109 protein-coding genes, 1 tRNA gene and 1 pseudogene (2 of these 111 only partly in view) are annotated in these 113,697 nt (G+C 57.9%); 46 read left to right on the top strand and 65 right to left on the bottom strand.

What is annotated here, in order from left to right; translation table 11 throughout:
* The 19 genes from glmM to ruvC all read right to left on the bottom strand — a co-directional run.
* Positions 1-370, bottom strand: the 5' end (the start) of a protein-coding gene (glmM, locus tag ASB66_RS15855) for a phosphoglucosamine mutase (RefSeq protein WP_060718218.1). Its footprint begins 983 nt before the window's first position; the window shows 370 of its 1,353 coding nt (coding positions 1-370); the start codon lies at positions 368-370; its stop codon lies beyond the left edge, outside the window.
* 269 nt (positions 371-639) lie between these two features.
* Positions 640-2,580: an ATP-dependent zinc metalloprotease FtsH gene (ftsH, locus tag ASB66_RS15850; RefSeq protein ID WP_060718483.1), complete on the bottom strand. Its 1,941-nt coding sequence runs from the start codon at positions 2,578-2,580 to the stop codon at positions 640-642.
* Positions 2,581-2,703: 123 nt separating this feature from the next.
* On the bottom strand, positions 2,704-4,053 hold the full coding sequence (gene tilS, locus ASB66_RS15845; RefSeq protein ID WP_081089050.1) for a tRNA lysidine(34) synthetase TilS: 1,350 nt from the start codon (positions 4,051-4,053) through the stop codon (positions 2,704-2,706).
* Positions 4,053-5,060 (bottom strand): tol-pal system protein YbgF, encoded by a 1,008-nt coding sequence (gene ybgF, locus ASB66_RS15840; protein WP_060718217.1) that lies wholly within the window; start codon positions 5,058-5,060, stop codon positions 4,053-4,055. Before ybgF ends, tilS begins: the two co-directional genes overlap by 1 nt.
* A gap of 216 nt (positions 5,061-5,276) precedes the next feature.
* Positions 5,277-5,810 (bottom strand): peptidoglycan-associated lipoprotein Pal, encoded by a 534-nt coding sequence (gene pal, locus ASB66_RS15835; RefSeq protein WP_060718216.1) that lies wholly within the window; start codon positions 5,808-5,810, stop codon positions 5,277-5,279.
* 231 nt (positions 5,811-6,041) lie between these two features.
* Positions 6,042-7,349 carry a Tol-Pal system beta propeller repeat protein TolB gene (gene tolB, locus ASB66_RS15830; protein ID WP_015917021.1) on the bottom strand — a complete coding sequence of 436 codons (1,308 nt, stop codon included), beginning with the start codon at positions 7,347-7,349 and terminating at the stop codon, positions 6,042-6,044.
* Between the two features lie 52 nt (positions 7,350-7,401).
* Positions 7,402-8,571 (bottom strand): cell envelope integrity TolA family protein, encoded by a 1,170-nt coding sequence (locus ASB66_RS15825; RefSeq protein WP_015917020.1) that lies wholly within the window; start codon positions 8,569-8,571, stop codon positions 7,402-7,404.
* A 9-nt stretch (positions 8,572-8,580) separates the two neighbouring features.
* A complete protein-coding gene (tolR, locus tag ASB66_RS15820; RefSeq protein WP_015917019.1) occupies positions 8,581-9,039 on the bottom strand; it encodes a protein TolR in 459 nt (152 codons plus the stop codon).
* A gap of 49 nt (positions 9,040-9,088) precedes the next feature.
* Positions 9,089-9,808 (bottom strand): protein TolQ, encoded by a 720-nt coding sequence (gene tolQ, locus ASB66_RS15815; protein ID WP_015917018.1) that lies wholly within the window; start codon positions 9,806-9,808, stop codon positions 9,089-9,091.
* Positions 9,809-10,284: 476 nt separating this feature from the next.
* Complete coding sequence (gene ybgC, locus ASB66_RS15810) at positions 10,285-10,734, bottom strand: tol-pal system-associated acyl-CoA thioesterase (RefSeq protein WP_060718215.1); 450 nt, start codon at positions 10,732-10,734, stop codon at positions 10,285-10,287.
* An 11-nt stretch (positions 10,735-10,745) separates the two neighbouring features.
* On the bottom strand, positions 10,746-11,306 hold the full coding sequence (locus ASB66_RS15805) for a DinB family protein (RefSeq protein WP_060718214.1): 561 nt from the start codon (positions 11,304-11,306) through the stop codon (positions 10,746-10,748).
* Positions 11,296-11,805 carry an NUDIX hydrolase gene (locus tag ASB66_RS15800; protein WP_060718213.1) on the bottom strand — a complete coding sequence of 170 codons (510 nt, stop codon included), beginning with the start codon at positions 11,803-11,805 and terminating at the stop codon, positions 11,296-11,298. Before ASB66_RS15800 ends, ASB66_RS15805 begins: the two co-directional genes overlap by 11 nt.
* The gene (locus tag ASB66_RS15795) at positions 11,802-12,260 is read right to left on the bottom strand and encodes an NUDIX hydrolase (protein ID WP_234613072.1); all 459 of its coding nucleotides are present in this window, start codon (positions 12,258-12,260) and stop codon (positions 11,802-11,804) included. Before ASB66_RS15795 ends, ASB66_RS15800 begins: the two co-directional genes overlap by 4 nt.
* Positions 12,261-12,321: 61 nt before the next feature.
* Complete coding sequence (locus ASB66_RS15790) at positions 12,322-13,212, bottom strand: metallophosphoesterase (protein WP_060718211.1); 891 nt, start codon at positions 13,210-13,212, stop codon at positions 12,322-12,324.
* A complete protein-coding gene (gene ruvB / locus ASB66_RS15785) occupies positions 13,209-14,252 on the bottom strand; it encodes a Holliday junction branch migration DNA helicase RuvB (RefSeq protein WP_015917012.1) in 1,044 nt (347 codons plus the stop codon). Before ruvB ends, ASB66_RS15790 begins: the two co-directional genes overlap by 4 nt.
* Positions 14,249-14,647: a PIN domain-containing protein gene (locus tag ASB66_RS15780; RefSeq protein ID WP_060718210.1), complete on the bottom strand. Its 399-nt coding sequence runs from the start codon at positions 14,645-14,647 to the stop codon at positions 14,249-14,251. Before ASB66_RS15780 ends, ruvB begins: the two co-directional genes overlap by 4 nt.
* Entirely contained in the window at positions 14,644-14,904 is a 261-nt protein-coding gene (locus tag ASB66_RS15775; protein ID WP_060718209.1) for an AbrB/MazE/SpoVT family DNA-binding domain-containing protein, read from the bottom strand. The genes ASB66_RS15780 and ASB66_RS15775 overlap by 4 nt, the downstream gene beginning before the upstream one ends.
* An 80-nt stretch (positions 14,905-14,984) precedes the next feature.
* A complete protein-coding gene (gene ruvA, locus ASB66_RS15770) occupies positions 14,985-15,602 on the bottom strand; it encodes a Holliday junction branch migration protein RuvA (protein ID WP_060718208.1) in 618 nt (205 codons plus the stop codon).
* Positions 15,603-15,627: 25 nt separating this feature from the next.
* Positions 15,628-16,137, bottom strand: a complete 510-nt coding sequence (gene ruvC / locus ASB66_RS15765; protein ID WP_060718207.1) for a crossover junction endodeoxyribonuclease RuvC — start codon at positions 16,135-16,137, stop codon at positions 15,628-15,630.
* 205 nt (positions 16,138-16,342) lie between these two features.
* Between ruvC and ASB66_RS15760 the strand changes: the two genes are divergently transcribed.
* From ASB66_RS15760 to olsE, 3 genes are all read left to right on the top strand, one after another.
* Positions 16,343-17,359, top strand: coding sequence for an LLM class flavin-dependent oxidoreductase (locus ASB66_RS15760; protein WP_060718206.1), 1,017 nt, complete (start codon positions 16,343-16,345; stop codon positions 17,357-17,359).
* A 137-nt stretch (positions 17,360-17,496) separates the two neighbouring features.
* Positions 17,497-18,315 carry an outer membrane protein gene (locus ASB66_RS15755; RefSeq protein WP_060718482.1) on the top strand — a complete coding sequence of 273 codons (819 nt, stop codon included), beginning with the start codon at positions 17,497-17,499 and terminating at the stop codon, positions 18,313-18,315.
* 242 nt (positions 18,316-18,557) lie between these two features.
* Positions 18,558-19,544: an ornithine lipid hydroxylase OlsE gene (gene olsE, locus ASB66_RS15750; RefSeq protein ID WP_060718205.1), complete on the top strand. Its 987-nt coding sequence runs from the start codon at positions 18,558-18,560 to the stop codon at positions 19,542-19,544.
* Here olsE and ASB66_RS15745 read toward each other — a convergent pair.
* A complete protein-coding gene (locus ASB66_RS15745; RefSeq protein ID WP_060718204.1) occupies positions 19,481-20,071 on the bottom strand; it encodes a DoxX family protein in 591 nt (196 codons plus the stop codon). The two genes, olsE and ASB66_RS15745, sit on opposite strands and share 64 nt — an antisense overlap.
* A 299-nt stretch (positions 20,072-20,370) precedes the next feature.
* Between ASB66_RS15745 and ASB66_RS15740 the strand changes: the two genes are divergently transcribed.
* From ASB66_RS15740 to ASB66_RS15715, 6 genes are all read left to right on the top strand, one after another.
* Entirely contained in the window at positions 20,371-21,549 is a 1,179-nt protein-coding gene (locus ASB66_RS15740; RefSeq protein ID WP_060718203.1) for a phosphoserine transaminase, read from the top strand.
* A gap of 82 nt (positions 21,550-21,631) precedes the next feature.
* Positions 21,632-23,227, top strand: a complete 1,596-nt coding sequence (serA, locus tag ASB66_RS15735; protein ID WP_060718202.1) for a phosphoglycerate dehydrogenase — start codon at positions 21,632-21,634, stop codon at positions 23,225-23,227.
* Positions 23,228-23,436: 209 nt separating this feature from the next.
* A complete protein-coding gene (locus ASB66_RS15730) occupies positions 23,437-24,855 on the top strand; it encodes a cytochrome ubiquinol oxidase subunit I (protein WP_060718201.1) in 1,419 nt (472 codons plus the stop codon).
* Positions 24,845-25,849 carry a cytochrome d ubiquinol oxidase subunit II gene (gene cydB, locus ASB66_RS15725; RefSeq protein WP_060718200.1) on the top strand — a complete coding sequence of 335 codons (1,005 nt, stop codon included), beginning with the start codon at positions 24,845-24,847 and terminating at the stop codon, positions 25,847-25,849. Before ASB66_RS15730 ends, cydB begins: the two co-directional genes overlap by 11 nt.
* On the top strand, positions 25,849-25,983 hold the full coding sequence (locus ASB66_RS15720; RefSeq protein ID WP_197433240.1) for a DUF2474 domain-containing protein: 135 nt from the start codon (positions 25,849-25,851) through the stop codon (positions 25,981-25,983). The genes cydB and ASB66_RS15720 overlap by 1 nt, the downstream gene beginning before the upstream one ends.
* A 116-nt stretch (positions 25,984-26,099) precedes the next feature.
* Positions 26,100-27,101, top strand: coding sequence for a Tim44 domain-containing protein (locus tag ASB66_RS15715; RefSeq protein ID WP_060718199.1), 1,002 nt, complete (start codon positions 26,100-26,102; stop codon positions 27,099-27,101).
* A 452-nt stretch (positions 27,102-27,553) separates the two neighbouring features.
* Here the strand turns inward: ASB66_RS15715 and ASB66_RS15710 are convergent, their stop codons facing one another.
* Complete coding sequence (locus tag ASB66_RS15710) at positions 27,554-28,129, bottom strand: transglycosylase SLT domain-containing protein (RefSeq protein ID WP_041697036.1); 576 nt, start codon at positions 28,127-28,129, stop codon at positions 27,554-27,556.
* Positions 28,130-28,441: 312 nt separating this feature from the next.
* Here ASB66_RS15710 and bcsN point away from each other — a divergent pair, with 312 nt between their 5' ends.
* The gene (bcsN, locus tag ASB66_RS15705) at positions 28,442-29,167 is read left to right on the top strand and encodes a cellulose biosynthesis protein BcsN (RefSeq protein WP_114386721.1); all 726 of its coding nucleotides are present in this window, start codon (positions 28,442-28,444) and stop codon (positions 29,165-29,167) included.
* 107 nt (positions 29,168-29,274) lie between these two features.
* Here the strand turns inward: bcsN and ASB66_RS15700 are convergent, their stop codons facing one another.
* From ASB66_RS15700 to ASB66_RS15690, 3 genes are all read right to left on the bottom strand, one after another.
* Positions 29,275-29,595, bottom strand: a complete 321-nt coding sequence (locus tag ASB66_RS15700) for a hypothetical protein (RefSeq protein ID WP_060718197.1) — start codon at positions 29,593-29,595, stop codon at positions 29,275-29,277.
* Positions 29,596-29,811: 216 nt separating this feature from the next.
* A complete protein-coding gene (locus ASB66_RS15695) occupies positions 29,812-32,037 on the bottom strand; it encodes a TonB-dependent siderophore receptor (RefSeq protein WP_267970745.1) in 2,226 nt (741 codons plus the stop codon).
* Between the two features lie 195 nt (positions 32,038-32,232).
* On the bottom strand, positions 32,233-33,132 hold the full coding sequence (locus tag ASB66_RS15690; RefSeq protein WP_060718480.1) for a helix-turn-helix transcriptional regulator: 900 nt from the start codon (positions 33,130-33,132) through the stop codon (positions 32,233-32,235).
* 153 nt (positions 33,133-33,285) lie between these two features.
* On the opposite strand from ASB66_RS15690, the gene ASB66_RS15685 reads away from it, so the two are divergent.
* The 4 genes from ASB66_RS15685 (at position 33,286) to ASB66_RS15670 (ending at position 37,419) form a co-directional block, all read left to right on the top strand.
* On the top strand, positions 33,286-34,101 hold the full coding sequence (locus ASB66_RS15685) for an ATP-binding cassette domain-containing protein (protein WP_060718196.1): 816 nt from the start codon (positions 33,286-33,288) through the stop codon (positions 34,099-34,101).
* A 7-nt stretch (positions 34,102-34,108) separates the two neighbouring features.
* Positions 34,109-34,990, top strand: a complete 882-nt coding sequence (locus ASB66_RS15680; protein ID WP_060718479.1) for an ABC transporter substrate-binding protein — start codon at positions 34,109-34,111, stop codon at positions 34,988-34,990.
* Positions 34,987-36,966 carry a Fe(3+)-hydroxamate ABC transporter permease FhuB gene (gene fhuB, locus ASB66_RS15675; protein WP_114386719.1) on the top strand — a complete coding sequence of 660 codons (1,980 nt, stop codon included), beginning with the start codon at positions 34,987-34,989 and terminating at the stop codon, positions 36,964-36,966. The genes ASB66_RS15680 and fhuB overlap by 4 nt, the downstream gene beginning before the upstream one ends.
* Before the next feature lie 72 nt (positions 36,967-37,038).
* Positions 37,039-37,419, top strand: a complete 381-nt coding sequence (locus tag ASB66_RS15670) for a GFA family protein (protein ID WP_060718194.1) — start codon at positions 37,039-37,041, stop codon at positions 37,417-37,419.
* Positions 37,420-37,525: 106 nt separating this feature from the next.
* Here ASB66_RS15670 and ASB66_RS15665 read toward each other — a convergent pair whose 3' ends face one another.
* From ASB66_RS15665 to ASB66_RS15610, 11 genes are all read right to left on the bottom strand, one after another.
* Complete coding sequence (locus ASB66_RS15665; protein WP_411910079.1) at positions 37,526-39,673, bottom strand: TonB-dependent siderophore receptor; 2,148 nt, start codon at positions 39,671-39,673, stop codon at positions 37,526-37,528.
* A 300-nt stretch (positions 39,674-39,973) separates the two neighbouring features.
* Positions 39,974-40,050, bottom strand: a tRNA-Met gene (locus tag ASB66_RS15660).
* A gap of 158 nt (positions 40,051-40,208) precedes the next feature.
* Entirely contained in the window at positions 40,209-41,405 is a 1,197-nt protein-coding gene (mnmA, locus tag ASB66_RS15655; protein WP_114386779.1) for a tRNA 2-thiouridine(34) synthase MnmA, read from the bottom strand.
* Positions 41,406-41,629: 224 nt separating this feature from the next.
* Positions 41,630-43,201, bottom strand: a complete 1,572-nt coding sequence (locus tag ASB66_RS15650; protein ID WP_060718192.1) for an FGGY-family carbohydrate kinase — start codon at positions 43,199-43,201, stop codon at positions 41,630-41,632.
* Between the two features lie 25 nt (positions 43,202-43,226).
* Positions 43,227-43,901 (bottom strand): HAD family hydrolase, encoded by a 675-nt coding sequence (locus ASB66_RS15645; protein WP_060718477.1) that lies wholly within the window; start codon positions 43,899-43,901, stop codon positions 43,227-43,229.
* Positions 43,902-43,969: 68 nt separating this feature from the next.
* Positions 43,970-45,457 carry a mannitol dehydrogenase family protein gene (locus ASB66_RS15640; RefSeq protein WP_114386717.1) on the bottom strand — a complete coding sequence of 496 codons (1,488 nt, stop codon included), beginning with the start codon at positions 45,455-45,457 and terminating at the stop codon, positions 43,970-43,972.
* Positions 45,458-45,765: 308 nt separating this feature from the next.
* The gene (locus tag ASB66_RS15630) at positions 45,766-46,542 is read right to left on the bottom strand and encodes an L-iditol 2-dehydrogenase (RefSeq protein ID WP_060718189.1); all 777 of its coding nucleotides are present in this window, start codon (positions 46,540-46,542) and stop codon (positions 45,766-45,768) included.
* Positions 46,539-47,537: an ABC transporter ATP-binding protein gene (locus tag ASB66_RS15625; RefSeq protein ID WP_060718188.1), complete on the bottom strand. Its 999-nt coding sequence runs from the start codon at positions 47,535-47,537 to the stop codon at positions 46,539-46,541. Before ASB66_RS15625 ends, ASB66_RS15630 begins: the two co-directional genes overlap by 4 nt.
* Positions 47,538-47,549: 12 nt before the next feature.
* Positions 47,550-48,380: a carbohydrate ABC transporter permease gene (locus ASB66_RS15620; protein WP_060718187.1), complete on the bottom strand. Its 831-nt coding sequence runs from the start codon at positions 48,378-48,380 to the stop codon at positions 47,550-47,552.
* A 3-nt stretch (positions 48,381-48,383) separates the two neighbouring features.
* On the bottom strand, positions 48,384-49,256 hold the full coding sequence (locus tag ASB66_RS15615; protein WP_060718186.1) for a carbohydrate ABC transporter permease: 873 nt from the start codon (positions 49,254-49,256) through the stop codon (positions 48,384-48,386).
* 282 nt (positions 49,257-49,538) lie between these two features.
* On the bottom strand, positions 49,539-50,858 hold the full coding sequence (locus tag ASB66_RS15610; protein ID WP_060718185.1) for an ABC transporter substrate-binding protein: 1,320 nt from the start codon (positions 50,856-50,858) through the stop codon (positions 49,539-49,541).
* A 595-nt stretch (positions 50,859-51,453) separates the two neighbouring features.
* Between ASB66_RS15610 and ASB66_RS15605 the strand changes: the two genes are divergently transcribed.
* From ASB66_RS15605 to ASB66_RS15595, 3 genes are all read left to right on the top strand, one after another.
* Positions 51,454-53,448: a DUF1800 domain-containing protein gene (locus ASB66_RS15605; protein ID WP_060718184.1), complete on the top strand. Its 1,995-nt coding sequence runs from the start codon at positions 51,454-51,456 to the stop codon at positions 53,446-53,448.
* Positions 53,449-53,556: 108 nt separating this feature from the next.
* The gene (locus tag ASB66_RS15600; RefSeq protein ID WP_233741101.1) at positions 53,557-54,723 is read left to right on the top strand and encodes a DUF1501 domain-containing protein; all 1,167 of its coding nucleotides are present in this window, start codon (positions 53,557-53,559) and stop codon (positions 54,721-54,723) included.
* A 47-nt stretch (positions 54,724-54,770) separates the two neighbouring features.
* A complete protein-coding gene (locus ASB66_RS15595; RefSeq protein WP_060718182.1) occupies positions 54,771-56,696 on the top strand; it encodes a glycosyltransferase family 2 protein in 1,926 nt (641 codons plus the stop codon).
* On the opposite strand, the gene ASB66_RS15590 is transcribed toward ASB66_RS15595, so the two are convergent.
* Positions 56,656-57,609, bottom strand: a complete 954-nt coding sequence (locus tag ASB66_RS15590; RefSeq protein WP_060718181.1) for a sugar-binding transcriptional regulator — start codon at positions 57,607-57,609, stop codon at positions 56,656-56,658. The genes ASB66_RS15595 and ASB66_RS15590 overlap by 41 nt on opposite strands.
* A 146-nt stretch (positions 57,610-57,755) precedes the next feature.
* On the opposite strand from ASB66_RS15590, the gene ASB66_RS15585 reads away from it, so the two are divergent.
* The 6 genes from ASB66_RS15585 (at position 57,756) to ASB66_RS15560 (ending at position 62,724) form a co-directional block, all read left to right on the top strand.
* A complete protein-coding gene (locus ASB66_RS15585) occupies positions 57,756-58,553 on the top strand; it encodes an HpcH/HpaI aldolase family protein (RefSeq protein ID WP_060718476.1) in 798 nt (265 codons plus the stop codon).
* Positions 58,554-58,720: 167 nt separating this feature from the next.
* On the top strand, positions 58,721-59,422 hold the full coding sequence (ung, locus tag ASB66_RS15580) for a uracil-DNA glycosylase (protein ID WP_060718180.1): 702 nt from the start codon (positions 58,721-58,723) through the stop codon (positions 59,420-59,422).
* A 68-nt stretch (positions 59,423-59,490) separates the two neighbouring features.
* Entirely contained in the window at positions 59,491-60,918 is a 1,428-nt protein-coding gene (locus ASB66_RS15575; protein WP_060718179.1) for an aldehyde dehydrogenase family protein, read from the top strand.
* Complete coding sequence (locus tag ASB66_RS15570) at positions 60,915-61,304, top strand: RidA family protein (protein ID WP_060718178.1); 390 nt, start codon at positions 60,915-60,917, stop codon at positions 61,302-61,304. The genes ASB66_RS15575 and ASB66_RS15570 overlap by 4 nt, the downstream gene beginning before the upstream one ends.
* Positions 61,305-61,552: 248 nt before the next feature.
* Positions 61,553-61,954, top strand: coding sequence for a DUF1236 domain-containing protein (locus ASB66_RS15565; protein ID WP_060718177.1), 402 nt, complete (start codon positions 61,553-61,555; stop codon positions 61,952-61,954).
* Between the two features lie 278 nt (positions 61,955-62,232).
* Entirely contained in the window at positions 62,233-62,724 is a 492-nt protein-coding gene (locus tag ASB66_RS15560; RefSeq protein ID WP_060718176.1) for a hypothetical protein, read from the top strand.
* A 9-nt stretch (positions 62,725-62,733) separates the two neighbouring features.
* On the opposite strand, the gene ASB66_RS15555 is transcribed toward ASB66_RS15560, so the two are convergent.
* The 6 genes from ASB66_RS15555 to ASB66_RS15530 all read right to left on the bottom strand — a co-directional run bounded on the left by ASB66_RS15555 (position 62,734) and on the right by ASB66_RS15530 (position 69,145).
* A complete protein-coding gene (locus tag ASB66_RS15555; RefSeq protein WP_060718175.1) occupies positions 62,734-63,315 on the bottom strand; it encodes an NAD(P)H-dependent oxidoreductase in 582 nt (193 codons plus the stop codon).
* Positions 63,316-63,543: 228 nt separating this feature from the next.
* The gene (locus ASB66_RS15550) at positions 63,544-64,950 is read right to left on the bottom strand and encodes an FAD-binding oxidoreductase (RefSeq protein WP_060718174.1); all 1,407 of its coding nucleotides are present in this window, start codon (positions 64,948-64,950) and stop codon (positions 63,544-63,546) included.
* Positions 64,951-64,953: 3 nt separating this feature from the next.
* Entirely contained in the window at positions 64,954-66,285 is a 1,332-nt protein-coding gene (locus ASB66_RS15545) for a cytosine deaminase (RefSeq protein WP_114386715.1), read from the bottom strand.
* The gene (locus tag ASB66_RS15540) at positions 66,285-67,082 is read right to left on the bottom strand and encodes an ABC transporter permease (protein WP_060718475.1); all 798 of its coding nucleotides are present in this window, start codon (positions 67,080-67,082) and stop codon (positions 66,285-66,287) included. The genes ASB66_RS15545 and ASB66_RS15540 overlap by 1 nt, the downstream gene beginning before the upstream one ends.
* Positions 67,083-67,138: 56 nt before the next feature.
* Entirely contained in the window at positions 67,139-67,996 is an 858-nt protein-coding gene (locus ASB66_RS15535; protein ID WP_060718172.1) for an ABC transporter ATP-binding protein, read from the bottom strand.
* A gap of 210 nt (positions 67,997-68,206) precedes the next feature.
* Complete coding sequence (locus ASB66_RS15530; RefSeq protein ID WP_234613075.1) at positions 68,207-69,145, bottom strand: ABC transporter substrate-binding protein; 939 nt, start codon at positions 69,143-69,145, stop codon at positions 68,207-68,209.
* A gap of 321 nt (positions 69,146-69,466) precedes the next feature.
* Here ASB66_RS15530 and ASB66_RS15525 point away from each other — a divergent pair, with 321 nt between their 5' ends.
* The gene (locus ASB66_RS15525) at positions 69,467-70,423 is read left to right on the top strand and encodes a LysR family transcriptional regulator (protein ID WP_060718171.1); all 957 of its coding nucleotides are present in this window, start codon (positions 69,467-69,469) and stop codon (positions 70,421-70,423) included.
* Here the strand turns inward: ASB66_RS15525 and ASB66_RS15520 are convergent.
* Positions 70,408-71,208: a creatininase family protein gene (locus ASB66_RS15520; RefSeq protein WP_060718170.1), complete on the bottom strand. Its 801-nt coding sequence runs from the start codon at positions 71,206-71,208 to the stop codon at positions 70,408-70,410. The two genes, ASB66_RS15525 and ASB66_RS15520, sit on opposite strands and share 16 nt — an antisense overlap.
* A gap of 304 nt (positions 71,209-71,512) precedes the next feature.
* Here ASB66_RS15520 and ASB66_RS15515 point away from each other — a divergent pair, with 304 nt between their 5' ends.
* Positions 71,513-72,292, top strand: a complete 780-nt coding sequence (locus ASB66_RS15515) for a metallophosphoesterase family protein (RefSeq protein WP_060718169.1) — start codon at positions 71,513-71,515, stop codon at positions 72,290-72,292.
* Positions 72,293-72,301: 9 nt separating this feature from the next.
* Here the strand turns inward: ASB66_RS15515 and ASB66_RS15510 are convergent, their stop codons facing one another.
* Complete coding sequence (locus tag ASB66_RS15510) at positions 72,302-73,195, bottom strand: DMT family transporter (RefSeq protein WP_060718168.1); 894 nt, start codon at positions 73,193-73,195, stop codon at positions 72,302-72,304.
* A 377-nt stretch (positions 73,196-73,572) separates the two neighbouring features.
* Between ASB66_RS15510 and ASB66_RS15500 the strand changes: the two genes are divergently transcribed.
* Positions 73,573-74,871 (top strand): adenylosuccinate synthase, encoded by a 1,299-nt coding sequence (locus ASB66_RS15500; protein WP_060718166.1) that lies wholly within the window; start codon positions 73,573-73,575, stop codon positions 74,869-74,871.
* Positions 74,872-74,930: 59 nt separating this feature from the next.
* The gene (locus ASB66_RS15495) at positions 74,931-77,078 is read left to right on the top strand and encodes a hypothetical protein (protein WP_060718165.1); all 2,148 of its coding nucleotides are present in this window, start codon (positions 74,931-74,933) and stop codon (positions 77,076-77,078) included.
* Positions 77,079-77,199: 121 nt separating this feature from the next.
* Here the strand turns inward: ASB66_RS15495 and ASB66_RS15490 are convergent, their stop codons facing one another.
* Positions 77,200-78,471, bottom strand: coding sequence for an MFS transporter (locus tag ASB66_RS15490; RefSeq protein ID WP_234613054.1), 1,272 nt, complete (start codon positions 78,469-78,471; stop codon positions 77,200-77,202).
* Positions 78,472-78,687: 216 nt separating this feature from the next.
* On the opposite strand from ASB66_RS15490, the gene ASB66_RS15485 reads away from it, so the two are divergent.
* Complete coding sequence (locus ASB66_RS15485) at positions 78,688-79,965, top strand: arsenic transporter (RefSeq protein WP_060718164.1); 1,278 nt, start codon at positions 78,688-78,690, stop codon at positions 79,963-79,965.
* Between the two features lie 3 nt (positions 79,966-79,968).
* On the opposite strand, the gene ASB66_RS15480 is transcribed toward ASB66_RS15485, so the two are convergent.
* From ASB66_RS15480 to ASB66_RS15465, 4 genes are all read right to left on the bottom strand, one after another.
* A complete protein-coding gene (locus ASB66_RS15480; protein WP_060718163.1) occupies positions 79,969-80,337 on the bottom strand; it encodes a nuclear transport factor 2 family protein in 369 nt (122 codons plus the stop codon).
* A gap of 88 nt (positions 80,338-80,425) precedes the next feature.
* Positions 80,426-81,328, bottom strand: a complete 903-nt coding sequence (rpoH, locus tag ASB66_RS15475) for an RNA polymerase sigma factor RpoH (protein ID WP_015916956.1) — start codon at positions 81,326-81,328, stop codon at positions 80,426-80,428.
* Positions 81,329-81,470: 142 nt separating this feature from the next.
* Positions 81,471-82,703, bottom strand: coding sequence for an NAD(P)/FAD-dependent oxidoreductase (locus tag ASB66_RS15470; protein ID WP_060718162.1), 1,233 nt, complete (start codon positions 82,701-82,703; stop codon positions 81,471-81,473).
* Between the two features lie 88 nt (positions 82,704-82,791).
* On the bottom strand, positions 82,792-83,820 hold the full coding sequence (locus ASB66_RS15465) for an RluA family pseudouridine synthase (protein WP_060718472.1): 1,029 nt from the start codon (positions 83,818-83,820) through the stop codon (positions 82,792-82,794).
* Positions 83,821-83,900: 80 nt separating this feature from the next.
* On the opposite strand from ASB66_RS15465, the gene ASB66_RS15460 reads away from it, so the two are divergent.
* The gene (locus tag ASB66_RS15460; RefSeq protein ID WP_114386709.1) at positions 83,901-84,281 is read left to right on the top strand and encodes a hypothetical protein; all 381 of its coding nucleotides are present in this window, start codon (positions 83,901-83,903) and stop codon (positions 84,279-84,281) included.
* Positions 84,282-84,289: 8 nt separating this feature from the next.
* Positions 84,290-85,129: a TrmH family RNA methyltransferase gene (locus ASB66_RS15455; protein WP_060718160.1), complete on the top strand. Its 840-nt coding sequence runs from the start codon at positions 84,290-84,292 to the stop codon at positions 85,127-85,129.
* Positions 85,130-85,213: 84 nt separating this feature from the next.
* Here the strand turns inward: ASB66_RS15455 and ASB66_RS15450 are convergent, their stop codons facing one another.
* The 3 genes from ASB66_RS15450 to ASB66_RS15440 form a co-directional block, all read right to left on the bottom strand.
* A complete protein-coding gene (locus ASB66_RS15450; protein ID WP_060718159.1) occupies positions 85,214-85,519 on the bottom strand; it encodes a hypothetical protein in 306 nt (101 codons plus the stop codon).
* Complete coding sequence (locus ASB66_RS15445; protein ID WP_060718158.1) at positions 85,516-86,238, bottom strand: hypothetical protein; 723 nt, start codon at positions 86,236-86,238, stop codon at positions 85,516-85,518. Before ASB66_RS15445 ends, ASB66_RS15450 begins: the two co-directional genes overlap by 4 nt.
* Positions 86,239-86,414: 176 nt before the next feature.
* Complete coding sequence (locus ASB66_RS15440; protein ID WP_060718157.1) at positions 86,415-87,002, bottom strand: DUF1134 domain-containing protein; 588 nt, start codon at positions 87,000-87,002, stop codon at positions 86,415-86,417.
* A 179-nt stretch (positions 87,003-87,181) separates the two neighbouring features.
* Between ASB66_RS15440 and chpT the strand changes: the two genes are divergently transcribed.
* Both chpT and ASB66_RS15430 read left to right on the top strand, forming a co-directional pair.
* A complete protein-coding gene (gene chpT / locus ASB66_RS15435) occupies positions 87,182-87,832 on the top strand; it encodes a histidine phosphotransferase ChpT (protein ID WP_015916948.1) in 651 nt (216 codons plus the stop codon).
* 285 nt (positions 87,833-88,117) lie between these two features.
* Complete coding sequence (locus ASB66_RS15430; protein WP_015916947.1) at positions 88,118-88,477, top strand: response regulator; 360 nt, start codon at positions 88,118-88,120, stop codon at positions 88,475-88,477.
* 359 nt (positions 88,478-88,836) lie between these two features.
* On the opposite strand, the gene ctrA is transcribed toward ASB66_RS15430, so the two are convergent.
* Positions 88,837-89,538, bottom strand: coding sequence for a response regulator transcription factor CtrA (ctrA, locus tag ASB66_RS15425; protein ID WP_015916946.1), 702 nt, complete (start codon positions 89,536-89,538; stop codon positions 88,837-88,839).
* 445 nt (positions 89,539-89,983) lie between these two features.
* Between ctrA and ASB66_RS15420 the strand changes: the two genes are divergently transcribed.
* A complete protein-coding gene (locus ASB66_RS15420; protein ID WP_060718156.1) occupies positions 89,984-90,334 on the top strand; it encodes a hypothetical protein in 351 nt (116 codons plus the stop codon).
* A 734-nt stretch (positions 90,335-91,068) separates the two neighbouring features.
* Here ASB66_RS15420 and sciP read toward each other — a convergent pair.
* The 6 genes and pseudogenes from sciP to ASB66_RS15390 all read right to left on the bottom strand — a co-directional run bounded on the left by sciP (position 91,069) and on the right by ASB66_RS15390 (position 97,262).
* Positions 91,069-91,344 (bottom strand): CtrA inhibitor SciP, encoded by a 276-nt coding sequence (gene sciP, locus ASB66_RS15415; RefSeq protein WP_015916944.1) that lies wholly within the window; start codon positions 91,342-91,344, stop codon positions 91,069-91,071.
* Positions 91,345-91,896: 552 nt separating this feature from the next.
* Positions 91,897-92,577 carry a sugar transferase gene (locus ASB66_RS15410; protein WP_081089047.1) on the bottom strand — a complete coding sequence of 227 codons (681 nt, stop codon included), beginning with the start codon at positions 92,575-92,577 and terminating at the stop codon, positions 91,897-91,899.
* Between the two features lie 288 nt (positions 92,578-92,865).
* A complete protein-coding gene (locus tag ASB66_RS15405) occupies positions 92,866-93,903 on the bottom strand; it encodes a DUF2793 domain-containing protein (RefSeq protein ID WP_060718155.1) in 1,038 nt (345 codons plus the stop codon).
* Positions 93,904-94,130: 227 nt separating this feature from the next.
* A complete protein-coding gene (cysQ, locus tag ASB66_RS15400) occupies positions 94,131-94,913 on the bottom strand; it encodes a 3'(2'),5'-bisphosphate nucleotidase CysQ (protein ID WP_081089045.1) in 783 nt (260 codons plus the stop codon).
* Positions 94,914-94,987: 74 nt separating this feature from the next.
* Positions 94,988-95,575: pseudogene (gene cysC, locus ASB66_RS15395) on the bottom strand (adenylyl-sulfate kinase); the annotation flags it as partial.
* Between the two features lie 520 nt (positions 95,576-96,095).
* On the bottom strand, positions 96,096-97,262 hold the full coding sequence (locus tag ASB66_RS15390; protein WP_234613097.1) for a multidrug effflux MFS transporter: 1,167 nt from the start codon (positions 97,260-97,262) through the stop codon (positions 96,096-96,098).
* On the opposite strand from ASB66_RS15390, the gene ASB66_RS26745 reads away from it, so the two are divergent.
* Together ASB66_RS26745 and ASB66_RS15385 are read left to right on the top strand one after the other, a co-directional pair.
* Positions 97,156-97,611 (top strand): hypothetical protein, encoded by a 456-nt coding sequence (locus ASB66_RS26745; RefSeq protein WP_234613118.1) that lies wholly within the window; start codon positions 97,156-97,158, stop codon positions 97,609-97,611. The genes ASB66_RS15390 and ASB66_RS26745 overlap by 107 nt on opposite strands.
* Before the next feature lie 8 nt (positions 97,612-97,619).
* On the top strand, positions 97,620-98,246 hold the full coding sequence (locus tag ASB66_RS15385) for a TetR/AcrR family transcriptional regulator (RefSeq protein WP_060718152.1): 627 nt from the start codon (positions 97,620-97,622) through the stop codon (positions 98,244-98,246).
* A 27-nt stretch (positions 98,247-98,273) separates the two neighbouring features.
* Here ASB66_RS15385 and ASB66_RS26255 read toward each other — a convergent pair whose 3' ends face one another.
* Positions 98,274-98,444, bottom strand: a complete 171-nt coding sequence (locus tag ASB66_RS26255) for a hypothetical protein (protein WP_156586011.1) — start codon at positions 98,442-98,444, stop codon at positions 98,274-98,276.
* A gap of 64 nt (positions 98,445-98,508) precedes the next feature.
* Here ASB66_RS26255 and ASB66_RS15380 point away from each other — a divergent pair, with 64 nt between their 5' ends.
* From ASB66_RS15380 to minE, 9 genes are all read left to right on the top strand, one after another.
* Positions 98,509-99,411, top strand: a complete 903-nt coding sequence (locus ASB66_RS15380; protein WP_070149762.1) for a branched-chain amino acid ABC transporter permease — start codon at positions 98,509-98,511, stop codon at positions 99,409-99,411.
* Positions 99,412-99,415: 4 nt separating this feature from the next.
* Positions 99,416-100,807: a high-affinity branched-chain amino acid ABC transporter permease LivM gene (gene livM / locus ASB66_RS15375; protein WP_060718150.1), complete on the top strand. Its 1,392-nt coding sequence runs from the start codon at positions 99,416-99,418 to the stop codon at positions 100,805-100,807.
* A complete protein-coding gene (locus ASB66_RS15370) occupies positions 100,807-101,682 on the top strand; it encodes an ABC transporter ATP-binding protein (RefSeq protein WP_060718149.1) in 876 nt (291 codons plus the stop codon). Before livM ends, ASB66_RS15370 begins: the two co-directional genes overlap by 1 nt.
* A complete protein-coding gene (locus tag ASB66_RS15365) occupies positions 101,682-102,410 on the top strand; it encodes an ABC transporter ATP-binding protein (RefSeq protein WP_041697011.1) in 729 nt (242 codons plus the stop codon). Before ASB66_RS15370 ends, ASB66_RS15365 begins: the two co-directional genes overlap by 1 nt.
* A 54-nt stretch (positions 102,411-102,464) precedes the next feature.
* The gene (locus ASB66_RS15360) at positions 102,465-102,818 is read left to right on the top strand and encodes a DUF6867 family protein (protein ID WP_060718148.1); all 354 of its coding nucleotides are present in this window, start codon (positions 102,465-102,467) and stop codon (positions 102,816-102,818) included.
* Positions 102,819-102,952: 134 nt separating this feature from the next.
* Entirely contained in the window at positions 102,953-104,068 is a 1,116-nt protein-coding gene (locus ASB66_RS15355; RefSeq protein WP_060718147.1) for a branched-chain amino acid ABC transporter substrate-binding protein, read from the top strand.
* 228 nt (positions 104,069-104,296) lie between these two features.
* A complete protein-coding gene (gene minC / locus ASB66_RS15350; RefSeq protein ID WP_060718146.1) occupies positions 104,297-105,097 on the top strand; it encodes a septum site-determining protein MinC in 801 nt (266 codons plus the stop codon).
* Positions 105,098-105,229: 132 nt separating this feature from the next.
* Positions 105,230-106,045, top strand: coding sequence for a septum site-determining protein MinD (minD, locus tag ASB66_RS15345; protein ID WP_060718145.1), 816 nt, complete (start codon positions 105,230-105,232; stop codon positions 106,043-106,045).
* Complete coding sequence (gene minE, locus ASB66_RS15340; protein WP_060718144.1) at positions 106,042-106,302, top strand: cell division topological specificity factor MinE; 261 nt, start codon at positions 106,042-106,044, stop codon at positions 106,300-106,302. Before minD ends, minE begins: the two co-directional genes overlap by 4 nt.
* Before the next feature lie 377 nt (positions 106,303-106,679).
* Here the strand turns inward: minE and ASB66_RS15335 are convergent, their stop codons facing one another.
* Entirely contained in the window at positions 106,680-107,384 is a 705-nt protein-coding gene (locus ASB66_RS15335) for a hypothetical protein (RefSeq protein WP_147274049.1), read from the bottom strand.
* On the bottom strand, positions 107,369-108,031 hold the full coding sequence (locus ASB66_RS26485; protein WP_171430930.1) for a hypothetical protein: 663 nt from the start codon (positions 108,029-108,031) through the stop codon (positions 107,369-107,371). The genes ASB66_RS15335 and ASB66_RS26485 overlap by 16 nt, the downstream gene beginning before the upstream one ends.
* Before the next feature lie 1,170 nt (positions 108,032-109,201).
* Here ASB66_RS26485 and ASB66_RS26735 point away from each other — a divergent pair.
* Together ASB66_RS26735 and ASB66_RS26730 are read left to right on the top strand one after the other, a co-directional pair.
* Positions 109,202-109,414, top strand: a complete 213-nt coding sequence (locus tag ASB66_RS26735; protein ID WP_060718142.1) for a hypothetical protein — start codon at positions 109,202-109,204, stop codon at positions 109,412-109,414.
* A 21-nt stretch (positions 109,415-109,435) separates the two neighbouring features.
* Positions 109,436-109,687 carry a hypothetical protein gene (locus ASB66_RS26730; protein WP_234613062.1) on the top strand — a complete coding sequence of 84 codons (252 nt, stop codon included), beginning with the start codon at positions 109,436-109,438 and terminating at the stop codon, positions 109,685-109,687.
* Between the two features lie 43 nt (positions 109,688-109,730).
* Here ASB66_RS26730 and ASB66_RS15310 read toward each other — a convergent pair whose 3' ends face one another.
* The 3 genes from ASB66_RS15310 to ASB66_RS15295 form a co-directional block, all read right to left on the bottom strand.
* Positions 109,731-110,276, bottom strand: a complete 546-nt coding sequence (locus ASB66_RS15310; protein ID WP_060718140.1) for an AAA family ATPase — start codon at positions 110,274-110,276, stop codon at positions 109,731-109,733.
* A gap of 45 nt (positions 110,277-110,321) precedes the next feature.
* Positions 110,322-111,290, bottom strand: a complete 969-nt coding sequence (locus tag ASB66_RS15305; protein WP_060718139.1) for a response regulator transcription factor — start codon at positions 111,288-111,290, stop codon at positions 110,322-110,324.
* A gap of 270 nt (positions 111,291-111,560) precedes the next feature.
* A protein-coding gene (locus ASB66_RS15295) for a hybrid sensor histidine kinase/response regulator (RefSeq protein WP_114386704.1) crosses the window boundary here: on the bottom strand, positions 111,561-113,697 show its 3' portion. It continues 1,241 nt past the right edge of the window; only the last 2,137 of its 3,378 coding nucleotides appear in the window; its start codon lies beyond the right edge, outside the window; the stop codon is at positions 111,561-111,563.

Here is a 113,697-nt window from a genome sequence, read left to right as displayed (position 1 = left end):
CATCGGACAGCTTGTAACCATCGGGGCCGAACAGTTTGATGCCGTTATCGGCGAATGGATTATGCGAGGCCGAGACCATGACGCCAATATCGGCGCGCAGTGAGCGGGTCAGCATGGCCACAGCCGGCGTCGGGATCGGGCCGAGCAGAAAGACATCCAGGCCCGCGGCGGTAAAGCCGGCCACCAGCGCCGTTTCCAGCATATAACCGGAGAGGCGGGTATCCTTGCCAATCACCACCCGGTGACGATGCTGGCCGCGCCGGAGGATAGTACCGACGGCAATGCCGACCTTCATGGCGAGATCCGGCGTCATGGGAAAGACATTCGACTGTCCGCGAATACCATCGGTTCCGAAATAACGTCGTGTCATGATGTCTCCTGAGGTCCAAAGCTTTTTCGCCATCTTTAGCTCGCGAAATGCTCTTTTCTTTGTTTTTACGCATCGCATCTACCGGCAATGCCTATATGCGCAGGCCTTCCGCCGTTCTTTCATCGCTCATCGCATGTTTTAACGGCGCATTCACTTAAATTACCGTCAACATTGATTATAACCCGTTACCACATAAAAAAACCGCCCGTTCAAAGGGCGGCTTTTCGTTCTGCGACCAATATCAAGGTCTTTTTACGGGACTTGGCGGCTCAATGCGCCTGGGGTTCCAGCCCGGCTTCCGGTTCGCCACCCTTACCATCGGGCTTGGGCGCGTCCTTCTTACCGGTGGAGGGAACCGCAGAGCTGCGGGTTGGGCCATCTTCGCCACTGTCGCGGGTTGGCTTTTCGCCCCGGATCAGCGCCTTGATTTCCTCGCCCGACAGGGTTTCGTATTCCAGCAGACCTTCGGCCAGAATAACGAACGCATCATGCTTCTCGGTGATGATCCGGCGAGCCTCGGTATAGGCTTCGTCAATCAGGCGGCGCACTTCGGTGTCGATCTTCTGCGCGGTTGATTCCGAGACATTCTTGCTCTGCGAGACAGAATGGCCAAGGAACACTTCCTGCTGATTTTCACCATAAGCAACCTGACCGAGAATATCGGAAAAGCCCCATTGGGTCACCATGGCACGTGCAAGCTTGGTGGCCTGCTCGATGTCTGACGACGCGCCAGAGGTGATGTTTTCCTTACCGAAGGTGATTTCTTCGGCAACACGGCCACCCATCATGATCACCAGACGCGACACCATCCACTTGTAGCTCATGGAGTAGCGGTCGCCTTCCGGCAATTGCATGACCATGCCAAGGGCGCGACCACGCGGGATGATGGTTGCCTTATGCAGCGGGTCGGCGACCGGCACGTTCAGCGCTGTTATGGCATGGCCAGCCTCGTGATAGGCGGTCAGCTTCTTTTCGGCTTCGGTCATGGCGGAGGAACGGCGTTCCGCGCCCATCATGATCTTATCCTTGGCGTCTTCGAATTCTGCCATGGTGACGACGCGCTTGTTGCGACGGGCTGCCATCAGAGCGGCTTCGTTGACGAGGTTCATCAGGTCCGCACCGGAGAAGCCGGGTGTGCCACGGGCCAGAACCTTAAGATCGACATTGGGAGCCAGCGGCACGTTGCGGGCATGGACCTTGAGAATGCGCTCACGGCCAATGATATCGGGGTTTGGCACCACGACTTGGCGGTCAAAACGGCCTGGACGCAGCAGGGCTGGATCGAGAACGTCCGGACGGTTGGTGGCAGCAATCAGGATGATACCTTCATTGGCCTCGAAGCCGTCCATTTCGACCAGAAGCTGGTTCAGCGTCTGTTCGCGCTCGTCATTACCACCGCCGAGACCAGCACCACGATGGCGACCGACGGCGTCGATTTCGTCGATGAAGATGATGCAAGGTGCATTCTTCTTGGCCTGTTCAAACATATCACGCACGCGGCTTGCGCCAACGCCCACGAACATTTCCACAAAGTCGGAACCAGAGATGGTGAAGAACGGCACATTGGCCTCGCCTGCGACCGACCGGGCCAGCAGGGTTTTACCGGTGCCGGGAGGGCCGACCAGCAGCACGCCGCGTGGAATTTTGCCGCCCAGACGCTGGAATTTTTGCGGATCGCGCAGGAACTCTACGATTTCCTCGAGATCCTGCTTGGCCTCGTCCACGCCAGCCACGTCTTCAAAGGTGACGCGGCCATGCGCTTCGGTCAAAAGCTTGGCCTTGGACTTGCCAAAGCCCATCGCGCCGCGCGAACCGCCCTGCATCTGACGCATGAAAAACAGCCAGACGCCCAGAATGAGCAGCATGGGCAGCAGCGTGCCGAGATAGCTGAGGAAGCCGGAAGACCCGTCGGACTCGGGACGAGCAACGATCATCACATTCTTGGTTTGCAGTTTTTCAAGCAGATTGTCATCCACGACCGGGGCATAGGTCTGGAAGGCGGCACCATTTTCGCCATAGCTGCCGATGATGCGGTTGCCGGTGACGGTGACGTCGCGAACGCGGCCCGAATCAACTTCACGCAAGAATTGCGAATAGGGAATCTCGCGGGAACTTGTTTGCGACGGAGACGTCTGGAACATGCTGAACAGCGCGACCAATAGCAAAGCTATGATCGCCCACAGCGCGAGATTTCTAAAATTTGGGTTCATCGAACTCCCCAGAAAAAATGTTCGGCGCATGAAAACGCCGTATCGTCGGACAGTAACATAGGTTTCCTGAAGCGCCTTGCCAAGGCAAAGCGCGGCCCCGACTTCGTTTTCCGTCAATAAGATTTAAAAACAGGGTGATAAAAAGCCTGGTGCGTCGAAAAGACCCGCTAAAGCCACGGCGAGTGGCCAGTCGAACCCCGGGAGAAACCCCTGGTAGGGGGCAATCACAGGCACGGCTAGCAAGTTTGGACCGATCCCGGGGAGAGATTGGCGGGCCAGCGCCGCCAGTGGAACGGGCAGGGGCGAGGCGGGCAGGGTGGGGAACGTCTGATCTGTTTCGGTTCCGCCCGGCTGCACCGGGCTTTCCGCCCTGCCGATATTGCTGATGTGCCAGCGGCCGTCCCACAGCACGGTTTCGCCGGGTTTCACACGGTCATGCGGCAGATTGCGCCCCTCACGTACCAGATAGATGCCATTGCGATGACGATGTGCAAGGCAGCGGCCCAGTGTCAGTCTGGCGCCAGGCGGCTGTTCGCAAAGGGCGATAAGCCGCACAAGCGCGTCCTGCCCCGGTCCATGCGGTTGTCCTCCAACGGTTGCAATCAGTGCCTGCAAAGCATGGAAAAGGATTGCCCTGGGCGCCTCGAACAGGGCGTTATCGAGATTAACAAGCCCTGGCAGGACCATGGTGGCATGGGTGGAGAGCAGCGTGGCGGCCTGTTGCGATAGAAACAGACGCTGGTTTTGCGGAATTCCGATCTGCGGGCTTGCGGAGAGCCGCGCTCGAATACGGGCGCGCTCGTAAGCGGGGTTGTCATTGCTGGGATCATCGACCCAGCCAAGCCCTTTGGCCTGCAAGAATGCACGGATGGCCTGGCGCCGCGCGCGCAGGAGCGGCCGGGTGATCCAGATGGAATTTTCAAACAGGACGGAGCAGGCCATGCCCGCAAGGCCGGTCGCCGCAGGGTTTCGGCTGCGCTTCTCACGCATGGCGATGGTCTCGATCTGATCGTCGGCGGTGTGGCCGGTCAGAATGGCAGCAGCGCCGATCTCCTTGGCAATCCCGGCCAGCAGCTGGTAGCGGGCGGACCGGGCGGCGGCGGAAATCCCAGTTTTCGGTTTGTCGCCTGCCCAACGGCGGATCACATGGGGGATGCCGAGCCTTGCGCAAAGCGCTGCAACCGTTTCGGCTTCTGCGGCAGAGCCATCGCGAAGACCGTGATCGATGGTGGCGGCGTGAAGGGTGACGGGTTTTGCAGGCATGGCCTGCAGCTGTACATGCAGCGCAAGCAGCAGGCCGGTCGAATCGCTGCCGCCGGAAATCGCCACCAGAAGACGCAGCGGATGGTTTATTCTGTCGAGGAAAGCGGCAATGGCGGCTTCAGGAGAGAGAGCGGATACAGGGGCTGGCATGCTTTCGCCCGGAAGGTCGTCGCCCGGAAGCTGTGTTTCCGAAGCGCTAGCGGTCAGCATCAGCAGGCCAGGCGTTTCTGCTCGCTGGCGGCCTTGTTCTGGACGGCCTTGGAGGCGTCTGGATAGCGCTTGTTCACCTCGCGCAACGTAGCGCAGGCGGTGTCCTTGTTGTCGAGAGCAGCCAGTGACATGCCGAGTTTCAGCAGCATTTCCGGCGCCTTGGGCGATTTGCCATAGCCCTGATAGGCTTTGAGGAAGGTCTCAGCCGAGTCCTTGTAGCGGGCCTGCGAATATTGCGCTTCGCCCAGCCAGAAATTGGCGTCGGCGGCCTTGCCGCTTTTCGGATAGCGGCTGATAAAATCGCGGAATTCGCCTTCCGCCGCCTTATAGTCACCTGATAGCACATGGCTATAGGCAATCTGGTAGAGATCCTGCTCGCCGCCGAGCGATGCGGTTTTGGTGCCGCTCTGGCCAGCAGGTGCCGTACCCGGCAGGGTGCTGGCGTTGGAACCTGCCGAACCATTGACGCTGGCGCCGACCGGATTGCCGCTGTTGTCCATTTCGATTGAGCCCAGCGTCATTTCACCGGGTGCAGCGGAGCGACCGCCGCCAGCCGGGTTTGCTGCCTGGCTGCCAGCAGTTTCACCGATGATCTGGCCGACGCTGTCACCGCCACCGGAGCCGGGCGCTTGGCGTGCCGCTACCGACGGGTTGGCCTGGCCGGGGGAGCCTGCGTCACTTCTTTTTTTTTCTAGCTCCTGGAATCGGAATTCGTTGTCTTCCTGCGCCTTGCGGATGGTTTCCTGCATTTGAAGCAGCTGGTAGCTCATGTCCTCGATCCGGCCATTCAACTGGCGGATCTGATCCTGCAATTGCTGGACTTGAACGATGTCACTGCCCTGCTGCTGGACCTGCTGCACTGGCATGTCGCTGACTGGCGCTGGTGGCGTGTTCTGACGTTCGAACAGCGAAAAGGCCAAGGCACTGCTGCCCGCTTGGACTCCGAGGATTGGGGGGGCGAGAATTGCAGTCATTCCCACCATCCCGGCCACGACAAGTCTCTTCATCGATGTGGTTCCTGTTTTGTTTGTTATCGCCCGATTGATGTGCGCTCGTCAGGCTTTGCTGTCGAATATCGACCGTCAAGCCTGCGATGTCTGCCAATAAAGCTTTTCTCTGTTCTTTGCAAAAAGCAACCGAGTTCGGCCAAAGTGTGAAGAAAACAAAAGGGCGGCCCGAAGACCGCCCTGTTTCTGTCATGAATGCAGGCACGATTTCGTGAATTACATTCCTGCGCCACCGAGAACCGTCACAGCACGACGGTTCTGCGACCAGCAGGAAATATCGTCGCAAGTGGCGACCGGACGTTCCTTGCCGTAGGAAATCGTCTTGATGCGGTTTGCCGGAATGCCGCGAGACACGAGATAGGCCTTGGTGGAGGCGGCGCGACGGGCACCGAGAGCCAAGTTGTATTCGCGGGTGCCGCGCTCATCAGCATGGCCTTCGACGGTGATCGGATACTGCGAATAACGCTGCAACCACTGAGCCTGGCGGTCCAGCGTCTGCTGGGCGTCGGCGCGGATCGACGTTGAGTCGGTATCGAAGAAGATCCGGTCGCCGACATTGACGGTGAAGTCCTGGGTGGAGCCGGGTGTTGCAGCACCTGCGCCGCCAAGGCCAAGCTCGGACGCGCTATTGGGCATGTTCTTCTTGGAAGCGCAGCCAGCCAGCGCCAGCGTCATGGCGAGAGCGAGAATGGCGGGGTTGCTGGCAAGCTTTTGCATGCGGCTCATTACCGGGGTTACAGTGCGGCTCATGGCCGATCTCCTTGCAAGTAGTGTGGGGCAGTCATTGTGCAGTGATGGTGGGCAGCCGGTTGGGCGGTCCGTGTGAGCAGTGCCGATTGACACTGGTGTCAATCGTGGTTGCCGAACTCTAATCAATCCTGGTTAACCAGAAGCAAACGGTCATGGTTAATCTTTACTTAATTCACGACCGGTCATCAAATGCAATCGCCTTCCGGCGTGAGCCGGAAGGCGATGATCATGCTATTCGAGAAGCGGCGACCATGCCGGGTCGGACGCAAAGCTCGGTGTTTTGACCAATTGCTCGTTATAGCCTGTCAGATCGATCGAGTAGAGCTGCGGCCCGCCGGAGCCTGCTGCCTGGCGGAAGAACATCAGTACGCGACCATTCGGTGCCCAGGTCGGGCCTTCATTATGGAAGCCGGTGGTCAAAAGCCGCTCACCCGAACCGTCCGGCTTCATCACGCCGATCGAGAATTTTCCGCCCGATTGCTTGGTAAAGGCGATCAAGTCTCCGCGGGGCGACCAGACCGGGGTGGAATAGGAGCCTTCACCGAAGGAAATGCGGGTCTGGCCGGAGCCGTCGGAATTCATCACGTAAAGCTGCTGGCGTCCGCCACGGTCGCTCTCAAACACGATCCGGCGTCCATCCGGCGCATAGGACGGCGAGGTATCGATGGCCGCCGTGCTGGTCAGCCGGGTGGTGGTGCGCGAGCGCAGGTCCATCGTGTAGATGTTACTGTTGGCGTCCTGTTGCAGGCTCATGATCACCCGCTGACCGTCCGGCGAAAAGCGCGGCGAGAAGGTCATGCCGGGGAAATTACCAACCACTTCGCGCTGTCCGGTTTCCAGTTGCAGCAGGTAAACGCGCGGCTGGTTGCCCTCGAAGGACATATAGGTGACTTCCTGGCGGTTCGGCGAAAAGCGCGGCGTCAGCACTAGGTTGGCGGTGTTGGTCAGCATCCGGACATTTTCGCCGTCCTGGTCCATGATGGCGAGCTGGCGCTTGCGGTCGGTCTTGGTGCCGCTTTCGGCCACGAAGACGATGCGGGTATCGAAATAGCCCTTTTCGCCGGTGATCCGCTCATAGATCGCGTCGGCGATGATATGGGCGACGCGCCGCCAGTTTTCCGGCTGGGTGTAGAATTGCTGGCCGCTCATCTGCTGGCCAGCATAGGTATCCCACAGGCGGAATTCGGCGCGCAACCGGCCGTCCCCTTCCTGGGTGATGCGACCGACTACCAACGCCTGGGCGTTCAGCACCGTCCAGTTCTGCATGTTGGGGGCCTGATCGGGATTGATCTGCTTGTCGATGAAGGCGCCGTGATTGACCGGGGCGAACAGGCCGGAGCGCTTGAGATCGGCCTCAACCACTGCCGAAATCTTCGCGCCGATGCCATTGGCCGACAGGAAATCGGGAATGGCGATCGGCATCGGCTCGACATTGCCCTTATTGATGTTGATCTCGACCAGCGCCATGGCCGGCGTGGCAAAGGCGCCCGCCATGCCGACGAGGACGATCAGGATACGCAGGAGTGAGAATGTCTTCATAAGGGCAAGCCTTTCAGCTTCTACATGAATTCGTGTGGGCATGAATTCGCTTTTACATGAATTCGCTTGGATCGAAGTTGACGACAACCTCGGACCAGGCATCGTATTTTTCAACGGGCAGGTTCTTGAACGGCACGGATTTCAGAATGGCGCGGCGCGCGCTTGAGATCATCACCTGCTGGGCGCTGGGCGATCCGCCGGTCGCCGTCACTTCCGGCTCGCCGATCAGATTGCCGCTCTCGTCCAGCTTGAAATGGGCGCGGATCACCATGCCCTGGGCATCGCCCATGCCTGACAGCACCGACCAGTTGTTCTGAATCGCGCCGCGCAGGGCGTCCATTTCACTCTGGCTGAGTGTCGATCCGCCCGTAGTCTTCTTGCCGCCCAGCGCCGCCTGTTCAGTGGAGCGCTTGGCGCCGCCGCCGGCTGCGTCGGTCTTGTTGAGCAGCGCGGCGATCTCGTCGGCGTTGAAGTCGCTTTCCTTGGACGATTTCGCCTTGGCTGCCTGCTGGTTCTTGTCAGCCTTCTTGACATCAGGCGCCTTGGCGGCCTCGGTCTTCGGCTTGGCTTCCGTTGGCTTCGGCTCAGGCGTCTTGGTCTCCGCAGGCTTTGGCGGCTCAGGCTTGGGCTTGGAGGCGGGCAGGGGAACGCTGGTTGGCAGCGGAATGTCCTCGGCCTTGGCGACTTCCTGCGGCTTGGCTTCCGGCTTCGGCTCGGGTTTGGCCTCCGGCTTTGGCGGCTCTGGCTTCGGCGGTTCAGGCTTTGGCTCGGGCGTCGGAGTCGGCACGTCCTTCGGCACGGGCACGGCTTCCTTGGAAGGGGCTACTGCCGTCTCTTCCTTGGCAATTTCCTTGACGTCATTGGTTTCATTGTCCTGCGTCGGCAGGACCTTGTCGACCTTTTCAGGAGCTGCTGCCGTTTCCTGCTGCGACGGCTTTTTCGATGGCGTCGGCGGGGTCTTCATGTCGACTTCGTTGTCGCCCATGTTTTCCGCGTTCTGAACGGTGCTTGGTTTTTTGGTCGGGGTGGGGGCCGATTTTTCGCGCTTCGGCGCTTTTTTATCACCCTGCTGGATCTGGGTCAGTTCCGAGATCGGCACAATATCGACGGGCAATGCCTCGACATCGGCGACTTGCATGGGCGCAGGCGCGCTAATCGTCACCAGCGCCATGGCCAGCAGCGTTGCGTGCAAAATCGCAGATGTGACGAGACTGCCTTTCATTTCGAAAGATCACTTGTCCTGTTCTTGCAGGGTCACAAGGCCGATATTCTTGTAGCCAGCCGAAGAAATGCGCGCCATGACCTTCATAACCGTGCCATAGGCAGCAGCCGTGTCGCCGCGTACATAGATGCGTTCATTGTAACCCGTGGTGGCGATAGCCTGGAGCTTGGGAACGATTTCCTCAAGCGGGATTGGGCTTTCCTGCAAATAGATTTCGCCAGCCGGATTGACCGAAATGGTGATCGGTTGCGTATCGGAATTCATGGCGCTGGCCTGGGTTTCCGGCAGGTCGATCGGCACGCCGACAGTCATCATCGGAGCCGCCACCATGAAGATAATCAGCAGCACCAGCATGACGTCAACCAGCGGCGTAACGTTGATTTCGCTCACGGGACCGCGCTTGCCGCCCCGGCGCCTGCTGCCGCGGCGGCCACCGCCGCCTCCATTTGCTCCTACCGACATGCCCATCTGATCAATTCCTTTCGCCGACCTTGCCCAGTCGTTCTAGACTGGAGCCTTATTCCGCCGCTTGGCGAGGCTGGAGCTTCTCATCGATCTGTCGCGACAGTATGGCGGAAAACTCGTCGGCAAAGCCTTCCATGCGCGAGGACAGTTTGCCCGCTTCGCCGGAAAATTTATTGTAGGCGATGACGGCCGGAATAGCGGCGACCAGACCGATCGCCGTTGCCAGCAGCGCCTCGGCGATACCGGGGGCAACGACAGCCAGATTGGTGGATTTCGAACCGGCAATCGCCTGGAACGAGGTCATGATACCGATAACCGTGCCGAACAGACCGATGAAGGGACCAGCCGAACCGATTGTAGCCAGCGACCCCAGACGGGCTTCGAAATGTTCAGCTTCGCGCGCCATGGTGACATCCATCGAACGATCGATACGCATCTGCAAGCCGATGGGCGAACGCGCGCCGCGCTCGAAGCTCTTCTTCCACTCCCGCATGGCGGAGACGAAAATGGCCGCCAGTCCGGTATTGTTGCGCTCGGCCAGCGTGCGATACAATTCTTCCAGCGACTGGCCGGACCAGAACACCTGTTCGAACTGGTCGAACTGGCGGCGCGCCTTGGCGAAGCTGACATATTTGTCGATGACGATGGCCCAGGTCCAGACGGAGGCGCCCAGAAGCCCGATCATCACGATTTTCACGACCCAGCCTGCCTGCATGAACAGGGCCCAAAGGCTTACGTCGTGGCTTGCGGCTGCCAATCCTACTTGTTCCATCGCTACCGTTCCTAAAATCCAGACGCCCGGACGTAAAGAGACCGGGCGGATTTACAGCTTTATTTGCGCATCACGCGGGCTTGCGCAAACAACGCTGTAACAAATTCGTTTTTCTATGCAATCATATCTGCACTATCAGGCAGTGTGATCGATCATGCACTTTTGTATGACTGATGTGCCGATAGGCGCGGTGGCGTTTCATCAACGCGATCCGCCATCCCCAAAGCACCCAGCTTGCCTTTTTGCCGCTAAATTTGGTCAAAGGAAGGCGTGCGGCGCACAAAGCACCGCAGGGTTAGTAAGACATCATTATTGTTAACGATAGGTTATCACAGCCTATCCAATAATCGCCGCTGACCGCCCGCAAATGGTAATTTCTGCGCTTGCCTGATACGTCAGCATTTTAGAGCGAAAAACCGCTCCGGTTCTCGAAATCACCATTTTCGCCAGGCCAGCAGCAATTCTTGACCAGACTGTCAGCCTGGGGTGAAGCCGAGGAACTTCTCGGCAATCGTCTCGGGCAGGCGGCGCGGACGCCCAAATTTGTTAACGACGGCAATCACCACTTTTGCTTCGATCAACCGGCGGTCACCACTGTTGATGGTTTGCCGCAGCACCATCTTGGCGCCCCCGGCCTTTTCGGTGATGGTCTCGATAACAAGGATATCGTCCATCCGCGCCGGGCTTTTGAAATCCAGCTCCATGCGGTGCACGACGAAAACCAACCCTTCCTCATCGGCATTGATCAGCTCGCTCTGTTCGCAGCCCAGGCAGCGCAGGTAATCGGTGCGCCCGCGCTCAAGAAAATGCAGATAGCGGGCATGATAGACCAGCCCGGAAAAATCCGTGTCCTCATAATAGACCCGCTGGACGAGACGATGGCCACCTTCGATCAGTTGGCCGGAAATGGAAAATTCAGGGTTCATAGTTTGCCTTTTCAATGACCGAGATCGGCTTCGGTCCAACCCAGCTTTCGCATATCATCGGCCCTGTCGCGGAAATCCGTCGCTGTTATGAACTCATCGAGTTGCGGCGGCTTGACACTGGTGCCAGTCAGCATGGCATGGACCTGACCGCGATGATGGGTTTGATGGTGGAACAGATGGAAGAGAAGATCGTCACACCGTTCAATTTGCAGCCTCGTCCCGCGATGTACAGTGACGTCTTGGGCAAGCGTGTCGGCGGTGAGGGCATCGCATAGGCTTAGAAGACGCTGATCGACAGCGGATTGGGCCTTGTGCAGGGTGCCAATCGTTTCAAAAGGCTCTTCATTGTCAAACGCCGCCGGACCAAGTGTGCCGCCTTCCAAAGCATCCACGTAGAACCAATCGACGGTCAAAATGTGGTTGAGGGTTGCCTTAATGGAGGGGAAGAAGCTGGTGCGCGGCGCTTCAAACTCACCCGGTTGAAGCTGCGCGCAGGCACCCAGCAATCTCGCATTGGCCAAGGTATTGTTACGGGCCATCTTGCGAAAGATACGGCAGGGATCAATGGTCATTGCTGTCCTCATCCACAATCAAGTGTTCTGCACGCTCTGGCAACTGACCCATATAATTGCCCAGAAAGGCTGGCCGGATATCAAAAGCTGCAAAGGCTGCTGCGGTTGCTGGCACCCAGCGAAACAGCACTTCGGTTGGACCATCCACCACGCGATGGACAATATCATCACGGTGGAAGGGCAGGGGCACATCCATGTTCAGGAGATAGTAAAATCCCAGTTCGTGGGCGCGGTAATCATCAAAAGAAAAGAAAACCTCAGTCGTGAACAGCAGGCGCTTGATGGATACCGTGCGGTCGATTTCCTCCTGCATTTCGCGGATAATCGTCTGCTCGCTGCTTTCACCAATTTCTGCCCGGCCACCGGGCAATGCCCAATAAGTTTCATTGACGCTTCTTTGCACCAGCAAATGGTCGTTTTGCAGGATCACGCCCGCCACCCGGAAGGTAAACAATAGCGGCTTTTTATCCAGCCGGATCATGTGGCGCTCAAGGGTCATTTGTCGTCCAGATTACCATCGTCCCAGACCAGATGGCGGGCTGCTGTGGGCAGAGTTTCGATCTCTTCGGCGATGAAATAAGGCGGGATATCCATTGCGGTCAACGCCTGTTTGGTGGCTTTTGCCCATTTGAATTCCAGCGCGTTCTTTCCATCCTGGATGCGGTGAATGATGTCCGTCTCGTGGAAGGGCAGGGTGTCTGGCAGGTGCATCAGATAATAATAGCCCAGTTCGTGCCAGTCGCGGCCTTCGTAGTGGAAGAAGTTTTCGACGCTCCACAGCAGCCGGTCGATCCTGGCCTCGACGCCGAGTTCCTCGACCATTTCCCTCTTCAAGGTGTCCTGCGAGGTCTCGCCGATTTCGGCGCGGCCACCGGGAAAGGTCCAGAATTTTTCATGCACGGCGCGATGCACCAGCACATGGCCATTGCGAAAAGCCAGACCAGCAATGCGCATCTGGAAGATGCGGTTCAGTTGCTTGATCCGGATGCGATTGTCCTTCGCCACGTGCTCGTCCTTAAACCAGATCGATGACTAGTATTTCCGGCGGTGAGCCGAACCGGATCGGTGCGACGGAACAACCAAGCCCGCCGGAGACGATGATATTGCGGCCATTTTCCTCGCGATGGCCATAGACATAGCGTGAGCCGAAGCGTGATGGCACGACCGGTGTCCAGCCGAACAGATTGACCTGACCGCCATGGGTATGGCCCGAAAGCGTCAGCGAGACCCGATCCGGCACGGTGGGGAAAATATCCGGTTCATGGGCCAGCAGGATGACTGGGGCATTGTCGGTCACCTTGGCCAGCGTGCCGGGTAGGTCGTCGAGGCCGCGCATCCGGTGATTGCCGGTCAGATAGGCCCATTGGTCTTCCAGCCCGGCCACCCAGAAAGGCTGAGCTTCCGACCCCAACCGCACCGCGCTGTTCGACATGGCATTGATGCCGACGCTGCGCAGCGCCCGATGGGCCATGGTTTCCGGCAGGCGTTGAAGCTGCGCCTCGGTATCCTGCCACCAGTCGTGATTGCCGCAGACGGCATGGACGCCATAGGGTGCTTTCAGCACGGAGAGCGCCTTGGACCACTGCTCTGGTGGCACCACGCCCGTCACCAGTTTCATGCCAGACATGTAATCGCCCAGCAGCAGGATGACATCGCCGCCCAGCGTATTGGCATGTTCGCAAATCCGGGCGATCCGCTCGGCCGGCATCCAGGGCTGACAGGCATGGAAATCGGCAAGCGCGACAATCCGCAGGCTTTGGCCCTTTGGCCAGCCGGGTGGGGAGAGTTTGTAGCGCGTGGTTTCCAGCCGCAGCAACGGCTCCACCGCCCCTGCATAGCCGCCAAGCGACAGAATGCCGGCGGCACTGCCCGCCAGCAGCTTGAAAAACGTCCGTCTGGTTATCAATCGTCATCCTCAAGGGTCAGGCGGAACTGCGCGGCCTCCATATCTTTCGGCGGCATCAGGCCCAGATGTTTCCAGGCAATCGCGGTCAGAACGCGGCCACGCGGCGTGCGCTGGATAAAACCCTGCTGGATCATATAGGGCTCGATAATATCCTCGATGGCGTCGCGCGGTTCGGACAGGCCAGCGGCAATGGTTTCAATGCCGACTGGCCCCCCACCAAAATTGACTGCAATCATGGTCAAATAACGAGTGTCGAGCTGATCGAGACCCATATTATCCACAAGTAACCGCGTGAGCGCCTCATCGGCGATCTCACGGGTGACGGCGGGGGCACGGGCAACTTCGGCAAAATCGCGAACCCGGCGCAGCAACCGCCCGGCAATGCGCGGCGTGCCGCGCGCCCGCCGAGCAATTTCGCGCGCCCCGTCATCGGTCATGCCTAACCCCATCAGGCGCGCGCCGCGCCGCACGATCAGCTCCAGTTCCTCGACCGTATAGAAGGACAGCCGCACCGGAATGCCGAACCGGTCGCGCAAGGGCGTGGTCAACAGGCCAAGCCGGGTGGTGGCGGCGACCAGGGTGAATTTGGAAAGGTCGATTTTCACCGAGCGCGCCGCGGGGCCCTCGCCGATGATCAGGTCGAGCTGGAAATCCTCCATGGCCGGATAGAGGATTTCCTCCACCGCCGGGCTCAAGCGATGGATTTCATCGATAAACAGGACGTCGCGCTCTTCGAGATTGGTGAGGAGGGCCGCGAGATCCCCCGCCTTGGCGATGACAGGGCCTGACGTCGAGCGGAAATTGACACCGAGTTCCTTGGCCATGATCTGCGCCAATGTCGTCTTTCCCAGGCCGGGCGGGCCGACAAACAGCACGTGATCCAGCGCTTCGCCCCGGTTCTTGGCCGCCTCGATGAAGATCTTCAGATTGGCGCGGGCTTCCGCCTGGCCGGTAAAGTCGTCCAGCGTCTGGGGGCGCAGCGCCGAATCGACGTCTTCGCCGCGCTTTTCCGGGGTGAGGACAGGGTTTTGAGCGCTCATGCGAGGAGTTCCATATGGGGGACGGTTCGTGCGGCTTTCCGGTCGAATGTCATGGTTGTCCGACATCCAAGCTCTCTGTTCTTGAGAGCAATGAAAATATCGGCGAATTCCTCGCTGCTGCGATCCATTTCATCCAATGTCAGTTCTATGACATTTTCGTCTTCAAGCACGAGATTTTCAGAATCGAGAAATCCAGACAGGATGATCTTCAATTCTTCTTTTGACATTTTGGCCTGTCGGCGTGCCGTCCAGATGAACTCCAACAAAACTGCGCTATTGACGAAGCCAGGCTGGTCCTGGGTCAGACTACCGGCCAGTGCAAGCGCCTGTTTGGTTTGAATGTCATCGTCCTGCATGGTGAGGCGCAGCAGAATATTGGTGTCGATGCCGATCATTCTCGGCCCATCACGTGGTCCACAATGGCGTCACCGATCGCCTCATCCATTTCCTCGATCGTCAGGGTGGGCATGCCGGGACGATGCAGAATACCGGCCAGATCGATCAACCGCTTGTTCTTGGCTTTCAGCGTGACTTCACCGTTTTTCACCACGTAGCGAATCCGGTCACCGGGCTTCAGCTTCAACAGCTCCCTGATTTCGGCTGGGACCGTGGTTTGACCTTTGGAGGTCATTGTTGCGTAGAAGACGTTCATGCGGATCCTCCTTGGTCTGACCGGCTAAAAAATTCCTTACTTTTCCACAATAGTAAGGAATCTTGCCAAAAGCAAGGAAATCACCGCGACAGCTCCTTCAAGCCTAACCGGATCAGTTTGGCACTATCGGCGCCTTCACCACCGTTTTTCAACGCGGCGGCGATGGCGTTGGCGGCCTGGTCTCGGGAATAGCCCAGATTGGTCAGAGCTGACACCGCGTCGGAAATCGGGGCGGAGGCAACCCCTTCACCCAGTTCCTGCTTGAGGCCGATGGTGCTTCCGGCATCCCCGGTGAAGGCCGGAGCCTTGTTTTTCAATTCGGTAACGAGGCGCAGCGCCACTTTCGGGCCAACGCCTGGGGCTCTGGCAATGGCGGGTTTGTCCTGGAGAGCGATGGCATTGGCGAGTTCCGAGGGGGTGAGGGTGGCCAAAATCGCCAGCGCCACCTTGGCGCCGACGCCTTGGACGCTTTGCAGCAGGTTAAACCATTCCCGCTCCAGCGCGCTCATGAAGCCGAACAATTTCAGCTGATCCTCGCGCACATAGGTCTCGATGAACAGCACGATGGCCTCGCCGGGCGACCCTAGTCGCGCCAGGGTGCGGGACGAACAATGCGCGACGTAACAGACCCCGTGCACATCGACCAGCACATGGTCGTCGCCAATCTCGTCAATGGTGCCTTTGAGCTTGCCAATCATATGCCATATCCAATGAAAAGAGTGATTATCCCACCAGCGCCCGGCGCATCCGTTCACCACCACGATTATGCGCGTGACAGATGGCGATGGCCAAGGCATCGGCTGCATCATTGCCCTTGAATTCCGCCTTTGGCATCAGGATCTTCAGCATCATATGGATCTGCTGCTTATCGCCATGGCCGACGCCGATCACCGATTTCTTCACCGCATTCGGGGCATATTCCGCCACCGGCAATCCGGCACGGGCTGGCACCAGCATGGCAATTCCACGCGCCTGGCCAAGCTTCAGCGTGGCAACCGCGTCCTTGTTGACGAAGGTCTGTTCTACCGCTGCTTCATCGGGCTGGTGGAGATGCACCACATCGGCCAGCCCATCATGCAGCTGACACAGTCTGGACGCCAGATCCATATCGCCATCGGACATGACTGTACCGGACGCGATGAAGCGCAGCGAATTGCCCAACGTCTCGATAACACCCCAGCCGGTGCGGCGCAGGCCAGGATCGATACCGATAATGCGAATCGCGCTTGTCATGGAAAAATCCTAATCCGTTTCAAGCCAGATGTGCCAGCAAAAAGTGAACAAAACAAAAACATTCACTGTGGATTGGGCGTCGGCGTGCTCACGTTCCAAGAGACTGCCTCGTAAAGATGTGATCGCGCCTTTCCTGTGGCCGCCTCTGGTATTGGCATCAGGAGTACATAGATAAAGTCATATCCTCTCATCTGGAGCGCGCTTTATGACATCTGGAAAAACCGTGCCGATTTCCATTCTGGACCTGTCGCCCATCGCAGAAGGGCAGAGCGTGTCGGATGCGCTTTCGGCTTCACGGCGCATGGCCGTTGCGGCTGAAGAGCATGGTTACACGCGGTTCTGGCTGGCCGAACATCATGGCATGCCGGGCATTGCCAGTGCGGCGACCGCAATTGTCATTGCCCATGTCGGGGCGGCAACCAAACGGATTCGCATCGGCTCCGGCGGCATCATGCTGCCCAATCATTCGCCGATGGTGATTGCCGAGCAATTCGGCACGCTCTCGGCGCTGTTTCCGGGCCGGGTCGATCTGGGTCTCGGACGGGCGCCCGGCACCGATATGCGCACGGCCCGCGCCTTGCGCCGCAATATGGAGGCGGGCGTGGATAACTTCCCCCAGGATGTTCAGGAGCTGCAATTGCTGCTGGGGCCGCCGGTTGGCGATGGCAGCCTGATGGCGGTGCCCGGTGTGAACAGTGATGTGGCGGTGTGGCTGCTGGGTTCCAGCCTTTATAGCGCCCATCTGGCGGCGGCGCTGGGTCTTCCCTATGCCTTTGCGTCGCATTTCGCCCCGGATCAATTGTTTGAGGCGATCTCGATCTACCGTGATCGCTTCCAGCCATCCGAGGCCCTCGATAAGCCTTATATGGTTGTCGGTGTGATGGGCGCTATCGCCGAAACGGATCAGGAGGCGCGGCGCCTGTTTACCTCTGCCCAGCAGCAATTCATCAACCTGCGGCGCAATGTGCGCAGCCAGTTTCCTCGCCCGGTCGAGACCATGGAGGGCTTGTGGAGCGAGATGGAACGCTTTGGCGTCGAGCATACGCTGCAACATGCCGTGGTCGGCGGCCCGGTGACGGCGGCTGAAAAGCTGTCCCGCTTCCTGAAAAATACCGGTGCTGATGAAGTGATTGTCTCCATGCCGATCCACGATATCGAGGCACGGTTGACGTCGGTTCGGCTGTTTGCCGATTTGCAGCGTCAGGCCTGCGAGGCGGCGTGACGGCCTGAAAAACGGCGAAATGCGATCCCGGCATGGTTAAGCAACAGACTTAATGAGGTCTTAACCTTTGCCCTTCATTATCCAGGGTTGAAACCTGGGGCGTGGCCCCGTTATCCTTTGATTTTGGGGCCTTTCTCATGAAAAGACATCTATTGGCACTGTTTGCCGCCGGCATTCTGGCCGGTCCGGTAAGCGCCGCCGACGTCTATCAGCCAGAACCGCCGCCGCAGGACGCTCCGGAAGTGCGGGTTGCTGAGACGTCCGGCTGGTATCTGCGTGGCGATATCGGTTATTCCTTCAACCAGTTGCGCGGCGCGAAGTTCTACCAGGGCTCCAATGCCAATCAGGCCAGTTTCGACCGGCATGATCTCGATAACAGCTACACGCTGGGAGGCGGTGTCGGATACCAGATCAACAGTCATCTGCGCACCGATGTAACCTTCGACTATCTCGGCAAGTCGGATTTCACCGGCTCGACCCACGGGTCCTGCGGCGTATCCAGCGCCTGTACCTCGCGTGACCTGTCCTCCTTGCAGGCCTATACGCTGATGGCCAATGCCTATGTGGATCTCGGCACCTACGCCTCGTTCACGCCCTATGTCGGCGCGGGTATCGGCGGCTCCTATGTCAAATGGGACAAGCTGAAGAACACCTCCTGCGCCGATGACGGCAGTGGTTGCGATGGCAGCGAAGAGCATGGGGGCCGGGGTAGCTGGCGCTTTGCCTATCAGCTGATGGTCGGCACCTCCATCGACATTACCTGCGACTGGAAGGCCGATATCGGCTATCGCTTCCGCCAGACGACGGGTGGTAGCATGTTCGGCTACAAGGCCAATGGCGGTCCCGGCAGTGACAAGGGCTTTTACAGCCACGACCTGCATGTCGGCGCTCGCTACCAGTTCGGCGGCTGCCCGACGCCTGTCGCCTATGAGCCGCCGCCTCTCGTCTATAAGTGATCCGGCTTAACGCCTGCGCATGCTGGTCAGGATAGCACCGGCTCGATTTTGAAAAGGTGCCGTGCGTTCGAAAGGACGCACGGCATTTTGTTGTTTCTCATAACTGTCTGCCCTCTTGCATTTACGATACTGTCCCATAAAGCTAACCGCACAGGAACGGCTGCTTGACGAAGGATCTCGTCCGTCAATGGGCTTTTCTGCCCTGATTTAGATCACCACTGTCAATTTCGTGAACGGTCAAAATGAAAATACTCGCTTCCTTCCTGGTATGGCCGGGCGTGTTTGTGTTCGGGCTGACGGGCTCCTATTTCGCTTTTTCCAGTCCTCATCCGCTGCTTGGCTTCGTTGCCGTCTATCTCTGCGCTTTCGGTCTTCTGGCGCTCAGCGAGCGGTTCCTGCCGTATGAGCCAACCTGGTTGGAGGGCGATGGCGAGACCGTCAACGATGTCGCCCATACGCTGTTGACCAAGGGTCTGGTCGAGTTTCTATCGGGTCTGACGGTGATTTTCCCGATGGCCGCCGCCCGTGTGTTGCAGCCGTTGACGGCGCTGGAATTTCACCTTTGGCCAACCGGCCTGCCCATGGTTTTACAGGTGGTTCTGGGGCTTATTGTTGCTGAATTCGGTCTTTACTGGGCGCATCGGATTGCCCATGAACGGCTGTTTTTCTGGCGGTTCCATGCGCTTCACCACAGTGTGACCAGGCTTTGGGTGGTCAATACCGGCCGTTTCCATGTGATGGATTCACTGTTCAAGGTGGCACTCAGCCAATTGCCACTTTATCTGCTTGGTGCGCCCGTCGCTGTCTTTCTCTGGGTCGGTGCGGCCACCGCGTTCATCGGCATCCTCACCCATTGCAATGTTGCGGTGCGCACCGGCATTCTCGACTTGGTGTTCAGCACGCCGCGCCTGCATCGCTGGCACCATTCGAAGATTTTGCGCGAAGGCAATACCAATTACGGTGAAAACCTGGTGCTCTTCGACCAGATATTCGGGACCTATTACAATCCCGAACACGGACCCAGCACCAATATTGGCATCAGCGGCACGGTGGCCAAGGGCTTTGTCGGTCAATTGGTCCAGCCCTTCACACTGAAGGGCCAGCGGCAGATTCTCGGGGCTCGGCCGGTCGAGGAGGGGGCTCTCGCACCCCCCGATGTTATCGCTCAGAACTCGCGCTTGACCAGCAACCTGTCGACCGACAGCGCGCCGCCGCCGAAGGCCGCGTAAAACAGCGCACCGCCGGTCCAGAACAGCGAGGCAAGCTCGGCCTTGGTCTGCACCTGTTCCAGGAAGGTGGTGTCGCCATCGGCAAGCCGCTTGACGGCTTCGGGGGTGAACAACGTGGCACCGCTTTTAAGAGCGTCAATGCCCTCTTGCGTCAGGAATGCATGGCCGTAGGGGAACTTGACGTGAAACCACAGGGTGATGGCCAGCATGACACCATTGGCGAGCGCGATTGGCCGCGTAAAAAGCCCGATTATAATCAGGAAGCCGCCGAAAAACTGCATGGCGGCCAACATTGGCGACCAGAGCCAGCCGGGATAAAATCCGAGATTTTCCACGAAACCAACCTGCGCCATCGGCGCCATGATCTTCGGATAGCCCTCGATGACCAGCATGGCGCCGATGGCGATCCGGAAAGCCGTAAACGCCAGCGGCTCGGCAAATCCCTCATAGAATTTTTCCATGACCGGCAGAAACAGCCGGGTTTTAAGCGGTTTGTCGGGGGTGGAATAAAGTGTTTGAATTGTCATGGCAAACCTCAATACGTTTCATATTGTGTGTAGGAGGATGTTACATGTGTCCGGCTGGCCGCTGTTGATCTCGGTCAATAAGGTTCACGCGATCCGGGTACCGCTGCGGTCCGGTTGTGCGTTTTTCGCGCAGTGACCTTGTCTTTCGGAAGGTCCCGCTTTGCGGAGAGGTTGGCGGCGGCGGATTGTCGCTGTCGGGCCGAGAAAAGTCGCTTGACGAAAATCGTGAACTCGATTAGCAACGACGGCGGGACACCTCTCCCCAACGAGAGGCCATATACCTGGAAGGGTAGTTTGCTATGGTTGATATTACCGCACCCGCCGCACGTACGGCTAATGCTAATTTTTCGTCTGGCCCATGCTCGAAGCGCCCCGGTTGGGCACTCGATGCTCTCAGCGATGCCCCGCTCGGTCGTTCGCACCGCGCCAAGGTTGGCAAAGACAAGCTGAAACTGGCCATTGACCTCACTCGCGAAATTCTCAACGTTCCCTCTGATTACCGCATTGGTATCGTTCCCGCATCCGACACTGGCGCTGTTGAAATGGCGCTGTGGTCCTTGCTGGGTGAACGCGGCGTGGACATGCTGTCTTGGGAAAGCTTTGGCGCTGGCTGGGTGACCGATGTGGTCAAGCAGCTCAAGCTTGCTGATGTTCGCAAGTTCAATGCCGATTACGGCTTGTTGCCAAACCTCGCAGACGTCGATTTCGACCGCGATGTGGTCTTTACCTGGAACGGCACCACCTCCGGCGTTCGCGTTCCGAATGCTGATTTCATCCCGGCTGACCGCAAGGGTCTGACCATCTGCGACGCCACCTCTGCCGCATTTGCACAAGAGATGGATTTCTCCAAGCTCGACGTTGTCACCTTCTCCTGGCAGAAGGTTCTGGGCGGCGAGGGCGGTCATGGCATGTTGATCCTGTCTCCCCGCGCTGTTGAGCGTCTTCAGACGTATGCACCGGCTTGGCCGCTGCCAAAGATTTTCCGCCTGACCTCTGGCGGCAAGCTGATTGAAGGCATCTTCAAGGGCGAAACCATCAACACCCCATCGATGCTTTGCGTTGAAGATTATCTCGATGCGCTGAACTGGGCGAAGTCCATCGGTGGTCTGGACGCGCTGATTGCCCGTGCTGACGCCAATGCCAAGGTGATCTTCGATTTCGTCGCCGCCAATGACTGGATTGCCAACCTTGCTCAGGTTGACGAGACCCGCTCCAACACTTCGGTGTGCTTGACCATTGCTGATCCTGAGGTTCTGGCGCTGCCCGCTGAAGAGCAGGCCGCTTTTGCCAAGGGCATTGCAACGCTTCTGGAAAAGCAGGGCGTGGCCTATGACATCGGTGCTTACCGCGATGCGCCTGCTGGCCTTCGCATCTGGGCTGGTGCCACCATTGAGACCGCCGACATGCAGGCTTTGATGCCGTGGCTGACCTGGGCTTACCAGACCCAGAAGGCAACGCTGGCCAAGGCTGCTGCTTAAGCTGTTATTCGGCCTCGCTATGAAGCGAGGCCTACTTCCCATTCATGCTCGTTAAAAACGAACTCTTTTAGGAGGCCTCGTCATGGCACCTCGCGTTCTCGTCTCTGATGAATTGTCAGAAACCGCCGTCCAGATTTTCCGCGATCGCGGCGTTGAAGTGGATTTCCAGCCGCAACTCGGCAAGGACAAAGACAAACTGGCCGAAATCATCGGCAATTACGATGGTCTGGCCATCCGTTCGGCCACCAAGGCCACGGAAAAGCTGATTGCTGCCGCCACCAATCTGAAAGTAATTGGCCGCGCTGGTATCGGCGTCGACAATGTTGATATTCCGGCTGCATCGCGCCGCGGTATCATTGTGATGAACACGCCGTTTGGCAACTCCATCACCACGGCTGAACACGCCATTGCGCTGATGTTTGCCGTTGCCCGCCAGCTTCCTGCTGCTGATGCCTCCACGCAGGCTGGCAAGTGGGAAAAGTCGAAGTTCATGGGCGTTGAAATCACCGGCAAGGTGCTGGGTGTGATCGGCGCCGGCAACATCGGCGGCATTGTCTGCAAGAAGGCAATTGGCCTGGGCATGCATGTCATCGCTTACGACCCCTTCCTGTCGGCAGAACGCGCCCAGGAAATGGGCGTGAAGAAGGTTGAGCTGGACGAGCTGCTGGCTCAGGCCGATTTCATCACCCTGCACGTGCCGATGACCGATAAGACCCGAGGCATTCTCGGCAAGGAAAACCTTGCCAAGACCAAGCCCGGCGTTCGCATCATCAACTGCGCCCGTGGTGGTCTGGTGGATGAGGCCGCTTTGGCCGAAGCCATCAAGTCTGGCCATGTTGCCGGTGCTGGTTTTGACGTGTTCGAAGTCGAGCCTGCCAAGGAAAGCCCGCTGTTTGGCTTGCCAAACGTGGTCTGCACCCCGCATCTGGGCGCATCCACCACGGAAGCACAGGAAAATGTTGCCCTTCAGGTTGCCGAGCAGATGTCGGATTATCTGGTCAAGGGTGCCGTTTCCAACGCCATCAACATGCCTTCGATTACTGCTGAAGAAGCACCGCTTCTGAAGCCGTTCATTCGGTTGGCTGATGTTCTCGGCGCTTTCGTCGGCCAGGTCACCGATGGTGCCATCAAGGAAATCGAAATCCTCTATGATGGCCAGACGGCCACCATGAACACCAAGGCGCTGACCTCTGCGCTGCTGGCAGGCTTGATCCGCGCCCAGGTTTCGGATGTCAACATGGTGTCGGCACCGATCATGATCAAGGAAAAGGGCATTGTCCTCTCCGAAGTCAAGCGCGACAAGACCGGCGTTTACGATGGCTATATCAAGCTGACGGTGACAACCGAAAAGCAGACTCGTTCGATTGCCGGTACAGTGTTCTCGGATGGCAAGCCACGCTTCATTCAGATCAAGGGCATCAATCTCGACGCCGATGTTGGTCCGCACATGATTTACATCTCCAACACCGACGTTCCCGGCATGATCGGCTTCATGGGCACCACGCTCGGCAATGCTGGCGTCAATATCGCCAACTTCCAGCTTGGCCGCGAAAAAGAATCCGGCGACGCGATTGCGCTGCTCTATGTCGATGGCCCTGTCGAACAGGCTGTTCTCGATCAGCTGACGGCCAATGCCGCGATCAAGCAGGCTCGGCTTCTGACGTTTGCAGTCGAATAACCGACGATCTTCCCAACCAAACAGTGAGCCCGGCACGGAGAAATCCCTGCTGGGCTTTTGTTTTCTGGCCTTCTATCTTGATATCCGTCAATGTGTCGCATGGCGGCTTGTCGCATTGATCTCATGTGCATCTGTTCTATTTTGAATTGAGGTCGTTTCCGTCATGCCTGTCGCTGTCGGGTCCGGTTCCATTGAAGAGGTGCGCTGCCATGTTCGATCAATTCGATGCCGTTCTTCTCGCGCGTATGCAATTTGCCTTCACGGTTTCCTTCCACATTATCTTTCCAGCCTTTTCCATCGGGCTGGCCAGCTATCTGGCGGTGCTGAATGGCTTGTATCTCTGGACCAAAAAACCGGTCTATTTTGAGCTGTTCAATTTCTGGAAGACGATCTTTGCCGTTGCCTTCGGCATGGGCGTGGTGTCCGGCATTGTGATGTCCTATCAGTTCGGCACCAATTGGTCGGTTTTCTCAGATAAGGCCGGGCCGGTTATCGGGCCGCTGATGGGCTATGAAGTGCTGACGGCCTTCTTCCTGGAAGCAGGCTTCCTTGGTGTCATGCTGTTCGGCTTGCAACGGGTCGGGCCGAAACTGCATTTCTTCGCCACCTGCATGGTTGCCTTCGGCACGCTGATTTCGGCCACTTGGATTCTCGCCGTCAATTCCTGGATGCAGACGCCTGCCGGTTTCGGCATGAATGACAAAGGCCAGTTCATTCCGCTCGACTGGTGGGCGGTGATCTTCAATCCATCCTTCCCTTATCGGCTGGTGCATATGGTGCTGGCCGCTTATCTCACCACGGCGCTGGTGGTGGGTGCGGTTGGCGCTTGGCATTTGCTGCGCAAGACCGCGCCGCGCCGGGCTGGCAAGATGTTTTCGATGGCAATGGGCATGGTCGCCGTGGTTGCGCCGATCCAGATCCTGGCCGGTGATGCCCACGGGCTGAACACGCTGGAACATCAGCCGGTGAAAATCATGGCGATGGAAGGTCATTACGACAGCCATCCCGATGGTGCGCCGCTCATTCTGTTCGGCATTCCCAATCCCGCCGAAAAACGGGTGGATTATGCCATTGAGGTCCCCAAGCTCTCCAGCCTGATCCTCAAGCACGATCTCAATGCGCCAATGGCCGGGCTGGATACGGTGCCGGATGAGCTGGAGCCGCCGGTCGCGGTGATTTTCTGGTCGTTCCGCGTCATGGTCGGCCTGGGCTTTGCCATGCTGGGGCTGGGTCTCTGGAGCCTCTGGGCGCGCTATCGTCGCACACTCTACAGCAATGACTGGCTGCATCGCGCCGCTTTTGCCATGGGGCCCGCGGGCTTCATCGCGGTGTTGAGCGGCTGGATCACCACCGAGGTGGGTCGCCAGCCCTATACGATCTATGGTCATTTGCTGACCGCGCAGTCCCATTCGCCAATTGCAGCCCCTGCGGTTGCCGCATCGCTGATCGCTTTCATCGTCGTCTATTTCTTCGTGTTCGGGGCCGGGACCTTCTACATTCTGCGGCTGATGGCGCGGCTGCCACGTGATCCGACGCCGGAAATCGGCGATGCACCGCTGCGCAGCACCGGGATCACGCCGGGGCCTGCTCATCACAACCAAGGCAAAGGAGGCTCTCATGCCCTTTGATTATGCGTTCCTCTGGGCCGCGATCATCGCCTTTGCGGTGCTGGCCTATGTCATTCTCGACGGCTTCGATCTCGGTGTTGGCCTGCTGTTTCCGTTCTTCAAGAGCGAGCATGACCGTGACCAGATGATGAATTCGGTGGCGCCGGTCTGGGATGGCAACGAGACCTGGCTGGTGCTGGGTGGCGGCGGGCTGATGGCGGTGTTCCCGCTGGCCTATGCCACCATCCTGCCAGCGCTTTACATGCCGATCATCCTGATGCTGCTTGGCCTGATCTTTCGCGGCGTGGCCTTCGAATACCGCTGGCGCACACGGCGCTGGAAGGGCGTTTGGGATGTCGGCTTTACCGGCGGCTCGCTGGTGGCTGGTTTTTCGCAAGGCGTGGCGCTGGGCGCTTTGGTGCAGGGCATTCCCGTCGTTGACCGCGCCTATGCCGGTGGCTGGTGGGACTGGCTGACACCGTTTTCAATTGCAACAGGCGTTGCCCTGGTGTTCGGCTACACGCTGCTGGGGGCCACCTGGCTGGTGTTCAAGACGGTTGGGCCGCTGCGCGCCCAGGCCCAACGCTATGCGCTTGCCGCCGCTGTGCTGACGGTTGGGGCCATGGGCGTATTCAGCCTGTGGACACCGTGGTTGAAGCCGCATTATCTCGACCGCTGGTTCACCATGCCGACGGCGGTGTTTTCCGTCATCGTGCCTGTTCTGGTGCTCGGTTGCCTCTATCTGGTGTTCAAGGGGCTGCGTGATGGCAATGACTGGCTGCCGTTCGTCGCGTCGCTTGGCCTGTTCGTGCTTGGCTATGTCGGCATCGGCATCAGCTTCTATCCCTATATCGTCCCAGCTTCTGTCACGATCTGGGAAGCGGCAGCGCCCGATACCAGCCTGAAATTCCTGTTGGTCGGGGCAGCTATTCTTGTGCCGATCATTCTGATTTATACGACCTATGCCTATTGGGTGTTCCGAGGCAAGATCGATCCGGAAGAAGGGTATCACTGATGGTGGAAGATACGGCGATGCAACCAAAATCCCTGAAACAGAAGATCCTGTGGTTTGCGATTTTCTGGATTGTCGGCGTGGCGGTGGTTGGCGCGGTGGCCGCTTCCATCCGGCTGGTGCTGATGCACTCATAAGGGTAGCCGTTTTTTGCGGTCCGGCCCTTAACATCGGATAAGTCCATCGCCATATGGGCAAGGAAGGCTCATTTGGGCGAAACAGCCCGAAAGGGCAGGTTTGGAGAGAGGACGTCATGGGAAGAGCAGGCAGGATCATCGGCATCGTGGCAATCGGAGTGGCAGTAACCCTGTCGGCGGTCGATTTCGCGGAGGCCCGCCGGGCCGGAAGCTCCAGCAGTTTTGGTAGCCGTGGCGAACGCACCTTTAGCGCCCCGCCAGCCACCAGCACCGCCCCAACGACAGCAGCCCCCATTCAGCGCAGCATGACGCCGAATACCGGCGCGACAACGTCCGGCATGCAGCAGCCCGCTTCGCGTGGCCTGTTTGGTGGCATGGCCGGTGGTTTGATGGGCGGCCTTTTGATGGGCGGACTGTTCGGCATGTTGCTCGGCGGCGGGTTCGGCGGTGCGGCTGGCATGTTCGGCATGTTGTTCCAACTGCTGCTGATCGGCGGCTTGATCATGCTTGCCATGCGGTTCTTCAACCGCAATCGCACAGCATCCTCCTATGCCGGTCCGGCTTCGCGCAATGACATGTCGCAGCCGGGTGGCGCTCCTCAAGGTTCGTCGGGGGGATCGTCTGGCGGTTTCGGTGGCTTTTCCATTCCGAAAATGGGTTCTGGCGCGGCGCTTGGTGCTACTCGCCCGGCCGTTGTTAAGGCTGGTACCGATGATGTCGGCATCGGCCCCAAGGATCTGGAGATTTTCGAGAGCCTGTTGAAAGACATGCAGAAGGCCTATGCGGAAGAAGACTATTCGGCCCTGCGCCGGATCACCACGCCGGAAGCCATGTCCTATCTTGCCGAAGAGCTTGGTGAACATGCGACCAAGGGCGTCAAGAACGAGGTGCGCGATGTCCATCTTCTGCAGGGTGATCTGGCTGAAGCCTGGCGCGAAGGCACGGTTGATTATGCCACCGTCGCCATGCGCTATGAAGCGATCGATGTGATGCGTGATCGCGCCACCGGCGCTGTTGTCGATGGCGACCCTGATCATCCGCAGCAGTCGGTCGAAGTCTGGACCTTCGTGCGCCGTCCTGGTTCGGGCTGGAGCATTTCGGCAATCCAGTCGGCCTGATCGGCACTCAAAGCCATCAGCCTAGAATTTCAGAGAGTCTCCGGTCGTAAGATCGGGGGCTTTTTTTTATGCGCCGTATTTGTGCGTCCGTATTTCCTGCGAATGCTCTTGGGAATTGTGCAGCAAATTTACAGTGCTACGTCATTGTGCGTTCGATAAAATGCACGAAGCTATAGAGCTTGGCGGGTCCAGATTGAACCATAGTCAATTGACGCAAAGGTTTTTCGGCTTTGCCGCCCCCTCATCCGGCTGCCGCCACCTTCTCCCCGATGGGGAGAAGACCGAAAGATCCGCAGCGTTTCGAGCTTCGGTGCCCCTTTCTCGAGTGCGCGAGAGAGGCTTGCCCAAGCAGAGGGATGCGCTGTTTAGACACTGCCTCACACTAATAACTTTATGCGCATTGCGACGCTAAGGTGTTCTCTTCAGAACGCTTGGGCAGATAACGCCAAGCCTTACGGGCAGCGGCGCAACTGCTGCTCATAAACGGCTGTTATCGCGGCAAAGCGTTTGGCACCGGCCAAGGCCTCGGGCCGGGCGCGGTAGGCGCCTCGACGGTAGCCGTCCTGGCCGGAATGATAGGCCAGATAGATGTTGTAGGGACTGCTGAAGGGGATGCCGTTGCGCAGGTGGCTTTGGTAGTGATACCAGCCGATGAAGCGGACGGCGTCGCCGAAATTGGTGCGCCTCGCAAGGTAACGACCCGTTTCCCGCTGATAGCGGTCCCAGGTGCCGTCCAGCGCCTGCGAATAGCCATAGGCGGTCGAGACCCGCTTCCACGGAATGAAGCCGAGAATATAACGCCTGGGTGGCCGGGCGCGGGCGCGGAAGCTGGATTCGGTATAGATGGTCGCCAGCAGGATCGGCACTGGAACGCCGTATTCGCGCTCCACCGAGCGGGCGGCGCGTTTCCAGTTTTCAAAGGCACCATCCTTCTGCTCGAAGATCGCGCAGGCGTTGCGGATCTGGCTGGGCGGCCGGGCGCAGCTTGCCAAAGCCAGCAAGAGGGCGATGATGAGGATTCTACGCATTACAATAATACCTCTTCTATCACCCCTCATTGTATTCGCTAAAATTTAACGAAAAGTTTTCATTTCATTTACCAGCGATAGCCGTGGGTTTGGGCCAGCAACCGTTGTTGCCACAGCATGGGCCAATCGGCCTCCTTGCGTTAAGGTTTCGTTGACATTTCGATCACTAAAGCTTGCGGCAACAACAGCGCGGCCCGTCTTGCAGATGGTTCGAGGACGCTGCACAAAACGACTGGGCCGGATTATTTCGCCTTAAATCAATCCTGATTTAAGAAATGATACGGTAGGATGGGTTTGACGAGGTAAACGGCTATGAAAACCACAGATGACCAATGTCCTGGCAAGGGTAGTGCCCCTGCCGCACATCCAAGCTTGCGACGGCTCGGAACGCTCCTGTCGATGCTTGGCGTCGCCATGGCGGCGTCTTCCTGCGTGGCAGGTATCGATCCCAATTCAACAGGGTCGATTTCCAAGAATAAGCCGCTGGCCGCAAAGACACAGGCTGTGGAAAAGGGCGCTCCCGAAGTGGCGATGCTAAAGCTCTCCGGTCTTTCGGTGCCGGTCACCGGCAATCGTCATCGCATCGAGTCGACCTCGGCTTTCCAGACCCTACTTTACCCAACGACCAGCGCGCTTGGTGAAAACAGCTTGGCAATCGAGATCGGGCTTGCCGATAGCGACCGTTTTCGCCAGATGGCGATGACCAATGAAGCGCCCGCGTCGATCAAGAAACTGTTTCCCGGTGTCAAAATGGTGACCGACACCGCCATTCATCAGAATGGCTATGGCCAATTCGGGGTTGCCACCGGCACGCTCGGCAAGAACGGCGGTGCTTGTGTCTATGCCTGGCAGGCGGTGAAAGACACGCGCGCCTTCAAGACTGCGGTTAGCCTGGCCGATAAATCCGAACTGGAACTGCCGGTGCGCGTTACGCTTCGCTATTGCGACGCCAAGGCGAAGCCGGAGCAATTGGCGGATCTGATGCGGACATTGTCGATCCGCTCGGTTACCAGCCGTAACCTCGATCTTTTGAGATAAGAGGGTCGGCAATGTTTACCCATTGCCGGCTCCCCAGCACAAATCTGGATTAAGTGTTTCGAAATTGCCGCAAGACGCAATGCCGTCTTGCGGCAGCCTGATTTTGATCAGTGCAGGTTCTCGGGTTCTTCCGAAATGTCGGCACCTACTACGGCCAAAGGCTGCTGTGGTCCGGGAAACTTGTGTGATACGCCGTCCACACGCACTTCGTTATTCTCGACAACAACATTGCTGGTTGCCCAGACCAGATATGATCCGGTTTTTCCATTTGACTCGATGAAAAGAACGAAGCCGCGCTTGTCGGAACGTCCCCAGCTATCGGTCTTGCCGGGCGAGATTTCATAAGGGTTTGTTGAGCCTTCACTCCCCCAATGATTGATAGAAGCCTGGATCTTGAAATTCGAGGCGTTAAACACAGTGATTGCCATTGTTAGCTCCTTGAAAAGCAACGTTTTATGTTGCGAGAGCAGTGATAATCCAGGTCTGGTTATGCAATCAATGAGAGAAGTCAATCGACCCAAATTTCGCCGATAGGGCGAAATTTGAGTGTGTTGATGGCAGGCGGATATCAGTACGAAGACGCGCACATGCTCGCCTATGCCAGCACGTTTTGCCTGCCGAACGCGCTGGCATGATGTCTGATCTTACCAGCTTTTCGAAATCTTCAGCGTTACCGTGCGGCCTTCGCCATAGCCGCAGGTTAGCGTGCCCTGGCAACCGGAGACATATTGCTTGTCGAACAGGTTGGTGACGGAGAGGGCCGCGCCCCAGTCGTCTTTCTTGTAACGGATGGCGGCATCAAACAGCACGGCGTCAGGCACTTTTTTGGTATTGGCGTAATCCGCCCAGCTTTCGCCCTGATAGCGAATGCCGCCGCCCAGGCTGACGCCTTCGAGTTTTCCGGCCATAACCGTGGTTGGGATCGCGTAATCCAGCCAGGCGGATGCCAGCATTTTGGGTACGAGATAGGGTGAGTTGCCGATCAGCGATGTATCGGCATGTTCGAGAATCTCCAGATCCTGATAGGTGAAGGAGGCCAGCGCCTTCCAATCGGCATTCAGTTCCACCTTGCCTTCCAGTTCGAAGCCGCGCGAGCGCACCTCGCCGATCTGGGTGGAGAGAAAGGTGAGCGGATCGGTCACGGTCCAGTTCTTCTTGTCGATCTGGAAGACCGAGGCGGTGATCATGCCCGGAAAGAAGCTTGGCTCGTATTTGATACCCGCTTCATATTGTTCGCCTTTTTCCGCCTTCAGTGGATCGCCCTGAGTAACGCCGATTTGCGGGTTGAAGAAGCTGGCGACGCTGACATAGGGCGTCAACCCATTGTCGAATTGATAGGCAAGACCCGCCCGACCGCTGGCCGCACTCTCATTGCTGTCATAGTCGGCATTGCTGGCGGTACGGTCGTTGGACGTCGTATAGACATAGTCGTAACGACCGTTCAGCGTGGCGATAAAGCCGCCACCGAAGTGGATCTGGTCCTGCACATAGCCGCCGATCTGGTTCTGGCGCAGGATCTGGTTGAGATAGACCGAATTGGCGGGCTGGGTGGTGCCATAGACCGGATCGGTGGCGCTGATCGGCGTATCGGTGGTGCTGGCCTGCACCTGATCGAGCTGGTAGAATTTGTAATCGACGCCCAATGTTACGTCATGCTTCAGCGCGCCGGTCTCGACCTCGCCGTTCAGGTGATTGTCGATGGCAAAGGAGTTTACCTCGGTATGGTGGCTGAAGCCGAGCCGTGTCAGGTAGGCATCACTGCTTGTCGGTTCCGAGAGATAATTGCTGCCGGTGGCCGGATCGTAATAGCCATAGGTATAGGGGGTGTTTTCTGATCGGTTGAGGTAGGAGTAACGAGCTGTCTGCGAAAACGTCCAGCCGTTTTCCAGCTCGTGGCTGAAATCCGTACCCACCATGGTCTGACGGGAATAGCTGTAGTCGCTGCCTGGCTCGCCATAATAGGCGTCCCGGTCGATCCGTCCGAAGGAGGCTTTCTCCACGGTGCCGACATAGGGCAGGAAGCCATTGGTGCCGGAGGTCTGGTCGAGATAGGAATAATAGGCATAGACATTCAGCTTGGTGCCGTCATCCGGAGACCAGGTGATTTGCGGCATGATCACGCCACGGAAATCATGGGCGTAATCGGCAGCCTTTTCGCCACCGGCGATCTTGCCAGTCACCCGGTAGCTGACATCGCTGTCCTTGACCGTATCCCCGGTGTCGAAGGTCAGGAAGGCATTGCCGTAATTGTTGATACCAACTTCGGTGGTGAGAAATTTTTCGCCCGTCGGGCGCTTGCCGACCATATTGACGATGCCGCCCGGATTGGAGCCGCCATAGAGAACCGAGGCCGGGCCTTTCAGCACTTCCACCCGCTCCAGCACGACAGGGTCCACCAGAAAGCCGCCGAAGCCATAGCTCCACAGGTTCAGGCCATCGAGGAAGCTGCCGGTCTGGGTGGCTTCGAAGCCACGGATATACATCCAGTTGGTGTCGCCATCGGCCCCGAACGGCTGGGTATAGACGCCTGATGTATAGCGCAGCGCTTCATCGACCTTGTTGGTGACGCCTCGATCGGCCATTTCGGCGGTGCCGATCACCGAGACCGATTGCGGCACTTGCGTGATCTGCGTATCGGATTTGGAGCCTGTCGAGGTGCGCTTGGCGACATAACCATCAACCGGGCCAGTTGCGGTTTCGCTCTTGCCTTCGACGGTGATAGTCGACAATTGGGTGGTGGCGTCCTGCGCATGGACGAGGCCCGGCAGGCACAGCGTCTGCAGGGCAATGCCTGCCATCAGGGCGGCGCGATGCCGGTTTGAGCGATCCTGCCCTTCTGTTTTCCGTGCCTGATCCAATGCCGTCCCCATATCATCACCCCATTGTCGATGCCCCGCCGGGCATGAATTTCAAATGATGACTGATTAATTCATGTATTTCTGTCGTGCTTGTCGCAAGCATGGATGGCTTGAACGGATTTGGGCAAACCGTATCCCGCCGCACAGAAATTTAAGGGGTATTGCACCGCGATTGCCGAACCGGGCAGCTTGTCCTTCAAAGCCACCTCAATTGAGCCGGACCCGCCGCCATTCGGACGGCGACAGGCCGACGGCGCGGCGAAAGCTGCGGGCAAAGTGGGCGGCATCGGCAAAGCCGGTTTCCGCCGCAATCACTGTCAGCGGCACGGCGGGGTCGCGCAACCGTTGCTTGACCGTTTCAATCCGCGCCTTCATCTGCCATTGATGCGGCGACAGGCCCGTTGACGCCTTGAAAGCATGGCTGAAATAGGTGGGGGACAGGCCCGCTAGCCCGGCCAATTCCTCCAGCCTGATGGTGCGCAGGCAATGCGCCTCGATGAAATCGCAAACCCGGCGGAGTTGCCATGCGGCCAGCTTGCTGCGTTTCCGGTTGGGCATTTGGCGTGAAGGGGTGGGACGAATGTTCAGCACGTCGATCAACAGTGCGCTGACCAGCCCATCGCCATAGAGGTCGTGTAGCGGCTGCGGATTGGCGACATCGGCGGCGATCAGTTCGGCCAGGGCCAGCAGCCGTGGGTCGTCGAGAAGATAACGTGGCTGATGCAATGCCGCCAGCCCGGCATCCTCGCCCAGCCGGTGCCGCAAGATATCGGCATCAAAATGCAGGTCCAGATGCCGCAGGCTTTTGATGCCAGTGATTGCGGTCGATAGTTCCAGCCCGGCAGGAATGAAATGGGCCGCCCTGGCAATCGCGCCTGAAATCCGCTTGCCGTCGCCTTCGGCCATGCTGAGATCGGCCCCATCCTCGCCAGCGGCGTCCAATAGAATGAACAGGCGCGGATCGCTGCTGACATACCGGCCACCCGCATCGCTTTGGCAATCCACCGACCAGAGATCGGCGACCATGCCATTCCAGTAGCGCCGGTGCAGGCCGGAGGAGACGGACAGTCCGTCGATCTTGCTGGTCATGCGGGGCAGGTAGGACATGGGCCAATCCGGGACAAGTGACATGCGGGCGATGGGCAAAACAGTGTTGAAAACACACTTGCGAACCGACAAGACTGTGTATAGTTGATTTTTATTATCATGTTTTATCCATCCAGTTCAAGCTTGGTGGCACCTTGTATTAGAGGATCTTTGATGGCGAGCGAACATCGTAACATCCAGGCTGCTGAAAAGGTGGGGATGATTTTCGAAACGCAGGCGCTTGGTTTCACCGTCGATGGCCGGGCCTTGTTGCGGGATGTGTCGATCGGTTTTCGCAAGGGTGAGATTTCCGGTCTGGTCGGCCATAACGGCTCGGGCAAATCCACATTGCTGAAGCTTCTCGCCCGCCAGCAAAGCCTGTCATCCGGCGCGATCCATTTTGCCGGGGCGGATGCCGGCGCGCTTGGCGCGCGTGATTTTGCCCGCAAGGTCGCCTATCTTCCACAGGACGTCACGGCTGCCCATGGCATGACCGTGCGCGAACTGGTCGCCTGCGGACGCTATCCCTGGCATGGCGCGCTTGGCCGGTTTACCGAGGCGGACAAGGCCAAGGTGGAGGAGGCGCTGGATCTCACCCATGTCCTGCCCATGGCGGACCGCATGGTGGATACGCTGTCGGGCGGCGAGCGCCAGCGGGCCTGGATCGCCATGTTGGTGGCTCAGGACAGCGAATGCCTGCTGCTGGATGAGCCGACCTCGGCGCTCGACATTGCCCATCAGATGGAGGTGCTGGCGCTGGTGCGCCGCCTGTCGCAGGAAAAGGGCTTGAGCGTCATCATCGTCCTGCATGACATCAACATGGCCAGCCGTTTCTGCGACCGGCTCTATGCGCTGAAGGCCGGGCAATTGATTGCCGAAGGCTCCCCCACGGCGCTGATGACCCGTGAGACGCTGAACGCCATTTACGGCGTTGATATGGACGTCACCCGCCATCCAGGTTTGGAGATCCCGCTCGCCTATGTCTGCTGATCCTTTCCTGCCGCTCAGCCGTCGCCATTTTTTGGCCGGGGGTGTGAGCCTGTTCATGGCGTCTGCTGCTCGGGCCGAGAGCGGTCCACCTTCCCGTGTTGTCTGCCTGGATTATGGCCTTGCCTCGACCCTACTGGCCTTCGGGGTCACACCTCTGGCGGTTGCGTCTCTGGCCGATTGGGACAAATGGGTGGAAGAGCCGCGCATGCCTGACGGCGTGATCGATCTCGGCTCGTCCTGGGAGGTCAATTTCGAATTGCTGATCGCCCTGAAGCCCGATCTGATCCTGTCGACGGCTTTTAACGACCCGCTGAACCCACGGCTGGAAGCCTTGGCACCGCTGTTTCGCGCCAGCGTCTATGCGCCTGACACCACCGATATCCTGACCGCCTCTTACAGCGCGACGCGGGATCTCGGCAAGGTGATGCGGCTGGAGGCGAGGGCCGAGGCCTTTCTGGCCGAGGCCGATGCGTTTTTCGAGGCCTGCCGCGCCCGCCTTGCCCGGCTGAATGCACCGCCGGTGGCACTGGTCAATTTCATGGATGCCCGCCATGTACGGGTCTATACGGCTCCTGGCCTTTATCACGATGTGCTCAAGCGGTTGGGCCTCACCAATGCCTGGCAAAAGCCCGGCAATTACTGGGGTTTCGAGCTGATCGGGATCGAGAGCCTGGCGACGATCACCGATCCGCGCGCCCGGCTGATCGCTTTCGAGCCTGTTCCCGCCGATGTCATGCCGGTGCTGGCGAAAAGCCCGCTCTGGCAGGCCTTGCCGATGGCAAAGCCGGAGCGTTTCGCCGTCCTGCCCTCGACCCTGATGTTCGGGATGGTGGTGGAAGCCATGCGCTTCGCGCGCCTGTTGACCGATGACCTGGACAGTCAAGCATGAATATTCCGTTCTCTTCCAGGCCGTCCTATCTAGGTCCGCTCCTCGTCACCCTACTGCTCGCCAGTCTTGGAGGCCTGATGGCCTGGCATGGCATTGCGCCAGTGCTGGCCCGACCGGAAAGTGCTGGTTACGACATCGATTATGCCGTGCTTTACAACGCCACCCTGCCGCGCATGGCGATGGCGTTGATTTGCGGGGGCGCACTGTCCTTGTCGGGCGCGCTGTTCCAGCAGGTGCTGCGCAATCCGCTGGCATCACCGACCACGCTTGGCGTTTCGGCGGGGGCCAATCTCGCCATCGTCTTGGCTTTGTTGCTATCGCCCGGCCTATTGGGGTTTGGCCGCGATATGGTGGCGCTGGCTGGCAGCGCCATTGCGGCGGGCCTGGTCCTGCTGATGGGGCTGAGACGTGGATTTTCACCGTTTTCGCTTGTTATGTCCGGGCTGGTGGTCAGCCTATGGTGCGGGGCGCTGTCGAGCGTGCTGGTGCTGCTCAATGAGCGCTATCTGGTCAGCCTGTTCATCTGGGGGGCGGGGTCGCTCGCCCAGCAAAGCTGGGCCTTGCCGCTCGCGCTTCTGCCAAAGGTCGGGCTGGTGGCCATCGCCGCCGCGCTGCTGCTGCGACCTCTGGCGCTGGTGGAACTGGGCGAGGCGGGAGCAACGGCGCTCGGCGTCAAGACCGGCCATTTGAGGGCGGCGGCTATCGCGCTTGCCGTGCTGCTGGCGGCTTTCGTCACCAGCGCGGTCGGGGTCATCGGCTTTATCGGTCTCGTTGCGCCAACGCTGGCCCGGCTGACCGGCGCGCGGCGCTCCGGCGCACTGTTGGTGTGGTCCACACTGATCGGCGCGGCGCTGCTGTTCTTTGCCGATAGTGCATTGCTGCTGCTTGCCGATCAGTTCAGCGATATGCTGCCGACCGGGGCCGTCACCGCCTTGTTCGGTTCGCCGCTGCTGCTGGTCCTGCTGCCGTTGTTGAAAACCCGGCATCGGATCATGGTCGAGCGGGTGCCGAAGCCCCGGCACCTCGCCTCGACGCGGACGGTCCTGATCGTCGGGCTGATCGGTGGCCTGATTTTGATTGCCATGGCGCTGCTGTTCGGGCGCAGTACCGTCGGCGATTGGGCTTTTCTGTCCCCCTCGCTTTACAGCGAAATTCTGCCTGTGCGCTTTCCCCGCGTGTTGGCTGCCTTTGCTTCTGGCGCTATGCTGGCAGTGGCCGGGCTGATCCTGCAACGGCTGACCGGCAATGAAATGGCCAGCCCGGAAGTGTTGGGCATCAGCGCCGGAGCAACCTTCGGGGTCACGGTGGCGGTGTTCTTCCTGGCGGCGCCAAGTCTTGGCACTCAACTCGGTTTTGCCGCGGCGGGTTCGCTGACCGTGCTGGCGGTGATTTTCCTGTTTGCCGCCCGGGCCGGGTTTGCGCCGGAGCGGGTGCTGCTGGCAGGCATTGCGCTGAGCGCCATGGTCGATGCCGTGGTCGGTGTGCTGGCAGCCAGCGGCGATCCTCGCGCCACCTTCCTGATGCGCTGGATGAGCGGCTCCACCTATAATGTCACGATGACGAGTGCCATCACGGTGACGATCATCGCTGTGGCTCTGGTGGTTGTTGTCACCCTGCTGCGCCGTTGGTTGGATCTGCTGCCGCTGGGGCCGTCTGCTGCTGGCGCACTCGGCGTACCGCTCGCATCGGCTCGGCTGTTGCTGCTGCTGTTGGCAGGCGCGCTCAGTGGTGCGGCAACCCTGACGGTCGGTCCTCTGAGTTTCGTCGGCCTGATGGCACCGCATCTGGCCCGTGAAGCCGGATTGCTGCGCGCTGGCCCGCAACTGACCGGCGCGGTGCTGATCGGTGGAGCGTTGATGATGATGGCCGATTGGCTTGGCCGGACGCTTGTTCACCCTTACGAAATCGCCGCTGGCTTGGTCTCCGCACTGATCGGCGCGCCGGTGCTGATCCTGTTGATGCGACGGAGGGCTTGAGGGGCTTTCCTGCACTTCCGTTTCCAGGCATGATTTGCTCGTTGCGATGATGATAGGGAACGGAGAAAGCCCATGCATAAGGGATCATGTCTTTGCGGCGCTGTTCGCTTTCAAGTGAACGGTGATTTACCGCCGCCGGATGCTTGCCATTGTTCTAAATGCCGTAAGCATTCCGGCCATTATTTTGCCTCGACCGATGTGCCAAAAGACAAAATAGAGATCGATGGCAGCGAGACTATCAGCTGGTATCAGTCCTCGGAAAAAGTCAGGCGTGGCTTCTGCTCAGTCTGCGGAACGTCGCTGTTCTTCGATCCTCCAGCAAGAGACTGGATCGCCGTTGCCATGGGCGCTTTCGATGCTCCGACCCAGACGCGGCTCAAAATGCATATCTTCGTTGCCGACAAGGGTGACTATTACGATATCGCTGACGGTTTGCCGCAGAACGTGCAGTAATGCCGGCTTACCAATCGTCAGCACCATCAACGAGGAAAGCCGGCGGGTTCTTTCGAACCCGTCGGCTTTTTCAAATGGCTGATCGTTTGGTGCGGGTTGCGTGCCGTTACCAGGTATATTTAAGCGTCCCCAGCACTGTACGGCGGTCGCCGTAGTAGGAGCTGCCGTAATAGGTGGTGGTGACGTATTTCTTGTCGAACAGGTTCTTGGCGTTGATCGCGAAGGTGACGTTTTCGGTCACCTTGTAGCTCGCCATGGCATCGACCACCGTATAGGCATCGACCTTCACGGTATTGGCCGAATCGCCGTAGCTGGAGCCGACATAACGGACACCGCCGCCCAGCGTCAGGTCGCCGCGCCAGCCATTGCCGGGAATGGTATAATCGACCCAGGCCGAGGCGATGTTCCTCGGAACGCGCTCGGGGCGGTTGCCGGCATCGCCGCCGGTGCCGTCTTCCTTGATCTCGGCATCCCAATAGGAATAGGCAAGCGTCATGTTCCAGCGGTCGTTGAGCGCCACCTTGCCTTCCACTTCCACGCCGCGCACCCCGACTTTGCCGATCTGGCGCTGTAGCAAGGGGGTGACGTTGGAGGGAACATTGGTTTGGGTTATGTCGAACAGGGCGACCGTGAACATGGCGTCGAAACTGTCGGGCTTGTATTTCAAGCCGATTTCATACTGTTCACCTTCCTGCGGCTTCAGGGAGCCTTCAACGGAATAGCCATTGGCGGTCGGGGTCACCAGCGGCTGGAAGGACGTGGAGTAATTGGCATAGGCCGCAAGTTCCGGCGTGATCTTGTAGCTCAAGCCGATCCGTTTGGTGAAGGCTTCCGACGTGTTGTTGTCGCTCGTGCCGGTATAGAGATAGTCGGCTTCGGTATTGACATAATCATAACGCCCGCCCAGCGTCAGTATCCAGCGGTCGTCCAGCGTCAACTGTTCCTGGGCATAGACGCCGAGTGCCTTCTGCTTGACCTTCCAATCGAGGTAAGGCGAAAGCGACACGCACGAGCGACCGCAATACACCGGATTGCTCAGGTCGATACCCGGGGCAGAGCCATAGCCGATGACTTCATGGGTGCTGTCATAGGCATAGTCGACACCCAGCAACGTCTTGCTGTCGAGGCGAGCCGTGCTGGTGTCATATTCCAGTTGATTGTCGATGGCGAAACGATCCGCCACGCCGTCCACGGCATAGGCTTCCCGATTGACGCTCGAATCTGTGCTGGCCCCATAGACGGTTTCGTAGTCGAGATCGACATGCGAGTAGCGGGCATTCTGCCGGAAGGTCAGACCCTCGGTGATCTCGTGGCGAAACTCGTAGCCGACATCCTTCTGGATCGTGTCGAATTTGTTGAAGTCCGGCTCGCCGTAGAACCGGGTCGTGTCGACATCAAGACCGGCTGGGAAGCCCAGGGCGGGCGTGGTGTCGCGCTTGTTGTAGTCGGTCAGGAAGGTCAGCGAGGTGCTCTCGTCCGGGCTGATGGTCAGGGCCGGAGCGACGTAGATGCGGTCGTCGTTCGAATAATCCGAGCCCAGGTCGGCATTCTGCCATTTTGCCGTAATCCGGTAGGTGAAGACCCCGTCCTTGTCGATCGGGCCACCGAAATCCGTGCCGGTTTCGATATGGTTGTCGCCGAAGGTGGTATAGACCTCGGCATGGAACGTGTCGGTCGGATGCTTGGTGACGGCATTGATCATCCCGCCCGGACCGTTGAGGCCGAACAGAGTGGAGGTCGAACCTTTCAGCACTTCCACCCGTTCCAGGCCATAGGGTTCGGTACGGGCTGCGGTAAACCAGGCGGGAATGCGCGCACTCAGGCCATCGCGATAGATGCCGAGCGTCGTCGTGTCGAAGCCGCGTATACGGTAATAGTCGTAGCGATCGTCGGAGCCGAATTCATCGACAACCACACCGGACGTATAGGCGACGGCGGCCTGCATGTCGCTGACGCCGCGTGTTTCCATTTCCTTCATGGTGACAACGGAGACGGCCTGGGGAATGTCGATGATCGGCGTATCGGTCTTGCTGCCGACAGTCGTCTCCTTGGCGACGATATTGGCATCCGGGCCGGTGGCCGAGGATTTGCCCTGAACGGTAATGGTCGAGAGTTCCGTATCTTTCTCTTGCGACCAAGCTTGCGAGGCGGCGGCAATCAGCGCCAGGCCGGCAATACTGCCGAGCAGCAATTGTCCATGTCTGGACATCATCCGGTTCGCAGGCTGCGCGCGTCCACCGGCCCCCTTCGTCATTTTCGTCATACTCCGCCTTCCTTCATGCTGTCGGCGTGAGGAGATATCCCGTCTCGTCACAGGCGGACAATATGAACTATACAAACAGAGTCAACTTTAAATTTGACAAATCCACGAAGGTTTTATTTTTTAAAAATACCTTTAAAAGATATGGCTTTTAGAGGTTCTCAGGGAACAGTGGAGTCCGTCTGGTTCAATCTGAATTTGACGGACTCTAAGTGGAGCGGATGCCGCGCCAAACAAAGGTAGGCAAAATAAAACACCGATGAACGATGTTTAAAAATCTGGTTTTTTGAAAAATGGTAGCGGGAGGCGGACTTGAACCGCCGACCTTGGGGTTATGAATCCCACGCTCTAACCACCTGAGCTATCCCGCCGCACCTCAAGGACTTTTGCTTGTCGAGAAAGCTGTCCGAAGCGATGGGCGGCTTATAAGGCGAGCGTCGTTGCAAAGTCAAGCAGGCAAAATGCAAAAAAGGACCGCCGGTGGCGATCCTCTGGCAATAGGCGGATTTTGTCTTGGGACAACAATTGCTTAGGCGGCTTGTGCGCCCGCCAGAAGTGCCTTCAGGAAGGCTTCTGCTTCGGCCTTGCGTTCCGAGCGTTCGATAAAGCCGCCGCCATAGACGCGGGCGTCGGCGCCTTCGCCCGAATAGAGCACGCAGGCCTGGCCCGGAGCAACGCCAGCTTCCCCCATGTCGAGGTCGACATAGATGCCGGTTTCATCGGCATGCAGGGTGGCCGGGGCAGGGGGACGGGTGGAGCGCACCTTGGCAAAACAGGCAAAACCGCCGCTTGCCTCATCCTCGATTTTGCGGTCGCCCAGCCAGTTGATGTCGCGCAGATAGACGCGGCGGGTTTCCAGCGCTTCACGCGGTCCGACGATGACCCGGCGCGACCGGGCGTCCAGATAGACGACGTAAAGCGGCTCGCCGGTGGCGACGCCCAAGCCTTTGCGCTGGCCGATCGTATAGTGCAGGATGCCCTCGTGCTGGCCCAGAACCCGGCCATCGAGATGGACGATATCGCCGCTCAATGCCGCGTTCGGCTTCAGCTTGTTGATGATATCGGCATATTTGCCCTGTGGCACGAAACAGATATCCTGGCTGTCGGCCTTTTGCGCGACGACGAGGCCCATGTCCTCGGCAAGCTTGCGGGTCTCGGCCTTGGACAGGCCGCCCAGCGGAAAGCGCAGATAATCGATCTGTTCCTGGGTGGTGGCAAACAAGAAATAACTTTGGTCACGTTCGCTATCAATCGGGCGAAACAGGGCGCGATGACCCGGATCGTTTGGCAGAGGCGTGGCGCGTGAACGGATATAGTGGCCGGTGGCCAGCGCATCGGCCCCAAGCTCGCGGGCAGTGGCCAGGAGATCGGCGAATTTGACCGTCTGGTTACAGGCCACGCAGGGGATCGGCGTTTCACCGGCGATATAGCTGTCCATGAACGGATTGATCACCGTGTCGCGAAAGCGCTGTTCGTAATCCAGCACATAGTGGGGAATGCCCAGCGTCTCGCAGACCCGGCGCGCATCATCGATATCCTGACCGGCGCAACACGACCCGGCCCGATGCACGGCGGCGCCATGATCGTAAAGCTGTAGGGTAATGCCCAGCACGTCATAGCCTTCGCGTTTCAACACTCCGGCCACCACAGAACTGTCGACGCCGCCTGACATGGCGACGACAACGCGGGTATCTTCCGGTCTCTTGTCAAAATCCAGCGTATTCACGGGGCGCGTCATTTCTCAAATGTCTGCGAAAGGACCGTTCTCGGCTGCTGCGGGCGGGCCTTGAGCAACGCCATGGGCAGGAAGAAGCGGGTCATTCACAATGCAGCTTGCACGATGCAGCTTGGCCTATCACTCTATCAGCCAATTCCCGCCCGATATAGAAACAATTGGCCGCGCAATCAAGACCGGTGTTTTCATGTCCGTTATGGTGGGGCTTTTGCCGCTCAGATCGCGTCCAGCTCGGCCCGGTGCCGTTGCATGGCGAGAAAGCGCGCATAGTCGCGGTCGTAAATCTCTTTCATATCCGGTTTCGGCACCACAAGCCGCCCTGGTTCAGCCATCGCCGCGCCTGCCTCAGCAAGGCCGGGATAAAGCCCGGCGGCGCTGGCGGCATTGATGGCGGTGCCAATCAGCACGGCATCGGTGTTGTCGGCCACCACCAGTTCGCAGCCGGTTGCTTCGGCGTAAAGCTCGACCAGAAGAGGGTTTTTGACGTGACCGCCGGTCAGATGAAGGCGCAACGGGCCTATGCCGTCCTTGCTGAGCGTCTCGACGATCTGGCGCAGGCCAAGCACGATACCGACGCATGCCCGCCAATAAAGACGGCAGAGGCCGTCAAACGAGGCATCCAGCGTCAGGCCGGAGATGGTTCCTGTCAGGTTGGGATCGGCAAAGGGCGAACGGTTGCCGTGAAAATCCGGCAGGACGTTGATTTTCTGGCCGAAAGACGCGCCTTCCTCAGTGCGCAATGCAGCGATCCGGGATATGATGCGGCGATGGTTGTCGATGCTCGGCTCGCCGCCTTCCACATGGCTGCGCACAATATGGTTGAGAAGCGCGCCGGTGGCCGATTGTCCAGCCTCCACCAGCCAGAGATCGGGGAAAATCGCCCCGAAATAAGGCCCCCAGAGGCTGAAACCGTAAAAGGGCTGGGGCCTGAGCGCAATCAGGCAGCTGGACGTGCCACCGATCATCGCGACATGGTTGAGGTCAGGGTCGGAGAGATCCGTCGATCCCAGCACGCCAAGCGCGCCTGCATAGGCATCGACCATGCCTGCGGCAACGGGAATGCCGGCCATAAGCCCCAGTGCGTCCGCGGCTTTCGTGCTGAGCGCACCGACACTTTTGCCGACCGCGACCGCCTCTTGCGGCAAACCTGCGCGAGCCACCAGGTCATCCAGCCCGACGCGGTCCAGAAAATCCTGCTGCCAGCCGGGTTTGCTGTGGCCGAAAAACGTCCATTTCGATGTCAGGGTGCAGAGCGACCGCGCCGGGCTGCCCGTTGCCTTCCAGGTGAGGAAATCAGCGAGGTCGAAGGCGGAGCCGAGCCTTTGCCAGAGATCCGGGCGATGACGCTTCAGCCACATCAGCTTGGGGATTTCCGCTTCCGGCGATATCACCTGGCCATTGTGGTGCAGCACCGGATGGTCGAGATGTCCGCATTCTTCGGCCTCAGTAGTGGCCCGGTGATCTAGCCAGGAAATAGTGTCGAAACCGTCTTCCCCATTCAGGCACAGCGGCTGACCGCTGCCGTCGCGCAACACCAGCGAGCAGGTGGCGTCGAAACCAATGCCTGCAATGGCTTCGGGGGTGATACCGGCCTCGGCAAGGGCTGCCTTGACCGCGATGCAGCAGGCCTCCCAGATATCCTCAGAATTGTGTTCACCGCGTTCATCGCTTGGGCGTGAAAGCAGGATCGGATGTTCGCGCCGGGCCAGCAAGCGACCGGTGCGTGTCACAACACCGGCGCGCGCGCTGCCAGTGCCGACATCCACCGCAATCAGATGGTCTCGCATGATGAACTTGTTTCCGCCCTAATGCTTATAAAACAAACTGAACCAGATTGGCCATGACGTCAAATTTTCCGTCCGGCTTCAGGGCATCAACACTGTCGTGATAGATTTCGCCTGTCGCATGACCGCCGCCGGTAAAGGCCAAGGCGCGCATGCCAGCGGCGCGGGCAGCAGTGAGACCGGCGGGGCTATCCTCCACCACCATGCAATGGTGTGGATCGATCCCCATTTTTTCGGCGGCATAGAGGAACAGATCCGGAGCGGGCTTGCCGTTTTTGACCATGGTGGCGCTGAAAATATGCGGTTCGAAACGCTCGATCAGGCCGGTGACGCTGAGCGATAGGGCGATGCGGTCCGGCTGACTTGAGGAGGCCACACACCAGCCAACGCCCGCCTTGCCCAAATCGTCGAGGGCGGTGTGCAGACCGGCAATCGGCTTCAAATCCTGCCGGAAGCGTTGATACAGATGGGTGCGCAGGCTGGTGAGAAAGGTCTCGCCAATGGCAAACGAAAACTCTTCGCGTGCCGTTTCCACCACTGTTGCCATGCTGCGGCCAAGGAAGTTGCGATAGACATAATCCGCATCAATCGGCACGCCCGCCTTTTCAAACTCGGCGACCATGACCTCAACAGAGATCGGCTCACTATCGACAAGCACGCCGTCGCAATCAAAGATCACCAGCTTGGTGGCCGGGTCGGGCATCATATCATCCTTTGCAGCATTTCCAGCAAAAGTGGGAACCGGTTTTGCGTCCGGAAATGCGTTTACACTTATGCCGCTGCAAGAGTGCCATCGATGTAGCTTTGCAGGGTCCGTGCTGTGCCATGGGTGCGAAGATGTGAGAGCGCCTTTGCAAAGCGCTGCCTGAATATCTCGTTTTGCCCGACACTGCCAAAAATATCGTCCAGCGTCAGGAATAGCAGCGGATCTTGCCGCGAGGCAATGGCGGTTTTTTGCAGACGCTCAGCGCTGGCATCGTTGAACACAATCGGCTTGCCGCTATCCGATGTGCCTGCAAAGTAATGACACCACAGGGCTGAAACCAGCGCCAGTCCCACCACATCCAGCCCCTTGGCGAGACGATCTGCTGTTGATGGCAGAATGAATTTCGGCTGACGGTTGGAGCCATCCTGCGCCAAGCGCGGAATGGTGTCGCCAATTTTTGGGTTGGAGAAGCGGCTCTCGATCAGCGTGGCATAATCCTGCAAGCTGGTGTCGGGCACGGGCGGAACCACGGGAATGATTTCATCATGGGTCAGCTTGGCAAGGAACGCCCGGATCAGCGGATTTTCCATGGCTTCATGCACGAAATGGATGTCCATCAGTGCTGCCGGATAGGCAATTGCCGCATGGCCGCCGTTGAGAATGCGCAGCTTCATCAACTCATAAGGCGCGACATCCTCGACGAAAGTGACGCCAACCTCTTCAAAGGCGGGACGACCGAGCGGGAATTTGTCTTCCAGCACCCATTGCTTGAACTCTTCGCAAAACACGGGCCATGCATCATCAATGCCATAGGTGTCACAGGTGATGTCAATCTCGCGCGTGCCGGTGGCGGGGGTGATGCGGTCCACCATGGAATTGGGGAAGGCAACGTGGTGGTGAATCCACTCGGCAAAATCGGGGTCGGAGAGTTTGGCAAGGCCGATGATTGTGGCTTCCGTCACCTCGCCATTACCGGGGATGTTGTCACAGCACATCACGGTGAAGGGTGGGATATTGGCGGCGCGGCGTGCCTTGAGTCCTGCGATGATCAGGCCAAACACGGTTTTGGGCTGGTCGGGGTTTTGGGCGTCTGCCACGATGGCCGGGTGTTTGGGGTCAAAATGGCCGGTGGCGGGATCGATGAAATAGCCGCCTTCAGTGATGGTCATCGAGACGATGCGAATGGCGGGATCGGCTAGCTTGGTAATGATGCCGTCAAAATCCGGTGCTGCGATCATATCCACCATCGGGCCGGTGACGGTGGCAGCGCTCTTGGCCACATCCTGTTCCACCACTGTGGTCAGGTAGTCTTGTCCAGCCAGCTTGTCTTTCATGGTGGCATCAGATGGCAGCACGCCTGCGCCGACAATGGCGAAATCGAGGTCTTTGCCGAGGTTGAACAGCTCGTGCAGGTAGACGGCTTGGTGGGCGCGGTGGAAATTGCCAACGCCGAAATGGACAATGCCTGATGTGAGGCTTTCGCGGGTGTAGGTGGGAGTGGCGGCCTTTGTGGAGGCGTCTGGCAGGGTGGAAAGGGAGAGTTTTATGGTCATTGGGTTAGGTCCTGAATGAATTTGGGGAAAACGTTGAGATTCGACGGGGGCTGATTGGTGGCTTCGCCCCCCTCATCCGGCTGCCGCCACCTTCTCCCCGCTGGGGAGAAGAGGCAGGTTGCACGGCCCCATGCTTTATTCTGCCGATGTTTGCTGGACGCGGCTCTAAGCGTTTGCTCTCTGAGTTCCGCCATATCAAAAACGTCTCTTCTCCCCAGCGGGGAGAAGGTCCCGCCTCGTTCATAAGGAAAGGGGGGATGAGGGGGTGCGAAGCCCATCTCACGCAAAGCCTCAGCAAACCAACCATCTCAACTCATCCAATTGCCGCCATCGACGTTATAGGTCTGGGCCACCACGTAATCGGCCTCATTTGAGGCCAGAAAAATCGCCATGCCGGTGAGATCGTTTGCCGTGCCCATGCGGCCAAACGGAACAGCCTCACCCACCAGTTTTTTCTTCTCGCCGGGGGCGCGGTTTTCAAACTTTGCAAACAGCGCATCAACGCCATCCCAATGCTCGCCATCGACCACGCCGGGGGCAATCGCATTGACATTGATGCCATGCTTGATCAGGTCCAGCCCTGCTGATTGGGTCAGCGAGATAATCGCCGCCTTGGTGGCGCAATAGACCGCCACCAGCGCTTCGCCGCGCCGTCCGGCTTGGCTTGCCATATTGATAATCTTGCCGCCCTTGCCACGGGCAATCATCGATTTTGCTGCCGCTTGCAGCATGAACAGTGTGCCAGCCACGTTGATGGAAAACAGCCGATCATAGCTCTCGCGGGTAATGTCCACGATGGGCGCAAGATCAAACAGGGCAGCGTTGTTGATGAGAATGTCCAAGCCGCCCGTCTTGTCTTCCACCGCCTTGATGGCGGCATCAATGGAGGCCTGATTGGTCACATCCAGATGAACGGCATAGGCTTTTTCGCCAATGGCTTTGGCGGTCTCCTTTGCTCGTTCCATATTAATGTCGGCAATCGCAACCGTGGCACCTTCACGCACATAGGCTTCGGCAAAGGCGCGGCCAATGCCACGGGCCGATCCGGTAATCAGCGCGGATTTTCCGTCTAATCTGCCAGTCATGCTGCTAATCCCTGTTCATTGAAACGATGAATGCGCGTCTCATCCGGGGTGATGAACACCGTATCGCCATGGCGCGCGGTGAAATCGCCATCCGCACGCGCGGTGAGATGGCCAAGGCCCTCAACATCGACATGCAGATGGGTGTCCGAGCCAAGATGTTCGGCAATTGTCACCTTACCTTTCCACGCGCCATCGGTGGTGGAAAGCGTCACATGTTCAGGGCGCACGCCGATGGTGGTGGCACCGTATTTTTGTGCTGTCTCCCCGGAAATCAGGTTCATTTTCGGCGAGCCAATAAAGCCAGCCACAAACAGATTGGCGGGTTTGTGGTACAGTTCCATCGGTGAACCGACCTGCTCGATATTGCCCTTGTTCAGCACCACAATCTTGTCGGCCATGGTCATGGCTTCGACCTGATCGTGGGTGACATAGATCGATGTCGCGCCCAGCTTCTGGTGCAATTCGGTGATTTCCAGCCGCATGTTGACGCGCAGGGCGGCATCCAGATTGGACAATGGCTCATCGAACAAAAAGCACGAGGGTGAGCGCACAATCGCCCGGCCAATCGCCACACGCTGGCGTTGGCCACCCGAGAGCTGGCGCGGCTTGCGGTCGAGATAGTCGGTGAGGTTGAGGATGCGGGCGGCATCCGTGACCTTCTTGTCAATCTCGCCCTTGTCCATGCCCGCCATTTTCAGCGGAAAGCCAATGTTGGAGCGCACGCTCATATGCGGATACAGCGCATAGGATTGGAACACCATGGCGAGGCCGCGTTCAGATGGCTTGCGGTCTGTGGCATCGGTGCCGTCGATGAAAATCTTGCCGCCGGATGTATCCTCCAGCCCGGCAATCAGCCGCAGCAGGGTGGATTTGCCGCAGCCCGAGGGGCCAACAAACACAACGAATTCGCCATTGTTGATCTCCAGATCAATACCGGGAATAACCTTGTGCTCGGCAAAGACTTTTGAGACGTTTTTAAGTTGAATACTGCCCATGATATTTGATCCTTATTTGACCGCGCCGAAGGTGAGCCCGCGCACCAGCTGTTTCTGGCTGAACCATCCCAGTACGACGATTGGAGCAATCGCCATGGTGGAGGCAGCCGAGAGCTTGGCGTAAAACAGGCCTTCGGGGCTGGAATAGGAGGCGATGAAAGTGGTCAGCGGTGCCGCCACTGACGTGGTGAGGTTCAAGGTCCAAAACGCCTCGTTCCATGACAGAATGATGTTGAGCAGCATGGTCGAGGCAATGCCCGGCACCGCCATCGGCGTCAGCACATAGATGATTTCCTTGATCAGGGATGCGCCATCCATGCGGGCGGCTTCGAGAATTTCGCCCGGAATTTCCTTGAAGTATGTGTAGAGCATCCAGATGATGATCGGCAGGTTGATCATGGTCAGCACCGCCACCAGCCCAAGGCGGCTATCGAGCAATCCACCATCCCGAAACAGCAGATAGATCGGGATCAGCGCACCCACGGGCGGCATCATTTTGGTGGAGAGCATCCACATCAGCACATCCTTGGTGCGCTTGGTGGGCGAAAACGCCATGGCCCAGGCCGAGGGAATGGCAATGGCCAGACCCAGAAGGGTGGAGCCAAAGGAAATCACCACCGAGTTCATGAAGTGCGAGAAATAATCCGAGCGGCTCTGCACTTCGACATAGTTTTCCGTGGTCCAATGGAAGAACAAAAACACTGGAGGCGAGGCGATGGCATCGCCTTCGCTTTTGAAACTGGTGAGGAAGGTCCACAGGATCGGGAAGAACATCAGCAAGCCAATTGCCCAGGCAATCAGGGTAAAGGTCAGCTTACGTTTGTTGGATATTGCGCGTGCCATTGATCAGCTCTCCAGGTTCTTGCCGATGAGGCGGATCAGGAAGAAGGCGACGATATTGGCCAGTACCACAGCCACAATGCCGCCTGCGGAGGCTCCACCAATGTCAAATTGCAGCAGGGCCTGATTGTAGATCAGATAGGTCAGGTTGGTGCTATCCGTGCCGGGGCCACCATTGGTGGTCACGAGAATTTCGGCAAATACCGAGAGCAGGAAGATGGTCTCGATCAACACCACCACGGTGATGGCGCGGGCCATATGCGGCAGGGTGATATAGATGAATTTCGAGATCGGCCCTGCGCCATCCATCTCTGCGGCTTCCTTCTGCTCTTCGTCTAGGGATTGCAGGGCGGTGAGCAGAATGAGCGTTGCAAACGGCAGCCATTGCCAGGCGACGATGATGACGATGGACAAAAGCGGAATGGTGGCCAGCCAATCCAGCGGCTCCAGCCCAACGGCCCGGAAAGCGAAGGCGAACAGGCCATTGACAGGGTTCATCAGCATGTTTTTCCACACCAAGGCGGCAACGGTTGGCATGATGAAGAAGGGCGAAATCACCAGAATGCGGACAATGCCTTGGCCAAACATCGGCTGATCCAGCAGCAGCGCCAGCGCAATGCCGCCAATGATGGAGATCGCCAGCACGCCGCCGACCAGCAACAGCGTATTGGTGAGCGCTGCAAAAAACGCCGGATCGGTGAGGAAATATTGATAATTCAGCAGGCCGACGAATTCATGCACGCCGGGCATCAGCAGATTATAGTTCAGCACCGAGAAATAGATGGTCATGACCAGCGGCACGATCATCCATGCAAACAGCAGGAGAACGGAAGGGGCCATCATCCATCGGGCTGAGGAGTGGGTATGGGTCGTCGCCATGTCTGCCGCGCCTCTTGGGGGTGTTTGGGGTTTTAGTTTTATGGTTGGGCTTGGGCTTGCTGTCCTGCTCACCCTTTTTAGGGCAGTGCCAGCCGCCCCCTCACCCTGCCTCCGCTGCGCTCGGCAGACCTCTCCCCGAGGGGAGAGGAGACCCGAAGCGCTGCGGTTCTTTCCCTCTTCTCCCCATCGGGGAAGGTGGCGGCAGCCGGATGAGGGGGCGGCGAAGCCGAAAGATGCCGTTGCATAATGGTTATCTTGAAGGGCAGAGAGGGTCTTTTTCCCTTACTTCTTCGGATAACCCGCCTTCTTCATCTCACGCTCGGTCAAGGTCTGCGCTGTCTTCAGCGCCTGATCTACCGTGGTCTGACCGGCAAGAGCTGCCGAGAATTGCTGACCAACGGCAGTGCCGATGCCCTGAAATTCCGGAATGGCCACATATTGCACGCCCTCATAAGGCACGGGCTTGACGGTGGGGTGCTTGGGGTCTGCTGCGTTGATGCTGTCCAGCGTCATCTTCGCAAAAGGTGCTGCCTTCTGGTAATCAGCATTGGCATAGAGCGAGGTGCGCGTGCCCGGAGGAACGTTGGCCCAGCCATCCTTTTCAGCCACCAGCTTCAGATAGTCCTTGCTGGTTGCCCAGGCGATGAACTTTTCAGCGGCTTCGACCTTCTTGGAGCCAGCCGGAATGGCGAGGTTCCAGGACCACAGCCAGTTGCCGCGCTTGCCAAGGCCATTATCAGGAGCCAAAGCAAAGCCGACCTGATCAGCCACCTTGGATTCCTTCGGATTGGTCACGAAGGATGCTGCCACGGTGGCATCAATCCACATTCCGCATTTGCCGGTCTGGAACAGGGCGAGGTTTTCATTAAAGCCGTTGGAAGAGGCACCGGGAGGGCCGTCTTTCTTCATCAGGTCCACATAGAACTGAAGGGTCTTTTTCCACTCCGGCTGATCAAACTGTGGCTTCCACTGTTCATCAAACCAGCGCGCGCCAAACGAGTTGGACATGGCAGACAGGAAAGCGATGTTTTCACCCCAGCCAGCCTTGCCACGCAAGCAGATGCCGTAGACTTCCTTGGACTTGTCAGTGATCTTGTCGGCAGCTTCCTTAATAAAGTCCCAGGTCGGGGCTTCCGGCATTTTCAGGCCTGCTTTTTCAAACAGATCCTTGCGATACATCACCATTGAGCTTTCAGCATAAAAAGGTGCGGCATAAAGCTTGCCATCGACGGTAAGGCCAGAGCGCACCGGCGGCAGAAGGTCAGCGGCATCGTAATCCTTGTCGGCACTCAGCTTGTCCAGCGGTGCCAGCCAGCCCTGCTTGCCCCAGATGGGGGCTTCGTAAATGCCAATGGTCATCACATCATACTGGCCGCCCCTGGTGGCCACATCGGTGGTCACCTTCTGGCGCAGCACGTTTTCTTCCAGCGTCACCCATTTCACGTCAATGCCAGGATTCTTCTTGGTGAAATCATCCGTCAGCTTTTGCATGCGGATCATGTCGCCATTGTTGACGGTGGCAATCGTCAGCGTTTCGGCAGAGGCCACACCAGCCATAGCCAACACGGAACACGCGCCGAGCAGAATTGTTTTCAATGTCATATCTTCCTCCCAGAAGACCAGATGCAACCCGGAGGCCCCTTGAGGGTCTGCCGACGGGCCACTGGCAAATCAACCGATAGATCTCGATTTCACTCGCGATCTAATGAGCATTCGCTTTACTCATGGGCAAATACTCACATTCTATCGTGAAAAGTCAATTGCAATTCGTTGCTGCATTGCCGAAGTCAGCTGGGAATCCAAGCGCGGTAATACGCGCAATGCCGTTGAAGGACCTGAAATTAAAGGGACTTTGAATATTTCAAATTTATCAGCAACTTGAGATTGGCTTGGCTCATCTGGCTGTTGGTATCGGTACCAACTGGCTGATAAGAACGCGTGATCAAAAAATAGCGTCGGATGAGCGTAAAGCCATCGTAACAGGTCAAATTTCATTAAATTAAATGAATTTAAATTAACTTATTTATTATATATTCTCAATATCACATATTAATAAATATTTTTTAGTAGTTTTCGAAATTCGATAATATGAAATATACAATCGATTGTTATTATTATTTTTCGATAAATAATTTGACTCTTGATAATATTATATTACCCTTTCGAGTTGTGTTGTTTTCGCTGGGGGGCGATTGGCATGATTTTCGTGGGGTACTTCTTCAATCGGCTTGTTTTGCCGATGGTTTTTCTTGTCTTTTTTTCTGTATCGTCGCACGCCATGGATATTGGCGAGGCGCGTCATCTTTTGCAGCGTCTTACCTTTGGCGCCAGTCCAGCTGAAGTGGACGCATTGGCTAAACTGACGCGGGAAGAGGCTGTCGATCATTTTCTCGACAGTCTTGATCATCCGGAATTTCCGGAACCGCCGCCGTTTGTTTCCCGCTCAAGGCCGGATTACTGGGCGAGCGGTTGGGAAAACCGCGACATGATTTTGCAGCATGTGGCGGAACGCGATCAGATGCAGGCGGTCTGGATCAGTCATATGATTGCCACCCACACGCCTTTTGCTGAAAGACTGGCGTTGTTCTGGCACGGTCACTTCGTATCGCGCTTTGATCCTGGCCGGGTCAGCGCGCCGTTCTTCGATCAGATCGCCCTGTTTCGCCGGGAAGGCGGTGGTAATTTTCGGGTCTTGCTACGGGATGTCTTGCGCGATCCGATGATGCTGACCAGCCTGGACAATGTCTGGAACACCAGCAGCCATCCCAATGAGAACCTGGCGCGCGAGCTGATGGAATTGTTCACGCTTGGCATTGGACACTATGACCAACGTGACGTGCGTGAAGTGTCGCGGGTTCTGGCGGGGCATGGCGTGGATTTCGAAGGGGGTTGGCGCTATCGCTTCGCGGTCGATCAGGCTGATACCGGGGAAAAGACTATTTTAAGCCAGCCTATTGCGGCGGGCAATCAGGATCAGATTGATCGCCTAACCGATATTCTCCTGGCGCAACCGCAAACCGCCGAGTTTATTGCCGGTAAATTCTATGCTGCCTTCGTTTCCATACGCCCGAACCCTGAAGCCACCAACAGGTTGGCCGGGGTGTTGCGCGATCATGATTACGAGATGCGTCCTTTCTTGCGCGCCCTGCTGCTCAGCCCGGAGTTCTGGAGCCCGGCCAACAGAGGGGATCTGGTCAAATCGCCGATTGATCTCGTCGTCGGCTTTTGCCGCACCTTCGGTCTGAACCCGCCGGATGCGATGGTTTTGGTGACCTATCTCGACAAGCTTGGGCAGACACCGTTTATGGCACCGTCCGTTGCCGGTTGGCGCGAGGGGACGTCCTGGCTGAACATGAAGACCCTGGTGCTTCGGCGGCTTGTGGTCTCCAGGCTTTGGGATGCGATGCGGGTTGCCGACCGCAAGCCCAAACCAGGCGATCTCGCCGTCCGTTTCAGCTCGGAATTCATCATGGTGCCAACCGTGTTTACGGTGCGGGTCAATGGGGCTGAGGTCGCCACCATCAGGCAAACCATTGGACTGGATCTGCAAAAGCAGCGGACCCAGGGCGATAATGGCGGTTTGAAACCGATGTGGGAAACGGCAATCATCCCGGCGCAAAGTCTGCCAGCGGATATCCGCAGTGTCGAGATAACCCATGTTTCCAGCGATCCTGACAGCCACCTGTTCGTCAATTGGGTCGAGGTTGCGGGGCGTCGCTATCCGCCGCAGCTCAGCCGCTGGAGCCCTTCGGATGCGCCTTGTGCGGGCGCACCGCGCGGCATGTTCTACTGCAATGTCGGTCTGGTGTTCGACATAGCGCCCTTCGATCCCTTGCAGGCGACGATTGATGATTTGCGGGCCGACCATAACAGTCACATTGAATATACGACGGCGCGGCTGCAACGAGAGGAAGTTCGGGATGACCCGCCGCCTCTTGAGCAGGCATTCGATATGATGATGGCGCGTGTTGGCGAGGGTTCTGTCAGCCGTGAGAACCTTGCCGGGCAATGGCTTCTGGCGCGGCCTGTCTTGTCTGCCCGGGTGGAAAAGCCAGGGTTTGTTCAGCCCGTCGCTCAACCGATCGCCATGCGGATGCAGACTGTCGGCAAGGCCGGCGATGCTGAACGGGGTTCGGCACTGATCGATCTTCTCCGGTCAATGACGACAGATCCGCAATACAACCTTAAGTAATTTTTTCACCATTATAATTCGGGGGAATGAATGGCTATGTTTAACAAGCATGGGTTATCACGCCGTGAATTTGCAACATGGATGGGTCGGTGTCTTGCGGTGGGCTCAATGCCGGTATGGGGCCCGTTGTCTGCGCCCTTGTGGGCCAGGCAGGCTTTGGCGGCTGCCGGACCGGGCGCTGCCGGTTCTGCCCGCCGGTTGATTTTACTCGAACTTTTCGGTGGCAATGATGCCCTGAATACGCTGGTGCCTTTCAAAGACCCGGTCTACCGGCATTTGCGCCCAACCATCGGTTTGAAAGGGGATGAGATCCTGCCACTCGATGCGGAGTTGGGCTTCAATGCGGCCTGGCGGCAGATGGCGGATCTTTATCACAATGGCGAAATCGCCATCATCCAGGATGTCGGCTATCCCGAAAACAATCTCTCGCATTTTCAATCGGCGGAAATTTGGGCGGGCGGGTCCAGAAAAGGCATTTCCAGTGGCGGTTGGGTCAGTCAGGTCTTGCAGGCGAACCGGAAGGATGCAGGGCCGTTCGATGCGGATGGCGTGGTGTTTTCAGGCAATCAGGACCTGCTTGAGGGCGATGGGATGCGCATCCTGACGGTTGATAACAAGGATGCATTGCGCAGCGGGGCCAACGGCGCGATGGCGGGCGCCGACAAGACGGATGATCATGCTGCGCTGGCCTATCTGACCCGCCTTATGGCCGATCAGCAGGAGGTTATCGGGCGGGTCGCCTCCAAATTGAAGGGCAATAACCGTTTCGAGGCGCGGTTTACACGGGATTACTATATGGACCCGATTGATGCACAGACGGCTCTTTTGCTCTGGATGATTGAACAGGATGTCAAGTCACCACTGTTCAAGATCACCATCGGCGGCTTCGATCAGCATTCCAATCTGCGGGGCGAGCACGAGCACCTGCTAGCGAAAGTTCAAAACACCCTCATGGGCCTGCGGCGCGGATTGAAGGAGATCGGTGTCTGGAACGATACGCTTGTCATTGCCCATTCGGAATTTGGCCGCCGACCGGCTGAAAATGCCTCTGGCGGCACCGACCATGGTTCTTGCAGTCCTGTCATCATGATGGGAGGCGGGATCAAGCCTGGGCTTTATGGCGCTCGCAGCGATCTGGAAAAGCTAGACGCGGAAGGCAATCCGGTTTTCACCACGGATTTCCGCAGTGTCTATGCGTCGGTGATCGGCGATTTCTGGCGGTTTCCAACCAATCCGATTGCCGCGCAGGGCTTTGCGCCCTTGGCCTTGTTCTAGGGTTGTCGGGCTCCAAAGAGTTACCCGAATAATTTAAGGATATTGCTGTGACATTGTTCTCTCCAGTTGCACGTGACAGTGCAGCCGGACAGGCTGCCGCTTTGCGCGCGCCTGTCTCGTTGCAGGATGCGCCTCTCAACACCGGTTGGTTTGATGATCAACCCTTCGATCAGGCCTCGTCCGAGGGTACGGAAATTCTTGCCTGCCTCACACTTTTCAACGAGCCTGCCGAGGCGGTGGCGGCGACATTGGCCTGTCTTGCCGCCAATCAGGAAATGTTGTTCAGCCGAAACGGCGCTATACAACGGCTGGAAGTGGCCATCGTGCTGGATGGCCGTGACCGCGTTCACCCCGAGACCGAAGTGCTGTTCAACCGGCTTGGCTTCGATCTCGATTGGGGTTGTGATCCTGAGACTGCGAGCATCGATCGGCAGGGAGAGGATGAGGTGCGGGTTCGCGTTCAGACCCGGCATATTCCGTTGGATCGCCTGACCGGGAAAAGCGGACATCCTCTCTGCGTGCATCTGGCGGTGAAGGACCGCAACAGGGGCAAGCTGGATAGCCATGCCTTCTTCTTTCGAGACCTTGCGGAACGCCTGCGGCCAGATTTTGTCTTGCAGATCGATGCCGGGTCCCGGCCTGCTGACGATTGCTTGGCAACATTGCTGGCGCAGATGGAGTGCGAACCTGACTGCGCCGCCCTTGCCACCAATATCGTCATGCAAGACGCGGCTTTGACCGATTGGCTGCAAAGCTGGCAACAGGCAGATTTTCTCTGGCAGAAATTATCCGATTGGCCGATTGGCAACGGCTTGGGCTATCTTGAAGTCGTGCCGGGGCAGGCCAGCCTGTTCAGAATGTCGGCCTTGAGACGTGGTGAAAACGGCGATCCAATGGCGGCCTATTTTCGCGGGCTCTCCAAGCCGACGAGCCTGATGGAGGCCAATCTGTTTCTCGCCGAGGACCGAATCATCGGCGCGGAAATCGTCAAAAGCCACCCTGCCTGCACCATCCGCTATCATCATGACGCCAATCTTGTCACCGATGGCTGCATGACGATTGGCGAATTGTTGCGCCAGCGTCGCCGTTGGACAAACAGTACGCTTGTGGCGCGCCTGACGGCCATCGGCAGCCTTGCCGCTCTGCTGTGGCACGGTCGCCTGACGCCTGCGCGCTGGTGTTCGATGGCGCTGGCGCTGGCCTGGACCCTGCTGCAATTGCTGGAACAATGGTTCATCCCGGCGTCACTGGCCCTGCTTGTCTCCCTGACCTCAGGGCTTTGGCAAGACGAGGCCAGAAATGGTGTTGCAGGCAACGGTCTGGCATGGGGAATGGCAGCCGGTGTGTTGCTGTTCTGGCTTTATTGTCTGGTTAGCATGAAGGCGAGGGAGGAGGGGGAATCTTTCAGCCGTAGGCTGCATGGCTGCTTGCATGGCCTTGGTCTTGGCATCCTGCTGACATGCACGGTTCTGGGCTTTGTGATCTGCCTTGTTGAGGTTGGCTCTGTTATTCAGGGCGTGATCCTGATGGTTGCCCTTATCCTCGGCATGGCGGTCTGGCGCCATTCCTCCGGCGCAATGTCCGATCTGCTGAGAGTGTTTGTCCTCTATATTCCGTCCGCTCCCGTCGCCAGCTTTTATCTGCTGAGTTATGCGCTTGCCAATTTCCACGATGTTAGTTGGGGCACCAAGGGATTGGTCGGTGACAGCAGGGCTGCCATTCCAGTTGGCTGGCGCCGGATGCGGTTACGGCTTTTGACCCTTTGGGTCGTGAGCAACACGGCATTGGTCTGGTTGGTCATCGGGGGCGTGCCGGGCGGCGCAATCAGCGTCCTTCAGTATGCCTGCCTGCCGGTCGTCGGGCAGATCGCCATAGCGTCTTTGCTGTTGTTATCAGCAAACTATCGTAAGCCCATTTCGCTGTTTACAAAGATCAAAGACCGAGCAGGTAGCGTGCCGCATCTTCATCGATGATCAGCGCGTTGACATGGCCACCTCTTGCGGCAGCGCGGATGGCGGCGTGCTTGCGTTTGCCGCGTGCCATGCCGATGACAACAGAGGTTTGCCGCGACGGGATTGCCATACTGGCGACGCGGCTGTTGACCGGGTCGTCCAGCAGCTTGCCCTTGGCGTCGAAGATCCAGCCGCAGATTTCACCGGTGGCGCCGATGGCGAGAAGATTGCGCATTTCGGCTTCCTTCAAGAACCCGTCCTGAAGCAAGGGCGCGTTGAGGGTCATCTCACCGATACCGACGAAGGTCACGTCGGATTGGCTGCCAAGCGCGATAGTGGGAGCAACCAGCGGCTGGCGGTGCAAAAGGTCACGCTCTTCTGCGCTGGAAACGATAACCGGCAGCGGCATGGGAAAATGCCGCGCCTTCACCGCATCGGCCATGGAAAAGATCACGTTGAAATAGGCCGCCGATCCATCCGGGCTGATATTGCCGGTCAGGGAGACGATCTTGTGCTGTGGACAGTCCATCTGCGGCAATTGGTCGATCATGGCGCGCAGCGTGCGGCCCGTACCCATGGCGATGGTCAGCGGGTCCGGCCGTTTCAGCCAGCGCTCCAGTTCGGCGGCGCCCGCCTCGGCAATGCCTGTCGCGGTGGCGTCCGAGCCGGGATCGGTCGGCACGACCTCGACCTGCTTCAGGCCATAAGCCTCTTTCACGGCATCGGCCAGTTCCAGGCAGACGGCAATCGGGTGATCGAGGCGGACCTTGACCAGCTTTTCCGCAACCGCCAGCGACACCAGCCGCTGGGCGCTCTGGCGGGAAATATTCATCGCCGCGGCGATCTCGTCCTGCGTGCGACCGGCCACATAATAGAGCCAGCCGGCGCGGGCGGCGTCGTCCAGCCTGGCGTTGGAACCTGCTTTGCGTGCCATCGAAAAACCTCTTCCCTTGGCCGATGAGGTAGAGGCAAAGGGGATGGGCTGTCAATTGTTTCAGTCCGATACCGGCAGGATCGGCCTTGAACCGCATCTGCAATGAGGGCTATGAAAGTCTGACGACAGAGAATGGAGATTGGCCGATGCCCGCACCCGTCAATGGTTTCAAGCAAGCCCTGCGGCAGGACGCTGTGCTTTACGGACTGTGGGTGGCGCTGGCCTCTGCGCATGGGGCCGAGCTTTGTGCCGGTGCCGGGTATGACTGGGTGTTGATTGATGGCGAGCATGGGCCAAATGACATTCCGCTGCTGGCAGCCCAGCTTGCTGCGTCTGCCCGTCAATCCGCCTATCAGGTTGTGCGTTTAGCCGTGGGCGAGGCCTGGCTGATCAAGCAGGCGCTGGATATCGGTGCGCAGACCCTGCTGATCCCAATGGTCGATACGCCGGAGCAGGCCTTGGCTGCTGCAAAAGCCTGCCGCTACCCGCCCTTTGGCATTCGCGGCATGGGGGCCGGGCTTGGCCGAGCCTCCGACTTTGGCCGGATCGGCGATTATGTGGCAAGTGCCAATGACCAGATCTGCCTGATCGTGCAGATCGAAAGCCGGTTGGCGATGGCCAATCTGGAGGCGATCCTTGCCACTGAAGGCGTCGATGCTTTTCTGATCGGGCCTGCGGATCTTGCGGCAGATCTCGGCTTTCCGGGCCGGGCTGACGCGCCGGAGGTTTACGCGGCGGTGGAGGATATCTTGCGCCGGGCCAAGGCGCTGGGCAAGCCCGCCGGAATCATGTCAACCGATCCTGTGATGATCGATCTTGCCCGCCGCAAAGGCGCGCGCTTCATCGCCACGCAAAGCGATGTCGGCCTGCTGGTTGTGGCTGCGGCCAACCATTTGCGCAGCGTCAAAGGTGAGGCGGGACCAGAGACGACCGGCGGTTATTGACAGTCTATCCAATAATCGCCGCTGGCCGTCTGCAAATGGCAATTTCTCCGCTTCCGGTACTCACGTACATTAAGTACGCTCCGTTCCGGTTCTCAAAATCACCATTTTCGCCAGGCCAGCAGCAATTCTTGAACAGACTGTGACACCTTGATATTGAGGAGAGACTGATGGCGCAATCGACGCTTCGCCTTGAAGACAGCTGGAAGGCCGTGGTCGGCGAGGAATTCGAAAAGCCCTATATGCACAGCCTCAAGCAGTTTCTGGTCGAGGAAAAGCAGCAGGGCAAGCCGATTTTCCCCAGAGGGCCAGAGTATTTCCGGGCGCTGGATCTGACCCCCATCGACAAGGTGCGGGTGGTGATCCTGGGGCAGGACCCCTATCATGGCGCGGGGCAGGCGCATGGCCTATGCTTTTCTGTCCAGCCCGGCGTGCGCATTCCGCCGTCGCTGGTCAATATCTACAAGGAATTGCAGGCCGATCTCGGCATTGCCCCGGTGCGCCATGGCTTTCTGGAACATTGGGCGAGCCAAGGCGTACTGCTGCTCAACAGCGTGTTGACCGTGGAAGAGGGCAGGGCCGGATCACATCAGGGCAAGGGTTGGGAAAAGTTCACCGACCGGGTCATCCATGCCGTGGCCGAAAGCCGCGAGCATGTGGTTTTCATCCTCTGGGGTGCCTACGCGCAGAAAAAGGCGGCTTTCGTCGATCCGGCCCGGCATCTGGTGCTGAAATCCGTGCATCCGTCACCGCTCTCGGCCCATAACGGCTTTTTCGGCTCAAAGCCGTTTTCCAAAGCCAATGCCTATCTGGAGGCGCATGGAGAGGTCCCCATCGACTGGCAGCTTCCTGCCGATCCAGGACAGGTATAGCGGCAATCTACTTGCGGCTCCGCCATTTTTGCCGATAGTCTGACGTCAAACAATCCACCGGAGGCACTATGAGCAATCATCTGAAATTTTTCATCGATGGCGAATGGGTTGATCCGGTTCACCCCGCAACGCTTGAGGTGATCGATCCATCAACGGAAGAGGCCTATACGTCGATTTCTGTCGGCTCCAAGGCCGATGTCGATAAGGCGGTCGCCGCAGCCAAACGGGCTTTCGCCAGCTTTTCGCTGTGGTCGGTGGAAGAGCGGTTGGCGCTGCTGAAGCGGATGCTTGCCGAATACAACAACCGTTTTGAGGATATAGCCAAGGCTGTCAGCCAGGAAATGGGCGCGCCGCTCAGCTTTGCGCTGGAAAGCCAGGCCTGGGCCGGTCGCGCTCATATGGAAGCGACGATTGCCGGGCTGGAGACATTCAAGTTTTCCGAACAGCGCGGCGGTACCATGGTGGTCAAGGAGCCGATTGGCGTCTGCGCGCTGATCACGCCGTGGAACTGGCCGCTGAACCAGATCGTCTGCAAGGTCGCGCCCGCCATCGCCGCTGGCTGCACGGTGGTGCTGAAGCCGTCGGAGATCGCCCCGATCAGCGGCATTATCTTCTCCGAAGTGATGGAAACCGCCGGTGTGCCGAAGGGCGTCTATAACATGGTCAGCGGCAATGGCCCGGATGTCGGCCAGGTGATGGCTGGTCACCCCGATGTCGACATGGTCTCCTTCACCGGCTCAACCCGGGCCGGGATTATCGTTGCCAAGACGGCAGCGGAAACGGTGAAGCGCGTCGCCCAGGAACTGGGTGGCAAATCCGCCAATATCATTCTGCCCGATGCCGATTTCGAAACGGCAGTGCGCAAGGGCGTGCAGGGATGTTTCGGCAATTCCGGCCAGTCCTGCGATGCGCCGACACGAATGCTGGTTCCCGCCGACCGTCATGACGAGGCGCTGACCTATGCGAAGTCCGAGGCGGAAACTTTTGTCACCGGCGATCCGCGCAGTGAAGACACCAAGCTTGGCCCTGTGGTCAGCCAGGTCCAGTATGACAAGATCCAGCGGCTGATTGAAGCGGGTATCAAGGACGGTGCGACGCTGGTGACCGGCGGGCCGGGGCGTCCGGAAGGGCTGAACCGCGGCTATTACATTCGCCCGACCATTTTCGGCAATGTCACCAACGACATGACCATCGCCCGCGAGGAAATCTTCGGCCCGGTCCTGTCGATTCTGCCCTACAAAGATGAGGCCGAGGCGGTCGAGATCGCCAATGACACGGTCTATGGGCTGGCGGCCTATGTGCAATCGACCGATATCGAACATGCCCGCGACGTGGCGAAGAAGATGCGGGCCGGGTCGGTCTATCTCAACTATCCGGATTGGGACACGTTCGCGCCGTTCGGCGGCTACAAACAATCCGGCAATGGCCGCGAATATGCCGATTGGGCCATCCACGATTTCCTCGAGATCAAAGGCATCGTCGGCTGGGACGCATGAAGAAGACCTTCAACCCGCCCTCGGTGCGCAGACCCTTCGGCAATTACAATCACGGCCTGCTGGTGCCTGCGGGCGCCAGCCTGCTGGTGACATCCGGCCAGCTCGGGATCGGTGTCGATGACAGTATTCCCAATGACCTCGAAAGCCAGGCGGTTCTGTGTTTCGAGGCCATCGGTGCTATTCTGGCTGAAGCGGGCATGAGTTATGCGGATGTGATCCGCATCTCTGGTTTTGTCACACGCCGTGAGGATTTTGCACCCTATATGGCGGTGCGTGATCGTTATACGTTGGAACCAAAACCGGTTTCAACGCTTCTTATCGTCGCCGGATTTACCCGACCGGAATTTCTGGTTGAAGTAGAAGTGACGGCGGCCAAATCATTATGAAGTTTTTTTCCGGTTTGTTTTCAACAAGCCGGAATATTTTCATGTTTCCAGATCAAAAATCAGAGATCTGAACATTTCTTTACATTCAAAAAAATCAACGTTCCTAATTTTCTATGTCTCATTGACGCTGATGACTAATATGAACGGTAGATGAATGGCGTGTTCATTGATCTCTATTTAAAATATTGGGAACAAATAGTTTCCTTCGCCGTTATGCCACCAGATAATCGGAAAGAAGGAATAGTCAGATGAAAAACAAGATTGCTCTTATTCTCACTGCCGCGCTTGTCGGCTCTGTTACAACCTCCGCCATGGCGCAGGATGGCACTGTCACCGGTGCAGCAGGCGGCGCGGTAACGGGTGCGGTTGTTGGTGGTCCAGTTGGTGCAGCCGTTGGCGGTGTCGTCGGCGCAGTTGCCGGTACGGCTATCGATCCGCCACCGCCGCGTGTTGTCACCTATGTTCGCCAGCAGCCAATGCCAGCGCAGCCTTACGTGACCGACCAGGAAATCGTGGTTGGCCAGCATTTGCCGCGCCAGATTGTGATCACACCGATCCCGGAAGATCCGACCTATGGTTACGCAATCGTCAATAACGAGCGCGTTATCGTTGATCCGCAGTCCTATACGGTCATTGATATCGTCCAGTAATGACTTTTGACTCTCCAGTCATCTTGCCCCACCAGCTTATGCTAGTGGGGCTTTTTTGCGTTGGAGCAGGGCGATCTATAGTTTAAATCACGCAGAAAGCTGGTATGCCGTAAAACATACCCTGAAATAGTACAGATCGACTTCGCAATTCCCAGCGACAGACGGATGGAAATCTCTATTTTCGGCAATAGACATCTGATCTATCCGAGTGTTTTAACGCATTTCCGAACTCAAAACCGCTGCGCACTTTTGCTGGAAATGCTCTAGGGGGACCATCCGTGAAGAGACTATTTGCCGTTGCTGTGCTGACCTTCTTACTGCCAAACCTGTCTTTTGCCGATACGCTGCTGTTTCCAAGCGATAATCCGGTCGCGCGCATCACCATTCCCGCCGATTGGGAGCCGAAGGAAACCGAAAGCGGCATTGATGCGACCTCCGAAGACGGCGCTATCTATATCGCCATCGACGTCGCCAACGCCAAGACCACGGATAAGGTGATCGATGACGCCACCGCTTTCTTGCAAGACAACGGTGTCAAGATCGACGGCTCGACCCAGAAGCAGTCGGATGAAGTCATCAACGGTATGGACATGACCAATTTCGACTGGACCGGCGTCGATGAAGACGGTGCCGTCAATGTCGGCCTGTCGCTGCTCTCACCCCGTCCCGGCAAGCTGCTGGTCATCACCTATTGGGGAACGAAGGGCAAACAGGAAAAGCACGGTGCCGAATTGCAGGAGATCATCTCTTCGCTGAAGGCAGCGCGGTAAATTGAGCGCTCAAAACCGACCCATCTCGCGCCGGACCTTTTCCAGAAAGGCGGCGCGGCTTTCGTCTGTGCAATTGTTCATATCGTAATGGGCGAGAAATTTTACCGGTGCGCCCAGCTTGATCTGGGCGCGGATCACACGGGTTACGGATTTCTTTGGCGGGTTGCCCGCAAGAAATGCTCGTAACGGGGTTGCGCCATAGGTCATCACCGCCGCCAGTTTGCGGATATGGCGCAGCGTCGGCGTCAGTTTTCCATCGGCCAGTTCGAAGGTGACGCCCGGTAGCCAGACACGGTCGAAATAGCCGCTCAGCATGGCGGGAAAGCTGAAATTCCAGACAGGGGTAACGATAACCAGCCCTTCGGCCGCCTTCAGCCGCTCGACATAGGATTTCACCGGCTCGATATTGTCGGGATAATCATGATAGATCCGCCGTTCCTCAGCCGAAAGAACCGGGTCGAAACCCTCGTCATACAAACTGCAGCCATCGACATCATGGCCGGCTGCCTCCAGGCTTTGGCAGGTCTGGTGGTAAAGCGCTCGGTTGAAGCTTTCAGCCAAGGGATGGGAATGAAGAACGAGCACGCGCATGCAAAAGTCCCTGGTTTGCGCCCGCCGGTGGTTTCACCGAAGGGTTTTGTCAAAAACATCCGCGTCGTTTGTCCCTATCCCTTCGCCAGCCAGTCGGCTGGATGAAAGGTCATGTTCATTGCATGATCAGGGACAAGCCCCGCCAGGAGTACCTTCGGACTGTGAAGACGGCTTCATGCCGTCAAGCCGTTGCGTTCTAAAACATCTCCGGTTGAAAGCGCAAGGATTTCAATCGTCTCCCATCGATTGCAGGCCGGGAAACAGATAGTTCCGCCCGGCGGAAAAATCGAAATCGGGATTTTCCCAGGCGATCATCTTGCCGGGATTGAGCAGGCCCTTGGGGTCGGTTTGCTGTTTGAAGGCCAATTGCACCGTATCGGTCTGCTTCATGCCGCCTTCTTCCAGCGTATAGCGATGCGGGTTGAAGATCGGGCAGCCGTTGTCTTCGTGGATGCGGATGATTTCCTCCAGCCGCTCCTTGGTGGTGTAGCGCACCAGCGGCAGGCCGGAGCATTGGATGGCGCCATCGAAGCGCATGAATTCGAGGTGGCCGATCACCTCATCACCAAAAATTTCGGTCATCTTTCCGACCTTTTCGACATGATCCGGCCCCGGATACTGCACTTGAAGATAGGTGATGTCAGGATCGACCTTCAGCGCCCGGAGCGTCGTGTGGTTCCAGGCCAGTTCATAGGCATGGGGAATACCCTTCATGCTCTCCACCTGATCGGAGCGGAAGCGCAGATCGGCCTTCATTTTCTCGGCATAGGCAATAAATGGCCCCATGGAATGCGGCGCGACCATCAGCACCACCACCGACTGGCCGTCCTTCAGCCAGGGCTTGTGACGGCTGAAATAGTCGTAAGGCACGGGAGCGGCGATGGGGGCCACTTCCTTCAACAGAATACCGTTGCGGTGGCTGAGCGCATCGGCAAAGCGCACGGCGTCCATGTAGTCGTCATAGCCGACGATGACGTCCACCCAGTCATAGGCAGGGGCCAGCGGCATTTCCACTTCGGTGATGATGCCATTGGTGCCATAGGCATGGCTGACCTTTTGCAGATCCCAGGCGGACAGTTCCAGCACCCGCGGTTCCGCCTCCATGGTGACGACCCTTAGCGACAGGATATTGCCGAGATCGCGAAGTCCGCCCCAGGTGATCGATCCGACTCCGCCCGAGCCGCCGGCCACGAAGCCGCCGATTGAAGCAGTCTGGGCGGTCGAGGGGTGGAAGCGCAATTCCTGGCCGGAATGGGCGCGTGTCTGGCGATCCAGTTCGGCGATGACGATGCCCGGCTCGCAGATCACCCGGCCTGGATGTATCTCTTTCACCTTGTTCATGTTGATCAGGTTCAGCACGATGCCGCCGGACAGCGGCATGGCCTGACCATAATTGCCGGTACCTGCGCCGCGTGGTGTCACCGGCACGCCGTGGGCATAGGCGACTTTCAGCGTGCGGATTACTTCTTCTTCGCTGACCGGGGAAACCACGAGGTCAGCCGTGACATGATCCAGTTCGGCCTTCAGGATTGGCGAGTACCAGTAGAAATCCCTGGACTTCTGCTTGACCAGCGCCGGATTGTCCTCGACGGCGATCCCGGCAAGTTCAGCTTTGATTTTTGCGTAATCGGGCATGGTTCAATCTTCCATCAGATGGTCAAGGTCGCGGTAGTCAGGCACCTGCGCGTCGATAGCCTGACCGGAGCGTAACACGATGCGGTCAGCCTGCGGACGCGATAAAAGCTCGCTCCAAGTTCTCGCCGAAAACACCACCAGATCCGCCTTGGCGCCCACCTTGATGCGGCCATGATCGGGACGTCCGAGAATATCGGCGGGGCTGCGGGTGACGATCCGGGCGGTGCTGTCCAGCGGGTGATCGAGATGGACGATCCTGACTGCCTCGCGCAGCACTTCCACGCAGTCGAGATCGCCATAAGCATAGAAGGGATCGCGGGTATTGTCTGACGCAACCGCCGTCTGAACACCTGCTGACGACAGTTCATGAAACAGGGTGACGCCGCGCTGGCGAGGAGTGCGGCCAGCATGCCGGTCCTGCAAATACATGTTGCACATCGGTAGCGACACGACGGCAAGCCCGGCTTCCGCGACCTTGTCGATGGTGGCCTTGGCGATATCGTCGCTCTGCTGGGTTAGCGAGCAGCAATGGCCGACGACGACCGAGCCTTGAAATGCATTGCGCAGCTTGGCTTCCGCAATCGACTTCAAGGTCAGCACGGACGAATCCTGCGTCTCATCGACGTGCAGGTCGATGTCGAGGCCATGGTCGCTTGCGGCGCGAAACAACCGGTCCAGTCGGTGGCCGAGATCCGGTGACACCTGGGTAACGCCGCCGAGAATGCCGTTGTGAGCGACGAGCACGTCCAGTAGATCGTGGAAGAAAACCGTGTCGGTCATGTCGTCAAAAGGGAAAAGCGCGACAGCCTGAAGGTCGATCCGGCCCGCCCACTCCTTGCGTATCTGCGAAAACACCTCAAAGGAAATCCGGTGTTGGGGTGCGCTGCTGTCGAGATGGGTGCGGATCAGGCTGGTGCCGTGGGCGTAGGCGCAACGCAGCGAAAATTCCATCCGCGCCTGCACATCGTCCGCCGACCAATTTGCCTCGCGGTCCTGCTTTACCGCATCGAGCGCACCGATGAAATCGCCTGTTGGATTGGGCTGACGGGGCCAGATATGGCCCTTGTCGAGATGGGTATGCATGTCGGTAAAGGTCGGCCAGACCATGGCGTCGCGCAGATCGATGATCGGCAGGTCCGCCCCGGTTTTGTACCGGGATGCGGTGCCAGTCTCGACAATGGCTTCAACCGTGCCGTTGTTGATAATCAGATCGGCGCTGACCAGCCCCTCGCAAACCGGACCGGCTGGCGCGCCATCTACCGCTTCGACGGGCAAGGTGGCGCGTGTCAGGGCAAACCGCCCGGCTTGCGGAAGATCGGCAAACAATCTGGTCATCAGTTTTCTCGCTTGATGCTGCTTTCATGCCAGCGATGCAGCGCCAGCCATGAGATGAAGGAGGTGATGGCGAAGATCACCACGCCGAGACACGATAGCAGAAACAGGGCGGCAAACAGCCGGGGAATGTTCAGCCGGAATTGTGATTCCAGCAGCCGGAAGGCAAGCCCGGAGCCAGCGCCCGCCGAACCCGCCGCAAATTCGGCCACCACAGCGGCAATCAGCGCCAGGCCGCCGCCGATCTTGAGGCCGGTCATGAAATAGGGAAGCGACGCCGGCAGTTTCAGATAGATCAGCGTTTGCAGCCGTGAGGCGCCGTAAAGGTCGAACAGGTTGAGCAGGTTATGATCGACGCTTTTCAACCCCTGCACCATGTTGGAGAGGATTGGGAAGAAGGCGACCAGGAAGGCGCAGATCAGCAGCGCCACCTGGGTTGACGGTGCATAGATCAGGATCAGCGGCGAAATGGCGACGACAGGCGTGACCTGAAGGATGACCGCAATCGGATAGAAAGCGGTTTCGATCCATTTCGACTGGACGAGAAACACCGCGATGCCGACGCCGCCAATCAGCGCCAGGGCCAGCGACATCAAAGTGATTTTCGTCGTCACCCAAAGCGCCGGTCCCAGAATGCCCCAGTCGGTATAAAGTGCCTTTGCCACGGCCAGTGGACCGGGCAGGATATATTGCGGCACCTCGGAGACGGTGACGCCGACATGCCAGATCATCACCAGGGTCAAGACCACTGCAAACGGGATCAGTACCCGAAGCATGGTTTCGCCGTGGCGGGCAAGCATGCCTTGTTTCGGTATGGTCAGGCTTTCCGCGTCGGATGGTGTTTCAAGATGTGAGGTCATCCGTGATGCTCCAATCCTGCCATGGAGGGGCCGTTATCCAGGGGAAAGCCGATGGCTTCCAGCAGGACGTTTGAGGCCTTTTCGCAGACCTGCCGGTATTCTTCCGAGGTGCGGTAATGGGCGTCGCGTTCCAGGCTGGTGGCAATGGTGAAATCCGCATGCACCCGGCCAGGCCTTGCCTTCATCACCACGATGCGATTGGAGAGATAAGCGGCCTCGAACACCGAATGGGTGACGAAGATCACGGTAATGCCTGTCTCGCGCCACAGCCGCAGCACGTCGTCGTTCAGCTTTTGCCGGGTGATTTCATCGAGTGCTGCAAACGGTTCGTCCATCAACAGCAGTTTCGGCTTGGTCACAAGGGCGCGGGCAATCGACACCCGCATTTTCATGCCACCGGAAAGCTGGCGCGGATAGGCCTGCGCGAAATCCTTCAGTCCCACCGTGTCAAGGGTTTCGAGAACGGTTGAGGTTGCGGCTGCCTTGGAGATCCCTTGAAGACGCAGCGGCAGATAGACATTGCCGAACACCGTCTGCCAGGGCAGTAGGGTCGGCTCCTGAAAGACGAAGCTGATATCGCCGTCCGGCAAGCCTTTGGCATTGATGCGGGAACTCGGCCAATCGACTGTGCCGCTGGAGATGCCGCCAAGACCGGCAACAATCCGAAGTGCCGTCGATTTGCCACAGCCGGAGGGTCCGAGCAGGCTGACGAATTCGCCCGCCTCGACGGTGAGTGACATGTTGGACAGAGCCACCGTGCCGCTGGAAAACACTTTGGACACGCCTGTTAGCATGACGAGGGCGCGCTGGCGGTTTTCAGTGCGAGGCTTTTGCAGTGGTTCAGTCGGGGTCATTCCGGGGCCTGTTGTTGAAGGGCCTATATTTTGTCTTAGGAAAAAGTCGAACCCTGTTTTCCATAAGACAAACGCAAACAAGAGAATCGAGCGTTTGTCTGGCTCGATTTGAACCTGACAAACACCGAAAAGGATGAAGGACCTGTCCTCCTCATCCGGATGCTTTGGCGGCGCTTATCCGGTGCGCCGCCCTGCCTTGCTTATTTAGCTTTACTTCTTCAGGTTCAGGCCGACGCCCTTGCAGACGAACTTGGTCGTATAGGCCTTGTGGTAATCCAGCTTGGCATCGACAACGCCGATCTGAACCAAGGTGTCGAAGAAGGCCTTGTAGCGTTCGTCTGTCATGCAGCCGATACCCTTGTCCTGCGCCGGGCCGCTATCGACGATGCCATATTCCTTCATTTTCTCGATGGAAAAGGCGATCTGGCTGTCGGTGATTTCAGGATTATCCTTTTTGATCAGTTCGTTGGCCGCTTTGTTGTCGCCGTAGAGATAGTGATACCAACCTTCCGTCGAGGCATCGACAAAGCGCTGCACCACGTCCGGCTTCTTGTCGACCATGGTCTGGGTGGTGGTGATCATCGTCGCATAGGAGCTGTAGCCATTGTCGGCCAGTAGGAACAGTTTCGGCTTGAAGCCGCCCTGCTTTTCAATCTCGTAGGGTTCGGAGGTGATGTAACCCTGCTGGGCAGATTTCTTGTTGGCGAGGAATGGTGCCGGGTTGAAGGTATACGGCTTATACTGCTCGTCCTTGAAGCCCTTGAAATTCTTTTTCATCCACTCGAAGTAGGTGGCATAGCCATCCTTACCCATGAAGATCGTGTCGAGCTTGGCAAGATCGTCGAATTTCTCGATGCCCTGGTCGGGATGGGCGATCAGCACCTGCGGGTCCTTCTGGAACATGGCGGCGACATCGATCAGCGGAATGCCCTGCTTGACGGCGTCCATTTCCTGGAGCGGGAAGCCCATGTAGAAATCGACCTTGCCGGCGATCAGCAGTGCCTGATTGGCCGCGTTCGGGCCACCCTGGACGATCTTCACCTTCAAACCATATTTTTCATAGGTGCCGTCGGCCACGGCCTGGTAGAATCCGCCATGCTCGGCCTGGGCCAGCCAGTTGGTGCCGTAGCTGACCTCGTCCAGCGCCATGGCCGGGCTGCCGAGGCCAAGGGCCAAGGCGGTTGCAGCCAAAGTGTTGACAATTGTCTTGTGCAGTATGGTTTTCGTCATGTGTGTTTTCCCCTGATCCCTCGGATCGCGTGCTGCCGCCCGATGCCCTGTGCCGCTGAAATGGCCCCGCTCAAAATGACTCCACTGGAAATGGCCCGCCGTGTTTTATGCATTTGAGCGGTTGCTTTGCGGCTTGAAAAGCATCAAATTTCGTCCGCTTCGATGCCTTAATGGCATCGCTTGCTCGCTCTGTATGTGAAATGTTCAATCTGCTTAAAAAATGGACTGGTGTGTTACGCCATGCTTCACTCCCGTAAGCTGCTTTATATAGACGAGATTGCCCGTTGCGGTTCAATTCGTAAAGCCGCCGCTAGACTTAACGTTGCATCTTCCGCTGTCAACCGGCAGATTCTGGCACTGGAAGACGAGTTGGGCGTGCCCCTCTTCGAGCGTCTGCCGCGTGGGCTGCGGCTGACGGCGGCGGGGGAGCTGTGTGTCGAGCATATCCGCGAGGTTCTGAAGGGCTATGAACGTCTGGAAGCGCGGATCCGCAGCCTGAAAATGCCACAGGTCGGCAAGGTGTCTCTGGTCGCCACGGTGGGGCTGGCCGCCGGTCCCCTGCCGGAAATCATTGCCCGTTTTCTGGACGCGCATCCGCGCATCAAGGTGCATTTGCGTAATGACAGCGGCTCCACCACCCTTAACCCGGTGCTGACGGGCGAAGTGGATATCGGTCTGGGCTTCAACATTCCGGCCACACCCGGTATTCGGACCATCGCCAATTTCGATATCCCTGTCGGCGCGGTTTTACCGCCCGGCCATCCACTGGCGCATGAAAAAGGTCCGATCGATCTGGTCGATGTGGTGCAGGAAAAGCTGGTGCTGGCTGAACCTGGCACCAGCCTGCGCAATGTCATCAATCTGGCGCTTGCCAATCTGCCGCTGCCGGTCGAACCGCTGCTGGAAACCAACGCCTCCGAACTGTTGAAGCAATTGGTCAAATGCGGCACGGCGCTGACCCTGCTCAATCCGCTGGATGTGATCGCCGAATGCCGGAAGGGCGAACTGGTGTTTCGACCGCTGGCCGAACCGCATTGCCGCCACCAGCCGATGAAACTGTTTGCCCGGGCGCGGGCGCCGCTCGATGCGGCGACCAGCCTGTTCGTTGAATATCTGGTTCAGGAAATCCAGGCCCTGGTGGTGGAATTGCAGGGCAGGGGATATCTTGCCCCGGATCGTACTTATTCCGGGGAATAAAGCGCAGACAGCGGATAGTCCCTGACGTCACGCAGAAGCTGAATAAAGCCCAACACCTGATGATGGCAGATAGCCTCACCCTTTTGCGCAGTGCCTTTCGAGGCATCGCCGACCACGCCCGCCGGGTTGAGATCATGGGCGATCCAGGCCAGCGAATGGGGCGGCAAGGGCTGGAGAAAATCCGAGCGTTCCTTCATCCATTCCGCCTTGGACACGAAGTTTTCGGCCTTGTCCATCCGCACCAGGTCGGGGCGGAAATGCAGCATCAGCGAGGTTTCCACTTCGCCGCCATGAATGCCATAGCGGTTTTCATGCTCGGAAATCATGCCCTCGGGATTGCCGAACCGGCTCCATTGGGTGGACACCACCGCCATTGTGTGGCGCACGCGCAATTCGCGCCCGACAATGCTCATGATATCGACATTGCCGCCATGGGAATTGACGATGACCAGCTTGCGCAAGCCTGCTTCCGCCACCTTGGCGCCGATGGCGGTCCAGGCCGCAATCAGCAGGTCCGCACTGAGCGAGAGCGTGCCGGGCCCATAAACATGTTCATTGGCCTTGCCGATTTCCTGGGTGGGGAGAACCAGGAAATCCAGATCGTCCGGGCGCTGGCGCTTCAGCTCTGTCAACATCCCATTGGCAATCGCCACATCGGTTGCAATTGGAAGGTGCGGTCCATGCTGTTCGGTGGAGGCGATCGGTAAAACAGCGATGGTGTTGTCGGGGGACAGGCTGGCAAAATCATAGGTGTTCAACTCGTTCCAGAAAAATGGCTTGGTCATGATGCTTCCCCATTGATTGGTTAGAACCTATCAGGTTGATATTGGAGTCAGATAGAGGTCTCGATCTATTTGTTATCGTTTGTATTTTCAGGAAAGCCGCAGTCCATTTTTCCCTGACACCCTTCAGAAATAAGCCGTGTTCCTGTCGCGGAAAAGCATCGATTTGTGCGCGCTACGATGCCGAAAAGCGCGCATCTCGAAACGCTATTAACCTTAATAGTTGGTAATTATCACGATTGGCCCCGCCAGTGGTTGAGAAGCGCTTGTGACAGGCGTAAAACGGTTGCGGGAAGCTGGAACCATTATGATAAAGTTGTTGCGTAAATTTCTCGACGTCGGATCGGAAACCGGTGTGGCTGGCATGCGTAGTCGTGTGGATATGGATCCCAAGGCGTTTTCCGCAATCTATGCGGTCGGGGATGTGCATGGTTGCTATGCTGAGTTGTTGGAAGCGGAATGCCGCATCCTGAACGATGCCAGCACTATCGATGGCCCCAAGCTGATTGTTATGCTGGGTGATTATGTTGATCGGGGGCCGTCCTCACGCCGGGTGATCGATCATCTGATGGCGCCGCTGGCGCCCGGTTTCGAGCGGGTATCGCTTTGCGGCAATCATGACGATGTGTTCTGTCATTTTCTCGACGATCCCTCAGCGGGTCGTCGCTGGCTGGATTTTGGCGCGGCGGCCACGCTGTATTCCTATGGCATCGATATTGAACACGCTTTGCATCAGGCGGGCAGTTTCAAGGGGCTTTCCACGGAGCTGGCCCGCGTCATCCCTGAAAGTCATTATGCCTGGCTGAAATCCCTGCCGGTCATGCTCAAGGTTGGGCAATTCCTGTTCGTACATGCGGGGTTGAAGCCGGGCATTGCACTGGAAAGCCAGGCCGATGAAGACCTGATGTGGATTCGTGAACCCTTTTTGGGGCGTGGTCCGGAGCTGCCCTATACGGTCGTGCATGGACATACCCCGACCGATACTGTCACCTTCGGCAAGAACCGGATCGGCATCGATACCGGTGCCTATGCATCGGGACGCCTTGCCGTGTTGCGGATTGCCGAGGGGCATACGAGCCTGATCTAGAGTTTGTCATCAGCGGGTAGAGGTTTGCGGTTTGCCCCATTCGGCCAGCGCAATGCCTCCAATCACCAGGCTGAGCGCCAGCATGTGAAAACCTTCCAGCTTTTCACCGACCACGGCGACCGACAGGATGGTGCCGAACACCGGCACAAGGTTGATGAACAGGCCGGCCCGGTTGGCGCCAATCATGTTCACCCCTGATATATAGAGTGTCTGCGACACCAGGGATGGCAGGAGGCCGCAAAACAGAATCAGCGCCCAGCCGGTGGCATCGGGCGCGATCAGGCTGCCATTGCTGGCTTCCCAGGCGACCAGCGGCAGCGAGGCCAGCGCCGCGCCGAAGGCAAGAGCGGCCATCAGCGTCTTCCAGTGCAGCTCCGGCTTCCAGCGCAGTGCCACGGTGAAAATCGCATAGCACAGCACGGCCAGCAGCATCAGCGTGTCGCCGAAATTCAGCCGTAGCGACAAAAGCGCCATCAGGTCACCATGGCCTGCCGTCAGCGCCACGCCGATAAAGCTGATCAGGAAGCCGGCAATCTGGATGGCGGAGGCGGCAATCCGAAACAGCAGGAAATTCAACAGGAAGATCAGCACGGGAATGCCACCCTGTTCGATGGCGCCATTGACGGCGGAGGTGTATTTCAGCGCCGAATAGAGAAAGCCGTTAAAGCCGGTATAGCCAATGGCGCCGAGCGCCAGCAGCAAGGGGATATGACGGCGCACCACCGGCCAATCCGCTTTGATCTGGCGGGAGGACACGGCCAGCAGCAGCGTCAAGGCCAGAGACCAGCGGCCAAGATTGAGCATCATCGGGCTTATATGGCCGACGGCCAGCTTGCCTGCCACGGCATTGCCACCCCAGAACAAGGTTGTCAGTACCAGATAGGCATAGGCTCTGATTTGCATCTGATCGTTCAACCTCTGCGCGTTGCCAATTTCGATGCATTGTGACTACTGCATAATTCCTGAAACCGGAATCGATTTCAGGAATTATGCAATCGTAAAATTGTGTTGCACCGTCATATGTCTCTGCCATGCAAAAAGCCGGATTAACGCGCATAAACGTGTCGCTTTCCGCAAAACAACACAGTATAGATGCGCGGGTTTGGGGACGCGCAGGCGCGAACACGCGCTGCCTTGACTGGAAACCTGTTCAGGACGATCTGCTTCAGGGAGAATGGCGGCGTGCAGCAGACAGAACGTGTGACGGCTTACGGCTTTATCAACCGCCAGCGCTGTCGCGAGGCGAAGGTACGCTTGAGGCGTAAAGACAGGATTTTGAAATGACGAATGTCGTGGTGGTTGGCTCCCAATGGGGTGACGAAGGCAAAGGCAAGATCGTGGACTGGCTGTCGGAGCGCGCTGACGTGGTCGTGCGCTTCCAGGGCGGTCATAATGCCGGTCATACTCTGGTCATCGACGGCATTTCCTATAAATTGTCGCTGCTGCCTTCGGGCGTCGTGCGTCCCGGCAAGATGGCAGTGATCGGCAATGGCGTCGTGGTCGATCCGCATGCGCTGATCGCGGAAATCGCCAAGCTGGCCGCCCAGGGCGTCACCGTAACACCTGATAATCTGCGCATTGCCGACAACGCGACGCTGATCTTGTCGCTGCACCGCGAACTGGACGGCATGCGTGAAGACGCCGCCACCAATAGCGGCACCAAGATCGGCACCACGCGCCGCGGCATCGGCCCGGCTTATGAAGACAAGGTCGGCCGTCGTGCCATTCGGGTGATGGATCTGGCTGATCCGGAAGGTCTGGCCGAGAAGGTTGCCCGTATCCTGCCCCATCACAACGCGCTTCGCCGCGGTTTCGGTGCGCCGGAGGTCGAGCATTCGACCATCATGGAAGAACTGCTGTCGGTGGCCGACAAGGTTCTGCCGTTCCGCGAAACAGTCTGGTTGATGCTGGACAAGGAGCGCCGTCGTGGCGCCCGTATCCTGTTTGAAGGCGCGCAAGGCTCGCTGCTCGATATCGACCACGGCACCTATCCCTTCGTCACCTCGTCCAACACCGTTGCCGGTCAGGCCGCGGCGGGCTCCGGCATGGGACCAGGCTCGCTCGGCTATATCCTTGGCATTACCAAGGCCTATACGACCCGCGTTGGTGAAGGCCCGTTCCCGACCGAGCTGACCGATGAGATCGGCCAGTTTCTTGGGGAAAAAGGTCATGAATTCGGCACGGTCACTGGCCGTAAACGCCGTTGTGGCTGGTTCGATGCGGCGCTGGTGCGCCAGTCGGTGGCCACCAATGGCATTACCGGCATCGCTCTGACCAAGCTCGATGTTCTCGATGGCTTGGACGAACTGAAGATCTGTGTCGGCTACAAGCTGGATGGTGTGGAAATCGACCATTTGCCGGCAGCCCAGGCCGCTCAGGCACGGGTCGAGCCGATTTACGTGACGCTGGAAGGCTGGAAGGAATCCACCGTCGGCGCGCGCAAATGGGCCGATCTTCCCGCCCAGGCGATTAAATATGTCCGCCAGGTGGAAGAGCTGATCGGTGCGCCGGTCGCGCTGTTGTCCACCAGCCCGGAACGCGACGACACCATACTTGTGACCGATCCATTTGAGGATTAAGGTTAGAGTTGAATTAATTTGTCTTGTCGGCCTGGGCCGGTGATCACGAGAAAGTACGGATGGCAGATTTCGTAGCAGTTATTCGGCGCGCCGTTGATGGCCTGTCGAACAATACCCCGGAAATGCGCGTAAAGGTGTATGAGAAGGCTCGCGGCGCAGTCATGCGGCAGCTGGACAATATGACACCCAAGCCGTCGGAAGACATGCTGCGCCGCCAGCTGGACAAGCTTGACGCCGCAATTGCCGAGGTCGAGGCAGATTATGCAGAGGCTCTTCCTGCCGTGGAAGAGGATGCCTATGAGCCGGAGCCGGCCTACGAGCCAGCACCGGCCTATGAACCTGAGCCGGAACCAGAACCCGTTCATCATGAGCCGGAGCCTGTTGAGGAACCGGCGCATGAGCCCGAATACGTGCACCAGCCTGAACCTGTTCATGAGCCGGAACCGGCTTATGTTCCAGCACCTGTCTATGTGCCGGAACCAGCGCCTGAGCCGGTTTATGAACCGGAACCGGAGCCTTATCAGCCAGAACCGGCGCGCATTCCGCCTGCGGCCATTCCGCCCGCTATTTGGGAGACTGAAGAGCCTGCCCAGCCAGCAGTGTCTTCTGCGCCCACGGCCCCAGCGCCAGCCGCAAAGCCTTCTGCGCCACAGAAACATTCGATGGACGAATGGCTGGAAAGCCATTTGGAGCCGACGCCAGCTCCGCTTGCACCTGTCCATTCTTTTGAAGCACAGCCGCAGTCGCGCCAGGAAGAGGCAGAAAAGCCCGCAGCCTATCCCGCTATTCCACCGGCACGCCAGCCGGTGTTCGATGAGGCAGAGGCGCTGGGCGCGTTCGACGCTTTCGTGCGCGACAACAAGCAGCCTGCGGCGCAGGGTGGTTCCTTCTCGCAAACCGCTCATGACGATCCGAAGGATCTTCTGGACTGGAGCGACAAGCATCAGAACGCCAGCTTTGGCACGCCTGCCGGTCAGGAGTCCGGAAACGATGAAAAGTCTGTTCGCAACGGCGGTTCCGCCAGCAAGGCAGGCGAAGATCCTGCCTGGTTTGATGATTTCGTCGCGGCGCAGCCTGTGCCACCGGCGGCAGCTAAAAAGCAACAGCGCGCCGCCGCGCCGGACCGAAGCGATTCCTCGCAAGACATGGCAGCCGTGCTGGCCAAGGCCAACAGGAAGGCGGGGGTGCGCACCAAGAAATCCCGCCGGACCGCGCCTTATATCATTACTGGTGTGCTGATCCTGCTGATCGGTGGCGGTGGCTACTACGCCTATGCCCACCGTGACAATCTGCCGGGCGCCATCGCCGGGTTGAAGCAGACTGTGACAGGATTGTTTGCTTCGAAGGGCACGGCACCAGCATCCGCACCGTCTTCGCAGACGGGAAGCGCGGATGCCGGAAAACCGGCGACTGTTCCAGCGGCAACCGGCGATGCCGGGGCGGCGGGTGAAAAATTCACCCAGAAGCTGATGCCTGACGGTACGGAAGTGGATGAGGGCGCCTCGAACGCTGCCGCCAATAGCGGCGAGGGCCGTTCGGTGGCCCAGCAGAATGGCGGAGCCAATCCGGCAGCGCCCGTGTCTGGCGGTGCGGCTAGCGCGCCAGCCACCACGCCTGTGCAGGGTGCGCCCTTTACCGTGCCGGAGAACGGCCAGAAGGCCTATCTCTACGAAGAGCGCCTCGGCCAGACGACGCCGACCACCGTGCAGGGTTATATTGTTTGGGAAGCCCGACATGAGACCGGCGATAGCGGCAAGCCGGAACCGGAAATCCAGGGCAAGCTGACGATCCCCGAGCGGGGCCTGACAGCGCTGATTACCTTCAAGCGCAATACCGACAGCTCGCTTCCCGCCAGCCACCTGATGGAAATCGTCTTCTCGGTGCCGCAGAATTTTGAGGGTGGCGGCATAGACAGCGTCCAGCGCGTTGCCATGAAGGCAAGCGAGCAGGATCGCGGCGATCCGATCGTGGCGGTGCCTGCCAAGATCACTGACGACACGTTTATGATTGCCTTCAACGATTTTGCCGAAGTGGTGGCCCGCAATGTCGATCTGTTGCGTAGCCGTGACTGGATCGACATTCCCGTCACCTATCGCAACGGTCGCCGTGCACTGATTACCCTCGACAAGGGCGCCGCTGGCAAGCCGATCTTCGACAGTGTCATCAGGGAATGGGCAGCGCTCGGCAACAATCGCAGCGGCGGGTGATCCCTGTCGCCGTCCCCTACACTCGGCCTTGCGCCGAGCAGCGTCTGATCTGAATTTCACCAGGGCATATCCGTGTTTCGTGCAAACACTGATATGCCCTGTCTATATTGTTTTATGCACTTCAAGCGGCCGTAGCACTCTCCCGCCTATGCGCTGGCAGTTCCGGCGCCACCTGCTTATGATTGATGACGAACAGCAGCAGGGCCAGGGCAGCAATGCCGCCATGGACGAAATAGGCGAGCGAATAGCCGCCTTCCTGCGTGAGCCAGCCGGCGACGACATTGCTGGTTGAGGCGCCGATGCCCTGGACGGTCATGACGGCGGCAAGGCCAACATTAAAACGGCCGGAGCCGGACAGAATACGTTCGGCGGCAATCGGTGTGGCGATGCCGATCAGGCCAGCGCCGATGCCATCGAGGATCTGTACCGGATAGATGGCGGCAAAGCTGGAAAAACTACCGGCGATCATGCCCCGGATTGGCAGGGCCATCAAAGCGATAAAAAACACCGACCGCAGTCCAAACCTTGCAATCATCCACGGAGCGGCGCAGGCGACGACGATCATCGCCAGTTGCGAGACGCCTGTCGTGATGGCGGTGGTCTTGAACGGACTGTCGAGCTGGATGGAGAAATTCTGGGCGATCAACCGGCTGATCGGCGCATTGCCGAAATGAAAGATCATCAGGATCAGAGCGAGTACGATCAGCCCGCGACTATGCACCAGCATGGAATAGCCCGAGGGCTGGGCTGCCGTGCGGTCCTCATCCTCACTCGATTTGTCCTTGGCACTCAACCCGCGGGCGACGTCCTGGTCGATTTCCTGGGGCCGGATCGTCAGGACCGCTGCGATGGTGGCAAGGGCCGAGGCGATCATCAGCCAGACAATGCCGTTCTGGCCGAAATAGCTGGTGAGGACGAAAATACAGACCAGTGAAAACACATTGCCGGTATGGTTCCAGACTTCATTGCGGGAGACCTGGTTGGAAAAAGCTCTTTCCCCGACCAGTCCCAGTGTCATCCCCATCAGGGCGGGGCCGATCACCGCGCCCACCAGGGCCGTTGCCGATTGTCCGCCGAACACCGCCAGATTGTCGGGGCTCGCCAGCGTCCACAGTGCGGCGGCTGTGACGAGTGTGACCGGCAGGATGATCAGTGTCCGCTTATAGGGGCTTGCATCGACAACCGCGCCAAACAGCGGCGTGACCACCATGCCGAGCACCCCGCCCATCGTGGCGATGATACCCAGTGTCATCGGCGACCATCCATGGGTTGCCAGGAAGCCATCGAGAAAGGGGCCGAGCCCGTCGCGGGCATCGGCAAGAAAGAAGTTGAGGACGGCAAGGGCAATGAGCGAGCGGCGGCTCGCGGAGACAATCTTGGACTGTGCGATCACGGGCACGCTTTCGGAAAGGTTGAAAAATCAGGAGTTTAGCATGAATAGGCAGGAGCAGGCGCCTCATTAATTTGCCAAATGCAAAATTGTTCCATGACGCTTGCTCTTTGCGTATCCTGGACTAAATGGGAGATCTGATCTGACGCCGGTTCTCTGCGTCTGCCTGCCAGTCCTTTCCTTGGCCCTCGTTCCGGCCGCGTCTTTTTCGGATGTTTCATGACCGCGACTTACCTGACCTGGGCTGTTTCCGCCCTCTCCGTTCTGGGCGTTATCAGCCGGCCCTTTGGCTGGCCGGAGGCGATCTGGGCTGTGCTTGGCGCCATCGTGCTCCTGGGCCTGGGCGCAGTCGGCTTGGGCACAATCGGCATCAACGATGCCTGGGCAGGTGTTGCCAAGGGCTACGATGTCTATCTGTTCTTGATCGGCATGATGCTTCTGTCGGAACTGGCGCGACGCGAAGGTCTGTTTGACTGGCTGGCGGCGCTTGCAACGCAAAGGGCCAAGGGGTCGCCGCTCAGGCTGTTCGTGCTGCTGTACGGCGTTGGCGTCTTGGTCACCGCTTTTCTCTCCAACGATGCGACGGCGGTGGTGCTGACGCCTGCGGTCTACGCAGCAACCAAGGCGGCCAAGCTCAAGAACCCGATGCCCTATCTGCTGATCTGCGCCTTCATTGCCAATGCGGCGAGTTTTGTGCTGCCGATTTCCAATCCGGCCAATCTGGTGATTTTCGGCGGCGGGGAAATGCCGCCGCTCTCCACCTGGCTTGCCACATTTGCGCTGCCCTCACTGGTGGCCATCGTCGTCACCTTCGCCATGCTCTATTGGAGCCAGAGACGCGCCATCCACGCCGAGGTGATGGATCGGCAAGTTGAGACGCCGCATCTCTCCCACAGCGCCAAGCTGGCCGGCTGGGGACTGATCCTGACCGCCGTCGTGCTGATGGCGGCGTCTGCGCTGGGGTTGGACCTTGGCTTGCCGACCTTTATTGCCGGTGTGCTGACCACTGTGCTGGTGCTGGCCTTGAGCGGGCAGGGACCGGCTGAGACGCTGAAGGGCATGTCCTGGAGCGTGTTGCCGCTGGTGGCGGGCCTGTTCGTGCTGGTCGAGGCGCTGGACAAGACCGGGCTGACGGTGCTGCTTGCCCGTTATTTGTCCGAGGCCGCCGCAGCGGATGCCAAGGCAGCGGCCATGGGAGCAGGCCTGCTGGTCGGCTTCCTCTCCAACCTCGTCAACAATCTTCCAGCCGGACTGGTGGCCGGTGCCACGGTGCAGAGCGCCCATGTCGGCGGTGCCGTCTCCGGCGCGGTATTGATCGGTGTGGATCTCGGCCCCAACCTGTCGGTCACCGGTTCGCTTGCCACCATTCTCTGGCTCTCGGCGCTCCGGCGCGAAGGCCTGCATATGGGCGCGCTGGAATTTTTGAAAATCGGCGCTGTCGTGATGATCCCGGCGCTGGTTCTCTCGCTGCTGGCGCTGGTTGCGGTGGCAGGGTAGCTTTCAGCTGAGAAGCCGCTTCTCGCCCATTCTGAACCAGGCCCTGGCGATCTTTCCGTGCTCAATCTCGTAAAGGCAGAGCACGTCGATCTCACCCTTGCCCTCCGGGAAGTTTCGGGTGACGCATTCAATATCAGTGACCATATTGCCAGTGATGTGACGGGCAATCAGCTTGCCATGCAGGTCCGGCTCTCGGAAGCGCTCGATGTGGCGGCTGCGGATCTCTGCCGCTCCATCCGCCAACAAAGTATCGGGGAAGGCATAGATCCGGCAATCTGGTGCCCAATGCTGCATGAAACCGTCGATATCCTTGGCGTTATAGGCATCGAGCTGCCTTGCGACCGGTTCCAGAATGGACTGTTGCTCTGTCACGGCACAATTCTCCCGAGAGGTGGAATGGACGAAGCCTCGCAGGGTTACTGCGAGGCCTGTAAAACATTGCGATTGTCGTGGCTGAACGTCAGGACTCGACGACGCGCAACGCCTTGGCCTGTTCCAGCGCGTCCTTCTGGACAGCATCCTGAACCTTTTCAAAGGCGCGCACTTCGATCTGGCGCACACGCTCGCGGCTGATATCAAACTCGGAAGAGAGTTCTTCCAAGGTCACCGGTTCCTCGGCCAGACGGCGGGCGGCGAAAATCCGGCGTTCGCGGTCGTTCAGCACGCCCATGGCGCGCGACAGCATGTTGCGCCGGGTTTCCAGCTCGTCCTGCTCGATCAGCGTGTCTTCCTGGCTGTCGTGGTCATCCACCAGCCAATCCTGCCACTGGCCGGATTCGCCTTCGCTGGCGCGGATTGGCGCGTTCAGCGAGGCATCGCCCGACAGGCGGCGGTTCATGGAAATCACTTCCTCCTCGCTGACCTTCAGCTTGGTGGCGATTTCCGTGACCTGGTCCGGCTTCAGGTCGCCTTCCTCGATGGCCTGGATCTTGCCCTTCAGGCGGCGCAGGTTGAAGAACAGCCGCTTCTGATTGGCGGTGGTCCCCATTTTCACCAGCGACCAGGAGCGCAGGATATATTCCTGGATCGAGGCCTTGATCCACCACATCGCATAGGTGGCAAGCCGGAAGCCGCGTTCGGGATCGAATTTTTTGACAGCCTGCATCAGGCCGACATTGCCCTCAGAGACCACTTCGCCAATCGGCAGGCCGTAGCCGCGATAGCCCATGGCAATCTTCGCCACGAGGCGCAAATGGCTGGTCACGAGCCGGTGCGCGGCATCGCGGTCGCCATGCTCGGCATAGCGCTTGGCAAGCATATATTCCACCTGGGGTTCCAGCATCGGGAACTTGCGGATCTCATCCAGGTATCGGTTCAGTCCGCCTTCACCGGCGGTAATCGAAGGCAAGCTATTGCGGGCCATAAAGCACCCCCTTTATCCATGAGCTTCCCAATGCCAAACGGGCAAGCTCTATCATGCGGATTTCCTCATCCCGCACGAAATCCTATGTCACATAAGTGTGGCATGGCCGGGATTCAAGCACACCACGCCAGTCACAATTGATTTACGAGCGGAATCGGAACAAATCTTCATCGGCATCCTTACGACCGGCAATCCTGGCCGCGACAATTTCCGATGCGATGGTCGAAAATGTGATGCCATTGCCGCCAAATCCCATCACCACATGCACATGGCTGGTGCCGGGGACGCGGTCGATGATCGGCAGCCCATCCCGCGTCGTGCCGAATGGCGCCGACCAGCCATAGGCGATGTGGTCCATCTCAATCCCGGCCAGAGCCTTCAGCTTTTGCCGGATTGTCTCGAATTTGCGCTGCGCCTTGACCGGGTCCTGATGGGCGAGGGGATCGTCCTCATCCTCGCCGCCTGCGATGATCCGGCCATCCGGGGTGGAGCGGAAATAGAGATAGGGCTCGGAGGCCTCCCAGACCAGGTGGTCATCCAGCCAGTCCGGCCTTTGGGCGTTCGGCTCGGAGGCGATGGCCCAGGTGGAAATCACCTGATGCAATGGACTTTCCATCATCTTCAAATATTCATAGCCCGTGCAGGCGATCAGGTCCGCCGCGCAGAGCAATGTACCATCTGCTGTTGCCACCATCACTCCGTCGCGGGTTTCCCGGATGGCGGTAATCGCCAGCGGCGAGACGATTTCCACGCCGCCTTGCTGGGCGGCCTTCAGCAGGCCAGCCGTCATCTGGGCCGGATTGGCGCTGGCGGAGCAGGGGGAGAGGATCGCGCCCGTGCGATCGATGCCGAATCTTTCCTTCACCTGCGCTCCGGTCAGATACTCGGCGTCCAATTGCGCTTCACGGCGCAGCTCCGCTTCAGCAGCCAAAGCGCGGTGGCCCATCTCGTCACCGGCCAGGAAAAGGCTGCTGCGCTGCTGGAACTGGCAGGAAAGTCCAAGCTTGCCGACGCGCTCTCCCAGGCTGTTGACGGAGGCTGCCGAGCGCCGCCAAGCGCGCATGGCTTTCTTTGCTCCGATGGCTTTGGACAATTGCGACAGTGGAATGTCAATTTCGTGCTGGATCATCGCCGTGCTGGCCAGCGTGCTGCCCTTTACCGGCGCACGACGATCAACCACCAGAATATGGCGGCCATCCGCCGCCAGCGTCTGCGCCATCAAGGCACCGCTGATCCCGGCGCCGATGATGATGACATCGTAATCGGTGCGCGCCGGGGTGTCGCGGCTCTCTACCACAATATTGGGTGTCGCAGCCCAGAATGACTTGCCATCGTGCAGATCGCGCGATTGTCCGACTGCTTGCTTGGTATCCATATTCGGCCCTTGCCCCATTTGCCTGTCCGGCGCGCAACGGCTGCGCAGCCATGTCGGACCTGCGCTAACGTTTAACGGGGCAAAGGGTTCATGCGATATCGCGTAGCGCCTCGATAATTGTTTCCATGTCGTCAGGGATAGGGGCTTCGAAATGCATGACGTCGCCAGTGGTCGGGTGTTCGAACGCCAAGAGATAGGCATGCAGCGCCTGGCGGTGGAAATTATTGACGATGGCCTTTGCCGCCTCCGGCAGCAGATTGGCCTTGGTCTTGAAGGCGGCGCCATATTCGGGATCGCCGATCAGCGGATGGCCGATATGGGCCATATGCACCCGGATCTGGTGGGTGCGGCCGGTTTCCAGCCGGCATTCCACCAGCGAGGCGAGGCAGGTGGCATCCGGCTTTTCGCCATACCGCTCCATCACCTCGTAATGGGTGATGGCTTCGCGGGCGTCATCGGTATCCTCGCGCTTCACGGTGCGCTTGGTGCGGTCGCCAGCCCGGCCAAGGGCGGCGTCAATGGTGCCACGCAGCCCACGCGGACGGCCCCAGACGAGCGCTTGATAGGCCCGTTCCAGCGGGCCGCTGCGGCCATGGTCGGCAAACTGGTCGGCCAGATGCCGGTGGGCAATGTCGTTCTTGGCAACGACCATCACGCCGGAGGTTTCCTTATCCAGCCGGTGGACGATGCCGGGACGCTTCACCCCGCCAATGCCGGAGAGGCTGTCGCCGCAATGGTGGATCAGCGCATTGACCAGTGTTCCGGTCCAGTTGCCGGCACCCGGATGCACGACCAAACCGGCGGGCTTTGACAGCACGATCAGGTCCTTGTCCTCATAGAGCACGGTGAGCGGAATATCCTCGCCCTTGGGTTCGGGGTCTTCCGGCTCCGGCATGGCGATCACCAGCTGGTCGCCGGGCTTGACCTTACGCTTCGGCTCGGTAACGGCTGTGCCATTGACGAAGACCGCACCCTGTTCGATCAGGGCTTTGACCCGGTTGCGCGACAGGTCGCCGCCCAGGCTTGCCGCCAGCCAGGCATCCAGACGGCCTTCGGCGTCCTCACCGGCAATCAGCTCTTTCCTTGGCTCGCCTGCTTGTTTAAAGGGGTCTGTCATAGCGCATCCTGTCTTTCGGCCCTTGTGGCCGAGGCCCAATGGGCGGCAGAGCAGCTCCATCAGGGAAAGGTTTAAGTTTCATGAGCCAAGTCGAGACCGACGAACAGAAAGACAAGCCGCTCGATCCGGTGCTCGAAAAAGTTCGCCGCAAGATGGTGCGTTTGCAACTCGTCTCGGCGGCCATCATGTTTGTCAGCCTTATGGCCGTGTTGACCGCCGTTGTCTACAAGGTCAAACACGCACCAGCGCCGGAAAAGACGCAGGCCGGAGGCCTCACCATCCCCTCCGACCAGCCGATGGCACTGGCCGCCCGTCTGCCCGCCGGTTTCAAAGTGACCTCCACGGCGCTGTCAGGCACGCAGATCCTGTTTTACGGCACAACAGCCGAAGGCCAGTCCAAGGCCTATGTGTTTGATCTGTCGGTGGGCCGGATGATCGCTGATGTCGCGATCACGCAATAGGCCGAAGCATGGTTCAGTTCGTCACCATCACCGATCCGCAGGACCTGCGGATCGCTGCCTTTAGCAATATCCGCGAGCGCGACCTGACCGGGCGCGAGGGCCGGTTCATTGCAGAAGGCACAGTGGTGCTGCGCATGTTGTTGGCGGCGCATCTGGCCGGGCGTGGTATTCGCGCCGAGGCCCTGCTGCTGTTGGAAAACCGGTTGGCGGGTCTCCAGCCGCTTCTCGACCAATGGCCGGATGAGCTGCCGGTCTATGTGGCTAGCGCTGCCGTGCTGGATGCCATCGCTGGCTTTCACCTGCATCGCGGCGTGCTGGCGCTGGGCAACCGGCTGACCGCGCCCGACGCCACGCAGCTGATTACCGGCTTGCCGCAAAACGCCCTGGTTCTGGTCGGCTGTGGCATTTCCAACCATGACAATGTCGGTTCCATGTTTCGCAATGCCACCGGCTTCTGTGCCGATGCGGTGCTGCTCGACGAGACCAGTTGCGACCCGCTCTATCGCAAGGCGCTACGGGTCTCGGTCGGTTCGGTGCTGACCATGCCCTATGCGCGGGAACACAGTGCCATTGCGCTCTTGTCGGCACTGGATGCGGCTGGCTTTCTGGTGGCGGCACTGACACCATCAGGAACCACGGAGATCGGTGATATCGCCTCCGGTCTTGGCAACCGGCAAAGGCTGGCGCTGGTGGTCGGCACAGAAGGCGAGGGACTGCCCGCAGACGTACTTGCCCGGTTCATGACCGTGCGGATCGCCCAATCACCGCAACTCGACAGCCTCAACCTCGGCACCGCCAGCGGCATCGCGCTGCACAGTGCGGCTCGGGCGCTGGGTAAATTAGGGTAGGGGATTTTGTCGCAATAGTTGGTCTATTGGCATGGTGATGGCCCCTCATCCGGCTGCGCCGTCCTATTCTACGACGCGATAGGCTCAATCGTTCAGAAGATCCGGCGCCAGTGCCCTGATCCGGTCCAGCAGCGGTTGCGGCGCATCGTCGCTGGGGGCAGGGTGTGCCAGCAGGGCCGGAATCGGCGATGGTTCACCTTCCTTGCGGGCGGTGAACACGATCATCCCGGCGGCGATTTCGGCGATTTCAGCGCGCAGAGCCGCGTCCTCGACGCCATCGCCAGCAAGCAGCTGGGAATTGAGCGCTTCGCTGCGCTGGCGCAAGTCGTCGGCGAGCGTTTCCAGTGCCTTGGGCGTGGGGTGCTGCATGTCCGGGCGGCTTTTGCTCATTTGGCGACCTGTTGCACAGGGGTTTCGGTCTTTTGCAGGCGTTCCAGCCGCTCTTCCAGCCTCAGCACTTTGTCTTCCTCCTGGAGAAGCCGTTGCTCTGCCTTCTGGGCGCGGCTGGCGGCGGCCTTGGCCTCGTCGCGCAATGTCTCGCGTTCGGTGCGCAAATCCTGGAGGCGCAGTTGCAGGTCTTCTGTCTGGTGCTTGTGACTGGTGGTTTCCCGATTGCGGGCGGCCAGGTCCGCCTCCAGGCGGGCCAGCTTGGCTGTCAGCGCCTCGATGTCGAGATCGCGGCTGGCGACCATCGCTTCATGGCGCTGTAGCGTGGCTTTCAGTTGTTCCATCTGAGCTTGGTTCTGGCGAAGTTCGACGCGCAGTGACCCTGCCTCAGTGCTCATGGCGTGGATCTGCTCCTTCAGCGCATCCTCTGCTCCGAGCGCACGGATCGCTTCCGCCTGGGCCTGATCGGCGGCTGCCTTGACGGCGACGAAATACTCCCGCTCGCGGCGCAGGTCATAGGACAGTTTCGCATTTTCGGCGGCATAAACGGCGCGGACCATGTCCTTCTGGGCACGGACTTCCTCCGGGCCGAGAGGGGCGGTGGCCCGCAGACGCCGCTCGGTATAGGCAACGATGCGGCCATGGATGGCAGGGCTGATCAACGCCGCCAGAAGGGCTGCGGCGGCAAATCCCAATGCAAAGAGCAGGGCGTATTCGATCACGGCGGTGCCATATCCGTTAGAGCGGTTCCCAAAGTGTCAGATGACGGTCCAGATGCACATTATCTAAATCAAAACCCTGTGCCATTCCATCGACGTTTGTTCATGTTCGGCAACAGCACGGCAAAGATGGAGGTGCGATACGGCGGACCGGCCTGTCACAACCAAGCCGGTGCCGATCAGAAGGGGTTCCAGGTGGAGGATTGCGTCAGCTTCAGATAGCCGACATTGACGCCAAGCCTTGCGCCGACGCCGGTGCGGATCGGCACCAGAACCATATTGTTGTTTTTCAGTGCCGTCATGCCGACGCCAGCCACCACATAGGCCGAGCCGCTGACGCCGCCATAGCGGCTGTAGAGGCTGCCGACGGCGGGCAGGTTATAGACCAGCATCATCGTGCGGCTGCCATTGCCACCGTAATCGATGCCGAGCGACGGCCCCTGCCAGAAGACGGGGTGCTGACCGGCATTCTTGGTATAGAGCGTGCCTTCCCCATAGGTGAGGCCAGCAATAAACGCGCCGGAGCCTTCCTGGCCAAGGATATAGCCATTTGGCAGGCCGTATTGCCCGAACGCCTTCTCGATCACCTTGGCCAGCGCACCGCTGGTCGAGCCGAAGAAGGAGTGGCCGGCATCGACCACTTCCTGCATGGTATACTGATCGCCCTGCGCCATTGCAGTCGCGGGCTGCGAAACAACACTTGCCGCAACCACGCCAGCCGTTACAATCCAGGTCCTGAAAAGGTCCCGAATGATGGAAAAGCGCATCGCTTCCTCCTCGGATATGAATAGAATCGGCTCTGATGAGACCGGACTTCCATCTTGATGACTTCGTATTAACAATGGGTTTACCAAATATGGTGTCATTATGGCGTCGACATCATGCGGCTTGATGGGACAGCTATGCCTCTCAGCCGATAACAGACTTTGCCGTCGAGGAGAATTCGATGCTCAAGAACGTAAACCTAACGCTGGCCGGACCCGATCTGGCAGCCCTGCTGTGCAGCCGTGTCTGCCATGATGTCATTTCGCCTGTCGGCGCCATCAATAACGGGCTGGAATTGCTGGATGAAGGCGGGGCGGATGCCGATGCCATGGACCTGATTCGCACCAGCGCGCTGAACGCTTCGGTTCGTTTGAAATTCGCCCGGCTGGCATTCGGGGCCTCAGGCTCAGTCGGTGCGTCGATCGATACCGGCGAGGCCGAGAAAGCCGTTAAGGATTTCGCCGCAGCCGAAAAGAAAACCGAAATCACCTGGAACGGTCCGCGCGCCATTATCGCCAAGAACCGCGTCAAACTGCTGATGAACCTGATGCTGGTGGCCTACGGCGCTATTCCGCGCGGCGGCTCGCTGGACGTGACGCTGGAAAATCCGGAATATGACGCGAAATTTACCATCGTCGCCAAGGGCCGCATGCTGCGGGTGCCGCCAAAGTTCGCCGAGATCTGCAATGGCCAGATGGAAGAAGCCGTCGATGCCCATTCTATCCAGCCCTATTATACCGTGCTGCTGGCCGACGAATCATCGATGGAGCTGAAATACAGCATCGGCGAAGGTGAAATTACCTTTACTGCCGAATCAGTTGCCGCCGGCTGATCACGTATAAAGATGCTCGACGGCGCCCGGTGTCTCAGTCTTCCGGCGCCGTTTTCCGTTCCCATCCGATGCGGGTAATGTTTCCTTAGTCTTCTGGATTTACCTTTGATGTAGCGCAGATATTTCAAATCCATTGAGGGTTTGAAATATGGGCAAAGTCAGACCGCGGGCTGCGGCGACAATGGGTAAAGACGCGGTGCACGGGGCGCGCCACTTGCTCTTTTGGAAAATTGCTTAATCTTTTTGATGTTTAAGCAAGGTCCAGGGCATCGAAAGGGGATCGGCATGAAGAACCTGATCATTGCTGACTCGTCAGATATCGTTCGTAAGGTTGGCCGTAAAATTCTGTCCGAACTGGGTTTTGGAGTGACGGAAGCATCCACGGCGCGCGAGGCGATGCTGGCGTGCGAAGCACAATTACCGCATGTGATCATCGTTGATTCGGGTCTGGAAGGCGCCCTGGGATTGATTACCAATATCCGGGCCATGCCGGAGGGCAAAACGGTGCGGATCTTCTATTGCGTCATCGAAGCCGACCTGAAACACATGATGCAAGGCAAACGGGCTGGCGCCAGCGACTTCCTGCTGAAGCCCTTTGACCGGAAAACACTGACCGAAGTGTTCAGTGACCGCGAAGCCGCCTGATCTCGAATCATTCCAGACATGGCGGATTTATCCGAAAATCGGTTGTTAACGTTCGGTCCGATGCTCTCGTTTCGAGACGATCTCCTCGCCTTGAGGAGAGATGCCTGGCAAGGCAGAAGGGGGAGGCGGCGCTGAAAACGTTCGTGTCGTGGACCGTAATTCCAATTCTCGGCACGATTCTCTCAATGCATCGTCTGTCCCTATTATCGCGGGTTACAGCAATCTATTTTCTTCAACGCAAAAAAGTCCCGGCAATGCTGGGACTTTTTTGAGATCACACGATCTCGCGCGGGAGTGGCACTGGTGGGGATTTACGGCGAGGCGTTACGAATAACGCCCGCTGTAACGACAAACCGGTGTCAGGCCGTTTCCATATACTCGGCACTGTCAGGTTCGCGCAGCACATAGCCACGGCCCCAGACGGTTTCGATATAGTTTGCACCGCCGGCTGCATTGGCCAGCTTCTTGCGAAGCTTGCAGATGAACACGTCGATGATTTTCAGTTCCGGCTCGTCCATGCCACCATAGAGATGGTTAAGGAACATTTCCTTGGTCAGCGTGGTACCCTTGCGGAGCGAAAGCAGCTCCAGCATCTGGTATTCCTTGCCGGTCAGGTGAACGCGCTGGCCACCAACTTCGACGGTCTTGGCGTCGAGATTGACGATCAGTTCGCCGGTGATGATGATCGACTGGGCATGGCCCTTGGAACGACGAACGATCGCATGGATGCGGGCAACAAGCTCGTCCTTGTGGAACGGCTTTGTCATGTAATCGTCAGCGCCGAAGCCGAGACCGCGAACCTTGTCCTCGATGCCGGCCATGCCGGACAGGATGAGGATAGGTGTCTTGACCTTGGACAGGCGAAGCGTTCTCAAAACCTCGTAACCCGACATGTCGGGAAGATTGAGGTCCAGCAGGATGATGTCGTAGTCGTATAGTTTCCCGAGGTCGACGCCTTCCTCACCGAGATCGGTGGTGTAGACGTTAAAACTTTCGGACTTGAGCATCAGTTCGATGCTCTGCGCTGTGGCGCTGTCGTCTTCGATGAGTAGAACCCGCATAATTATCCCCTTTACCGCCGCCGAAAGGTCTGAATGGCCCACTACGCGATACGGATCCAGTCGTTGCCTGATTTGAAGGCTGCCACCAAATGGTTAACAAATTCTGATTCACTCTGGCAAGGTGTAACGAATTTATTAAGCATAATGCTTAGCCTCCTGATTCATATGTCATTTTCTCATCGCCACAGATGAATCGAAAAGGGAAGAAAACCCCTTAAGCGATTCAATTGACTCATCATTGTCATTGTCCTGCATTTTGGACCCGGGCATTTACCGACCTTTAAAAGATCTCCCTTATCATTAACGATGCCCGTAAACGAAAGGTTACCAAAGGTAGTTTTTTGTTAACGTCGTGAGATTTTTTCGCGGTGATTCGTTTAAATGTCAGCGGGCGATGTCAAAACAGAGTGACGGCGGGATGTCTCGCATCACGGGAGTATTGCGTATGAAGTCGCGTGACAGCCTAGTTCGCCTGAAGGCATTTCAGGTTACCGAGAAGCGTCGGCAGCTGCAACAATTGCAGTTAATGATGTCTGAATTTGAACGTATGGCCAAGGAACTGGAGAATCAGATTTCTCTGGAAGAAAAAAAAGCGGGCATATCAGATGCCTCGCATTTCGCCTATCCGACTTTTGCAAAGGCCGCCCGCCAGCGTGCCGATAACCTGCAGGATTCGATTCGCGAGCTGAAGGTTCAGCAAGATGCGGCAGAACTGTCGTTGGAATTGGCCGAGGCCGAACATGCCAAGGCCGCCGCGTTGGAAGAGCGCGACAATCAGCAACGGGTTCGCGCTTAACGGCGAAGATCCTGATCGTAGATGACAAAGGCAGGCAGGGAATGGGACCTGCTCGATGATGGTTTCATTGCCTGGCCGTTCACATGGAATGGAACGGCCTTTTCATCCGCGACCACATGATATTTATTTTATTAGATAGTTGCCGGATCAAGGATGCCCACGGCGGCATCATGCAAAAAACCTTCGCTCACCCATTGCGATAATCAGCGATTTTGCATCGGTGTTCCCCACACGGTCCACGGTTCGGTCCAATGTCCGGACCGATCCCCTATGAAGCCGACATCTGTGATAGGTGAGGGGACAGCAGCTTCCCTTGCAAACCATTCACATCCCAACGTCCTGTGGTGACTGGGAAGGCGTCTGGGTTAACCGAAGGCTGAAAAAGCTTACGGGAGTTGCCTGGGGCACATTCGACGGAGTGGAAATCGAAAAATCAAATCTCTCACGACAATCGGCTAGACGTAATGCCGGTCGGTTGCCTGGCTTTGTCACGGAGGCGTAACGCTTCCGATTGCAGATGCGCCTTGTCGGGTTATACCCTGTAGCCCCGCTGGCCTTATTCAATGCGATATTTAAAATCGGTATTGTCGTGCTTTTGCAAATATCTCAAATACCCTGAGGCATCTGAGATATTTGCAATTTCTTCAAGGCAGGGTCTGGCAAGGCGAGGGTGTGGTCGACCTCTTCGAGCCTTCGTCTTCAGGCCCGGCCCCAATGCCAAGCCCCGTCTGGCGTTAATGACGGTATTGCTGGATACGGGTCGTTCTCAAGCCCTGCAAGCCATGATCATTGATGGAGGCCTGCCATGACAGGAATTCCTCCACGGTCAGCGTGTAGCGTTCACACGCTTCTTCAAGGCTCAACAGGCCACCGCGCACGGCAGCCACAACCTCTGCCTTGCGGCGGATGACCCAGCGACGGGTGTTTGCTGGCGGCAGGTCGGCAATTGTCAACGGACTGCCGTCAGGGCCGATAACATATTTAACTCGCGGGCGTATCGTTTCGGTCATTGGACTCTCTAATACAAACTCAAGACCACAGACCAGAAATCTAACGCCGCACCTTTAAAAATTACCTAAGCACCGGGTAACAATTTGATAAGAATTTTAGGGACTTGGCCAAGGCTGCTGATGTCACGTAGAAACGGCGTTTTCGGATGAAGACGACCCTCTGACCGGCCGCTCGCAAGTTCGAAATCACCAATTTTATGTATATATATCGTCTATCACAAAGTTTATTGCCGTTAAGCTGTCTATCCTAATTGGTTTCTACTCAAGACAAATTGCGTAAAGTTTGATCCCGGTGGAATCCAAGGGTTTGAATTTAATAATTCGTGATCGGTGGAGCGTTCTGACTTGACAGATTTTGGCTTTTGGCTAAGCGCAGTGCGAATCAATGGCACCAAGAGAGGGCTTGGACGGACTAAACTGCTGGGTGGCACGCTACGGCGTTGCGTTTTTTCGAGACAAATTTGTCGAATGTGGAAAGAATTTGCAGTCTCTCTCCCCGCTGGAAGAGTTTTTACGGGATAATTCCGGCCAGATCAGGTGAGATCCTTCTCTTTAAAAGCCTTTGCCGCAGGTCAGTTCGGAATGGATGGTGCCGAGAATGATCTTGATATCGAGCCAGAACGAAAAATTATCCACATAAAACAGATCGGCAGCGATCCGGGCGCGGGCTTTGGCGACGGAACCGGTTGGTCCACGCAGGCCGCGCATCTGGGCAAGGCCGGTGAGACCCGGCTTGACCTGATGACGGTGATGATAGTCGGCAACCAGATCCTCATAGGGCATGCCAGCGGCCAACATGCCGATCGCGTGGCAGCGCGGCCCGACCAGCGACATGTCGCCCTTCAACACATTCAGTAATTGCGGGAGCTCATCGATATTGGTGCGTCGCAGGACCGCACCGACCGCTGTAATACGCGGATCGTTTTCGGTGGTTTGCCGCACGCCGCTATCGTCACATTCTGCGGCATACATGGTGCGGAATTTGTAGATGCGGATTTTCTGCTGGTCGCGGCCCCAGCGGATCTGCCGAAACAGGACCGGACCGGGGGAGGTGAGCTTGATCAGCGCGGCGACCGACAGCAGAAACGGCAGCAAGATCATCAATGCGCTGATCGCGATCAGGATGTCGAGGCTTCGTTTTGCAATCAGATGAATTCGATTTCTTGAAATGCGTGTCCGTCGTCGGTTGATGCGACGTGCCTGAAGGCCTTGCTGTGCATGCGGTACACCCATTCCAGCCTCGTCCCTCCTGGAACAGCCGATCCGATTTTGCCGGTGTCGACTGTTCCAGATTCTTGGTTGCGTGCAGTTGCGGGCAGAGTGTGTTTCCTCCGCTTTCGCACCGCCATTTGTTCCCGACTAAAGTTCTTGTGGCTTATGTAGTCCCAAATAGGGCGCTCGTCATGAACAAACTTAACGAATGGTTAACCTTCTGAAACAAGTGTTTCTTCTTGGGTCTATTTTCTCAAATCGGAACATTGTTGCCATTTTGCTACGCCGGTTTGGCGACGATAGTGCGCGTCATATTAGAAATATCGAAAATTTAGCGCCCGCACCGGTGCTGGCAAATGTGGCCGTGCCATTATGCAACAGGCTGATTTCGGCTCCGGCGTCCAGCATGATCAGGGCTGTCGCGTGGGTCTCTGTCGCGACTGTCGTGGTGCCAATGGTGATCTTTGCAAGGCTCGTCTGGGCGCTATCCACTACGGTAGCAGTATAGGTGTTGGTCGCTGTCGTGGAGAGAGTGAGCGTGATCAGGTACAGCCCTGCGACTGGCACTTTCAGGCTTTGGCCATTGCCGCTTGCCGTGGCGGTGGCAAGCAGCATATTGCCCTGACTGATGACCAGCCCGTTAAAGCCGGTGACCATGCCGCCGGTAACCGCAAGGGACGGGCTGGTCAGTTCGGCCCGAGCGGCGGGTCTTGCCGGCTGGGTGACGGTGCCGTCGCCACTAATCAGCAGGGCGGTGGTCCAACTGCCACTGTCATTGCAGACTTTGATGCTGAACTGGTCCGAGCCGGCCAGCCCCATTTCGGCGCGACCTTGCCAGTTGGACTGGTAAAGAAGCGTTGCCGTATTGCTCTCGCCCGCCTTGTTGAGTTTGAACCTGTTGTCGCCACCGGCATGATTGAAAAGCACGGCATCGCTCGACACGGCCAGCCGATTGGTATCATCGGCCGTGGCATTGATACCAAGCCGGGTAAAAGAGGCCGTGTCGGGCAGGGCAAGGTCCTGCCAGGCGGTGCCGTCATAGGTCTGTAATCGGCCCGTCGTGCGGACATAAGCGCGCCAGCCAGCGGCGGGCACCAGGAAAGCCCAGCTGTCATCCTGCCAGGCGGCGATATGTGCTTCCTTGCCAGCCCAGGCATCCGTCGCGGTGGCAGCCACCCAGTAACAGGAGCCGGCGGCAGGAGAGGCGGGAGGCTTGGTAAGAGTGTCTTCAATCACAAGCTGTGTTACCGCATCCAGAACCAGCAGCGCCTCGTTATGAGTGACATGTTTCTGGGCTTGTGAGGGCAGGATATAAGGCAAATCGAGGCGTGGGCTATTGTCTGCCATGGTCATCTCCATCGATATGGAGCGATATCCGGTTGGCACACAAAACCTGCCCGGAGATCGCATCCTGTCAAAATCCGGAGCGTGGCCGAGCCGAGGTGGTCGGCAGGCCAGGCTCCAGCGCTCGCGCCATTATCGGTGCGGGCGTTTGACGGTGGATAAGACCGATAGGAGAGATCTGTTTTTTCAGGCAATTCCCGGTTTCGTGTTCACGCGGGAAGGCGGAAAGCTCAGGCCTGCTTGCCACCCCAGGCGATGAAGGAGGGATTGGCGAAGTCGCTATCATTGAGCTGATCGCGTTTGCCGTAGAGCAGCGGTGCGCCGTCCGGCCCGACCGTCATGCCACCAGCTGCCCGCAGCACGGCGTCGCCTGCGGCGGTATCCCATTCCATCGTTCGGCCGAACCGTGGATAGACATCGGCCGCCCCTTCCGCCACCAGGCAGAATTTCAGCGAGGAACCGACGGAACGGGTATCGGTTATGGCGTGGGTTACCAGGAATTCTTCGGTTTCCGGACCACTATGAGAGCGGCTGGCCACGGCAATCATCTTGGCCGAAGGGATGCGCACGGAGATGGACTGGCGCGAAACCGGTTGGAAATTGGCATCAATCTCGATTTTCAGCGCACCACTACGGTCGCCAATATAGGCCTGGCCGCGCGCCGGAGCATAGACGATGCCGATGACCGGAACACCGGCCTCGATGAGCGCGATATTGACCGTGAAATCGGAACTTTTGCGAATGAATTCCTTGGTGCCGTCAAGCGGATCGACCAGAATGAAGGGCTGGCCCCTGGTCTGTGGAATATTGCCGGCGGCAACGGCTTCCTCGGCCACCACGGGAATAGCGGGAAACTGCGCAGCCAGGGCGGCAAGAATGATCGCTTCCGCCCGCTCATCGGCCTCGGTCACCGGTGAGGCATCGCTTTTGGTGCGCACCGTCGGGCCATTGTGGAACACGTCCATAATATCGCGCCCAGCGGCGATTGCTGCCTTTTCAAACAAATCGATCACGTCATGTCCCTCAAAAAACGCAGGCTAACACGATACGTGTTCAATTTTTCCACTCTATTTGTCCATATCTTTTATCAGGCAGGCACGATTTCTGTGAGGTAGCGAATCACCTGGTTGGCCATTTCCGTTGGATTGGCCTGCGTGGTCTTCAAATGAATATCCGGATTTTGTGGCGCCTCGTAACTGGAGCTGACCCCGGTAAATTGCTTGATCTCTCCCATCAGCGCCCGGCGATAAAGGCCCTTCGGATCGCGCCGCATGCATTCCTGCAAGGGCGTATCGATGAAAACTTCGATGAATTCGCCGTCTGCCATCAGGGCGCGGGCCATGTCACGGTCGGCCTGAAAGGGAGAGATGAAAGAAACGATCACGATCAGGCCAGCATCCGCCATCAGCTTGGCGACTTCAGCCACCCGGCGGATATTTTCCACCCGGTCGGTATCGGAAAAGCCCAGATCGCGGTTCAGTCCGTGGCGGACATTGTCGCCGTCGAGAATATAGGTGTGGTATCCTTGGCTATGCAGTTGGCTTTCCAACGCGTTGGCGACAGTGGATTTTCCCGAGCCAGACAGGCCGGTGAGCCAGATCACCCGGGGATGCTGGCGTTTGATAACGGCACGAGCTTCACGGCGGACCTGCAATTGCTGCACGACGATGTTTTGCTGTGACGTCACGATTGTCCTCGTGTCATGCGCTGCTATCATCTTTCGGCGTTTCCCCTCGAAACGATGGCCATATTTTTCTGCCGTCTGCCTGCTTAAGTTTAGTTTATAACGATTGAATCGATGAATGAAAGTGCCTTTTATTGCCATTTCTTAGGAGGGCATCTACACTGTGGACCGCATTTCCCGTTTTGATCAATGTAAAATATCTCAAGCTTATCAGTGGCTTGAGGCATTTGAAAGTTAAATACGAAAGGTCATTTTCAATGGACGCCTCGTATTTCTTTCCACAGAACCCTGTGATCGACACCGCAAAAGGCGGGCGGCATCGCTATGCATGCGCGCAGCTCTTCAGCTTGCAATAGGATTGAATAAACAGGAGCTGTCAAGGGCAAGCGGCAATGCTTGCCCGATCGTTTTACTGCATAATTCCTTAAAGCGAAATCGATTCAAATCGAGAATTATGTAGCATATGTAAACAGTTACCGCGCCGGTATTCGCGCAAAATTTCCGATCCTCATCAGGCTTTTTCAGGAACTGTTGTCTCTTGCCGGTCCTCGAAAAATACCTGGGTAACAAGTACAGCCAGGATACCGCAACCGGCCATGACGGAAACAAGAGGCAGTGCGGTGCCGTTTTCCAGCAAGCCGAGGACAAAGCTGGACAGGGCGCCTGCGCCGAAGGAAAGGCCTCCCGCCAGGGCGGCGGCGGTTCCGGCAATGGTGCCATGGGCTTCCATTGCCAGCACGTTGCAACCCGGCATGATGCCGCCAATGGACATGACGAGAATGAACATCAGGATGCAGGTGACCGTCAGGCTATCGGTGCCGGTCAGCTGGGTGGCGACCAGTATCAGGGCGATGACCGTATAGAGCAGCACGGAGCCGCGTACCGCGGCCTTCACGCCGAACCGTGTGGCAAACCGGTTGCAGATCTGTGTGCCGATACCAAGGCCGATTGCGTTGGTGCTGAAGATAATCGAGTAACTGATGGCCGAAAGCCCGTAGACCGTCATCAGCATGAAAGACGACCCGGCGATATAGGCGAAGAATCCGCCCTGGACGAGTGCCATGGTGCCGGCATAGGGGATGAAATTGCGGCTGATCAGCAAGCCGCCATAGGTAATGAGGGCGCGGCTGGGTTTGCTGGAAGCGCGGTCGGCCGGCAACCGGGTTTCGGGAAGCCAGATCGCGACGACCAGCAAGCATAGCGCCGCATAACAGCCGAGCAATACGAAAATCATCTGCCAATTGGCAATTTTCAGAATGAGACTGCCGGCAAAGGGTGCGAGGATCGGGGCGACGCCGATGACCAGCATCACCATGGACATCAGCTTTGTGGCTGCCGGGCCGGTATGCGTGTCGCGGATGATGGCTGTTCCGATGACCATGCCAATCGAGCCGCCTACGCCCTGTATGAAGCGCCATACCAGCAATTGTTCGCCGGTCGATGCGGTCAGACAGCCGAAGGAGGACAGGCAGAAAATAGCCAATGCCACATAAATTATCGGCTTACGGCCGGTCCTGTCGGAAATCGGTCCGTAGAACATTTGCCCGATGGTGAAGCCGGAAAAGAACGTCATGACGGACAGCTGGATTGTCGCGGCTGTGGTCGATAAGCTCGTAGCCATCAGCGGCATGGCGCCCAGATACATATCCGTTGCAAGTGGCCCGATGGCACAGATCATGCCGATCGAGATGGCTAGAACGAGGGTTTTTCGGTCCATTTTCATATTCCTGAATCTGACCATGCCCGCCATACATCTTTGCCGCCCTGCACATGAAGCACCATGCGTTTCCCTTGACGCATTTGCGCTGCTGCATGATTTCTACCCTGAACCCGATGCGGTTCAGAAAATCATGCAGCAGCTCGCCTTTGGTTCGTTGTTTGCGCAGTCGTCTAGATGTTTGAATGCCGCAGAATTGATCTTTTACCATTTCGGTCTGATAAATTATGCGTTAAGCATGGAAACGTTGTCGTTTCCTCCCGGCGATCAGGAAACGCTTTCGTTTCCGTTTGTCAAGTCGAAAGTGTGAGAAGATCGATGTCCGAACAGCAGCGAGTGGTCATGCGTCTGCCGGTTATGCCGGATGAGGAACGGCGTGAGCGTATTCTCAAGGCTGCCGAAGTGGTGTTTGACGCTATGGGCTTTGGCGATGCGACCATGGAGGAGGTAGCGCGTCTGGCTGGCATGGCGAAGAAGACCGTCTACCGGTTCTTTCCCGATAAGCGCTGCTTGTTTACCGCGTTGATCCAGTCTCATGATCAGTTGCAGATCGAAATCGGTGGCCAGCGTGGGCAGACGGCGGACCCGCGTGAAAGGGTTCGGCTGGCGCTCGAGGCTTTGGCACGGTTCGTCTTGTCGCCACGCCAGATTCTGGTGACTCGGCTGATCATTGCCGAAGCGGGCAAACATCCCGATCTAACCCGGCAGTTTTACGAGGATTGTGTCGAGAATTTTCGAGCCTTTCTGGCGCAGGAGCTGGATTTCCACGTCGCGGTCAGCCCATCCGAGGGGGTTGATCGCCGCGATATTGCCGACATCTTTGTCGGGGCGGTCCTGGGACCGTTGCAGACGAAGGTTCTGATGTTCGGCAAGCAGGGGGAGGATCTGGACAGCGAAATCCGCATGCGTGTGGACCTGGCGCTACGGCTGCTGATGCCGTCGTAAAAAACAACGAAACCATCCAGGTTTTTTTCATTCGGCAAGTTTACCCGGAGTCATCTGCGCGCTTTTTGAGCGCAATTCCAGGTTTAATGCCGAATTTGTGCAAAAACTGCCGATATGTTGAGCAATTGACAGAAAAATACGCGCTGCAAAGCTTTTAGGCTTCACATTTTTGTCGAAACCGATATCAAATCCCTCCAACACGAAGAACCCGAATGGGACAACATATGGATGCTGCGTTTGATCGGCATCCGGGGGATAATGTATGGATTATTTCATCCAGCAGCTTATCAACGGGCTGACGCTTGGTTCGATTTATGGCCTGGTGGCAATTGGCTATACGATGGTCTACGGGATCGTCGGCATGATCAACTTTGCCCATGGCGATATTTTCATGCTCGGCGGTTTTGCCGCCTTGATTGTTTTTTTGCTTCTCACGACATTTTTTGCAGGCATTCCAGTGGCTTTGGCGCTGCTCATCATGTTGGTTGTGTCGATGGTGATGACCGGCTTGTGGAACTGGACCATCGAGCGGGTCGCCTATCGGCCCTTGCGCGGGTCCTTCCGGCTGGCGCCGCTGATTACGGCGATCGGCATGTCGATTGCGTTGTCCAACTTCATTCAGGTCTCGCAAGGCCCTCGCAACAAGCCAATTCCGGCGCTTGTCAATGATGTCTATCACTTCGGCGCCATCACCGTGTCGCTGAAGCAGATGATCATCGTCGCGGTAACGGCGGTGCTGCTGGCGGCCTTCTGGTATATCGTCAACAAGACGCCGCTTGGCCGTGCTCAACGCGCCACCGAGCAGGACCGTAAGATGGCGGCCCTTTTGGGTGTCGACGTCGACCGGACCATTTCCGTCACCTTCGTGATGGGGGCGGCGCTGGCTGCCGTGGCTGGTACCATGTATCTGATGTATTACGGGGTTGCCTCCTTTACCGATGGCTTCATTCCCGGCGTCAAGGCCTTTACGGCGGCGGTTCTGGGCGGCATCGGCTCTTTGCCGGGCGCTGTTCTCGGCGGCTTGCTGATTGGTCTGATCGAATCCCTGTGGTCCGCTTATTTCACCATCGCCTACAAGGATGTCGCCACGTTCGGCATCCTGGCTTTCGTGCTGATTTTCAAACCGACCGGCATCCTGGGCCGTCCCGAAGTCGAGAAGGTCTGAGATCATGGCAAATATCGACGTTTCTGCCGTCAAGGCGCAGCCCGGCCTGATGGCGCGGGCCTTGAAAGAAGCCGTGTTCGCTGGCTTGCTGGCGCTTGGCCTGTTCGTACTGTTCATCGGCATCAAGACCGACCAGGACATCAACAATGCCCTGGTCTGGTATACGCGCTGGGGCCTTCTATCGATTTTCGTGGCCATTGCCGCTATTGGCCGGTTTGCTGTGGTCGCTGTCTTGCGCCCCTGGTCGGCGGCGCGCAAGGCGCAGGCCGCTGCAAAGCCCGCTGCCGCCGCTGGCGCCCGACCGTCGTTCTTCAAGACACATTTCCTGAAGATCGCGCTTGTGGCGCTGATCCTCTATCCGCCGGTCATTCTCTTTCTGGTCGGCACGCAGGGCTCGCTGAAATATGTCGATAACTTCGGCATTCAGATCCTGATCTATGTGATGCTCGCCTGGGGATTGAACATCGTCGTCGGCCTGGCCGGGCTGCTCGATCTCGGCTATGTCGCCTTCTATGCGGTCGGTGCCTATTCCTACGCGCTGTTGTCGCAGCATTTCGGCCTGTCCTTCTGGCTGCTGCTGCCGATATCAGGTATTCTGGCCGCCTTCTGGGGCATCATGCTCGGCTTTCCGGTGCTGCGTCTGCGGGGAGATTACCTCGCCATCGTCACGCTGGCCTTCGGGGAAATCATCCGGTTGGTGCTGATCAACTGGACGGATGTTACCCAGGGCACGTTCGGCGTATCGGGCATTCCCAAGGCGACACTGTTTGGCATTCCCTTCGATGCCTCGGCCCATGGCTTCGCCAAGACCTTTGGCCTGCCGATGTCCTCGGCCTATTACAAGATCTTCCTGTTCTATCTGGCGCTGGGGCTGTGCATGCTGACTGCCTATGTCACGATCCAGTTGCGGCGCATGCCGATTGGCCGGGCCTGGGAAGCGCTGCGCGAAGACGAGATCGCCTGCCGTTCACTTGGCATCGACACGGTGAAGACCAAGCTGACGGCCTTTGCCATCGGCGCGATGTTTGGCGGTTTTGCCGGGTCGTTCTTTGCTGCCCGCCAGGGTTTCGTGTCGCCTGAAAGCTTTGTCTTCCTGGAATCGGCGGTTATTCTCGCCATCGTGGTTCTGGGCGGCATGGGGTCTCTGACCGGTATCGCTGTCGCAGCCATGGTTATGGTTGGCGGTACGGAGTTGCTGCGCGAGATGGAATTCCTGAAACACGTGTTCGGACCGGATTTCACCCCTGAACTCTATCGCATGCTGCTGTTTGGCCTGGCCATGGTGATTGTGATGCTGTTCAAGCCGCGCGGCTTTGTCGGCAGCAGAGAGCCGACGGCCTTCCTCAGGGAGCGCAAGGCCGTCTCCGGCAGCTTTACCAAGGAGGGTCACGGCTGATGACCTCCGGGACGCAAATCATGAACAATGACCCAATTCTGACGGTCGAACACCTGTCGATGAAGTTCGGCGGCTTGATGGCCATCAACGACTTCTCTTTTGAAGCCCGGCGCGGTGAAATTACCGCGCTGATCGGCCCGAACGGAGCGGGCAAGACCACTGTCTTCAACTGCATTACCGGCTTCTACAAGCCGACAATGGGGATGGTCACCCTGCGCCAGAAGGCCGGCAAGGAATTCCTTTTGGAACGCCTGACGGATTTCGAGATCACCAAAAAGGCCAGGGTGGCCCGAACCTTCCAGAATATCCGGTTGTTTTCCGGCCTGACCGTGCTGGAAAACCTGCTGGTTGCCCAGCACAATGCGCTGATGAAGGCCTCCGGCTATACGGTGCTCGGTCTGCTTGGCTTGCCCGCTTACAAGAAGGCGGCGGCATTGTCGATCGACAAGGCGCGGTTCTGGTTGGAGCGCGCCGATCTGATCGAGCGGGCCGACGACCCGGCTGGCGATCTGCCCTATGGCGCGCAGCGGCGTCTCGAAATCGCCCGCGCTATGTGCACGGAACCAGAATTGCTTTGCCTGGATGAGCCTGCAGCCGGTCTCAATCCACGGGAATCGTTGGCGCTCAACACGTTGCTCAATGGTATCAGGGACGAAACCGGCACATCGATCATGCTGATCGAGCACGATATGTCGGTGGTCATGGAAATTTCTGACCATGTCGTGGTGCTGGAATATGGTCAGAAGATTTCCGATGGCACGCCGGATCACGTGAAGAACGACCCGAAGGTCATCGCGGCCTATCTCGGTGTCGAGGATGAAGAACTGGACGACGCGATTTCCGATGTGGAAGCCGTGGCCGGAGGCAAATTGTGATGACTGCTGAAGCTCTTTTGAAGGTTGAGGCCGTCGAGACCTATTACGGCAATATCCGCGCGCTTGGCGGTGTCAGCGTCGAGGTTAAAAAAGGCGAGATCGTCAGCCTGATCGGCGCCAATGGTGCTGGTAAATCGACGTTGATGATGACGATTTGCGGCAGCCCGCAGGCCCGCGCCGGTCGGGTTATTTTCGATGGCATGGACATTACCAAGATGCCCACCCATCTGATCGCTCGCCAGCGCATCGCCCAATCACCGGAAGGGCGGCGGATTTTTCCGCGCATGACGGTGATGGAAAACCTGCAAATGGGTGCCGGTCTCGACAATCTCAAATATTTCCAGGAGGATGTCGAGAAGATCTTCACGCTGTTCCCGCGCCTGAAAGAGCGCCACGCCCAACGCGGCGGCACGCTTTCCGGCGGAGAGCAGCAGATGCTGTCGATTGGCCGGGCGCTGATGGCGCGGCCAAAGCTGCTATTGCTGGACGAGCCGTCGCTGGGGCTGGCGCCTTTGATCGTCAAGGGGATTTTCGAGGCGATCAAGAAGCTCAACCAGGAAGAAGGGCTGACTGTGTTCCTGGTCGAGCAGAATGCGTTTGCTGCGCTGAAACTGTCCGACCGCGCCTATGTCATGGTCAACGGACTGGTGACGATGAGCGGTTCCGGCCGGGAATTGCTGGCCGACCCTCAGGTGCGTGCTGCCTATCTTGAAGGCGGACGGCATTAATCGCCGTGCCGTGCTGATAAACTGCGGATAAAAAGACCCCGGAGGGGAAAAGACATGCAGGGTTTGTTTTTCGATACGGATGATCAGGTGCGGATGGTGCTGCGTTTTCTCGTGGTGCTGCTTGGCTTCTGGACCGCATGGCGCACCGGCAAGGCCGTTGCCGAAAACTGGGAAGGCTATGGCCGGGTGCTGATCTACACACTGCTGCTGGCGCTGGTGATGCGGTTTCTCCATCATGCCCTGTTTGCGGGGTCGATGCTGGATATCGGTCTTTACGCGATGGATTTTGTCGTTCTGCTGGTGTTTTCGATGGTCGGTTTCCGCCAGCGACGCACCCGCCAGATGGCCGGTAACTATTACTGGCTCTATGAAAAAACTTCCCCGCTTTCTTGGAAGAAGAAAGATTGACAGTATCGTTTTTCTCGCCTCTGATGGCCGGGGAAATTGCAATAATAAAGAGTGGAAGAGTTTTCCGGCGCAATCTAGGTGGGTGTTGCGCGGGGGATCGAATGAAGCCCGCCCTAAAAACTGGGAGTATCAGAATGAAGAAGTCGCTTCTTTCAGCCGTGGCGCTGACAGCCATGGTTGCCTTCAGCGGCACCGCCTGGGCTGACATCATCGTCGGTGTCGGCGGTCCCCTGACAGGCCCGAACGCTGCTTTCGGCGCACAGCTCCAGAAGGGTGCCGAACAGGCCGCTGCCGATATCAATGCAGCCGGCGGCATCAATGGCGAAAAGATCAAGATCGTGCTCGGCGACGACGTGTCGGATGCCAAGCAGGGCGTTTCCGTCGCCAACAAATTCGTGGCCGATGGCGTCAAATATGTGATCGGCCACTTCAACTCGGGCGTATCGATCCCGGCTTCTGACGTGTATGCCGAAAATGGCATTCTGCAGATCACGCCAGCCTCCACCAATCCGAAATTTACCGAGCGCGGCATGTGGAACACGTTCCGCACCTGCGGTCGCGATGACCAGCAGGGCGCGGTTGCTGGCAAATACATTGCTGAAAAGTTCAAGGGCGTGAAGGTTGCCGTCATTCATGACAAGACCCCTTACGGTCAGGGCCTTGCTGACGAAACCAAGAAGGCCATGAATGGTCTGGGCGTCAAGGAAGTCATCTACGAAGGCATCACCCCCGGTGAGAAGGACTATTCGGCTCTGATCGCCAAGATGAAGGAAGCCGGCGTCGGCATCGTTTACTTTGGCGGCCTGCACACGGAAGCTGGCCTGATCCTGCGTCAGATGGCTGACCAGGGTGTCAAGGCGACCCTGATGTCGGGCGACGGTATCACGTCCAACGAACTGGCCTCGATTGCTGGCGACGCCGTTAACGGCACGCTGATGACCTTCCCGCCGGATCCGCGTAACAACCCGAACGCTAAGGACGCGGTCAAGAAGTTCCGCGACGCTGGTTTTGAGCCGGAAGCCTATACGCTGTATTCCTACGCCGCTCTGCAGATCATTGCTGACGCTGCCAAGGCTGCCGGTTCCACCGATCCGGAAAAGGTTGCTGAAACCATGAAGGCCAAGGGTCCGTTCACCACCGTTATCGGTTCGATCGGCTTTGACGCCAAGGGCGACATCACCCGTCCCGACTACGTGATGTACACCTGGAAGAAAGGCCCTGACGGCAAGTATTCCTACTTCGAAAACTGATTTCTGCAGGCATTGCCAGTGGAGACGAAAGCCCGGCCTTGCGCCGGGCTTTTTGCATTGCACGCTTCAGTGGTGTTTGCGCGCAACCGCAAAATTAATTTTCTAACGATTTGAATATTATAGCCAATTAGCATCATCCATATCGGTTGTCTTAACGGATTGGAGTGTCGCGTTAACCTTTTGTTAACCAAATCAGCCGTAAACCATCTCAACGATTTGTTCATAAAGATGACCGAAGTGCTAACAGAACCCCGCTCAATCCGTATCAAAGGCCGTTCGTTTCTGGCGGTGGTGCTTTCGCCGGACCTGCCGGTTGATAACTGGCTGGAAAGGCTGGACGATCTGGCCTCGCGCTCGGCTGGGTTCTTCCTTGGTCGCCCGGTGGTTCTCGATGTAGCGGAACTGGCGATCAGCCGGGATGAGCTGAAGGCCCTGATTGCCGAGCTGTCCAGCCGCAATGTCAGCATCATGGGTCTGGAAGGCGCGCGTCCGTCGATGGTGGAACGCGGCATGCCGCCGATCCTCAAGGGTGGCCGCCCGGTTTCCGATGTTGACGTGCCGAAGGCCGAGCCTGAATCACCACCAGCCGACGAGAAGAAAAAGACTGGTAAAGCCACCAAAGCCTCCGGCAAGAGTGACGAGATCGGCGAGACTGAAGCACCCCAGGCGATGATAACTGCGCCGCAGGCTCGCTCCGTGGTGCAATCCTTGTTGCTGCATGAGCCGGTGCGCTCTGGCCAGTCGGTGATTTTCACCGAAGGCGATGTGACGGTGATCGGTTCGGTTGCCTCAGGCGCCGAAATCATTGCCGGTGGGTCGATCCATATCTACGGCGCCTTGCGGGGTCGGGCGATGGCGGGGTCGGTCGGCAATGCATCGGCGCGGATTTTCTGCCGCAAGATGGAGGCCGAGCTGCTGGCCATCGACGGGATCTACAAGATGGCCGAGGACATGCCGCCGGAATTGCTGGGCAAGCCTGTCCAGCTCTGGCTGGAAGACGATGTCATCAAGGCTGAAAAAATGGCCTGATGCTGGTTTGAGCCGCGCGGACGTCAGCTTGACGCCGACTCCGCTGGTTAAAGTTGACGTTTAATACGCTGGAAATTTGGTCCAGCGCGACCCGAAGCTTGTGCCGCATGCGGCGAAAGACAGGAGAATGAAATGGGGAAGGTCATCGTTGTGACATCAGGCAAGGGCGGCGTCGGCAAGACGACCTCCACGGCTGCCCTTGGTGCGGCACTTGCCCAGCGCGGCGACAAGGTTGTCGTGATCGATTTTGATGTCGGTCTGCGCAATCTCGATCTGGTCATGGGCGCCGAGCGCCGGGTGGTCTACGATCTCGTCAACGTCATCCAGGGCGATGCCAAGCTGCCGCAGGCGCTGATCCGCGACAAGCGGGTCGATACGCTGTACCTGCTGCCGGCCTCGCAGACCCGCGACAAGGACAATCTGACGCCCGAAGGCGTGGAATGGGTGATCACCGAGCTGAAAAAGCATTTCGACTGGGTGATCTGCGATAGCCCGGCCGGGATCGAACGCGGTGCGACGCTGGCCATGCGCCACGCCGATGTCGCCGTTGTCGTCACCAACCCCGAAGTGTCTTCGGTGCGCGATTCGGACCGGATCATCGGCCTGCTCGACAGCAAGACCCTGAAGGCCGAGCGCGGCGAGCGGATGGAAAAGCACCTGCTGCTGACCCGCTACGATGCCACCCGCGCCCAGCGCGGCGATATGCTGAAGGTCGAGGACGTGTTGGAAATCCTCTCCATCCCGCTGCTCGGCATCATCCCGGAAAGCATGGACGTGCTGAAAGCCTCCAATATCGGTGCGCCGGTGACGCTGGCCGATGCCAAGAGCCTTCCCGCCCAGGCCTATTTCGAAGCTGCCCGCCGTCTGGCTGGCGAGGAAATTCCGGTGTCCATGCCCGAGGAAAAGCGTGGCCTGTTCGGCAAGATTTTCGCACGGAGGGCCGCATGAGCATCTTCAACCTGTTCCGCAAGCCAACCTCGGCGCCGATGGCGCGGGAACGGCTGCAAGTCCTGCTCGCCCACGAACGCGCCGCCCAAGGCTCCGACCTCGTCGCCATCCTGCGCGAGGAAATCCTGGCCGTGATCTCCAAACACGTCCAGGTTGATGCCGACAAGGTCCGCATCAAGGTGGACCGTGACGAGCACGTGTCGATTTTGGAGATCGATGTTGAGATTCCAAGAGATGCGCAAGCGCTAGCGGCTTGATGGGGTAGGGCTGGCTGGGGTGGCTGGCTTGAAGCAGATATGAGATTTTTCAGCCGCAAAGTGAGAGCTTTGCGGCTGATTTTGTTTGTGATGGTGCTGGTAGGGCTAGCGGCTGTCGATCAAATTGTGATGGAAGGCCTTACCGGATTTCATCGATTAGGCGCGCATGGGTGTTACGCCGTGAGGCTTCTCGGTCGTCAGCGCAAATCGGATTGTCCAATTTAGGTGCTTTGGCGATCTTATACGAAGATTCATTGAAAATGACTCTTCATATTCCCCTTTAAAATATCTCAAGGCTCTGACGCTTTTGAGATATTTTCATTTTCTTCAAGTCGAGGATGCGTCAGCATCTTCGAGACTTGGTATTAATTTCTGGATTATTTTTTTAATTGCCATTCAGATAATTGATTTTTTATATACTCGCGTATTTCTGGTATTAATGAAATATTCTTGCCGTAGACAGTGAAATTGATAATTAATTTATCATATGCTGCATAGCTGTCGCACCTATTTATGTGGCCACTTTGTGTCTGAGTTGTTGTAACGTCTGCGCATGTGCCAAGCCAGAATGAAAAAACATCAGTTTTGTCTTGGATAGCCGCGGGTTCAACAGAAAATAGATACCATTCATCGCTATGCGGTTTTTTTAAAATATATCCTTGTTCGCTTTTGGTGGCATGGTATCGAGCGTTTGCAATATATGTCATGATTTCAGGATTTTTGGAGTAAGCCCAGAATTCAAAATCGGATAATGGGGTTATTCTTAAATATAGATTGTTTGATAGTAGTTCTGCCTTTTTTTCATAATTTTGAATTTTCTTAATTATTGTATTGGCTGGAATCGTTAGAGATGCGCTTTTGTCCGTATCAAGGCCTAGTATTTTATAATACAACTCGTCATTGGGTTGGGAAATGACAAAAGATGCAGGTATTTTAAATAATATATTTCCAATTGTTATTGTTTTGTATGTAATTTCGTCGTTTGATTCGAATGAATATTCCATAGTATTTTCTGTTTTTGATGCTCCCATAGCCATTAATTGCAGACAAAATAGCGACATGATTTTTAATGAGTGTCGCATGAAGAACGCCAAATGCCGCTTGTAATATAGGATTCAACGCGAAATCCGAAAACAGGCGATCCACCAAATGTTCCGGCGGGCAATCCAAATTCCCCGAAGACTTTTGCGTGATAATCGTAGAATTGTCCGGGATTTAATAAACCAAATTTTCCAATTTTATCTGCGCCTACTGCTTTTAAATGCTCTTGCATCAGTCGTTCTCTGATCGCACTGATATTTGCGCTCTGCCAATTGTACTTTAAAGACATTCCCCGGACGCGATTGTTGATTGCATGTCCCCCAGTAATATAATCCATTATATTATTTTTAGGGTTTAGAGAATTTAAACCATGTACAGCGACTAGATCATGTTGGAGGCTTCGCAACTCCCAAAATCGTCCTGGCTCATGATTGATTAACGCCGATCGCTCTTGAAGCGTCGGTGTCATTCCGTCAAAAGTCTTCGACACATAATCTCTGTTTCGCTGCCTGCCTTCTTCGTCCTCATTGCCTGGCATTAGAGAGGCTTGGCTTTCAACACTGTAGGTGCGGCCTAAGTCCTGAGCTTCTCTTGAAGCTGTTTCATTTCTTTCTATTTCATGGTGATCGAAAGAATCGATTTGAATCTCACCGCCATCCGCATGGCCGTTGCGGTCACTTTTGTTCACCGGATTATTGCTTGCATACGAATACCTATTCGTCCCAACACCCGGAATATTGGGGTCTCAGCTATCTGGAGATATAAAGCGCGCACTTGCTGTATGCTGAGCAAAAAATGCGAACGCAGAAAATATAGTCAGCAAAAATATATTATGGCGCATAACATAATCCCAATTCTCTCTTTTGAAAATTACCTTATATTTAACTGCTTTGCCACCGAAATCATTATATTCCAAGCTGAGGTTTTATCTAATTGCCTTGATGACCGGATCTCGTTGATGGGGCAACGGTCGTGATGACGTTCGACAATGGTCGTCTTATAATCGAGCCGCAGACGCGGCCTCGGCACACGCTGGAGGAATTGCTGTCTCAATGCGATGAGTCGGTTGAAGTCTCTGCGGAAGATCGGGAATGGCCTCATAGGGGGGCTGTCGGTGAAGAGTTGATGTAAGGGAGCGTGGCGATATCTGGTTGGTGTCGCTTGATCCCGCATCCTGCCCCACATCCGACCTCTAACAACTGGGACATGCTCGGTGCAGATTATTTCGCGCGGTCCTTTCAATCGTTTGACCAAGACGCCTGTGGTTCTGGGGATGGTGGGCCTTGGTGCAAGAATACCCCCCTCTGGCTTGCCAGCCATCTCCCCCTCAAGGGGGGAGATCGGATAGACGAAACCGCTCCTTTCTCTAGCATTGCTTGTGTAATCGACTTGCCGACGAGAAAATCAGGAGTGAGGCATAAACTCCGAGTCGATCTCCCGACTTGAGGGGGAGATGTCCGGCAGGACAGAGGGGGTAGGCCGCCAAGCACAACGCCACCAATTCCCCCCACGCTCAAAATCACACCAATCCCCTCTTTTCCTCCCCACGCGTTATGCGCTAAGACATGGGTGAGATCGGTTGTAACGAGCCGGTCTTGGGGCGTCGTAACCCCGGTTAAAGCGGTCAGTGTCGATCGTTAAATGACACCCCTCAGCCATAGGTTTGTGGCTGAGGCGGTGAACCGTGTCTATACGGTTCGCTCTCTGCCATTCTCTATGGTCGGGGAGGTCTCGACGTATGTCCAGAGCTTCGGCTTAAAGGTCGAGACGGTCGTTCTTTTTCCGGCTTACGAACTCCCCGATCACCAGAGACAGTTCTCTGGTGATCGCTCGTTTTCCAGCGTGGGAGAAATGGGAAATGGCCGATTATAATGTCTGGGCTGATCTTTTCGATACATGGCAATCGACATCCGACTGGGTGAAAGCCCTTGTTATCGTCGTGCCGCCGGTTTTCGTGGCGACCGTGCTGGCGCTGTTGTTGCACTACAGGCAGAAGGTCCGGGAAGATGGTCCAATCCATTCCGGGGTCTACCATCTTTCGCCACCGCAGCAGTTCCAACTGAGGCCGTAGGATATGCCGGAACCGGACGACATGATTGACCATATGCTGCTCGACGCCGCCACCAATCTTCAACACCGGCTGGAGGAGGCCCGCCAGTCGCTCCATCAGCAAGAGAGTTCCGGGCAAGACCTTGGCAGAGCCAAGACCCGGCAACAGATCATCCAGATCATCCTTGAGGAATATAACCGTGGGTCCGATCCGGGCGTTGCCCTTCGGCGAGGGCGAGAGTTCCTCGCCAGCCAGCAAAACGCCCACAGCACCAATCCGGATGCGCAAGAATAAGCCCCGTCGGGCAAAAATATCGGGGTTTTCACCGAAAACCGTTTTACCTTGCGGTTGGGTGCTGAAGCATTGCCAAGATAAATTCCACGCGCTCCACAACACTCACCTTTGGCAACACAATCACCTCGTATCCAAGCGCCGGATAGGTCTCGCACAGGCGCTGATATTCTTCCTCTGCGGCGGTCAGATCATGCTGACGCTCCGCATCCTGCTGGTAAATCTCCGGCCACGGCGGGGTGAGAAAAACGCGGGCGTGATAGCGGTGGTGGTGCTTGAGCGCGTTTAATTGTGTCTCATCGCCGGTCGCAGCTTTCAGCGCGGTGGCGGCGTCAATCAGGCTGCGGTCGAAGAACACCCAGCCGGGGAGGGATGCCGCCCGTTCCCGGTCTTCCAGTGCCATGGCAATGCCGCGGTGGGCGAAGGCGGCCATGTTAATCCATGGCAGGGCTTTGCCATCTCCGGCCTGTTCCTCCGTCACAATGCGTCGACCGGGTTCTTCGATTGTCGCATAGCCTTTTGCCGCCAAGGCCGAGAGCAAAGTGGATTTGCCGCCGCCGGAGCAGCCGGAGAGGATGACGAAACGGTTCATGGAGAGGCTCTTGGTTTGGGATTTGGACCTTGGAGCAAGCGCCCTTTACTCCACCCGCAACACCGCCGCCGCCTTCACAGCCGCAGACGCGCGGTTTTCCACACCCAGCTTCACATAGATCTGTTCCAGATGCTTGTTCACCGTGCGGGCGGCGAGGCCGAGGATTTCGCCGATGTCGCGGTTGGGCTTGCCGCGGGCGATCCACAGCAGGACTTCGGATTCGCGTTGGGTGAGGCCGAAGGCCTGGCGCAGGCGTTCGTCTTCGCGGTGCGGGTTGGCAGCGCTAAGGCGGAACAGGTATTCGTCGGCGGCCATGGCGCCGAGATAGGCGATTTGCAGGGCAGGGTGGTTTTCAAGCGGCAAGGTCAGGGCAGCGTCGCGGGATGCACCTGCGGGTTGGCTATTCGGGGCGGTTGCGGGACCGGCGGTGGAAATCGTGGCTGTGCGGGCTTGCATCCAGTCGCCAATGGCTTTGATCACCGTGTCCAATCCGTCTTCAAGGCCGGTGGCGGTGGTGATCAGGCGGCTGGCTTGCGGCGTGGACCACAGCAGGCTGCCATCGGCGCGCAAGGCCAGCAGGTGGCGGCCTGCGGCGTCCAGCGCGACCCGTGCGCTTTGCGCGGAACGGGCATTGGCAAGATGGACGCGGATGCGGGCGCGCAGCTCATCGATATTGATCGGCTTGGTCAGGTAATCGACGCCGCCGACCTCCAGCGCATGCACCACATGTTCGGTTTCGCTAAGGCCGGTCATGAAGATGACAGGCACCTGCGCCACAGCCGGATTGGCCTTGATCTGCCGACAGGTCTCGAACCCGTCCATGCCGGGCATAACCGCATCCAGCAAGATCAGGTCGGGGCTGATCCGCTCGACAATGCCCAGCGCCCCTTGGCCTGACGTGGCGATCAGCACGGAAAAGCCGGATTGTTCCAGGGCGTCAGTCAAGAAGCCCAGTGCTTCCGGGCTGTCATCGACGAGGAGGATGATGTCGCGGGGGGAGGTTGGTTCAGCCATGGTCTGTGATGTCCAAGGGGCGGAGAAAAAGAAAGCGAGCGGGAGGGCGGCGGCACTCCTCTTCTCCCCGTCGGGGAGAAGATCCCGGCAGGGAGATGAGGGGGGCGAAGCCAGACCACGGAGTGAGGCGTTGCGTAAAACAAGCCTTTACACCAAGTCGCCCCCCTCTGGCCTGCCGGCCATCTCCCCCTCGGGTGGGGAGATTGGATGGGGGATGTCTCGGCGCAAGACCGGCAATGGATTGGCGGTTGGGCGATGGCCTCTGCACGCTCATGCCGCGCCCTCCTGATAGCGATCAAGACAGGCAATCAGCCCGGCCATATCGAAAGCCTGGACGAAGGGGCGCAATTCATCGGTGAAGGGCAGCATATCCGGTGTCTTGGCCAGTTCCTGCAATTTGTTTTCCAAGCCCCTGATATAGCCGATTTCGGCCAGCTTGCGCAGGTCCTCGCGGTGGGCAAGGCCGGGATCGCGCGGCGTGCCAGCAGGCAAGGCGGGGGCGGGCGGGGGCATGTCTTCGGCATAGAGCCAGCGTAGTTTCAGGTGGCGAGCCAGCTTGTCGCGCAGCATTTTCACGTCGACGGGCTTGGGGATGGCGTCGTTATGGCCGCCGGAGCCGGGCTCGCGCACCGCGCCATCGCCGATATTGGCTGACAGCATCAGGATCGGCGCGCTCTGGCCTGCATCACGCAGCCGCTCGACCAATTGCCAGCCATTCATGCCGGGCATGGAAATATCGACCAGGAACAGATCGGGTTTGACACCTTCGATCAGCGCCAGACAATCCGGCCCGCCAGTGGCGGTCAGCACGATGAAATCCAGAGGCGCCAGCGCCTCTCGCATCAGTTCGCGGTGATCCTCGTTGTCGTCGACAACGACGATTGTGCGGCGCGGGCCATCGTAGGAAAGGATCTTGCGTTCCGCCTTTGGCGCGGTGCTGGGCCGGTCAACGGAAGACAGCATCAGCCGCACCCGGAAGGTCGTGCCATGGTCTTTTTCGCTCTCCACGGCGATTTCGCCGCCCAGCGTATTGGTCAGCAGCTTGGTGATGGTCAGGCCCAGCCCCAGTCCTGGCATGGGCCGGATATTGTCGGCCTCGCCGCGCTGGAAGGGTTCATAGATCCGGTTCAGATCCTTTTCGGCAATGCCGCGCCCGGTATCGGTCACGGTGAAGCTGGCGACTTGGCTGCGATAGGCGACGTCGAAACTGACCGTACCCGCATCGGTGAATTTGATGGCGTTGGACAGAAGATTGACGAGGATCTGGCGCAGCCGTTTCTCGTCAGCGCGCACATATTGCGGCAGGTTCTTGGCGCGGGTGTGGTTGAAGGTCAGGCTCTTGGCCTCGGCCTGCGGGCGCAGCATGTCGATGATCTGATCGAGAAAATCATGGATGTTCAGCTCGGCGGAAAACACCTGTAAGCGTCCAGCCTCGATCTTGGAAATATCCAGCAGCCCATCGATCAGCCCGGAGAGATGGTCGGCAGACCGGCGGATCACCTTGATTGCCGATTGGCGTGGCGCGGGAATGGTCTCATCCTGCTCCAGCAATTGCGCATAGCCCATCACGGCGTTGAGCGGCGTGCGCAATTCATGGCTGAGGCCAACCACATAGCGGCTCTTGGCACGGTTGGCAGCTTCTGCCGTTTCCTTGGCCGTCTGAAGCGCGGCATCGGTTTTGCGGTGGGCGGCGATTTCCTTCAGGAGCAGGCTGTTCTGGCGGTAGGATTCTTCTTCCGCCACCAATCGGCTGTCATGGGCCAGCACATAGAACCAGGTGGCGATACCAGCAATCACCGAAAATACGAAGAACACGATCAGGATCGTCGCATTCACCACCACTTCGGTTTCTGGCGAGGCGGCGGAAACCTGATGGGCAATCAGCGCCAAGATCGCCCCCACCAGCGAAATCGCCCCGACACTGGTCATCGCATAGCGGCCAAGCCGGGTCGTCAGCTTTTCAATCACCGTGCTGGGCAGAACAGTGCGGGCAACGGTGCCGACCTGGGTGTTGAGCCGGGCCTTGGGCTTGCACATGTCATGGCAGCGGCTGTCCAGCGAGCAGCACAGCGAACAGATCGGCGCGGCATAGGCGGGACACCAGGCCATGTCTTCAGGCTCGAATGGATGTTCGCAGATCGAACAGGTGATATGGCTGAGGTTTTTCCAGGCATGGCGCGGCTTGCGGGCCAGATAGAATTTGCCCTTGGTACTCCAGGCGATCAGCGGCGAAATCAGGAAGGCGACCAGCGTCACGAAGGTGGAGAGCGAGGCGAGTAACGGCCCGAACAGGCCAAAATGCGCCGCCAGCGCCAGACCCGCCGAAATCAACAGCGTGCCGCAACCGACCGGGTTGATATCATAGAGATGGGCGCGTTTGAACTCGATGCCCGGTGGTGCAAGGCAC

Origin of the sequence: Gillisella vitis (genome assembly GCF_001541345.2) — a bacterium.
In the GTDB taxonomy this organism is placed as follows: domain Bacteria; phylum Pseudomonadota; class Alphaproteobacteria; order Rhizobiales; family Rhizobiaceae; genus Allorhizobium; species Allorhizobium vitis.
Note: the sequence above shows the minus strand (reverse complement) of the source record. Positions and strands in the feature narration are given on the sequence as shown.

Bases quoted from the DNA above. Each gene is read 5' to 3' on its own strand.
- ftsH (WP_060718483.1), bottom strand. From the start codon at position 2,580: ATGAACCCAAATTTTAGAAATCTCGCGCTGTGGGCGATCATAGCTTTG.
- tilS (WP_081089050.1), bottom strand. From the start codon at position 4,053: ATGCTGACCGCTAGCGCTTCGGAAACACAGCTTCCGGGCGACGACCTT.
- ybgF (WP_060718217.1), bottom strand. From the start codon at position 5,060: ATGAAGAGACTTGTCGTGGCCGGGATGGTGGGAATGACTGCAATTCTC.
- pal (WP_060718216.1), bottom strand. From the start codon at position 5,810: ATGAGCCGCACTGTAACCCCGGTAATGAGCCGCATGCAAAAGCTTGCC.
- tolB (WP_015917021.1), bottom strand. From the start codon at position 7,349: ATGAAGACATTCTCACTCCTGCGTATCCTGATCGTCCTCGTCGGCATG.
- ASB66_RS15825 (WP_015917020.1), bottom strand. From the start codon at position 8,571: ATGAAAGGCAGTCTCGTCACATCTGCGATTTTGCACGCAACGCTGCTG.
- tolR (WP_015917019.1), bottom strand. From the start codon at position 9,039: ATGGGCATGTCGGTAGGAGCAAATGGAGGCGGCGGTGGCCGCCGCGGC.
- tolQ (WP_015917018.1), bottom strand. From the start codon at position 9,808: ATGGAACAAGTAGGATTGGCAGCCGCAAGCCACGACGTAAGCCTTTGG.
- ybgC (WP_060718215.1), bottom strand. From the start codon at position 10,734: ATGAACCCTGAATTTTCCATTTCCGGCCAACTGATCGAAGGTGGCCAT.
- ASB66_RS15805 (WP_060718214.1), bottom strand. From the start codon at position 11,306: ATGACCATTGATCCCTGCCGTATCTTTCGCAAGATGGCCCGTAACAAT.
- ASB66_RS15800 (WP_060718213.1), bottom strand. From the start codon at position 11,805: ATGACCCTTGAGCGCCACATGATCCGGCTGGATAAAAAGCCGCTATTG.
- ASB66_RS15795 (WP_234613072.1), bottom strand. From the start codon at position 12,260: ATGCGCATTGCTGGTCTGGCTTTTCGCAATGGCCATGTGCTGGTGCAT.
- ruvB (WP_015917012.1), bottom strand. From the start codon at position 14,252: ATGAGCGCTCAAAACCCTGTCCTCACCCCGGAAAAGCGCGGCGAAGAC.
- ASB66_RS15780 (WP_060718210.1), bottom strand. From the start codon at position 14,647: ATGATCGGCATCGACACCAATATTCTGCTGCGCCTCACCATGCAGGAC.
- ASB66_RS15775 (WP_060718209.1), bottom strand. From the start codon at position 14,904: ATGAACGTCTTCTACGCAACAATGACCTCCAAAGGTCAAACCACGGTC.
- ruvA (WP_060718208.1), bottom strand. From the start codon at position 15,602: ATGATTGGCAAGCTCAAAGGCACCATTGACGAGATTGGCGACGACCAT.
- ruvC (WP_060718207.1), bottom strand. From the start codon at position 16,137: ATGACAAGCGCGATTCGCATTATCGGTATCGATCCTGGCCTGCGCCGC.
- ASB66_RS15760 (WP_060718206.1), top strand. From the start codon at position 16,343: ATGACATCTGGAAAAACCGTGCCGATTTCCATTCTGGACCTGTCGCCC.
- ASB66_RS15755 (WP_060718482.1), top strand. From the start codon at position 17,497: ATGAAAAGACATCTATTGGCACTGTTTGCCGCCGGCATTCTGGCCGGT.
- olsE (WP_060718205.1), top strand. From the start codon at position 18,558: ATGAAAATACTCGCTTCCTTCCTGGTATGGCCGGGCGTGTTTGTGTTC.
- ASB66_RS15745 (WP_060718204.1), bottom strand. From the start codon at position 20,071: ATGACAATTCAAACACTTTATTCCACCCCCGACAAACCGCTTAAAACC.
- ASB66_RS15740 (WP_060718203.1), top strand. From the start codon at position 20,371: ATGGTTGATATTACCGCACCCGCCGCACGTACGGCTAATGCTAATTTT.
- serA (WP_060718202.1), top strand. From the start codon at position 21,632: ATGGCACCTCGCGTTCTCGTCTCTGATGAATTGTCAGAAACCGCCGTC.
- ASB66_RS15730 (WP_060718201.1), top strand. From the start codon at position 23,437: ATGTTCGATCAATTCGATGCCGTTCTTCTCGCGCGTATGCAATTTGCC.
- cydB (WP_060718200.1), top strand. From the start codon at position 24,845: ATGCCCTTTGATTATGCGTTCCTCTGGGCCGCGATCATCGCCTTTGCG.
- ASB66_RS15720 (WP_197433240.1), top strand. From the start codon at position 25,849: ATGGTGGAAGATACGGCGATGCAACCAAAATCCCTGAAACAGAAGATC.
- ASB66_RS15715 (WP_060718199.1), top strand. From the start codon at position 26,100: ATGGGAAGAGCAGGCAGGATCATCGGCATCGTGGCAATCGGAGTGGCA.
- ASB66_RS15710 (WP_041697036.1), bottom strand. From the start codon at position 28,129: ATGCGTAGAATCCTCATCATCGCCCTCTTGCTGGCTTTGGCAAGCTGC.
- bcsN (WP_114386721.1), top strand. From the start codon at position 28,442: ATGAAAACCACAGATGACCAATGTCCTGGCAAGGGTAGTGCCCCTGCC.
- ASB66_RS15700 (WP_060718197.1), bottom strand. From the start codon at position 29,595: ATGGCAATCACTGTGTTTAACGCCTCGAATTTCAAGATCCAGGCTTCT.
- ASB66_RS15695 (WP_267970745.1), bottom strand. From the start codon at position 32,037: ATGGGGACGGCATTGGATCAGGCACGGAAAACAGAAGGGCAGGATCGC.
- ASB66_RS15690 (WP_060718480.1), bottom strand. From the start codon at position 33,132: ATGTCCTACCTGCCCCGCATGACCAGCAAGATCGACGGACTGTCCGTC.
- ASB66_RS15685 (WP_060718196.1), top strand. From the start codon at position 33,286: ATGGCGAGCGAACATCGTAACATCCAGGCTGCTGAAAAGGTGGGGATG.
- fhuB (WP_114386719.1), top strand. From the start codon at position 34,987: ATGAATATTCCGTTCTCTTCCAGGCCGTCCTATCTAGGTCCGCTCCTC.
- ASB66_RS15670 (WP_060718194.1), top strand. From the start codon at position 37,039: ATGCATAAGGGATCATGTCTTTGCGGCGCTGTTCGCTTTCAAGTGAAC.
- ASB66_RS15665 (WP_411910079.1), bottom strand. From the start codon at position 39,673: ATGACGAAGGGGGCCGGTGGACGCGCGCAGCCTGCGAACCGGATGATG.
- ASB66_RS15650 (WP_060718192.1), bottom strand. From the start codon at position 43,201: ATGCGAGACCATCTGATTGCGGTGGATGTCGGCACTGGCAGCGCGCGC.
- ASB66_RS15645 (WP_060718477.1), bottom strand. From the start codon at position 43,901: ATGCCCGACCCGGCCACCAAGCTGGTGATCTTTGATTGCGACGGCGTG.
- ASB66_RS15640 (WP_114386717.1), bottom strand. From the start codon at position 45,457: ATGACCATAAAACTCTCCCTTTCCACCCTGCCAGACGCCTCCACAAAG.
- ASB66_RS15630 (WP_060718189.1), bottom strand. From the start codon at position 46,542: ATGACTGGCAGATTAGACGGAAAATCCGCGCTGATTACCGGATCGGCC.
- ASB66_RS15625 (WP_060718188.1), bottom strand. From the start codon at position 47,537: ATGGGCAGTATTCAACTTAAAAACGTCTCAAAAGTCTTTGCCGAGCAC.
- ASB66_RS15620 (WP_060718187.1), bottom strand. From the start codon at position 48,380: ATGGCACGCGCAATATCCAACAAACGTAAGCTGACCTTTACCCTGATT.
- ASB66_RS15615 (WP_060718186.1), bottom strand. From the start codon at position 49,256: ATGGCGACGACCCATACCCACTCCTCAGCCCGATGGATGATGGCCCCT.
- ASB66_RS15610 (WP_060718185.1), bottom strand. From the start codon at position 50,858: ATGACATTGAAAACAATTCTGCTCGGCGCGTGTTCCGTGTTGGCTATG.
- ASB66_RS15605 (WP_060718184.1), top strand. From the start codon at position 51,454: ATGATTTTCGTGGGGTACTTCTTCAATCGGCTTGTTTTGCCGATGGTT.
- ASB66_RS15600 (WP_233741101.1), top strand. From the start codon at position 53,557: ATGCCGGTATGGGGCCCGTTGTCTGCGCCCTTGTGGGCCAGGCAGGCT.
- ASB66_RS15590 (WP_060718181.1), bottom strand. From the start codon at position 57,609: ATGGCACGCAAAGCAGGTTCCAACGCCAGGCTGGACGACGCCGCCCGC.
- ASB66_RS15585 (WP_060718476.1), top strand. From the start codon at position 57,756: ATGCCCGCACCCGTCAATGGTTTCAAGCAAGCCCTGCGGCAGGACGCT.
- ung (WP_060718180.1), top strand. From the start codon at position 58,721: ATGGCGCAATCGACGCTTCGCCTTGAAGACAGCTGGAAGGCCGTGGTC.
- ASB66_RS15575 (WP_060718179.1), top strand. From the start codon at position 59,491: ATGAGCAATCATCTGAAATTTTTCATCGATGGCGAATGGGTTGATCCG.
- ASB66_RS15570 (WP_060718178.1), top strand. From the start codon at position 60,915: ATGAAGAAGACCTTCAACCCGCCCTCGGTGCGCAGACCCTTCGGCAAT.
- ASB66_RS15565 (WP_060718177.1), top strand. From the start codon at position 61,553: ATGAAAAACAAGATTGCTCTTATTCTCACTGCCGCGCTTGTCGGCTCT.
- ASB66_RS15555 (WP_060718175.1), bottom strand. From the start codon at position 63,315: ATGCGCGTGCTCGTTCTTCATTCCCATCCCTTGGCTGAAAGCTTCAAC.
- ASB66_RS15550 (WP_060718174.1), bottom strand. From the start codon at position 64,950: ATGCCCGATTACGCAAAAATCAAAGCTGAACTTGCCGGGATCGCCGTC.
- ASB66_RS15545 (WP_114386715.1), bottom strand. From the start codon at position 66,285: ATGACCAGATTGTTTGCCGATCTTCCGCAAGCCGGGCGGTTTGCCCTG.
- ASB66_RS15540 (WP_060718475.1), bottom strand. From the start codon at position 67,082: ATGCTTGCCCGCCACGGCGAAACCATGCTTCGGGTACTGATCCCGTTT.
- ASB66_RS15535 (WP_060718172.1), bottom strand. From the start codon at position 67,996: ATGACCCCGACTGAACCACTGCAAAAGCCTCGCACTGAAAACCGCCAG.
- ASB66_RS15530 (WP_234613075.1), bottom strand. From the start codon at position 69,145: ATGGCGCTGGACGAGGTCAGCTACGGCACCAACTGGCTGGCCCAGGCC.
- ASB66_RS15525 (WP_060718171.1), top strand. From the start codon at position 69,467: ATGCTTCACTCCCGTAAGCTGCTTTATATAGACGAGATTGCCCGTTGC.
- ASB66_RS15520 (WP_060718170.1), bottom strand. From the start codon at position 71,208: ATGACCAAGCCATTTTTCTGGAACGAGTTGAACACCTATGATTTTGCC.
- ASB66_RS15515 (WP_060718169.1), top strand. From the start codon at position 71,513: ATGATAAAGTTGTTGCGTAAATTTCTCGACGTCGGATCGGAAACCGGT.
- ASB66_RS15510 (WP_060718168.1), bottom strand. From the start codon at position 73,195: ATGCAAATCAGAGCCTATGCCTATCTGGTACTGACAACCTTGTTCTGG.
- ASB66_RS15500 (WP_060718166.1), top strand. From the start codon at position 73,573: ATGACGAATGTCGTGGTGGTTGGCTCCCAATGGGGTGACGAAGGCAAA.
- ASB66_RS15495 (WP_060718165.1), top strand. From the start codon at position 74,931: ATGGCAGATTTCGTAGCAGTTATTCGGCGCGCCGTTGATGGCCTGTCG.
- ASB66_RS15485 (WP_060718164.1), top strand. From the start codon at position 78,688: ATGACCGCGACTTACCTGACCTGGGCTGTTTCCGCCCTCTCCGTTCTG.
- rpoH (WP_015916956.1), bottom strand. From the start codon at position 81,328: ATGGCCCGCAATAGCTTGCCTTCGATTACCGCCGGTGAAGGCGGACTG.
- ASB66_RS15470 (WP_060718162.1), bottom strand. From the start codon at position 82,703: ATGGATACCAAGCAAGCAGTCGGACAATCGCGCGATCTGCACGATGGC.
- ASB66_RS15465 (WP_060718472.1), bottom strand. From the start codon at position 83,820: ATGACAGACCCCTTTAAACAAGCAGGCGAGCCAAGGAAAGAGCTGATT.
- ASB66_RS15460 (WP_114386709.1), top strand. From the start codon at position 83,901: ATGAGCCAAGTCGAGACCGACGAACAGAAAGACAAGCCGCTCGATCCG.
- ASB66_RS15455 (WP_060718160.1), top strand. From the start codon at position 84,290: ATGGTTCAGTTCGTCACCATCACCGATCCGCAGGACCTGCGGATCGCT.
- ASB66_RS15450 (WP_060718159.1), bottom strand. From the start codon at position 85,519: ATGAGCAAAAGCCGCCCGGACATGCAGCACCCCACGCCCAAGGCACTG.
- ASB66_RS15440 (WP_060718157.1), bottom strand. From the start codon at position 87,002: ATGCGCTTTTCCATCATTCGGGACCTTTTCAGGACCTGGATTGTAACG.
- chpT (WP_015916948.1), top strand. From the start codon at position 87,182: ATGCTCAAGAACGTAAACCTAACGCTGGCCGGACCCGATCTGGCAGCC.
- ASB66_RS15430 (WP_015916947.1), top strand. From the start codon at position 88,118: ATGAAGAACCTGATCATTGCTGACTCGTCAGATATCGTTCGTAAGGTT.
- ctrA (WP_015916946.1), bottom strand. From the start codon at position 89,538: ATGCGGGTTCTACTCATCGAAGACGACAGCGCCACAGCGCAGAGCATC.
- ASB66_RS15420 (WP_060718156.1), top strand. From the start codon at position 89,984: ATGAAGTCGCGTGACAGCCTAGTTCGCCTGAAGGCATTTCAGGTTACC.
- sciP (WP_015916944.1), bottom strand. From the start codon at position 91,344: ATGACCGAAACGATACGCCCGCGAGTTAAATATGTTATCGGCCCTGAC.
- ASB66_RS15410 (WP_081089047.1), bottom strand. From the start codon at position 92,577: ATGGGTGTACCGCATGCACAGCAAGGCCTTCAGGCACGTCGCATCAAC.
- ASB66_RS15405 (WP_060718155.1), bottom strand. From the start codon at position 93,903: ATGGCAGACAATAGCCCACGCCTCGATTTGCCTTATATCCTGCCCTCA.
- ASB66_RS26745 (WP_234613118.1), top strand. From the start codon at position 97,156: ATGACGGACAGCTGGATTGTCGCGGCTGTGGTCGATAAGCTCGTAGCC.
- ASB66_RS15390 (WP_234613097.1), bottom strand. From the start codon at position 97,262: ATGATCTGTGCCATCGGGCCACTTGCAACGGATATGTATCTGGGCGCC.
- ASB66_RS15385 (WP_060718152.1), top strand. From the start codon at position 97,620: ATGTCCGAACAGCAGCGAGTGGTCATGCGTCTGCCGGTTATGCCGGAT.
- ASB66_RS15380 (WP_070149762.1), top strand. From the start codon at position 98,509: ATGGATTATTTCATCCAGCAGCTTATCAACGGGCTGACGCTTGGTTCG.
- livM (WP_060718150.1), top strand. From the start codon at position 99,416: ATGGCAAATATCGACGTTTCTGCCGTCAAGGCGCAGCCCGGCCTGATG.
- ASB66_RS15370 (WP_060718149.1), top strand. From the start codon at position 100,807: ATGACCTCCGGGACGCAAATCATGAACAATGACCCAATTCTGACGGTC.
- ASB66_RS15365 (WP_041697011.1), top strand. From the start codon at position 101,682: ATGACTGCTGAAGCTCTTTTGAAGGTTGAGGCCGTCGAGACCTATTAC.
- ASB66_RS15360 (WP_060718148.1), top strand. From the start codon at position 102,465: ATGCAGGGTTTGTTTTTCGATACGGATGATCAGGTGCGGATGGTGCTG.
- ASB66_RS15355 (WP_060718147.1), top strand. From the start codon at position 102,953: ATGAAGAAGTCGCTTCTTTCAGCCGTGGCGCTGACAGCCATGGTTGCC.
- minC (WP_060718146.1), top strand. From the start codon at position 104,297: ATGACCGAAGTGCTAACAGAACCCCGCTCAATCCGTATCAAAGGCCGT.
- minD (WP_060718145.1), top strand. From the start codon at position 105,230: ATGGGGAAGGTCATCGTTGTGACATCAGGCAAGGGCGGCGTCGGCAAG.
- minE (WP_060718144.1), top strand. From the start codon at position 106,042: ATGAGCATCTTCAACCTGTTCCGCAAGCCAACCTCGGCGCCGATGGCG.
- ASB66_RS15335 (WP_147274049.1), bottom strand. From the start codon at position 107,384: ATGCGACACTCATTAAAAATCATGTCGCTATTTTGTCTGCAATTAATG.
- ASB66_RS26735 (WP_060718142.1), top strand. From the start codon at position 109,202: ATGGCCGATTATAATGTCTGGGCTGATCTTTTCGATACATGGCAATCG.
- ASB66_RS26730 (WP_234613062.1), top strand. From the start codon at position 109,436: ATGATTGACCATATGCTGCTCGACGCCGCCACCAATCTTCAACACCGG.
- ASB66_RS15310 (WP_060718140.1), bottom strand. From the start codon at position 110,276: ATGAACCGTTTCGTCATCCTCTCCGGCTGCTCCGGCGGCGGCAAATCC.
- ASB66_RS15305 (WP_060718139.1), bottom strand. From the start codon at position 111,290: ATGGCTGAACCAACCTCCCCCCGCGACATCATCCTCCTCGTCGATGAC.